General features: G+C 68.4%; 107 protein-coding genes (2 of these 107 only partly in view). 57 read left to right on the top strand and 50 right to left on the bottom strand.

All coding sequences use genetic code 11. From position 1 onward, the window contains the following. Positions 1 to 350, top strand: the final stretch of a protein-coding gene (locus ABZS29_RS07295; protein WP_355459379.1) for a LacI family DNA-binding transcriptional regulator. It extends 664 nt beyond the left edge of the window; only the last 350 of its 1,014 coding nucleotides appear in the window; its start codon lies off the left edge, out of view; the stop codon is at positions 348 to 350. Positions 351 to 579: 229 nt separating this feature from the next. Here the strand turns inward: ABZS29_RS07295 and ABZS29_RS07290 are convergent, their stop codons facing one another. Genes ABZS29_RS07290 through ABZS29_RS07280 form a run of 3 tightly spaced genes read right to left on the bottom strand, consistent with a single transcriptional unit; the run spans position 580 to position 3,923 of the window. Beyond that, the gene (locus ABZS29_RS07290) at positions 580 to 2,670 is read right to left on the bottom strand and encodes a molybdopterin-dependent oxidoreductase (protein WP_355459377.1); all 2,091 of its coding nucleotides are present in this window, start codon (positions 2,668 to 2,670) and stop codon (positions 580 to 582) included. 35 nt (positions 2,671 to 2,705) lie between these two features. Continuing rightward, entirely contained in the window at positions 2,706 to 3,218 is a 513-nt protein-coding gene (locus ABZS29_RS07285) for a phosphotransferase (RefSeq protein WP_355459375.1), read from the bottom strand. A 30-nt stretch (positions 3,219 to 3,248) separates the two neighbouring features. Next, positions 3,249 to 3,923 (bottom strand): TetR family transcriptional regulator C-terminal domain-containing protein, encoded by a 675-nt coding sequence (locus tag ABZS29_RS07280; protein WP_355459374.1) that lies wholly within the window; start codon positions 3,921 to 3,923, stop codon positions 3,249 to 3,251. A 76-nt stretch (positions 3,924 to 3,999) separates the two neighbouring features. Here ABZS29_RS07280 and ABZS29_RS07275 point away from each other — a divergent pair, with 76 nt between their 5' ends. The 3 genes from ABZS29_RS07275 to ABZS29_RS07265 are packed head-to-tail and all read left to right on the top strand — an operon-like array spanning position 4,000 to position 5,872. Next, on the top strand, positions 4,000 to 4,557 hold the full coding sequence (locus tag ABZS29_RS07275; protein WP_355459373.1) for a 2TM domain-containing protein: 558 nt from the start codon (positions 4,000 to 4,002) through the stop codon (positions 4,555 to 4,557). A gap of 40 nt (positions 4,558 to 4,597) precedes the next feature. Then, positions 4,598 to 5,215 carry a Pr6Pr family membrane protein gene (locus tag ABZS29_RS07270; protein WP_355459372.1) on the top strand — a complete coding sequence of 206 codons (618 nt, stop codon included), beginning with the start codon at positions 4,598 to 4,600 and terminating at the stop codon, positions 5,213 to 5,215. A 6-nt stretch (positions 5,216 to 5,221) separates the two neighbouring features. Then, a complete protein-coding gene (locus ABZS29_RS07265; protein WP_355459371.1) occupies positions 5,222 to 5,872 on the top strand; it encodes a hypothetical protein in 651 nt (216 codons plus the stop codon). 24 nt (positions 5,873 to 5,896) lie between these two features. Here the strand turns inward: ABZS29_RS07265 and ABZS29_RS07260 are convergent, their stop codons facing one another. Both ABZS29_RS07260 and ABZS29_RS07255 read right to left on the bottom strand, forming a co-directional pair. Beyond that, entirely contained in the window at positions 5,897 to 6,535 is a 639-nt protein-coding gene (locus tag ABZS29_RS07260; protein WP_355459369.1) for a transglycosylase family protein, read from the bottom strand. 251 nt (positions 6,536 to 6,786) lie between these two features. Beyond that, positions 6,787 to 7,323, bottom strand: a complete 537-nt coding sequence (locus tag ABZS29_RS07255; protein WP_355459367.1) for a DUF5946 family protein — start codon at positions 7,321 to 7,323, stop codon at positions 6,787 to 6,789. A 99-nt stretch (positions 7,324 to 7,422) separates the two neighbouring features. Between ABZS29_RS07255 and ABZS29_RS07250 the strand changes: the two genes are divergently transcribed. Further along, entirely contained in the window at positions 7,423 to 8,025 is a 603-nt protein-coding gene (locus ABZS29_RS07250; protein ID WP_355459365.1) for a response regulator transcription factor, read from the top strand. Here ABZS29_RS07250 and ABZS29_RS07245 read toward each other — a convergent pair. The 9 genes from ABZS29_RS07245 to ABZS29_RS07205 form a co-directional block, all read right to left on the bottom strand. Next, positions 8,004 to 9,677: an ABC transporter ATP-binding protein gene (locus ABZS29_RS07245; RefSeq protein WP_355459364.1), complete on the bottom strand. Its 1,674-nt coding sequence runs from the start codon at positions 9,675 to 9,677 to the stop codon at positions 8,004 to 8,006. The two genes, ABZS29_RS07250 and ABZS29_RS07245, sit on opposite strands and share 22 nt — an antisense overlap. A gap of 56 nt (positions 9,678 to 9,733) precedes the next feature. Then, on the bottom strand, positions 9,734 to 11,386 hold the full coding sequence (locus ABZS29_RS07240) for an ABC transporter ATP-binding protein (RefSeq protein WP_355459362.1): 1,653 nt from the start codon (positions 11,384 to 11,386) through the stop codon (positions 9,734 to 9,736). Beyond that, positions 11,383 to 13,332 carry a prolyl oligopeptidase family serine peptidase gene (locus ABZS29_RS07235; protein ID WP_355459360.1) on the bottom strand — a complete coding sequence of 650 codons (1,950 nt, stop codon included), beginning with the start codon at positions 13,330 to 13,332 and terminating at the stop codon, positions 11,383 to 11,385. Before ABZS29_RS07235 ends, ABZS29_RS07240 begins: the two co-directional genes overlap by 4 nt. A gap of 109 nt (positions 13,333 to 13,441) precedes the next feature. Beyond that, positions 13,442 to 13,576 (bottom strand): SapB/AmfS family lanthipeptide, encoded by a 135-nt coding sequence (locus tag ABZS29_RS07230; RefSeq protein ID WP_355459358.1) that lies wholly within the window; start codon positions 13,574 to 13,576, stop codon positions 13,442 to 13,444. A gap of 3 nt (positions 13,577 to 13,579) precedes the next feature. Then, positions 13,580 to 16,174, bottom strand: coding sequence for a class III lanthionine synthetase LanKC (gene lanKC / locus ABZS29_RS07225; RefSeq protein WP_355459356.1), 2,595 nt, complete (start codon positions 16,172 to 16,174; stop codon positions 13,580 to 13,582). Positions 16,175 to 16,431: 257 nt separating this feature from the next. Continuing rightward, positions 16,432 to 17,493 (bottom strand): ABC transporter ATP-binding protein, encoded by a 1,062-nt coding sequence (locus tag ABZS29_RS07220; RefSeq protein ID WP_355459354.1) that lies wholly within the window; start codon positions 17,491 to 17,493, stop codon positions 16,432 to 16,434. Then, a complete protein-coding gene (gene modB / locus ABZS29_RS07215) occupies positions 17,490 to 18,296 on the bottom strand; it encodes a molybdate ABC transporter permease subunit (RefSeq protein WP_355459353.1) in 807 nt (268 codons plus the stop codon). The genes ABZS29_RS07220 and modB overlap by 4 nt, the downstream gene beginning before the upstream one ends. Next, positions 18,293 to 19,039 carry a molybdate ABC transporter substrate-binding protein gene (gene modA / locus ABZS29_RS07210; RefSeq protein ID WP_355459351.1) on the bottom strand — a complete coding sequence of 249 codons (747 nt, stop codon included), beginning with the start codon at positions 19,037 to 19,039 and terminating at the stop codon, positions 18,293 to 18,295. The genes modB and modA overlap by 4 nt, the downstream gene beginning before the upstream one ends. Next, entirely contained in the window at positions 19,039 to 19,434 is a 396-nt protein-coding gene (locus ABZS29_RS07205) for a helix-turn-helix transcriptional regulator (protein ID WP_355459349.1), read from the bottom strand. The genes modA and ABZS29_RS07205 overlap by 1 nt, the downstream gene beginning before the upstream one ends. 108 nt (positions 19,435 to 19,542) lie before the next feature. Between ABZS29_RS07205 and ABZS29_RS07200 the strand changes: the two genes are divergently transcribed. Together ABZS29_RS07200 and ABZS29_RS07195 are read left to right on the top strand one after the other, a co-directional pair. Then, positions 19,543 to 21,465 carry an acyl-CoA dehydrogenase gene (locus ABZS29_RS07200; protein ID WP_355459348.1) on the top strand — a complete coding sequence of 641 codons (1,923 nt, stop codon included), beginning with the start codon at positions 19,543 to 19,545 and terminating at the stop codon, positions 21,463 to 21,465. Continuing rightward, a complete protein-coding gene (locus tag ABZS29_RS07195) occupies positions 21,458 to 22,075 on the top strand; it encodes a hypothetical protein (protein ID WP_355459346.1) in 618 nt (205 codons plus the stop codon). The genes ABZS29_RS07200 and ABZS29_RS07195 overlap by 8 nt, the downstream gene beginning before the upstream one ends. Before the next feature lie 380 nt (positions 22,076 to 22,455). Here ABZS29_RS07195 and ABZS29_RS07190 read toward each other — a convergent pair whose 3' ends face one another. Continuing rightward, positions 22,456 to 24,984 carry a bifunctional FO biosynthesis protein CofGH gene (locus tag ABZS29_RS07190; RefSeq protein ID WP_355459344.1) on the bottom strand — a complete coding sequence of 843 codons (2,529 nt, stop codon included), beginning with the start codon at positions 24,982 to 24,984 and terminating at the stop codon, positions 22,456 to 22,458. Positions 24,985 to 25,075: 91 nt separating this feature from the next. Here ABZS29_RS07190 and ABZS29_RS07185 point away from each other — a divergent pair, with 91 nt between their 5' ends. Then, complete coding sequence (locus ABZS29_RS07185) at positions 25,076 to 25,630, top strand: TetR family transcriptional regulator (RefSeq protein ID WP_355459342.1); 555 nt, start codon at positions 25,076 to 25,078, stop codon at positions 25,628 to 25,630. Between the two features lie 69 nt (positions 25,631 to 25,699). Beyond that, on the top strand, positions 25,700 to 27,568 hold the full coding sequence (locus ABZS29_RS07180; RefSeq protein ID WP_355459340.1) for an ABC transporter permease: 1,869 nt from the start codon (positions 25,700 to 25,702) through the stop codon (positions 27,566 to 27,568). Between the two features lie 143 nt (positions 27,569 to 27,711). Here ABZS29_RS07180 and ABZS29_RS07175 read toward each other — a convergent pair whose 3' ends face one another. The 4 genes from ABZS29_RS07175 to ABZS29_RS07160 all read right to left on the bottom strand — a co-directional run bounded on the left by ABZS29_RS07175 (position 27,712) and on the right by ABZS29_RS07160 (position 32,932). Then, positions 27,712 to 30,171, bottom strand: coding sequence for a GH116 family glycosyl-hydrolase (locus tag ABZS29_RS07175; protein ID WP_355459339.1), 2,460 nt, complete (start codon positions 30,169 to 30,171; stop codon positions 27,712 to 27,714). A 281-nt stretch (positions 30,172 to 30,452) separates the two neighbouring features. Next, complete coding sequence (locus tag ABZS29_RS07170; RefSeq protein WP_355459337.1) at positions 30,453 to 31,661, bottom strand: MFS transporter; 1,209 nt, start codon at positions 31,659 to 31,661, stop codon at positions 30,453 to 30,455. Continuing rightward, positions 31,658 to 32,095, bottom strand: a complete 438-nt coding sequence (locus ABZS29_RS07165; protein WP_355459335.1) for a MarR family transcriptional regulator — start codon at positions 32,093 to 32,095, stop codon at positions 31,658 to 31,660. Before ABZS29_RS07165 ends, ABZS29_RS07170 begins: the two co-directional genes overlap by 4 nt. A gap of 78 nt (positions 32,096 to 32,173) precedes the next feature. After that, the gene (locus ABZS29_RS07160) at positions 32,174 to 32,932 is read right to left on the bottom strand and encodes a nuclear transport factor 2 family protein (RefSeq protein WP_355459334.1); all 759 of its coding nucleotides are present in this window, start codon (positions 32,930 to 32,932) and stop codon (positions 32,174 to 32,176) included. Positions 32,933 to 33,027: 95 nt separating this feature from the next. Between ABZS29_RS07160 and ABZS29_RS07155 the strand changes: the two genes are divergently transcribed. After that, on the top strand, positions 33,028 to 33,909 hold the full coding sequence (locus tag ABZS29_RS07155) for a helix-turn-helix transcriptional regulator (protein ID WP_355459333.1): 882 nt from the start codon (positions 33,028 to 33,030) through the stop codon (positions 33,907 to 33,909). Between the two features lie 3 nt (positions 33,910 to 33,912). Here ABZS29_RS07155 and ABZS29_RS07150 read toward each other — a convergent pair whose 3' ends face one another. Both ABZS29_RS07150 and ABZS29_RS07145 read right to left on the bottom strand, forming a co-directional pair. Then, positions 33,913 to 34,446, bottom strand: a complete 534-nt coding sequence (locus ABZS29_RS07150; protein WP_355459331.1) for a hypothetical protein — start codon at positions 34,444 to 34,446, stop codon at positions 33,913 to 33,915. Between the two features lie 51 nt (positions 34,447 to 34,497). Next, complete coding sequence (locus ABZS29_RS07145; RefSeq protein ID WP_355459330.1) at positions 34,498 to 36,114, bottom strand: GMC oxidoreductase; 1,617 nt, start codon at positions 36,112 to 36,114, stop codon at positions 34,498 to 34,500. A gap of 78 nt (positions 36,115 to 36,192) precedes the next feature. Here ABZS29_RS07145 and ABZS29_RS07140 point away from each other — a divergent pair, with 78 nt between their 5' ends. From ABZS29_RS07140 to ABZS29_RS07120, 5 genes are read left to right on the top strand one after another with little or no spacing between them, the layout of a single operon-like run. Continuing rightward, positions 36,193 to 37,194 (top strand): aldo/keto reductase, encoded by a 1,002-nt coding sequence (locus ABZS29_RS07140; RefSeq protein ID WP_355459329.1) that lies wholly within the window; start codon positions 36,193 to 36,195, stop codon positions 37,192 to 37,194. A 40-nt stretch (positions 37,195 to 37,234) separates the two neighbouring features. Beyond that, positions 37,235 to 37,837: a TetR family transcriptional regulator gene (locus ABZS29_RS07135; protein WP_355459328.1), complete on the top strand. Its 603-nt coding sequence runs from the start codon at positions 37,235 to 37,237 to the stop codon at positions 37,835 to 37,837. Then, the gene (locus ABZS29_RS07130) at positions 37,834 to 39,393 is read left to right on the top strand and encodes an MFS transporter (RefSeq protein WP_355459326.1); all 1,560 of its coding nucleotides are present in this window, start codon (positions 37,834 to 37,836) and stop codon (positions 39,391 to 39,393) included. Before ABZS29_RS07135 ends, ABZS29_RS07130 begins: the two co-directional genes overlap by 4 nt. Positions 39,394 to 39,423: 30 nt before the next feature. After that, a complete protein-coding gene (locus ABZS29_RS07125; protein WP_355459324.1) occupies positions 39,424 to 39,963 on the top strand; it encodes a barstar family protein in 540 nt (179 codons plus the stop codon). A gap of 28 nt (positions 39,964 to 39,991) precedes the next feature. Continuing rightward, positions 39,992 to 40,294, top strand: coding sequence for a thiamine-binding protein (locus ABZS29_RS07120; RefSeq protein WP_355459323.1), 303 nt, complete (start codon positions 39,992 to 39,994; stop codon positions 40,292 to 40,294). A gap of 159 nt (positions 40,295 to 40,453) precedes the next feature. Here the strand turns inward: ABZS29_RS07120 and ABZS29_RS07115 are convergent, their stop codons facing one another. Further along, positions 40,454 to 41,197 (bottom strand): SDR family NAD(P)-dependent oxidoreductase, encoded by a 744-nt coding sequence (locus ABZS29_RS07115; RefSeq protein WP_355459321.1) that lies wholly within the window; start codon positions 41,195 to 41,197, stop codon positions 40,454 to 40,456. 99 nt (positions 41,198 to 41,296) lie between these two features. Here ABZS29_RS07115 and ABZS29_RS07110 point away from each other — a divergent pair, with 99 nt between their 5' ends. The 5 genes from ABZS29_RS07110 (at position 41,297) to ABZS29_RS07090 (ending at position 46,987) form a co-directional block, all read left to right on the top strand. Then, entirely contained in the window at positions 41,297 to 42,163 is an 867-nt protein-coding gene (locus ABZS29_RS07110) for a helix-turn-helix transcriptional regulator (protein ID WP_355459319.1), read from the top strand. Between the two features lie 55 nt (positions 42,164 to 42,218). Then, positions 42,219 to 43,496 carry a ThuA domain-containing protein gene (locus tag ABZS29_RS07105; RefSeq protein WP_355459317.1) on the top strand — a complete coding sequence of 426 codons (1,278 nt, stop codon included), beginning with the start codon at positions 42,219 to 42,221 and terminating at the stop codon, positions 43,494 to 43,496. A 21-nt stretch (positions 43,497 to 43,517) separates the two neighbouring features. After that, positions 43,518 to 44,594, top strand: a complete 1,077-nt coding sequence (locus ABZS29_RS07100; RefSeq protein ID WP_355459315.1) for an oxidoreductase — start codon at positions 43,518 to 43,520, stop codon at positions 44,592 to 44,594. Beyond that, positions 44,591 to 45,403 carry an endonuclease/exonuclease/phosphatase family protein gene (locus ABZS29_RS07095; RefSeq protein ID WP_355459314.1) on the top strand — a complete coding sequence of 271 codons (813 nt, stop codon included), beginning with the start codon at positions 44,591 to 44,593 and terminating at the stop codon, positions 45,401 to 45,403. The genes ABZS29_RS07100 and ABZS29_RS07095 overlap by 4 nt, the downstream gene beginning before the upstream one ends. Before the next feature lie 231 nt (positions 45,404 to 45,634). Further along, positions 45,635 to 46,987: a C40 family peptidase gene (locus tag ABZS29_RS07090; RefSeq protein ID WP_355459312.1), complete on the top strand. Its 1,353-nt coding sequence runs from the start codon at positions 45,635 to 45,637 to the stop codon at positions 46,985 to 46,987. Positions 46,988 to 47,010: 23 nt separating this feature from the next. On the opposite strand, the gene ABZS29_RS07085 is transcribed toward ABZS29_RS07090, so the two are convergent. The 3 genes from ABZS29_RS07085 to ABZS29_RS07075 are packed head-to-tail and all read right to left on the bottom strand — an operon-like array spanning position 47,011 to position 49,612. Beyond that, positions 47,011 to 47,721, bottom strand: coding sequence for an SDR family oxidoreductase (locus ABZS29_RS07085; RefSeq protein ID WP_355459311.1), 711 nt, complete (start codon positions 47,719 to 47,721; stop codon positions 47,011 to 47,013). 25 nt (positions 47,722 to 47,746) lie between these two features. Next, a complete protein-coding gene (locus ABZS29_RS07080; protein WP_355459309.1) occupies positions 47,747 to 48,637 on the bottom strand; it encodes a LysR family transcriptional regulator in 891 nt (296 codons plus the stop codon). A gap of 9 nt (positions 48,638 to 48,646) precedes the next feature. After that, entirely contained in the window at positions 48,647 to 49,612 is a 966-nt protein-coding gene (locus ABZS29_RS07075; protein WP_355459308.1) for a zinc-binding dehydrogenase, read from the bottom strand. A gap of 74 nt (positions 49,613 to 49,686) precedes the next feature. Between ABZS29_RS07075 and ABZS29_RS07070 the strand changes: the two genes are divergently transcribed. Beyond that, complete coding sequence (locus ABZS29_RS07070; RefSeq protein ID WP_355459306.1) at positions 49,687 to 50,118, top strand: MarR family winged helix-turn-helix transcriptional regulator; 432 nt, start codon at positions 49,687 to 49,689, stop codon at positions 50,116 to 50,118. A gap of 46 nt (positions 50,119 to 50,164) precedes the next feature. Here the strand turns inward: ABZS29_RS07070 and ABZS29_RS07065 are convergent, their stop codons facing one another. Further along, positions 50,165 to 50,653, bottom strand: coding sequence for an inorganic diphosphatase (locus tag ABZS29_RS07065; protein WP_355459304.1), 489 nt, complete (start codon positions 50,651 to 50,653; stop codon positions 50,165 to 50,167). A gap of 50 nt (positions 50,654 to 50,703) precedes the next feature. On the opposite strand from ABZS29_RS07065, the gene dacB reads away from it, so the two are divergent. From dacB to ABZS29_RS06990, 15 genes are all read left to right on the top strand, one after another. Further along, positions 50,704 to 52,035, top strand: a complete 1,332-nt coding sequence (gene dacB / locus ABZS29_RS07060) for a D-alanyl-D-alanine carboxypeptidase/D-alanyl-D-alanine-endopeptidase (RefSeq protein WP_355459302.1) — start codon at positions 50,704 to 50,706, stop codon at positions 52,033 to 52,035. Positions 52,036 to 52,063: 28 nt separating this feature from the next. Beyond that, on the top strand, positions 52,064 to 53,158 hold the full coding sequence (locus ABZS29_RS07055; RefSeq protein ID WP_355459300.1) for a zinc-dependent metalloprotease: 1,095 nt from the start codon (positions 52,064 to 52,066) through the stop codon (positions 53,156 to 53,158). Then, positions 53,130 to 54,191, top strand: a complete 1,062-nt coding sequence (tilS, locus tag ABZS29_RS07050; RefSeq protein ID WP_355459299.1) for a tRNA lysidine(34) synthetase TilS — start codon at positions 53,130 to 53,132, stop codon at positions 54,189 to 54,191. Before ABZS29_RS07055 ends, tilS begins: the two co-directional genes overlap by 29 nt. A gap of 5 nt (positions 54,192 to 54,196) precedes the next feature. After that, positions 54,197 to 54,748: a hypoxanthine phosphoribosyltransferase gene (gene hpt, locus ABZS29_RS07045; protein ID WP_132164525.1), complete on the top strand. Its 552-nt coding sequence runs from the start codon at positions 54,197 to 54,199 to the stop codon at positions 54,746 to 54,748. 157 nt (positions 54,749 to 54,905) lie between these two features. Then, positions 54,906 to 56,945, top strand: coding sequence for an ATP-dependent zinc metalloprotease FtsH (gene ftsH, locus ABZS29_RS07040; RefSeq protein WP_355459296.1), 2,040 nt, complete (start codon positions 54,906 to 54,908; stop codon positions 56,943 to 56,945). A gap of 61 nt (positions 56,946 to 57,006) precedes the next feature. Next, positions 57,007 to 57,579: a GTP cyclohydrolase I FolE gene (folE, locus tag ABZS29_RS07035; protein WP_355459295.1), complete on the top strand. Its 573-nt coding sequence runs from the start codon at positions 57,007 to 57,009 to the stop codon at positions 57,577 to 57,579. 427 nt (positions 57,580 to 58,006) lie between these two features. Beyond that, a complete protein-coding gene (locus tag ABZS29_RS07030) occupies positions 58,007 to 59,164 on the top strand; it encodes a S1 family peptidase (protein ID WP_355459293.1) in 1,158 nt (385 codons plus the stop codon). 97 nt (positions 59,165 to 59,261) lie between these two features. Then, entirely contained in the window at positions 59,262 to 60,059 is a 798-nt protein-coding gene (gene folP, locus ABZS29_RS07025) for a dihydropteroate synthase (RefSeq protein WP_355460837.1), read from the top strand. Further along, positions 60,056 to 60,529, top strand: coding sequence for a nuclear transport factor 2 family protein (locus ABZS29_RS07020; RefSeq protein WP_355459291.1), 474 nt, complete (start codon positions 60,056 to 60,058; stop codon positions 60,527 to 60,529). The genes folP and ABZS29_RS07020 overlap by 4 nt, the downstream gene beginning before the upstream one ends. Further along, a complete protein-coding gene (gene folB, locus ABZS29_RS07015; protein WP_355459289.1) occupies positions 60,526 to 60,915 on the top strand; it encodes a dihydroneopterin aldolase in 390 nt (129 codons plus the stop codon). Before ABZS29_RS07020 ends, folB begins: the two co-directional genes overlap by 4 nt. Beyond that, positions 60,912 to 61,469 carry a 2-amino-4-hydroxy-6-hydroxymethyldihydropteridine diphosphokinase gene (gene folK / locus ABZS29_RS07010; RefSeq protein ID WP_355459287.1) on the top strand — a complete coding sequence of 186 codons (558 nt, stop codon included), beginning with the start codon at positions 60,912 to 60,914 and terminating at the stop codon, positions 61,467 to 61,469. Before folB ends, folK begins: the two co-directional genes overlap by 4 nt. Beyond that, positions 61,469 to 61,990: a DUF3180 domain-containing protein gene (locus ABZS29_RS07005; protein ID WP_355459286.1), complete on the top strand. Its 522-nt coding sequence runs from the start codon at positions 61,469 to 61,471 to the stop codon at positions 61,988 to 61,990. Before folK ends, ABZS29_RS07005 begins: the two co-directional genes overlap by 1 nt. Positions 61,991 to 62,001: 11 nt before the next feature. Further along, on the top strand, positions 62,002 to 62,442 hold the full coding sequence (locus tag ABZS29_RS07000; protein WP_355459284.1) for a hypothetical protein: 441 nt from the start codon (positions 62,002 to 62,004) through the stop codon (positions 62,440 to 62,442). Between the two features lie 41 nt (positions 62,443 to 62,483). Then, entirely contained in the window at positions 62,484 to 63,275 is a 792-nt protein-coding gene (locus tag ABZS29_RS06995; RefSeq protein WP_355459282.1) for an inositol monophosphatase family protein, read from the top strand. A gap of 22 nt (positions 63,276 to 63,297) precedes the next feature. After that, positions 63,298 to 64,029 (top strand): NADPH-dependent F420 reductase, encoded by a 732-nt coding sequence (locus ABZS29_RS06990; RefSeq protein WP_355459281.1) that lies wholly within the window; start codon positions 63,298 to 63,300, stop codon positions 64,027 to 64,029. Between the two features lie 4 nt (positions 64,030 to 64,033). Here ABZS29_RS06990 and ABZS29_RS06985 read toward each other — a convergent pair whose 3' ends face one another. Beyond that, entirely contained in the window at positions 64,034 to 65,233 is a 1,200-nt protein-coding gene (locus ABZS29_RS06985; RefSeq protein WP_355459279.1) for an NADH-quinone oxidoreductase subunit D, read from the bottom strand. A 26-nt stretch (positions 65,234 to 65,259) separates the two neighbouring features. On the opposite strand from ABZS29_RS06985, the gene ABZS29_RS06980 reads away from it, so the two are divergent. Genes ABZS29_RS06980 through ABZS29_RS06970 form a run of 3 tightly spaced genes read left to right on the top strand, consistent with a single transcriptional unit; the run spans position 65,260 to position 67,995 of the window. Further along, positions 65,260 to 65,748: a PH domain-containing protein gene (locus ABZS29_RS06980; RefSeq protein WP_355459277.1), complete on the top strand. Its 489-nt coding sequence runs from the start codon at positions 65,260 to 65,262 to the stop codon at positions 65,746 to 65,748. Further along, positions 65,745 to 67,073 carry a PH domain-containing protein gene (locus ABZS29_RS06975; protein WP_355459275.1) on the top strand — a complete coding sequence of 443 codons (1,329 nt, stop codon included), beginning with the start codon at positions 65,745 to 65,747 and terminating at the stop codon, positions 67,071 to 67,073. Before ABZS29_RS06980 ends, ABZS29_RS06975 begins: the two co-directional genes overlap by 4 nt. A 31-nt stretch (positions 67,074 to 67,104) precedes the next feature. Continuing rightward, positions 67,105 to 67,995 (top strand): hypothetical protein, encoded by an 891-nt coding sequence (locus tag ABZS29_RS06970; RefSeq protein ID WP_355459273.1) that lies wholly within the window; start codon positions 67,105 to 67,107, stop codon positions 67,993 to 67,995. Here ABZS29_RS06970 and ABZS29_RS06965 read toward each other — a convergent pair. Continuing rightward, a complete protein-coding gene (locus ABZS29_RS06965) occupies positions 67,956 to 68,828 on the bottom strand; it encodes an SAM-dependent methyltransferase (RefSeq protein WP_355459272.1) in 873 nt (290 codons plus the stop codon). The two genes, ABZS29_RS06970 and ABZS29_RS06965, sit on opposite strands and share 40 nt — an antisense overlap. After that, positions 68,825 to 69,382, bottom strand: coding sequence for a 2'-5' RNA ligase family protein (locus ABZS29_RS06960; protein ID WP_355459271.1), 558 nt, complete (start codon positions 69,380 to 69,382; stop codon positions 68,825 to 68,827). The genes ABZS29_RS06965 and ABZS29_RS06960 overlap by 4 nt, the downstream gene beginning before the upstream one ends. An 81-nt stretch (positions 69,383 to 69,463) precedes the next feature. Here ABZS29_RS06960 and ABZS29_RS06955 point away from each other — a divergent pair, with 81 nt between their 5' ends. From ABZS29_RS06955 to ABZS29_RS06935, 5 genes are read left to right on the top strand one after another with little or no spacing between them, the layout of a single operon-like run. After that, positions 69,464 to 70,309, top strand: a complete 846-nt coding sequence (locus ABZS29_RS06955; protein WP_355459269.1) for a Rossmann-like and DUF2520 domain-containing protein — start codon at positions 69,464 to 69,466, stop codon at positions 70,307 to 70,309. Beyond that, a complete protein-coding gene (gene panC, locus ABZS29_RS06950; protein WP_355459267.1) occupies positions 70,306 to 71,133 on the top strand; it encodes a pantoate--beta-alanine ligase in 828 nt (275 codons plus the stop codon). Before ABZS29_RS06955 ends, panC begins: the two co-directional genes overlap by 4 nt. Before the next feature lie 22 nt (positions 71,134 to 71,155). Beyond that, on the top strand, positions 71,156 to 72,823 hold the full coding sequence (locus ABZS29_RS06945; protein WP_355459265.1) for an L-aspartate oxidase: 1,668 nt from the start codon (positions 71,156 to 71,158) through the stop codon (positions 72,821 to 72,823). Next, complete coding sequence (nadC, locus tag ABZS29_RS06940; RefSeq protein ID WP_355459264.1) at positions 72,816 to 73,670, top strand: carboxylating nicotinate-nucleotide diphosphorylase; 855 nt, start codon at positions 72,816 to 72,818, stop codon at positions 73,668 to 73,670. The genes ABZS29_RS06945 and nadC overlap by 8 nt, the downstream gene beginning before the upstream one ends. After that, on the top strand, positions 73,670 to 74,434 hold the full coding sequence (locus tag ABZS29_RS06935) for a type III pantothenate kinase (protein WP_355459262.1): 765 nt from the start codon (positions 73,670 to 73,672) through the stop codon (positions 74,432 to 74,434). Before nadC ends, ABZS29_RS06935 begins: the two co-directional genes overlap by 1 nt. Here the strand turns inward: ABZS29_RS06935 and ABZS29_RS06930 are convergent. Further along, positions 74,431 to 74,988 (bottom strand): carboxymuconolactone decarboxylase family protein, encoded by a 558-nt coding sequence (locus ABZS29_RS06930; protein ID WP_355459260.1) that lies wholly within the window; start codon positions 74,986 to 74,988, stop codon positions 74,431 to 74,433. The two genes, ABZS29_RS06935 and ABZS29_RS06930, sit on opposite strands and share 4 nt — an antisense overlap. A gap of 94 nt (positions 74,989 to 75,082) precedes the next feature. Between ABZS29_RS06930 and ABZS29_RS06925 the strand changes: the two genes are divergently transcribed. After that, the gene (locus ABZS29_RS06925; RefSeq protein WP_355459258.1) at positions 75,083 to 76,381 is read left to right on the top strand and encodes a hypothetical protein; all 1,299 of its coding nucleotides are present in this window, start codon (positions 75,083 to 75,085) and stop codon (positions 76,379 to 76,381) included. Here the strand turns inward: ABZS29_RS06925 and ABZS29_RS06920 are convergent. Continuing rightward, the gene (locus ABZS29_RS06920) at positions 76,378 to 77,022 is read right to left on the bottom strand and encodes a DedA family protein (protein WP_355459256.1); all 645 of its coding nucleotides are present in this window, start codon (positions 77,020 to 77,022) and stop codon (positions 76,378 to 76,380) included. The two genes, ABZS29_RS06925 and ABZS29_RS06920, sit on opposite strands and share 4 nt — an antisense overlap. 62 nt (positions 77,023 to 77,084) lie before the next feature. Beyond that, positions 77,085 to 77,645: a winged helix-turn-helix domain-containing protein gene (locus tag ABZS29_RS06915; protein ID WP_355459254.1), complete on the bottom strand. Its 561-nt coding sequence runs from the start codon at positions 77,643 to 77,645 to the stop codon at positions 77,085 to 77,087. Between the two features lie 65 nt (positions 77,646 to 77,710). Between ABZS29_RS06915 and ABZS29_RS06910 the strand changes: the two genes are divergently transcribed. From ABZS29_RS06910 to ABZS29_RS06895, 4 genes are all read left to right on the top strand, one after another. Further along, on the top strand, positions 77,711 to 78,922 hold the full coding sequence (locus ABZS29_RS06910) for an MFS transporter (protein ID WP_355459252.1): 1,212 nt from the start codon (positions 77,711 to 77,713) through the stop codon (positions 78,920 to 78,922). 9 nt (positions 78,923 to 78,931) lie between these two features. Next, positions 78,932 to 80,434, top strand: a complete 1,503-nt coding sequence (lysS, locus tag ABZS29_RS06905; RefSeq protein ID WP_355459250.1) for a lysine--tRNA ligase — start codon at positions 78,932 to 78,934, stop codon at positions 80,432 to 80,434. 226 nt (positions 80,435 to 80,660) lie between these two features. Then, positions 80,661 to 80,990: an Lsr2 family protein gene (locus tag ABZS29_RS06900; protein ID WP_355459248.1), complete on the top strand. Its 330-nt coding sequence runs from the start codon at positions 80,661 to 80,663 to the stop codon at positions 80,988 to 80,990. A gap of 349 nt (positions 80,991 to 81,339) precedes the next feature. Beyond that, positions 81,340 to 83,877 carry an ATP-dependent Clp protease ATP-binding subunit gene (locus tag ABZS29_RS06895; protein ID WP_355459247.1) on the top strand — a complete coding sequence of 846 codons (2,538 nt, stop codon included), beginning with the start codon at positions 81,340 to 81,342 and terminating at the stop codon, positions 83,875 to 83,877. Positions 83,878 to 83,930: 53 nt separating this feature from the next. On the opposite strand, the gene ABZS29_RS06890 is transcribed toward ABZS29_RS06895, so the two are convergent. Further along, positions 83,931 to 84,890 carry a zinc-binding dehydrogenase gene (locus ABZS29_RS06890; protein WP_355459245.1) on the bottom strand — a complete coding sequence of 320 codons (960 nt, stop codon included), beginning with the start codon at positions 84,888 to 84,890 and terminating at the stop codon, positions 83,931 to 83,933. Positions 84,891 to 84,944: 54 nt separating this feature from the next. On the opposite strand from ABZS29_RS06890, the gene ABZS29_RS06885 reads away from it, so the two are divergent. Continuing rightward, the gene (locus tag ABZS29_RS06885; protein WP_355459243.1) at positions 84,945 to 85,724 is read left to right on the top strand and encodes a helix-turn-helix transcriptional regulator; all 780 of its coding nucleotides are present in this window, start codon (positions 84,945 to 84,947) and stop codon (positions 85,722 to 85,724) included. Here the strand turns inward: ABZS29_RS06885 and ABZS29_RS06880 are convergent. Genes ABZS29_RS06880 through ABZS29_RS06870 form a run of 3 tightly spaced genes read right to left on the bottom strand, consistent with a single transcriptional unit; the run spans position 85,675 to position 88,741 of the window. Beyond that, a complete protein-coding gene (locus tag ABZS29_RS06880) occupies positions 85,675 to 86,160 on the bottom strand; it encodes a hypothetical protein (protein ID WP_355459241.1) in 486 nt (161 codons plus the stop codon). The genes ABZS29_RS06885 and ABZS29_RS06880 overlap by 50 nt on opposite strands. Further along, the gene (locus ABZS29_RS06875; protein ID WP_355459239.1) at positions 86,157 to 87,041 is read right to left on the bottom strand and encodes a hypothetical protein; all 885 of its coding nucleotides are present in this window, start codon (positions 87,039 to 87,041) and stop codon (positions 86,157 to 86,159) included. Before ABZS29_RS06875 ends, ABZS29_RS06880 begins: the two co-directional genes overlap by 4 nt. Further along, positions 87,008 to 88,741, bottom strand: coding sequence for a hypothetical protein (locus ABZS29_RS06870; protein WP_355459237.1), 1,734 nt, complete (start codon positions 88,739 to 88,741; stop codon positions 87,008 to 87,010). The genes ABZS29_RS06875 and ABZS29_RS06870 overlap by 34 nt, the downstream gene beginning before the upstream one ends. 106 nt (positions 88,742 to 88,847) lie before the next feature. Between ABZS29_RS06870 and ABZS29_RS06865 the strand changes: the two genes are divergently transcribed. From ABZS29_RS06865 to ABZS29_RS06855, 3 genes are all read left to right on the top strand, one after another. Beyond that, positions 88,848 to 91,358: a kinetoplast-associated-like protein gene (locus ABZS29_RS06865; protein WP_355459236.1), complete on the top strand. Its 2,511-nt coding sequence runs from the start codon at positions 88,848 to 88,850 to the stop codon at positions 91,356 to 91,358. A 72-nt stretch (positions 91,359 to 91,430) separates the two neighbouring features. Then, positions 91,431 to 92,381, top strand: a complete 951-nt coding sequence (locus ABZS29_RS06860) for a DivIVA domain-containing protein (protein WP_355459234.1) — start codon at positions 91,431 to 91,433, stop codon at positions 92,379 to 92,381. A 121-nt stretch (positions 92,382 to 92,502) separates the two neighbouring features. Then, positions 92,503 to 93,078, top strand: a complete 576-nt coding sequence (locus tag ABZS29_RS06855; protein ID WP_355459232.1) for a dihydrofolate reductase family protein — start codon at positions 92,503 to 92,505, stop codon at positions 93,076 to 93,078. Here ABZS29_RS06855 and ABZS29_RS06850 read toward each other — a convergent pair. Continuing rightward, entirely contained in the window at positions 93,075 to 93,980 is a 906-nt protein-coding gene (locus ABZS29_RS06850) for an A/G-specific adenine glycosylase (protein ID WP_355459230.1), read from the bottom strand. The two genes, ABZS29_RS06855 and ABZS29_RS06850, sit on opposite strands and share 4 nt — an antisense overlap. 23 nt (positions 93,981 to 94,003) lie before the next feature. Between ABZS29_RS06850 and ABZS29_RS06845 the strand changes: the two genes are divergently transcribed. After that, the gene (locus ABZS29_RS06845; protein ID WP_355459228.1) at positions 94,004 to 94,660 is read left to right on the top strand and encodes a hypothetical protein; all 657 of its coding nucleotides are present in this window, start codon (positions 94,004 to 94,006) and stop codon (positions 94,658 to 94,660) included. On the opposite strand, the gene ABZS29_RS06840 is transcribed toward ABZS29_RS06845, so the two are convergent. The 11 genes from ABZS29_RS06840 to ABZS29_RS06790 form a co-directional block, all read right to left on the bottom strand. Further along, the gene (locus ABZS29_RS06840; RefSeq protein WP_355459227.1) at positions 94,631 to 96,142 is read right to left on the bottom strand and encodes a DHA2 family efflux MFS transporter permease subunit; all 1,512 of its coding nucleotides are present in this window, start codon (positions 96,140 to 96,142) and stop codon (positions 94,631 to 94,633) included. The genes ABZS29_RS06845 and ABZS29_RS06840 overlap by 30 nt on opposite strands. Continuing rightward, positions 96,118 to 96,690, bottom strand: a complete 573-nt coding sequence (locus tag ABZS29_RS06835) for a PadR family transcriptional regulator (protein WP_355459225.1) — start codon at positions 96,688 to 96,690, stop codon at positions 96,118 to 96,120. Before ABZS29_RS06835 ends, ABZS29_RS06840 begins: the two co-directional genes overlap by 25 nt. Positions 96,691 to 96,808: 118 nt before the next feature. Continuing rightward, the gene (disA, locus tag ABZS29_RS06830) at positions 96,809 to 97,903 is read right to left on the bottom strand and encodes a DNA integrity scanning diadenylate cyclase DisA (protein WP_355459223.1); all 1,095 of its coding nucleotides are present in this window, start codon (positions 97,901 to 97,903) and stop codon (positions 96,809 to 96,811) included. 180 nt (positions 97,904 to 98,083) lie between these two features. After that, the gene (locus ABZS29_RS06825; protein ID WP_355459221.1) at positions 98,084 to 99,022 is read right to left on the bottom strand and encodes a beta-ketoacyl-ACP synthase III; all 939 of its coding nucleotides are present in this window, start codon (positions 99,020 to 99,022) and stop codon (positions 98,084 to 98,086) included. Between the two features lie 535 nt (positions 99,023 to 99,557). After that, a complete protein-coding gene (gene radA, locus ABZS29_RS06820) occupies positions 99,558 to 100,955 on the bottom strand; it encodes a DNA repair protein RadA (RefSeq protein ID WP_355459219.1) in 1,398 nt (465 codons plus the stop codon). 42 nt (positions 100,956 to 100,997) lie between these two features. After that, positions 100,998 to 102,281 (bottom strand): hypothetical protein, encoded by a 1,284-nt coding sequence (locus tag ABZS29_RS06815; protein ID WP_355459217.1) that lies wholly within the window; start codon positions 102,279 to 102,281, stop codon positions 100,998 to 101,000. Further along, positions 102,278 to 104,050, bottom strand: a complete 1,773-nt coding sequence (locus ABZS29_RS06810) for a sugar ABC transporter permease (protein ID WP_355459216.1) — start codon at positions 104,048 to 104,050, stop codon at positions 102,278 to 102,280. The genes ABZS29_RS06815 and ABZS29_RS06810 overlap by 4 nt, the downstream gene beginning before the upstream one ends. Next, positions 104,050 to 105,291 carry an ABC transporter substrate-binding protein gene (locus tag ABZS29_RS06805; RefSeq protein ID WP_355459215.1) on the bottom strand — a complete coding sequence of 414 codons (1,242 nt, stop codon included), beginning with the start codon at positions 105,289 to 105,291 and terminating at the stop codon, positions 104,050 to 104,052. Before ABZS29_RS06805 ends, ABZS29_RS06810 begins: the two co-directional genes overlap by 1 nt. After that, complete coding sequence (locus tag ABZS29_RS06800; protein WP_355459213.1) at positions 105,281 to 105,841, bottom strand: ATP-binding cassette domain-containing protein; 561 nt, start codon at positions 105,839 to 105,841, stop codon at positions 105,281 to 105,283. The genes ABZS29_RS06805 and ABZS29_RS06800 overlap by 11 nt, the downstream gene beginning before the upstream one ends. A gap of 93 nt (positions 105,842 to 105,934) precedes the next feature. Further along, positions 105,935 to 106,630 (bottom strand): class I SAM-dependent methyltransferase, encoded by a 696-nt coding sequence (locus ABZS29_RS06795; RefSeq protein ID WP_355459212.1) that lies wholly within the window; start codon positions 106,628 to 106,630, stop codon positions 105,935 to 105,937. Continuing rightward, positions 106,627 to 107,835, bottom strand: coding sequence for an MFS transporter (locus ABZS29_RS06790; RefSeq protein WP_355459210.1), 1,209 nt, complete (start codon positions 107,833 to 107,835; stop codon positions 106,627 to 106,629). Before ABZS29_RS06790 ends, ABZS29_RS06795 begins: the two co-directional genes overlap by 4 nt. Before the next feature lie 86 nt (positions 107,836 to 107,921). On the opposite strand from ABZS29_RS06790, the gene ABZS29_RS06785 reads away from it, so the two are divergent. Both ABZS29_RS06785 and ABZS29_RS06780 read left to right on the top strand, forming a co-directional pair. Beyond that, positions 107,922 to 109,346: a beta-N-acetylhexosaminidase gene (locus ABZS29_RS06785; protein ID WP_355459209.1), complete on the top strand. Its 1,425-nt coding sequence runs from the start codon at positions 107,922 to 107,924 to the stop codon at positions 109,344 to 109,346. 250 nt (positions 109,347 to 109,596) lie between these two features. Continuing rightward, a complete protein-coding gene (locus ABZS29_RS06780) occupies positions 109,597 to 111,030 on the top strand; it encodes a wax ester/triacylglycerol synthase family O-acyltransferase (RefSeq protein WP_355459207.1) in 1,434 nt (477 codons plus the stop codon). Here the strand turns inward: ABZS29_RS06780 and ABZS29_RS06775 are convergent. Beyond that, on the bottom strand, positions 111,027 to 111,659 hold the full coding sequence (locus ABZS29_RS06775; protein ID WP_355459205.1) for a VOC family protein: 633 nt from the start codon (positions 111,657 to 111,659) through the stop codon (positions 111,027 to 111,029). The genes ABZS29_RS06780 and ABZS29_RS06775 overlap by 4 nt on opposite strands. A gap of 64 nt (positions 111,660 to 111,723) precedes the next feature. Here ABZS29_RS06775 and ABZS29_RS06770 point away from each other — a divergent pair, with 64 nt between their 5' ends. Then, positions 111,724 to 112,662 carry an NAD-dependent epimerase/dehydratase family protein gene (locus tag ABZS29_RS06770; protein WP_355459204.1) on the top strand — a complete coding sequence of 313 codons (939 nt, stop codon included), beginning with the start codon at positions 111,724 to 111,726 and terminating at the stop codon, positions 112,660 to 112,662. Here ABZS29_RS06770 and ABZS29_RS06765 read toward each other — a convergent pair. Further along, on the bottom strand, positions 112,655 to 112,671 hold the end of the coding sequence (locus ABZS29_RS06765) for a hypothetical protein (protein WP_355459202.1). The gene runs 727 nt beyond the window's last position; 17 of the gene's 744 nt are visible here — the last part of the coding sequence; its start codon lies off the right edge, out of view; the stop codon is at positions 112,655 to 112,657. The two genes, ABZS29_RS06770 and ABZS29_RS06765, sit on opposite strands and share 8 nt — an antisense overlap.

The raw sequence follows: 112,671 nt of genomic DNA, 5'->3' as shown, positions 1-112,671 counted from the left end.
ACTACTCCGCCGACCAAGGTGCCGCCGCCACTCGCGACCTACTCGCCGCCGACCCGCGACCGACCGCGATCATCTACGACAACGACCTGATGGCCGTCGCCGGTCTCGCGGTCGTCCAAGGCCTCGGCGCCGTCGTACCGCGTGATGTCACCCTGGTCGCCTGGGACGACTCCACCCTGTGCCGCATCACCCACCCCCGCCTCACCGCCATGTCCCACAACATCGTCGCCTTCGGCGCCGAAGTAACCCACCGCCTCCTCGCCCTCCTCGACCGCACCCCCACCCCCGCCCATCCCCCCACCACCCCCCTCCTCATCATCCGAGACTCCTCCGCCCAGCCCCCGCCCTAACCATTTGGCTGCCTAGCCACGGAGATTGGGGGTTAAGCACCCATATCCACGGTGCTTAACCCCCAATTCGCCTGCCCAGCCAGCCAAATGCGGATCCCCCGACGCGCGCCCGCACCGGCTCGGGGTTGGGGGTGCGCATTTGAGTGCCTCGCCAGCGAGTTCGGGGGTTGTGCACTCGTATTCACGGTGCTTAACCCCCAAGGTGGCTGCCCAGCCAGCCCAAATGGGGTTAGGCGGTGACGGTGACGGGGAGGCCGTTGACTGCGGCGGTGCCGGAGATGGGGTCGGTGAGGGCGGCGTCGGTTAGGTCGTTGAGGGAGATGCCGGGGAGTTGGGTGGCGATGGCGAGGTGGACGCCGGGGCGGGTGTGGCCGTAGCCGTGCGGGAGGGAGACCACGCCGGGCATCATGTCGTTGCTGGAGGCAACTTCTACGGTGAGGGCGCCGGCGGCGGAGGTGATGGTGACGAGCTGGCCGGTGCTGAGGGAGCGGTCGGCGAGGTCGGTGGGGTGCATCAGGAGGTGATGGCGGGGTTTGCCTTTCACCAGGCGGGCCGAGTTGTGCATCCAGGAGTTGTTGCTGCGCAGGTGGCGGCGGCCGATCAGGAGCAGTTCGCCGGGAGCTGTCACCGGCAGTTCGGACAGACGATCGAGGTCGGCGAGGATCAGCGGCTGGTCGAGGTTGATCCGTTTGTTCTTGTGGAACAGGGCTCCGGGCAGCGCTGGTTGCAGCGGGCCGAGGTCGATTCCGCCGGGTGACTTCCGCAGTTTGCGGAGTGACAGCTTGTACGGGCCGATCCGCAGTCCCACGTCGACGATCCGGCGCGGCGCCAATCGCAGTCGCGCCTCCGTGACGAGTCGCCGCCGGCTCAGCGGCGTACGTCGTACCAGCGCGGTGCCGAGGTCGCGGAAGATCTCCCAGTCGTGCCGAGCCGCAGCCGGCTTCGCCAGTACGGCGTCGTTCCAGCGGGCCGTGTTGCGGACCGCGAGGTTGTGGAAGATCACGTCGTAGTGCTCGCGCTCGAGCGGCGGTGCCGGGGGCAGGATGACGTCGGCGTGCCGCGTGGTCTCGTTGATGTACGGATCGATCGCGACCATGAACTCGAGCGACTCGAATGCCTCGTCGAGCTTCCGGCCGTCCGGCGTCGACAGCACCGGGTTCCCGGCGATCGTCACCATCGCGCGGATCTGCCCTTCGCCCGGCGTCAGAATCTCCTCCGCCATCACCGACACCGGCAGTTCGCCGCCGAACTCCGGCAGCCCGCGGACCCGGCTCGACCACGCGCCGAGATGCCCACGCCCGAGTCCGATCAGCGCGTTCACCGCCGGCCGCGGGAACATCGTGCCGCCCGGCCGATCCAGGTTGCCGGTGATGATGTTCAGCACCTGAATCGCCCACTGGCACAGCGCGCCGAACTGCTGCGTCGAGACCCCGACCCGTCCATAGACGGCGGCACGTCCCGCGGTCGCGTACTCACCGGCGATTCGCCGGATCACGTCCGCGTCGATCCCGGTCAGCGCGGCCGCACGCTCCGGCGTCCACTCCTCGACTGCTGCTTCCACCGCCGCCAGCCCATCGACGTACGGCGCCGGTCGCGCATTGCCGTCAGCGATCACCTGATGAATGAGCGCGAGCAGGAAAGCCGCGTCGGTCCCCGGCCGGACGAAGTGGTGTTCGTCGGCGACCGCCGCGGTCTCGGTACGGCGCGGATCGATCACCACGACCTTGCCGCCGCGCTTGCGCACATCCTTGATCCGCCGCCCGAAGCCGGGCGCGGTCATCATGCTGCCGTTCGACGCGAGCGGGTTGGCGCCCAGCATCAGCAGGTACGACGTGCGGTCGATATCAGGCACCGCGATCATCAACTGATGCCCGTACAGCAGGTACGACGCGAGCATCTGCGGCAACTGATCGATCGACGTGGCACTGAACTTGTTCCGCGTACGCAACTGCCGAACCATCGTCGGCATGTGCGTCAGCGCACCGAGGCTGTGCACGTTCGGGTTGCCGAGATACACGCCGAGCGAGTTCCGGCCGTGCTCGCGCTGGATCGCGGTCAGCTTGCTCACGACCAGTTCGTACGCCGCCTCCCAGCCGATCTCCTGCCAGCCGTCCGCAGTACGCCGTACTGGAGTGGTGAGGCGGTCCGGATCCTCCTGCAGGTCGCGCAGCGCGACCGCCTTCGGGCAGATGTGGCCGCGGGACAGTGGGTCCGACTCGTCGCCGCGGATGTCGGTGACATGGCCGTCCTCGACCGTCACCAGCACTCCGCAGATCGCTTCACACAGGTTGCACGAGGTCCGCCGTACCGTGGTCGCCATCCCGCCAACTTACCCCCGGGTAGCGAAGCTCGCCATCAGTCGAAGCGCGCCTCGTCGAGCCGGCCGAGGATGGTGTCGACGATCTCGGCGGCGGACAGGTCGGAGTTGTCGAGCCAGAGGCCGCGCCGCGGGCTGAAGGCGTGCAGCTCGTAGTCGAGCTCGTCGACCAGGTGATACGAGCCGCCGAGCCGCCCGGAGATGACCTCGGGCCGCGGCGTCAGTACGACGAGGTAGCGCGGGCGGGTGCGGATGCCGTCGAGGAACTCGCGGAGCAGCTCGCCGATCACGACGTCCTGGAGGATGACGGTGAAACCGGCCTCGGCGTACGAGTCGGCGGCCTGGCAGGCGAGCCGGAAACCGAGCTGCATCTGGCGCTGCGCCTCGGCCGGATCGTCGGTCATCGTGGCGTGCCCGCTGACGATCATCCGGCGGAACAGATTGCCCGGAATGTTGACGCCGTACTCGAAGCGCTCGGCGAGCATTTGGGCGACCGCGGACTTCCCGGCAGCCATGATTCCGCTGACGACGATCACCCCAGCGGACTCCATGCTGGTGATGGTGCCACGCCTGGCGGAGGTTTAGTCAGGTTTCCGGCGAACTTGTCGTTCTGTGGACGAGAAATCCTTGGTTTGTAAGGGCTTTTCGCTCAGCAGCGAGTCGATGTGAAGGCGAAGCAGTCGCCGCAGCCGAGTCGCCGTGGTGTGGTTCGGCTGGATGGCCGCATGCAGTGCGAGACCGTCGATCAAGGCATGCAAACGTTCCACCTCCAACCGCAGGTCCAGACCGTCGCGCAGTGCACCGGCCTCGGCCAGGGCGTTCACCAGCTCGGCGCAGAGTTCGCGGAGCCCGTTGTGCACCGTCTCGACGGTGTCGTGCAAGGTGCCGGCGCCGGACTCGGCCTGGGCCTGGGCCATGAAGGCGAGCCAGACGTCGAACTCCGCCTTCCGCTCGGCGTCGAGCGGAAGTGCCTCCTCCAGATAACGCAGTACGACGACGGTCGGGCTGCCCTTCGCGCCACCGCGCGCGGTCAGCGCGGTGATCCGATCGCCGACCCGGCGCGAGACCAGCTCCATCGCGAAGCTGAGCAGACCGTCCTGATCGGGGAAGTAGTAGCGCACGGCGCCGGCGGACCAGCCCGCCTCGGCGGCGATGGTGCGGACCGACGCGGCGCGGATCCCGTCGCGGCGGACCACCCGCCACAGAGCCTGGGCGATCTCTTCGCGGCGGGCGTCGTGGTCGACGATCTTCGGCATGGGCCCTTTTTAGCACACCTGTGTTATCGTCGTTTCACAACACGGTCGTACTAAAACGAACGAGGGGTGAACCGCTGTGCTGCTCGCTGTGATCGCTGCGTGCGAGATCGGGTTCTGGGTCCTGCTCGCCGCCGGGATGGCGACGCGCTACCTCTTCCGGCTGCCGAGAGTCGGCATGGTGCTGCTGATGATGGTTCCACTGGTCGACGTGGTGATGCTGGTCGCGAGCGTGATCGACATCCACCGCGGCGGCGAGCCGTCGTTCAAGCACTCACTGGCGGCGATCTTCATCGGGGTCAGCGTCGGCTTCGGTCATCAGACGCTCAAGTGGGCCGACGGCTGGGCGGCGTACCGGTTCGCCGGCGCGCCGCGGCCGGTGAAGCCGCCGAAGCGCGGCCGGGAGCGCGCCCGCCGCGAGCGTGCTGGGTGGTTCCGGCACCTGCTCGCGTACGTCGTCGGAGTCGGCATCATGATCGCCCTTGGCCTGCTGTCCGGGAAGGGGTACGACGCCGCGCTCGGCCCGGCGTGGGGCTGGACGGTGGTGCTGGTGATCGACGCGATCGTCTCGTTCAGCTACAGCTTCGACGGCGACTCCGCCGACGATGCGGCGCCGAAGACGAAGCAAGTCGCCTGATATCCCGGACCGGCCGGTCCGCTCGTCGTAGATTGCGGCCATGACGACGATCGGGCGGGTCTGGTTCTGGGTCACCGCGGCGGCTGTGCTGGCAGGAATCGTGATCCAGCTGATCGTGACAGCACAGGGGCACGAGGGCTTCTTCACGGAGAACCCGGAGCGCGTGCTCAACGTCTTCGCCTACTTCACGATCCAGTCCAACATCCTGCTCGGCGCGACGGTGCTGCTGGATCCCCGCAGCACGCTGGTCAAGACGCTGCGGCTGAACGGCGTGCTCTGCATCGCGGTGACCGGCATCGTCTATCACTTGGTCTTGGCCGGCTCGGACAATCCGACCGGCTGGGCGGCGGTCGCGAACTTCCTGCTGCACACAGCGACCCCGGTGCTCGGCGTACTGGGGTGGGCGCTCTTCGGCCCTCGCGGAAGGACGGACCTGCGGATCGTCGGCTGGTCGCTCGTGTTCCCGCTGCTGTGGCTGGCCTTCACGCTCATCCGCGGTGAGTTCGTCGGCTTTTACCCCTATCCGTTCATCGATGTCACCGAGCTCGGATATGGACAGGTGATCCTGAACTGTCTGCTCGTCGCGGTACTGTTCCTGGCTCTGGCGGCGGGGGCCACGGCCCTTGATCGCCGGCTCAGGAAAACCGTTGAAGGGTAAGGATCCTTGTTAGTCACGTCCCGCTCGTACGCCGAGTACGAGGCGATGTTCGACCTGACCGAACTACCTGCCTCGGTGCTCGACTGTTCGGCCGGCGGATCGAGTTTCACCGCTGAAGCCGCCGCCCGCGGGGTCGACGTGGTGGCCGTGGACCCGGCGTACGAGTTGTCGATGCCGGAGCTCGTCGACACCGTCCGGCGCAGCTTGCCGGTCGGCAGCGAGATCGTCGACACGCACGCCGACAAGTTCGTCTGGAGCTGGTACGGCGCTCCCGCGCGCCGCGACGAGATGCGGCTGGAGGCGGCCGACCGCTTCCTGCAGGACATCGGCGAGGCACCCGATCGGTACGTCGCGGGCCGGCTGCCGGAGCTGCCGTTCGAAGACGGTCGCTTCGAGCTGGCGCTGTGCTCGCATCTGCTGTTCACCTGGGCCGACACGTTCGACCGGGACTGGCATCTGGCCGCGCTGCGGGAGCTGGTCCGGGTCAGTAGTGGCGAGGTGCGCGTGTTCCCGCTGGTGCTTCAGGGCACGGGCGAGCCGGTGCCGTTCCTGCCGGAGGTGCTGGACGAGCTCGCCGACGTCCGCTGGGAGACCCGCAAGGTTCCCTACGAGTTCCAGGCGGGCGCCGACGAGATGCTCGTGATCACTCACTCCTGAGGGGATGGGAGGAGTGCCCGCCGACTACGGCAGGAAGCGTCCGCAGACCGGCCACGGTGAGTTGCCGCGCTGCGCGTAGAGCTTCTTCGCGCGCATCAGCTGCTCGGCCGCCGAGGCCTGCGCGGGGCTGCCGCTGCCGCCGACACTGCGCCAGGTCTGCTTGTCGAACTGGAACAGGCCGAAGTACTTGCCGTTCGGGCTGACGGCGCGCGGGTTGCCGCTGGACTCGCAGTTGGCGACCTTGCGCCAGGCGGCGCTCATGCTCACGGAGCCGCCGTTCGACGGGCGCTCCGCGGAGCGGTTGGTCCGCGGCTTGCGCACGGTCTGCTTCGAGACGATCTTCTTCTTGGTGACGACCTTCGACTTCGGCGCGACCCGCTGCTTCGGCGCGGTGGCCTTCGGGGTGCCGTCGAGTGTCAGGGTCTGGCCGATCAGGATCAGATCGGGGTCCTTCAGGTTGTTGATCTTCGCCAGCTGGTGCCAGTCGGCACCGGTCGCCTGCGCGATCTCGGAGAGCGTGTCTCCGGCTTTCACCTTGTAGTCGGTCGCGAACGCCGCGCCGGTGGCAGCGACGGTGATCCCGGCGCCGAGACCGGCGACGGAGAGGGTCCGGACCACCCGGCGGGTACTTCGCCGGGGGCGCGCATGTCGGGCTTTGGACATCGGTAAGGCGCTCCTCGTGAGCTTGGGCATGGTGGAGGACACCAGCCCCCCAGGCAGGGGAGGGGGCACCCGGACAGGTAACGAAAGGGAGTCCGGATGATCACGTCCAGGTCACGACGCGATGGAAGTCATCCTGTGGGACGAGCGCGTGGAGCGCAAGGCCAGATCGGGATCTGCCCCGATTTTTTCTCTCCCTTGACGTACCGAAAGCCCAACAACAGAACGGTTTCCGGGCCATAAACCGATCGGTTTCAGTGTCGGAAATATCGCTCCGGAACGAGGTCGATCGTGAGCTTCCGGATCACCGCGCGGTCGGTCTCGGGCCACGACTGCCAGACCTCGTCGGCCCAGGTCAGAATTGCCTTCTCAACCTGCTCGGGACCGCCCGCGGCCAGTACGTCGGACGCCGTCAGCCGGCCGACCGACGCGGGTGGCGTCAGCTCGGGCCAGTCGTCGAACGAGTTCGCCATGATGCCGTGCGCGGTGCGGACGTCGAGGTTGCCAGAACCGCGTTCGAGGAACATGTAGAGACCGTTCAGCGCGAAGACCGGTCCGATCCGCGGAGCGCCGACTCTCACATGCTGGCCGCCGTACGCGTCGATGCGCAGCTGGTGCAGGTAGCCGAGCCGAACCTGGTGCTCGACCTCGAATCCGAGCAGGTCACCGGCCACCTTCAGGCACGCCGGCGAGGCGTTGTACCGCGGCGTGTCCGGCCACTGCGTCACCGGTAGCTCGACCCGGCAGCCGGGGCAGCGGCTGGATTCGTGCGTGTCATCTCCGGAGTTCACTCGTTGATGGAAACACGGGCACCGCCGTCCGGCAGCTGGTTTTCGCCATGTGCGGCGGCTGGCCGGCAGATGAGGCGACGGACGTGATGGGGGCATGCGGTGATCCGAGTAGCTCTCGGCCATCGCGGCACGATGGTGCGAGGCGCACTGGCCGCGGTGCTGGCAGGCGAGACGGACATGGAGGTCGTGGCGGAGCTGGACCGCTCCGAGGACGTTCTCCACGTGGCCGGCCGACGGCCGCACGTCGTGCTGCTCGATCCACAACTGCCCGGACGGATCCGGATCGAGGAGCTGTGCCGCAAGCTCACCCCCGACCGCGGGGTGCTGGTGCTGATCGATCACGAGGCGATCGCCGCGACGAGCCTGGCGCTGGTCAAGCAGGCGCCGCGGATCGGGCTGATCGCGACGGACGCGACCACGGACCAGCTGGTTCAGGCGGTTCGGGACGTGGCGAAGGGGCTTCCCGTGGTCGATGTGCGGCTTGCGGTGGCGGCGCTCAAGGCCGGTGACAACCCGCTCACCGATCGCGAGTGCGAGGTGCTCCGGCAAGTCACCACGGGTGCGACCGCGCAGGAGGTCGCGCGCACGCTCAGTCTGAGTGCGGGCACGGTGCGGAACTATCTGTCCAGGATTCTCGCCAAGACCGGTTCACGCAGCCGGATCGAGGCCATTCGGAAGGCTCAGGACGCCGGCTGGATCTGACCTGCCCGCGTCTGACCTGCCCGCGTCTGATCTGCCTGAAGCTGGCTGACGATCGGGTCCCAGTTGCCGTGCAGATCGCGGTACAGGCTGGAGCTGCGCATCAGGGCCTGATGCGTCCCGAGGGCCGCCTTGTTGCCGTCGAGCACGAGGATGCGGCGTGCTCGCAGTGCTGAGCTGATCCGGTGGGCGATGACCACCAGCGTCCCGCCACGACGCGCGAACGCTTCCTCGGCCTGCCGCTCGGCCTCTGGATCGAGGAAACAGGTCGCCTCGTCCAGTACGACGAGTGGCGCCGGCGAGAGGTAGGCGCGGACCAAGGCGAGCAGTTGCCGCTCACCTGCGGAAAGATCGGCGGGCTTCACGGTCGCGTCGAGCCCGCCTATTCGCTCGACCAGCGCGGTCGCGCCGATGGTGTCGATGGCAGTGGCCAGCTCGGTGGGTGTTGCGTCGGGGAGTAGATAGGTGAGGTTCTCCTCGACGGTCCCGCTGAAGACGTACGCCTCCTGCGGAATGAGGACGCGGGTCTCGGCCAGCCGCTCGGTGGTGAGCTCGGTCGGCGGTACGCCGCCCAGCAGCAATCGGCCGCCCGTCGGCGTCAGCATGCCGCAGACCAGCGCGGCAAGCGTCGACTTCCCGATCCCGCTCGGACCGACCACGGCCAGATGGTCACCGGCGGGGATGGTCAGGTCGAGCCGGTCGAGCACGGGCTCGGCCGCGGGTCCGTACGCGAAGGTCAGCCCGTGGGCGTCCACGTGGTGTCCATGGACGACATCCACCGGTCGAACCGGATCGTCCGGGCGGCTGGTGTCGAGGATTCGGCCGAGGGTGATCACGAATCGCAGGCCGCTGTCGCCCAACGCACCCATCACCTGGCCGAGCGCGGGTTGCAGCCCGATCAGCACGTAGGTGAGACCGCCGAGCAGCGTGCCGGTACTCACCCCGCGCCCGACCAGCCACGGGCCGGTCGCGAGCAGGATCAGCAACGGCAGCCAACCACCGACCGCGAAACACAACGTCCGCAGCGCGGAGACCTTGGCGAGCGCCCGCTCCGCCGCGGCATGGGCCTCGATCGGTTCGCCGACCAGGAACTCGGCGTACTCCTCGGTGCCGGTCGCCGTGATGTCGCGAACTCCACCGAACACCATGCCGGCCGCGGCCGCCAGGTCCTCGTCGGCCTGCAGCGATGCGCGGACCCGGTCGGCCGACATGCCCAGGACTCCCAGCGAGAGCGCGAAGCCGACGAGGAACGGCGGTACGACGAAGGCGGCAACCATCGGTGCCAACGACAAGAGCCCAGCCAGTACGCCGACCAGCGTGACCGCGAAGCTCCTGATCACCAGCACCAGTCCGGCGAACGTGTCCCGGACAATCTCGACCTGCCGGTTGAGCCGCGCGACCGCGCTGTCGTCTCCGGTCCGCAGTGCGCCGGCGACAACCCGCCGTACCAGGTCGTCGCGCACCGGCTCGACCAGATCACCGAGCCTGCTGTAAACCTGCCGGGCACCTGCCGCGCCCAGACCCGCGGCAGCCACCAGCCCGCCGAGCCACGCGATGCCCTGCCAGGCCTGCCCGGCGAGAAAGCTGTCGGTCGCCCGCGCTACCGCAACGCCGTAGATCGCGGTCGGCAGGATCTCCGGCACGGACCAAGCCACCAGCTTGACCGTAGCCCGCCGCCGCAACGACCGAGCTCCATATCGAAGCTCTCGTTTCACCCGAAGACCTCTCGGTACGACGTGTTGTTCCAGAGGTCGGCGTGGGGCGCTACGGCGCGGACCTGGCCGTGGTCGAGCCAGACGACGAGGTCGGCGCGGGCGGCGGTGGCCGGGCGGTGCGTGACGATCAGGCGGGTGCGGTGCTGGCGGTCCTCGGTGAGGGTGCGGCCGATCTGGCGCTCGGTCGCGGTGTCGAGGCTCGAGGTGGCGTCGTCCAGGACCAGCAGGCGATTGGCCGGCCAGGCACGGGCCAGGCCGAGGCGCTGCCGTTCGCCGCCGGACATAGGGGCCCTGCGCAACGAAGTGAAGTAGCCGTTGGGCAGTCGGCTGACGAAGTCGTGCGCGTGGGTCGCGCGCGCTGCGGCCAAGGTCCGCACGGGACTGATCGCGTCCGGGGCGATCGCCTCACCGATCGTCCGGCCGACCAGCTGCGGCCGCTCGAAGGCGCAGCCGACGGCGCGACGCAACGCGTGCCGACTGACAGCCTGCAGCGGTACGCCGTCCAGCGAGACATGCCCGGTGGACGGATCACGCAACCGGGCAGCGACCGCGGCGAGCACGGACTTGCCGGCGCCACTCGCGCCGACGACCGCGACCGTCATGCCACCTGGCAGATCGAAACTCACGTCGTTCAGCAGGACGTTCCCGTCGGCCACCACACTGATGTGGTCGAACGTGAGGTGCCCGGCTCCGTCCGGCAGGGTCAGCGAACCATGTGGCACGGTGGGGATCGCCGCCACCTCGGCGGCACGGTGGACACCGGCCTTCGCCCGGGCGATCTCACCGATCACGCCGGTCAGCGTGCCGAGGCCCGCGCCGAGGACGGCGTACTGCGAGGCGGCGAAGAGCTCACCGGCGGTGATCCGGCCAGCGACGAGCTGGAGGCCGCCGACAGCCAGCACAGCGACCAGCACCAGCGGACCGACGACTGCGGCCTGTGCGCCGGAGCGAGCCAGGATGCGCCAGGTGACAACACCTTGTTTGTGCAGTTCAGGCAGCAATCCAAGGATGCGTTGCTCCTCGCGCGCTGTCGTCCCGGCGGCGGCGATGGTGCGAATGCCGGTCAGCGATTCAGAGAGCCGAGCGGCGATCCGGCCTTGCGTCTCCTGATAGGCCAGGCTCACATCGGCGGTCCGCCGCGCGAACGCCAGCAGCACCAGCACGACCAGCACGACACCGCCGAAGAACGCGGCGGCGAGCCAAGGATCGATCAGCGCGAGCAACACCAGGCTGCCGATCGGCGGCGCGATGGCTGCAATCGCGGTGACCGCCGCGGGACCGGCCTGCGCGGCGTCGGTCGCGTTGGCGGAGACCCGCGTGACCAGGTCGCCGGTCTCGAAGCCACGACGACCTTCCGGACCACCGCGGACGACCTGCTGGACGAGGCGATGCCGCAGCCAGGCAGTCGTTTCGGCAACGCATGCGGCACCCGCGAACGCATCGATCAGGCTGGCCACGATGCCGAGAGTGATGACGGCAACCGCTGCGATCAGCCAGCGGGTGTACCCCGTCCCGGCGACGATCGAGTCGACCGAGCGGCCGAGGATCGTCGGCAGCGCAAGCGTTACGGCACTCCCGATCAGTGCGTTGAGCCCGATCAGCGGCAACCAGCCGCGACCGCGTTTCGCTACCGACGTGAACGTGATCATGACGAAAGCCCGAGGCCGGTGCGCTCCGCCAGGAACGCGAGCATGTCCGCTGCCAGACCGATCCCCTGACTCGCGGAGCCACCGGCATGCCCGGCCTCCGGATCCAGCCGCAGCAGAACAGGCGCCTCGCTCGCGGTCGCATGCTGCAACGCCGCGCACATCTTCCGCGAGTGCAGCGGATCAACGCGAGTGTCGTTGCCGAACACCGTGAACAGCACGGCCGGATACTTCACGCCGTCGCTGACCTGGTGGTACGGCGAGTAGGACAAGAGGTTCTCGAACTGCGCAGAGTCTTTCGCGGAACCGAACTCCGGCACCCAGCGCTCGCCCAGACCGGACAGCTCGTAACGCAGCATGTCCGTCAGCGGCGCTGAGCACACCGCGGCCGCGAACAGCTCCGGCCGCTGGGTCAGCACGGCCGCGACCAGCAAGCCGCCGTTCGATTCGCCGCACAGCGACAGTTGCTCGGTCGTCGTCCAGCCGGTAGCGATCAGATGCTCGGCGGCGGCGATGAAGTCGTCGAAGACATCCTGCTTGCGATCCAGCGTCCCGGCCCGATGCGACTCGGTTCCACGCTCACCGCCGCCACGCGTGGTTGCCGTGACGAAGACACCGCCGGCTTCGACCCACGCGAGCGCGAAGGCCGAGTACGTCGGAGTGAGCGTCTGACCGAATCCGCCGTACCCGTAAAGGAGTGTCGGCCGCGGCCCGTGGTTGCCGGGCTTGGCGATCACCAGAAGCTGGACCTCAGTACCGTCCGGGCTGGTCGCGACGAGCTGCTGCGACTCGGCCTCCGCTGCCACACCTGGAGGCTGCGACCAGAGCGTGGCCTGGCCGGTGGTGTGGTCGTAGCAGTAGACGGCAGACGGCGTCACGCTGTCGGTGTAGCTGAACCAGGCTTGGCGTCCGCCGTCAGGAAGCGTCGTCAGCGAGCTGACCGAACCGATCCCGGGCAGGGCGACATCGCTGACGTGCGCGCCGGTCCGCAGGTCGTGTACGGCGATGCCGGTCGGGCTCGCGAGCAGCAGGGCGTCGTCCAGGATCGCCAGGCCGGTCAGCGGCACGTCCGGGGTGACCAGGTCCTGCCAGAGCAAGGGATTGTTCGGATCGCCGACGCAGATCTTGCCGGTCGGCGCGTCCTTGGTGGTGACGACGTACAGCCGGCCGTCGGGGCCGACCGACATCACGGTCAGCGCGTCGATGCACTGCTGGATCGGGCGTGGTGGTTCGTCGCTCTCGAGATCCTGCAGCCACAGGTCGTTCGCCGCGCCACGCGCGGCAGAAATCGTCAGCCATCGACCGTCGGCGCTGAGCTCCAACCCGTACGACGCTTTGGCCGACAATACGACCGTGTCGTCGGCGACGTCGAGGTGGCGGCAGCGGACCTGCCGGAAACGTACGTAGTAGAAGGACTGCCCTTCCGGCAGCCAGGCGATCGGTGAGTAGCGGCAGCCGCCCAGTGGCTCGCCGACGAGGTCGCCGCTGTCCACGTCGAGGACGTACAGGACGGACTCTTCGGTCCCGCCGCGCGAGAGCTGGAAGGCGACCAGAGACCCGTCGGGCGAGGGCTGCCAGGCGTCCAGCGTGGTCAGCCCGGAGGGATCGAGCTCCATCGGGTCGAGGATCGCGCGCCGGCCGTCGTACAGGACCGGGTGTTGCCGGCCGGGGTCGCGGCGGAGCGTGAAACAGCGTCCGCCGTGCCAGGACGGCGTGGAGACGGTACCGACGTTCGAAAGGGCCTTCACCCGGTGACGGAACTGGTACCGGCCCGACAGCGTGGCCGCATGGTTCAGCCAGAGCTCGTCCTGGGCCGCGAGCCAGCGCTTGGTCTCGGAGGACTCGGCGTCCTCGAGCCAGCGGTAGGGATCCGCGATGGTGTGGCCGTGCACCTGCTCCACGAGCGGTAGCCGCTCGGCGCATGGATAGGACTGCACGGAATCGGACAACGGAGCTCCTTCGGTCGGATGAAGCAGACCGGACGGGAGACAGGTGCGGCCCTGGGTGGGTATGCCGCCCACCCAGGGCCTTAACGGAACCTGGTCACCCAGGATCCGATCAGTGGCAGAGCAGAAGGCTCAGGTTGCTCGGGGTCTGCGACGCGCAGCCGAGCACGGTCAGCGTGGAGCCGCCGCCGTGGTGGCCGCCGCCGTAACCCGGGGTCTCGAGACCCTGAAGGTCGAGAAGTGCCATGTTCTACACCTCCTTCGAATCAACTAGTAGGGATGGGGACTCGGACCACTGGGGAGGTCCGAGGAACGGGAGGGACGTGGGCACCGAGTGCAGTGCCGATCCCAGGGCCAGCAGAACGCCGGCCGATCCGGTCGCCAGATCCATCGACAAGCGAAGGAGCTGCTGACCAGGGAACGCGAGGCCACCTGCGTACGGCATCGCGTGCCAGCCGAGTCCGTACACCAGGTCGTCGACCGTCGTCTGCTGCGCACCGAGTGAGGCTGCGGTGAGAAGCAGACCGGCGCGACCCATGAACAGGCCTGGCTGGACGTAGAAGGAGCAGTGCGCCACTCGCTCGAGCTGCGCGAGCACCGCGGTCAACTCGTCGCTCGGGCGGTGCTTGAGGTAGCGGGCGAGGGCGAGCGCGATCCCGGCCGACCCCTCCTCCAGGTACGGCAAGGTTCGCCAGCCCTGGTTGACCTGCAGCATCGCACCGTCCGGCGAGACCGAGCACCGCCGGAGGTCCTGCCGGATCGCGATCTCGGCCAGGTCGAGCAGACCGGTGTCACCCAGCAGCTCGAACGCTTCGATGAACAGCAGCGCCGGCCCGGACGACCCGTACATCAGGCCGGCGTGCGGATACTGCCCGCCGCTGAGCTCCGGTACGTCGTCGACGTCGCCGAGGCGGTCGGCCACCAGATCGAGGACCCGGACGGCCTTGGCGCGCAGGGCCGGCTCGGTGTCGAAGTGCAGGAGGTTCAGGCCGATACCCGCCAGGCCCGAGTGCAGCCCGAGCTCGCGGGTGCTCCAGTCGTCGGCCAGCGTGCGCTCGACCAGATCCAGTGCGAGCTGGCGGTCACCGAGCTCGTCGAAGACGTGCGCCACTCCGTGCAAGCCGTCGTACAGACCGGGGCCGGCCGCGGTGGTGAGACTCCGCTCGCGCAGCCACTCCTCGTACTGCTCGAAGCGGCCGGCACCGGACTTGGCCAGTGCGTAGAGGACGCCGGCGGCACCGCTCGCAAGGTCGATCCCACCGCCGGCGCCCTGGAACTGGGCGATGTCGCCGGGGAAGAGCCGGTCGGTGCGCTCGGGCGTCGCCGAGGCCACGATCGCCTTGGTCAGCGCGGCGCGGACGTCGCTCCACTCGGCCTGGCCGGGCAGTGCGAGCTCGGCCATCTCCGGGTCGCTCGTGACCTCGGGGCCGACCACGGTCCGGACCGCCGCATCGATCGTTGCCTTCGGCACCGGGAAGGTCTCGGTGATCATCTCGGCGAGCTGGAACGCCTTGCCACGATGAAGATTCAGCAGGATCGTGGTCTGCGGCGCGTAGACGCCGAGCCCGATACAGGCCAGTGCGTAACCGTCCACCTCGACGCCCTGGCGGTCCACCGGTGCGGCGTACCCGGGGTGGGCCAGTGTGGAGCGCGCCTTGTCCGCGGCGAGAGTGGCCACCTCGAAGTCGATCAGCACCATCCGGCCGTCCGCGCCGAGCAGCACGTTGTCCGGATGCAGGTCGCAGAACACGACACCGCGCTCATGCAGCTGGGCGACCGCTCGGCCGACCTGCTCGACAGCGTGCGTCGCCCACTCGGCGAAGGCTGCCTTGTCGGCCTCGGTCGCGTCGGGCTTGCTCAGCGGATAACGGCTGACGAGCTCACGTTGCAGCGAGACCGAGTCGATGTGCTCCTGCACCATGAAGTGGTGCTCGCCGAGCTCGAGCTGCTCATAGGTCTTCGGAACGACGTCCAGGCCGTCGAGCCGCTGGAGAATGTCGTACTCGTGGGCGATCCGGGTGACGGCGTCGCGGCCGGCGAGGTCGAGCCCCGCGAACGGACGGCCCTCCTTCAGCACGACCCGGTCGCCGGACTCCTTGTGGTGGCCGAGATACACGCCGCCGCCGTTGGAGAACTGGATGACGCTCTCGATCGAGTACGCGAGATCGTTGGTGGAGACCGCGTTGCGGGCCTCCAGGTGCGGCTTCAGGAAGTCCGGCAGCGGCACCCACGGCGGGATGCTGAAGGTCGGGCCGCGATGGTCCGGCACCAGCTGGCCGTGCTCGTTCTCGAGGGCGAGCACGCGCTCGCCGCTCGGCGACAGACAGAAGCGGCTGACGAAGGCGCCGTACCGGACGAAGAGTGCGCCCTGGCCGTAGCGCAGGTCGCTCAGGATGTACGGGCCCTGGACGCCGTCGAGGACGTCGTCGAGCTCCTTGAGGATCAGCTCCAGCTGGGCCTCGTCGGTCGGGTAGATCGTCACCAGCTTGCCGCTCGAACCGCGCGGGGCGGCCTTCGAGTTCGCCATCACCAGCACGGCTTCGTTGCGGAGGAACTTGAACGCGATGCCGCGGGGAACGCAGTACGCCCACACGGCCTCGAGCGTCCGGGTCACATCGGCGAGCCGAGCCGAGACGTGGATCTTCCAGCCCTGCGACGGCAGCTGCAGACCTTCGGGGGCGTAGTGCATCCAGGTGTCGCCGGCGACATGCTGCCAGCCCTCGGGCACCGCCCGGGTGGCCGGCTCGAAGTCCGGATGCTGCACACCGCGATTGGTGGGTGTGTCGTAGAACGTCCGGTCTGCCAAGCAGTAGAACTCGTAACTCTCGTGCGTTCCATCACGCATCCACGTTCACCCCCCTCTCTCGGTGCCCCGCCATCTTGGGCGGCGTGAGAGGGGCTGGCGTAGTGCACGATGTCATCACTCTCGTGTGAAGAATGCACACACTACGAGTGGGTAAGTAATCACTCTTTGTTACCTCACTGCGCGTTCTGAGCGTGAAACGCGCTGTTACAAGATGTCAATTCGTGGCAGTGGCATCACAAGGCGTAACTTCCCCGCGGATGCCTCGTCTCGCCTTGTTCATACGTTCGTGTGACGGCTCAGACGGGGTAGGTGGTGACCTCGGTGGCTTTGAGGGTGGCGTGAAGGGGCTGGCCGGGAGCGGGTGAGAGGTCGGCCAATGCGGCCGGGGTGATGTCGGCCAGGAGAGTTGCCGGGCCAGTGGGGGTGGCGTCCAGGGTGATGCGGACGGTGTGGGCGTGTTGTTCGAGGGCTACGACGGTGGCGGGCCAGGTGTTGCGGGGACTGCCGGTGGGCGGGCTGGGGTAGAGGCTCACGGCGGTGGGTGGGAAGGCTACGTGGACTGGGCCTTGGGCTGGTTCGGCGAGGGTGATGGTGCCGCCGGTCGGGAGCGTGACTGTGGTGCTGTCGGCGGTGCCTCGGTAGAGGTTGAGGCCTACTAACTGGGCTACGTAGTCGGTGCGGGGGTGGCGGGCTATGTCGGCAGGGGTGCCGGACTGGACTACACGACCGTTCTCGATGATCACTAGCCGGTCGGCGAGGACCATGGCGTCCAGCGGGTCGTGGGTGACCAGGAGAGTGCGGCCTGGGAAGCGGTCGAGGTGCTGGCCCAGTTCTGCGCGGACGTGGAGGGTGGTGCCGGCGTCGAGGGCGGCCAGCGGCTCGTCCATGAGCAGTACGTCGGGACTGGTCGCCAGAGCGCGGACGAGGGCTACTCGCTGGGCTTGACCGCCGGACAGCGCGCGGGGGCGCGTACGGGCGTAAGAGGAGAGGCCGACGGCCTCGAGCCAGCGGGCAGCCTCGGTGCGGGCTTGGTGCTTGTCGACTCCGCGGGCGCGGAGGCCGAAGGCTACGTTCTCCAGGCAGGAGAGGTGGTTGAAGAGCAGGTAGTCCTGGAAGACCACGCCGATCGGGCGCCGGTCCGGTGCGCGGAAAGTGCGGGGTGGCTCGTCCCAAGTCTCGTCGTCTAGGGCGATGCGTCCGGCGTCCAGTGGAAGCAGCCCGGCGATTGCGCGTAGCGCTGTGCTCTTGCCGGCGCCGTTCGGTCCCAGCAGCGCAACCACTTCACCCGGAGCGATGGCGAGGTCCAGATCGAGCTCGAAGGAGCCACGGGTCACCCGGAGGTCGGCGTACAGGGTCATCGCAGACCACTGATCCAGCGCTCGCGCAGCGATGCCAGTACGACGACCGACACGAGCAACAACACCAAGCTCAGTACGACGGCCACATCCGGATCAGTCTCGAGTGCCAGGTACACGGCCAGCGGCATGGTCGTCGTACGGCCTGGGAAGTTGCCGGCGAAGGTGATGGTGGCTCCGAATTCCCCCAACGCGCGGGCCCAGCACAGCACGGTGCCGGCCACGACACCGGGCGCGATGGAAGGCAGTGTGACTCGGCGGAACGTCAGCCAGCGACCGGCGCCGAGAGTGGCGGCCGCCTCCTCGTAGCGAGGGTCCGCGGCCCGCAGTGCGCCCTCGACCGAGATCACCAGAAATGGCATCGCGACGAAAGCTTCGGCGACGATCACTCCGGCTGTTGTGAAGGGCAACGAGAAGCCGAACCAGGTGTCGAGGTGCTCGCCGACCAGTCCGCGTCGTCCGAGCACCAGAAGCAGCGCAACACCGCCGACCACCGGAGGCAACACCAGGGGGACGGTGACCAACGCCCTGATGAGTCCACGGCCCGGGAGCTCACCTCTGGCCAGCAGCCAAGCCAGCGGGATCCCCAGCAACAGACACAGCACGGTGGCGGAGGTTGCGCAGACCAGAGAGAGCCGCAGTGCCGTCCAGACTTCCGCACTGAACAGGCGGCTCGGCAGCGTTGACCATGGCGCTTTTGCCAACAGTCCGATCAGCGGGATCAGCAGGAACGCCAGACCGAGCAACGCAGGCAGCAGCAGGACGAGCGGCAGCCGGCCCGTCGTTCTCCTGCTGCGCCGGCTCACGGTACGTCGAACCCTGCGGCGGACAGAACCGCCTTGCCCTGGTCAGACAGGACGTAGTCGACGAAGGCCTTGGCGCCGTCCGCGTTCGGCGCCTTGGTCAGCGTGGCGATCGGATAGTCGTTGATCGCCTTACCAGCCTCGGGAAACTCGATACCGTCGACCTTGTCCTTCGCCGCGAGCACATCCGTCTTGTAGACCAGGGCTGCGTCGACCTCGCCGAGGCTGACCTTGGTGAGCGCTGCCTTCACGTCCTGCTCCAGGCTGTCCGGCTGCGGCGTGAGACCGGCCGCTGTGAACACCTTGGCCGCGGCCGCGCCACACGGCACCTGCGCGGCGCAGAGCGCGATCTTCTTGTCCTGGTCGGTGAAGTCCTTCAGGCCGGTGACCTTGCCCGGATTGCCCTTCGGTACGGCGATCTCCAGCGTGTTCGTCGCGAAGACGGTGGGAGTGCCTTTGTCCGTCACCTGATCCATGTTCTTCGGTGCTGCGGAGGCGAACACATCAGCCGGTGCGCCCTGGTTGATCTGCTGCGCCAGAGCCGAGCTGCCGGCGAAGTTGAAGACAACCTTGACGCCTTGATGCCCTGCCTCGAAGTCCTTGCCCAGCTGGGTGAACGTCCCGGTCAGCGACGCCGCCGCGTACACGGTGACCGTCTTGGAGCCGGCCGGCTGGTCGGCTCGGCAGGCGGCCACGGTTAGGGCGGCGACTGCGGCCAGCGCGGCGAACGCCGTACGGCGGAGCATCAGGCCTCCGGAATCTCGACGACGACGTGCGTGGACTTGATCGAGGCGACAGCCACGACGCCCGGTTCCAGGCCGAGTTCGTCGGCGGCCTCGCGGCTCATCAGCGACACCACCCGGAACGGGCCCGCCTGCATCTCGACCTGAGCCATCACACCGTCCTTGACGACCCGGGTGACGATCCCGCGCATCCGGTTGCGCGCCGAGGCCGCTCTGGTGTTGCCGGGTTCGGGGCTCTCGGCCAACTCTTGGGCGAACGCCGCCAGCGTCTTCCCGTCGACGGCCATCCGGCCGCCGTCCTGAACCGACGGCAACCGGCCCTGATCGATCCAGCGCCGGACGGTGTCGTCACTCACACCGAGCAGGGCTGCTGCCTCACTGATCCGCAAATTCGGCACGCCAGCCAGCATACTGCCGCAATTGCGTCTGAGGAGCCCGTGTCTCGAGTTGTCCACAAGCCGTAATTCGTCACAGAAATCGGGACCCGATCCGCATATGTTGTTGGTATGGAGACATCGGGGATGCGGGACTACCTGGACGGGCCGCACAAGGCGGCCCGCGACGTCGTGCGCGCCGGCCTGGCGGCGAACGCCGACCTGTTCGAGTTCGCCGTGCGGCAGCCGCGCGACGAGTATCGCGAGACCGTGCTGGAGATGCTGCAGGCGATCACGGCGGAGGGACATCCGGCCCGCGGCTTCCCCAAGGAGTTCGGCGGCGAGGGCGACCTCGGCGGCTACATCGCCGGGTTCGAGACGCTGGCCTTCGGCGACCTGTCGCTGATGGTGAAGGCCGGGGTGCAGTTCGGCCTGTTCGCCGGTGCGATCCTGCACCTCGGCACCGAGCGGCACCACGAGGCCTATCTCGCCGACGCGATCGGCGGCCGCTTGCTCGGCTGCTTCGCGATGACCGAGACGGGCCACGGCTCCAACGTCCAGGCGCTCGGCACCACGGCGACGTACGACGCCGTGACCGGTGAGTTCGTCGTGCACACCCCGTCGGAGGCAGCCCGCAAGGACTACATCGGCAACGCGGCCCGGCACGGGCGGATGGCGGCCGTGTTCGCCCAGCTCGTGGTCGGTGGCGAGACCCATGGCGTGCACTGTCTGCTGGTTCCGATCCGCGACGAGGACGGTACGCCGCTGCCCGGCGTGACGTTGTCCGACTGCGGCCCCAAGCTCGGGCTGAACGGTGTCGACAACGGACGGATCGTCTTCGACAACGTCCGGGTCCCGCGCGCGGCCCTGCTCGACCGGTATGCGCAGGTCGATGCTGACGGCAACTATCACAGTGAGATCGAGAATCCGGATCGCCGGTTCTTCACGATGCTCGGCACGCTCGTGCAGGGCCGGGTGTCGGTCGGCGGCGCCGCGATCACGGCGAGCAAGGTCGCCCTGGAGATCGCGATCCGGTACGCCGCGCAGCGACGGCAGTTCGGTGCGCCGGGGAGCAACGAGGAGACGCTGCTGCTGGACTACCGGATGCATCAGCGCCGGCTGTTGCCACTGCTGGCCCGGACGTACGCGCTGCACTTCGCTCAGGCCGAGCTGGTCGAGGAGTTCGTCCGCGTGTTCGGCGACGGCAGCAGCGAGCACGACCGTCGAGCGCTGGAGGCGCAGGCCGCGGGGACGAAGGCGCTCGGCACCTGGCATGCGACCGAGACGATCCAGATCTGCCGGGAGGCGTGCGGTGGCGCCGGCTACCTGGCGGAGAACCGGCTGGCGACGCTGAAGGCGGACACCGATGTGTTCACCACCTTCGAGGGGGACAACACTGTCCTGCTGCAGTTGGTCGCGAAAGGGCTGCTGACCGACTACCGGGAGTCGTTCGGGAAGCTGGATCCGCTCGGGACCGCCCGGTTCATCGCGGCACAGGCCGTCGAGATCGCGGTCGAGAAGGCGGCGCTGCGACCGTTGATCGACCGGCTGCGCGACGTCGTACCGAACCGGAACGATACGAGTGATCCGGACGCCGGGCTACGTGACGACGCGTATCACTCCGGGCTGCTGCGGTTCCGCGAGCAGCACATGCTGGCCGGAGTCGCGCGCCGGCTGAAGGCCGGGATCGACGCCGGAGACGAGGCGTTCGACGTCTTCAACCGTTGCCAGGACCATGTGATCGCGGCCGGCCGGGCGCATGTGGACCGGGTGGTGCTGGAGGCGTTCCAGAAGGCGGTCGCGCGGGCGCCCGAGGATCTCCGGGGCGTGCTGAAGGACGTGTACGACCTGCACGCGCTCTCGACCATCGAGGCCGAGCGCGCCTGGTACCTCGAGCACGGGCGGTTGTCGCCCGGTCGCTCGAAGGCGATCACTGCCCTGGTCAACGAGCTGTGCGGCGTCGTCCGGCCGGTCGCGATCGACCTGGTGGAGGCCTTCGGCGTACCGGGCGCGGCGGTGGAGGTGCCGATGGTTGTACCGTCACAGCATGAGTGAGTCGATCGAACCCGCGTCGGCTGCCGAGGCCGCCCGCGAACTCGCCCGGGTGCTGCTGGAGCAGGCCGATGCCCTCGACCTGCACGATCTGCGGGCCACCACAGCGATCGAGAACGTTCGCGTCCAGTCCAGGGTGCTGGCCGACGCGGTCAACGAGCGCGGCTGGGGTGACATCTTCCTCGGGATCGACTCCTACGACCCCGACGAGCTGGACGACATGCCGCTCGGCCCGGACGACTTCGACGACCCCGAGGACTACCGGGAGATCGTCGCGGGCGACGACCTGGACGAGCTCGAGGAGGTGCTGCTGCCGGAGGACGGAGTCCGGCTCAGCTACCAGGCGCGCTACGACTTCGTGGTGACGGACCCCGAGGCGTTCGTCCGCTACGTCCGCAGCCGCGCCGACGAAGCGCAGAACGAAGAGGTCGTCGACGACATCGAGGATGCGCAGTCGGCCTTCGAGCTGCTCTGCTACCTCGACGGCCTCGGCTCCAAGGACTACGACCAGTCCGGACTCCAGCCGGCCGGCGGCGAGGAATCGCACAAGATCGTCGAGTTCTCCCTCTGGGACCTCGACCCGACCCGTCGCGACGACACCTACCCGTACTGACCCCTGGCGGGTCCCGTCTTGTTGTTGCGGAAGGCAACAGATAGACGCAGAGTAGTTGGAAAAACACTCAGCGTTGTCTTGTTCAAAGGCAATGCAAATGTTTGAACCGAGCAGTAGCCGGTTCGAGCGACGCCGTGACAACGTTCTGTTGTCAGCGACGGACGGGTCGCGGACACAGGCTCCAGGCGGAACACGTCGTACTCCCGTCCGCGACCGGAAATGTACCTCCCCTGCCGGTCTCGGAATGAGATGACGGACCCGCCCACCTTCGGGCCGACTGCCCTCTCGGGGCAACAGCAGGACGCCGGTCGCGCCATCAGCGGTGCCGGTCGCCAGTGAGGTGGCGACCGACACCCGGCGCGGCCGGCGTTTCTTATTGCCTAGGCGAGTTCCAGCAGCGTGTTCGAGCGCGGGGCGACCTCGCCGTACGTCGTGGTGCGCTGGCGGGCGGGGCGGCCGGCGGCGGTGGCCATCGCGGTGAGCTCTTCGATGGACTTGCGGGAGCCGTGCTTGGAACCGGCCATTCGGCTGATGGTCTCTTCCATCAGAGTGCCGCCGATGTCGTTGACGCCGCCGTTCAGAACCGCGACGCAGCCGTCGACGCCGAGCTTGACCCAGGAGCACTGGATGTTGTCGATGCGGCCGTGCAGCATGATCCGCGACATCGCGTGGACGGCGCGGTTCTCGTCGTACGTCGGGCCCGGGCGGGCGACGCCGGCCAGGTAGATCGGCGAGTTCTGGTGGATGAACGGGAGCAGCACGAACTCGGTGAAGCCGCCGGTCTCGTCCTGGACCTGAGCGATCGTGCGCAGGTGCTGGACCCAGTGCCGCGGTTCGTCGACGTGGCCGTACATCATCGTGGAGCTCGACGGCAGGCCGACCTTGTGCGCGGTGCTGATCACCTCGATCCAGCTTGCCGTCGGCAACTTGCCCTTGGTGAGGATCCAGCGGACGTCGTCGTCGAGGATCTCGGCCGCGGTGCCGGGGATGCTGTCCAGGCCGGCCTCCTTGACGGAGATCAGGAACTCCTCGATCGACAGGCCGGTGCGCACCGAGCCGTTGACGATCTCCATCGGGGAGTAGGCGTGGACGTGCATCTGCGGGACGCGGTCCTTGATCGCCCGCACCAGGTCCGCGTACGCCGTACCGGGGAGGTCGGGGTGGATACCGCCCTGCATGCAGACCTCGCTGGCGCCGATCACCCAGGCCTCTTCGGCCCGCTGGGCGACCTCGTCCATCGAGAGTGAGTAGGCGTCGGCGTCGGTACGGCGCTGGGCGAACGCGCAGAACCGGCAGCCGGTGTAGCAGACGTTGGTGAAATTGATGTTCCGGTTCACCACGTAGGTGACGTCGTCCCCGACGACCTCCTTGCGCAGATCGTCCGCGATCTTCGCGAGGTGGTCGAGCGCCGGTCCGGTCACCGTCATCAGAGTGAGAGCTTGGGCGTCGGTCAGCCCGGCGGGGTTGTCCGCAGCGGCGGCGAGAGCAGCCTTCACGTCGGCGTCGATGCGCTCCGGAGCACTTTCGGCGGAGCGTCGGGCGGCTACGTCTTCGCGGATGACGTCCCAGTCGCCGTACGCGGCGTCGAAGTCGGAGCGCGTCTCGGTACGACGCCCCTCCGTGTCGATGGCAGTGTGCAGGTCGGTGCGGCCGACGGAGTCCCAGCCGCCGTCGGGTTCCTGCCAGGGCAGGCCGACCGGCTTGGCGGCTTCGTTCGCGAGGCCGGTCTCGGGGTCGACCAACGCTTCGACGTGCGAGATCAGGCGCGGGTCGAGCCACGGCTCACGCAGGTACTCCGGGTGCGCGGTCAGGCGCTCACGCAGGACGAAACCGGCATCGGCGGTGACCTTGGCCAGGTCGTCGATCTGGGGCCAGGGCCGCTCGGGGTTCACGTGGTCGGGGGTGAGCGGGGAGACGCCGCCGAAGTCGTCGACGCCGGCGTCGAGCAGCGCGCGGCACTCGGCGAGGTCGACCAGGTTCGGCGGGGCCTGGACGCGGACCCGCGGGCCGAGCACGATCCGGGTGGCGGCGATCGCGGCCAGCCACTCGTCCAGCGGTACGTCGGCGTCGTTGCGCATCGCGGTGTCCGGCTTCACCCGGAAGCCCTGGATGATGACTTCCTGGATCCCGTTGTACTGCCGCGCGATCTTGCGCAGCGCGAAGATCGAGTCGGCCCGCTCGGCCAGGTTCTCGCCGATCCCGATCAGCAGACCGGTCGTGAACGGCACGTTCGACCGCCCCGCGTCCTCGAGCACCCGCAGCCGAATCGCGGGATCCTTGTCAGGCGAACCGTAGTGCGGCTGCCCCTTCTCCTCGAACAACCGCCGCGACGTCGTCTCCAGCATCATGCCCATGCTCGGCGCGACCGGCTTCAGCCGCTGCAGGTCCTGCCACGACATGACGCCCGGGTTCAGGTGCGGGAGCAGCCCGGTCTCCTCGAGCACGCGGATCGACATCGCCCGGACGTAGTCCAGCGTGCTGTCGTACCCAGCCTCCTCCAGCCAGACGCGCGCCGCGTCCCACCGCTTCTCCGGCGCATCGCCCAGCGTGAACAACGCTTCCTTGCACCCGAGTGCCGCACCCTGGCGCGCGATCTCCAGCACCTCGTCCGGCGACAGGTACGGCGCGTGCACCCGGCCCGGCGTGGTCGCGAACGTGCAGTAGTGGCAGCGGTCCTGACACAACCGCGTCAGCGGGATGAAGACCTTCTTCGAATACGTGATGATCCCCGGCCGGCCCGCATCGGCCAGGCCCTGGTCGCGGACCCGGGCGGCGGTCGCCATCAAGGCGGTCAGCGCCGGCCCCGTGGCGGTGAGCAGCACCTCCACCTCGGTCGGGTCGAGGGTCTTGCCGTCATCGGCCCGCTTCAGCGCCCGGCGCATCGCCGTACTCAGCTCATTGGTTGTCACGTCATCGAAGCCTAGAGGCCGGAGCGCGGCCGATCCCGTGATTCTCAGAGCCAAAAACAATCCGTACAGGTGTCCTGGTAGTTTGCCGTTCATGCAGGTCAGGCGGGGTGTCGACGGTCGTCGCAAGCGCGGTGAGCTGCGGCGGAGCGAGCTTCTGCGCGCGACCGTCGAGGTAATCCGCTGCGACGGAGTCGCAGGTGTCAGCCATCGAGCAGTCGCTGCCAAGGCCGATGTCTCGGTCGCGTCGATCACCTATCACTTCGCGACGCTCGACGATCTGCTCGTCGCCACGCTGACCTGGGCGGCAGACGATCTGGCCGCCGAACTGCACGGCTGGGGCAGCGAGCTCGGCTCCCGCCCGACCGATGAACTCGCTCGGCTGATCGAGCACAACCTCGTCCGGCGCCGCGGTCGCACCCTCGCCCTCTACGAGCTCTACCTGTACGCCGCTCGCCGCCCCGAACTGCGGTCCGCGGCAGCAGCCTGGCTGGAGCCGATGACCGATATCGCCCGCACGTTCACGGCCGATCCGCGGAAGGCCCAACTCCTCGTTGCCGCGCTCGACGGCCTCCTGCTGCAGTGCCTGATCGGTGCCCGCGAGGTCGACCGCGCCGACATCGCCGCGCTGCTCGACGTACTGCGGTAGCGCGTGAGCTACCCCAAGCGGGGTCTGCGGGCCAGGGCGATCCACGGTGGATCCCTGTTGGGTTGAGGCATGCTCAGGTTGTCGGTCGGTGCGGTGCGGGACAGATGGCAGTTGTTCGCCGGAGCGGTCGTCGCTGTGGCTCTCGGCGTCGGACTGGTTCAGTCTGGCGTTCAGATGCTCGCCGCCACTGGGCATCCGGTGTTGCCGGCCGGACTGTCGGCGTACCAGCGTGCGCAGATCCGTGAGGGCTATGTGGGCGCTGGAACGCTCCTGGGCATGACGGTGATGCTTGCGGTGTTTCTGACCGTCTTCATCGTCAGTACGACGTTCGGCTTCACTGTGGTGCAGCGCCGCCGCGAGCTGGGGCTGCTGCGACTGGTCGGGGCGCAGCGCGGCTACCTGTGTCTGATGCTGCTTTGCGAAGCCGCACTGCTCGGTTTGCTCGGCTCTGCGATCGGTGTGCCGCTCGGACTGGTGGCAACGGAGGTCCAGTCGGCGCTGATGATCAAGCTGGGCATGTTGCCGGAGTGGTTCGCCGCACCGTGGAGTCAAGGGGCGATGTGGGTCGCGGCGGTCGTTGGCGTCGGTACGGCGTTGACCGGCGTACTGGCGGCCGCGTGGCGGGCGTCTCGGGTGAACGCGCTGGAGGCCTTGGCCGAGAGTCGTGAATCGCAGCGCGTGATGACGGGGTGGCGCTGGTTCTGGGGGCTGTCGGCGGCAGCCGCGACGGTAGCCATGGTGATCACCGCTCAGGCCGCGCGGGATCTGGTGGCCGGTCTGCTGATCGGGCTGATGGTGCTGGTCAGTGGATCGGTTGCGCTCAGCCAGCTCAGTCCGATCGTTGTGCCGTGGGCCGGCCGGTTGCCAGCGGCGGTTCTGCGCGGTCATCTGATCGCGGACCTCGCCCGCGCCGGCGTCCTCCATGCCGTACGGCGGAGTGCCGCGACCGCGGCGCCGTTGATCGTGCTCGTCGGGCTGGTCGTCGGGCTGTGGGGAACGTTCGGCTCGCAGGCGAAGGCGGTCGGAGTCGAGCAGGAGCGACTGATCACGGCCGATCTGGTGGTCGATCGGGCGGTCGCGGTCGGTCCCGGGATCGCGGTCGTCTCGCCGCAGACCGCCGTACCGGTGGTGGTGTCGCGGGGGAAGAAGAACACTGTGTATTCGGAGGCGGTCGGGATTGATCCGGCCGCGTATCAGCAGACGCATGCGTTGCGGCCGCGGAAAGGGTCGCTGGACAAGCTGACCGGCAACACGATCGCGATCGGGCCGGGGATGGCGGCCGAGGGGTTCAAATTCGGATCGACGCTGACTGTTGCCATGGGCAAGAAGAAGGTCAGCGTGAAGGTCGTCGCCGTGATGCCGGAGACGCTGGACGTCAGTGAGAACTTCTTCGTCCCGCGGTCGTTGCTGCCGGCCGGTGGTCGCACCGAAACGCTGGTGAAGGTTGCTCCAGGCATCGATGCTGCGATCGTGGCGAAGGGGTTGCCGGGTGAAGTCCAGACGGTCGGCGAGTGGGCGAAGGCGCGGGGTGACGCCCAGCAGCGCAACAACACCGGACTGTTCGCTGCGCTGATGGGGCTGGCCGGCATCTTCACTGCGATCGCTGTCGTGAATGCGGTGGTGATGTCGACCGCGGACCGGCGCCGCGAGTTCGCCTTGGCCCGGATGGCCGGGCTCACTCGGCGCCAGGTCGTCGCCGTCGCTCTGACGGAGTCCGTCACGGTCGTGCTGACCGGCGTACTCCTTGGTGCTGTGGTCGCCGGTGCTGCCCTCGCCGGAATCGCCGCCGGTCCCTACGGCATGGCCGCCGTCGCGATCCCCTGGCGGCTCCTCGCTTTCATCCTCGCCTCCGCCCTCCTGGTGGTCGGCGCTGCCGCCGCACTCACCGCCCACCAGGCAACCAAGCACCGCCCCATCGCCCTACTGGCCGCCCGCTGACGCCATTTGCCTGGCTGGCCAGCGAGATTGGGGGTTTGGCACCCGTAACCAGAGTGCGGAACCCCCTAACTGGGTGGCTAGGCAGCGAAATGCCGGGTGGGGGTGCGCATGCTGCGGACGATCAGGTGGTGGAAGGGGTCCGGTCAGTGGAACGGGAGCGTTGATCCCGCGGTGAGGGTGTCGGCTGTGACGGCGATCGGCGGGGCGCCCGGGAGGCTGAGTGAGGTGAGGAAGAGGCTGCCTTCGCGGACGTGCAGGCCGTCGGTGTCGAGCGTGCCGAAGGCGTTGCCGGTCGACCAGAAGTGCGTGCCGGAGGTGGCGAACCGCATCACGCCGGTGCGTCCGTCGTAGTCGAAGCCGGTGAGCGCCACCACCGCGCCCCAGCTCGCCATTGCCCGCGCGTAGTGGTGACCACACTCGGCTTCGTCGTACGGGTTGCGGCGCTCGCCGTCGTACCGGGCGCGGATGTCGCTGATCACCCGGAGGCCCTCGTCGACCAGGCCCTCTTGGATGAGGCCGACCGCGAGGATGTGCTCGAAGCCGGTCATCACCTCGCTGAAATACGGGAACGGGCGCTCGGGGCGGTTGCCGCGCGGATAGCTGCACATCAGTACGGCGGTTTCGTCGCCGAGCACGTAGCTGCGCATGTGGTTGAAGTGCCCGTGGAAGCCCTCAAGCCGGTTGTGCCGCAGGATGCTCGCCAAGGTCGTCCGCACGTGCTCGGTGTCGAGGAGCGAGTCGAAGCCGGCGATCCGGGCGAGGTACTGGCCGGCCAATTGGTCGACGAGGCAACCATCGCCGAGCTGCAGCTCAGGATGGGTCGGGTCGGCGGCGCCCATCGATTCACGCAGGCCGGGTGCGACATCGTCCGCGGAGGCCGGCGGGCGGATCTCGTGCCGGTAGTACTCGCCGTTGAACAGGTGCTCGTCCATCCAGGCGCTGCCTTGGTCGAAGAGCCGGCGGCACTCGTCGCCGAGCTTCTCGTCGCCTTGATAGCGGGCCATCTCCTCGGACGCGCGCAGCGCCGCGAGGTACCAGGACTGCATCTGCGGGTTCGGACCGTAGTACTCGACGTCCATGGTGTTGTGCTGGCAGCCTTCCATGACGCCGTCGCGGTCGGCGTCCCAACCGCCCTCGATCCAGCAGAACTCCAGGGCGCGTCGAGCCGCCGGCCAGAGGTTGACGAGCAGTTCGTCGTCGCCGCTGAGGCGCCAGTCGCGGTACAGCTTCACCAGGCAGCCGAGCTGGCCGTCGGCCGCGGCGACCCGCCAGTCCTGGGCCTCCTGGAGCGGCAGGCCGACGCGGAAGCTCATCAGGCCCTGCTCGTCGGTGGCGTGCGCGAACTCGACCTCGCGGAGTGAGCGGGCGATCTCGCCGAACAAGTACGGCGTCGCCTGTTCGTAGTTCCAGACGTGGGTGCAGCTACCGAAGCAGCTGCCGACGCGATCCGAACAGCCTTCCCAGCCGAAGAACCGGCCGTCCGGTGTGCGGAAGACGGTCTGGGTGCGCAGGGTGCTGAGGTTGAAGAGCGCGGCCTCCTTCACTTGGTCGGGCAGGTCGCTGGCGAGGAAGTCCGAAACGAAGGCGACGGTACGGCGCTCCAGCGTCTCGAGCTGCGGTGCGAAGCGGCTGATCGCGGCCCAGGCATCGTCGACCAGAGTCGTGTAGTGGTTGCCGACGTGGTCGGGCTTCTCCCAGGCGCGCCGATTCGGGAAGTGCCAGCCGAGCAGGAAGGTGAAGCGCTCAGTCGCTCCGGCCGCGACCGTACGGCGGTCGGCGACGGAGGCGATGGGAGTCTCGGACTCGCTGATGCGCTCGTCGAGGCGGCCGTCCGCGCTGAAGTCGTCCCAGAAGTCGAGCAGGCTGTCGCCCCAGGTGCGATCGGCCCAGCCGGTACGGCGGGTTACGTCCTGCCCGTCAAGTACGGCGAGTGCGATCGAACCGAACTGCTCGGCATCGAGGGAGACGCCACGGCTGCGGAGCAACACCCCGTCGGCACGCATCTCCTGCGACTCGCCGCCCATGCTTCCGGTGGCCGTGGTGTTGTAGTTGCCTTCAGCAACATCGGTGGTGCCGTCGCGACCGATGAAGTTCTCCAGCGAGCCGGCCAAAGACACCGTGACAGGCTGATCGGTCGGGTTGGTGACCGCGAAGCGGAGCACGGCGACCGGCCAGGAGCTCGCCTCGACATCCGTCGGGACGAAGGGCGTGAACGCTTCGACGGCGAGTTCCACCGGGACGTCGTCGTCGCGCAACGACAGTCGCGCGAACGGGTACGCCGTACCGAAGGTGGCCTCGCGGAAGCGAGGTAGGCCGTGGTTCTGGGCGGCACTGCCGTGGGCGCCTTCGTAGTCGCTGAGGTCCAGGGGGCCTTCGGCGGCGCGTGTACTGACCACCCCGTCCGCGGACTCGGTGCGGATCGCGAAGAACGCCGTACCGGGGTGGAAGCCTTTGGCCGGGCGGTTCACGATCTCCCAGTCGCGCAGGTTGCCGCGGCCGCCGAAGCTGACCGTTCCGGTCCCGATCCCGCCGAGCGGGAGGGCGATCCGGCGCAACTGCCGCCCGGTGTACGTACGAAGCAGGGGCCACGCTGTCGTCGTCATACCCACCGACCCTAACCGCGCGAACCGTCTACGGAAATCGAAGTCCGCGCGCCCGAGTGGACCACTTTGTGCACCCACCAACCACAAATCCGCCGTGGAAGTGGTTGGTGGGTGCACAACGACGCACTTCGCGCCCAAAGGTGGGTGGGCGTGGGGTGGGGGTGGTGAGCGTGCTTTGTGCACCCATCAACCATGGATCCGCCGTGGAAGTGATTGGTGGGTGCACAAGGTGAGGTTTGGTGCCCAAGGGTGGGTGGGCGTGTCTTTGGGTGTGGGTGGGGTTATGCGTCGGCGGCGGTGAGGGCTTCGGCTTCGGCCTTGGAGTGGTTGGCGGGGGCGCGGAGGTGGGCGAGGGGCTTCCAGCCGGTGGCTAGGACGCCGACTGCGAGGACTACGGCGAAGGCGCCGACGTAGAAGGGCAGCTGGATGTTGACCTCTTCGCCGAGTTTGCCGGCCAGCCATGGCGCCACGGCGCCGCCGGAGAAGCGGACGAACGAGTACGCCGCGGACGCCGTACCGCGCTCGACCGGGGCTGCGCCCATCACGGCTTCGGTGATCAGGGTGTTGTTGATGCCGAGGAACAGGCCGGCCACGATCACGCCGACCGCGAGCACTGCCTTGTGATGGGCGAAGATGCCCATCACCGCGAGGTCGGCGCCGAAGAGCAGCAGTGACGTCATCACGACCGGCAGCGTGCCGAACCAGGACTGCAACCGCGGCGCCACGAAGACCGACGTGACCGCGAGCCCGATACCCCAGCCGAAGAAGATCAGCCCGATCTGCCGGGCGGACATCGCCAGCGGGAAGGGCGTGAAGGCTAGCAGCGTGAAGAAGCCGAAGTTGTAGAGCAGTGCGGTGACGGCGACCGTGGCGAGCGAGCGGTGCCGCAAAGCCTTCAGTGGCTCGAGAATCGACGTACGGCGGGCTTCGGGCGGCGTAGCCGGGAGCAGGAACGCGGTCGCGGCCAAGGCGATCGTCATCAGGACCGCGACACCGAAGAACGGACCTCGCCACGAGATCGTGCCGAGCTCACCGCCGACCAGCGGACCGGCCGCGATGCCGACTCCCAGGGCGGCCTCGTACAGGATGATCGCTTCGGCGACCGAGCCGGCCGCGGAGTTCACGATCGTGGCCAGTGCGGTCGCGATGAAGAGCGCGTTGCCGAGACCCCAGCCGGCGCGGAAGGCGACGATCATGCCGATCGAGTTCGACAGGCCGGCCAGCGCGCTGAACACGACGATGATCGCGAGACCGATCAGCAGCGTGCGCTTCGCGCCGATCCGGCTGGAGACCGCGCCGGTGATCAGCATCGCCAGGCCGATCACCGCCATGTAGCTGGTGAAGAGCAACGAGACCTGGGACGGGCTCGCGTGCAGCTGCTCGGCGATCGGCTTCAGGATCGGGTCCACCAGGCCGATGCCCATGAACGCGATCACACAGGCGAACGCGACCGCCCAGACCGATTTGGGTTGCTTCAAGAACGAGCTCACTGGGGAGCATCCTCCACAACGTCGAGGGTGAGAATTGTGTGCATCACGGCGGCCGCGCGCTCGAGGGTCTCGACGTCGGCTGCCGGAAGGTGACGAAGTCTGGCCGCCACCGCGGCGCCCGCCTCCCGGCGAGCGCGCTGCAGTTCGGTCAGGCCTGTCTTCGTGAGGCTGATCAGGCTGGCGCGCGAATCGGCGGGATCCGGCTCACGCCGTACCCACCCTTGTTCTTCCTGCCGCTGCACCAGCGTGGACATCGTCGGCTGCGAACACCGATCCGCTTTGGCCAGGTCGCTGATCCGGGTCGGTCCCAGCTCGTCCAGCCGCCCGAGCAGCCGCATCGCCGCATGCGGCAAGGCGCTCACATCCCGGCTCGCCATCCGCGTCAACCGCGCCGACGCGACCACGATCTCGACACCCAGCTCGTTCAGGTCCACATCTCGAATATACATAGGAATGCTATGCATCTCCACCGCGGCCGTCGGTGGAGCCGGTCACAGCCAGGGGGCCGAGGCTCAGAAAAGTCCGTTCGGGTGCGGGAGCTCAGCCGGGATCGGGGCGATGACGTCCCAGTGCTCGACGATCTTGGCGCCGGCAACCCGGAAGAGGTCGTAGTAGGCGACCGGTACGCCGAACTCGCCCTCCGACTGGAGCAGTACGAACTCGCCCTCGGCGATCACCCGGTGGATCGTCTTGTAGACGAGGTTCTTGCCCTGTACGGCCCACCGGGCGGCGGCGGCGCCGAAGCCGGCCAGGCCGTCGGCGGCCTCCGGGTTGTGCTGGTCGTAGGTCTCGGTCGAGATGAAGTCGGTGAGGACCGAGTAGTCGGCGCCGACCAGGACCCGCTCGGCGAACTCGGTCACCAGTGCGCGGTTGGCCTCGGTCTGCGCGGTCTCGGTGACGGTGGCCGGACCGTCGACCTGGGTGCGGCCGGAGACGGTCGTGGTGATCTGAGGGGTGAGGGCGTCCCAGTGCTCGGCAAGCTTGCCGTCGGCATCGACCCGGAAGATGTCGAAACCGACCAGCGGCTCGGGGCCGAAGCCGTGGTAGACGCCGTGCAACGCGACCAAGTCGCCGTCGGCCAGCACCCGGGCGCCGTCGTACCGGACGTCGTCGCCGAGGCCGGCGACCAGATCCCGGAGTCCGGCAGGGCCGTCGGTGGCAAGGGCACTGTGCTGGCGGTAGTCGGCGGCGACCCAGCGGTCCACCGCCGACGGGTCCTTCGCGCCGAACAGTTCGGTCGTCGCCTGGATCACGATCTTCTTCGCGCTCATCGGAAGCTCCTGTGGTGTGAAGGTCCTTTTCGGACGCTGACAACTGAAATCTAGGAGCGATCCACCCGCCCGCTGTGTGAGTATCAGGACTGATGATGGTCAAAAGCGGACAGAAGATTCCGGACCTGCCGTTCGCGGCACCACCGGGTACGCCGGTCGGCGTCCAAGTGATGTCGCTGAGTGAACTCGCCGGACGCGTGGTTTCGCACCGGCTCGCGCGGCCGCACTTCCATCAGCTGATTACGGTCACCGAGGGCCTGTTGCAGCAGATGGTCGACTTCCAGACCTACGAGCTGACGCCGGGCGCCTGGCTGTGGGTCCGGCCCGGTCAGCTGCAGCAATGGGGCGCGCTGACCGGGGTGACGGGAGGCCTCGTGCTGTTCCAGCCGAGTCACCTTGATGCGCAGACAGCCGGCAATGTGCAGCTTGACGACCCGGACCTGCCGGTGCTTCGGCAGCCGTCGGCAGCGGATGCCGTCAGCGTGCGGATGGCCTTCGACCATCTCGCACTCGAGTTCCGGGCGCTCGGCCGAATGCCCTTGGAGTCGCACGCGGCCACACTTCGGCACTTGCTCGCGGTGCTCGTCCTGCGGCTGACGCACCTCGCGGCACCGGTGGCCGAGCATACGGTCGCCGCGGATCCGGCGTACCGGAGCTTTCGGTCGGCGGTCGACAGTGACTTCACCCGGACGAGGCGCGTCGAGGACTACGCGCGCTCCCTGGGCTACTCGGCGAAGACTCTGACCCGATCGACCCAGGCGGCCGCGGGCATGAGTGCGAAGGCGTTCATCGATCGCCGGGTAGTCCTCGAAGCCAAGCGACTGCTGGCGCACGGCGACGACAGCGCCGCGCAGATCTCGCAGCAGCTCGGCTTCCGAACGCCGACGCAGTTCGCCAAGTACTTCGTGCAGCGAACCGGCCAGACGCCGTTGGCCTTCCGGCAGAGCGTCCAAGGCGTCCCGAGTTCGGCTCGGTAGGCCTCACGGCTGTACGCCGTCGCGGGTGCGGAAGAGACTGACCGGGATGGGGCCGCGGTGCAGGATGTGCGGGATGTCGGCCCAGGGGAACAGCGGCTCGGTGGCGTTGAGGGTTCGTAGCCGCTGCAAGGCTTTCTCGGAGGGTTCGGTGAGGGTCGCGACGGTTGCGGGGGAGTAGGGGATGAAGTCCTCAGGGGGCTGCGGCGAGGCGTTGTGGCGCTTGAGCAGGACGCAGGTGGTGGCCGGGTCGAGGCGCTCGGCGTCGAGCGTCCAGTAGTCGAGGACTACGCGGCCGATGCGGCCGGACTCGTGCATGGCCTCGAAGAGCGGAGCGGGGTGGACCGGTGAGAGGAACACGACGTCGGTCCAGGTGCAGCCCAGCGGGTACACCGGGTCGCGCATCGCGGCCGGGCGGTGGGCGTACTTCCCGACCTCGCGCTCGTAGAGATCCGGGTGCTGGTCGCGCAGCAGGTTGAGCGGCAGGACGGCATCGCCGCGGAGGTCGTGGATCGCGGCTCGATACAAGAGAGTCGTCATACGCGAAAGCCTCCGACCACAGGAAGTCTGCGTCGGAGGCTTTCACACATTCTACCGGCGCTTGAGGTCGGTGGCGAGGACTTGGGCGATGTTGCGCTCGGCTAGGGCGGTGATGGTGACGAAGGGATTGACGCCGAGACTGCCGGGAATCAGGGAGCTGTCGGTGACGTAGAGGTTCGGGTGGTTGCGGACGCGGCCGTAGTCGTCGGTGGCCTTGCCAAGCAGTACGCCGCCGAGCGGGTGGTAACAGAAGTCCGCGGCGAAGGCGCGGTTGCCGGTGAACAGGTCGCGCCGGTACGTCGTACCGATCGCCTTGTTGATCTTGTCGAACAAGAACTGGGCAGAGCGCAGGGACGGCGTGCTCTGGCCGGCGGACCAGTGCAGGTCGGCGCGGTCGGTGCTGTGGTTGTAGGTGAAGCGGCCGCGCTCGGGACTGACCGTGATCGCGAGGTAGAGGCTGGCCCAGGTCTCCAGACCGACCGGGAGCGGGGCGATCTCGGCGAAGGACGGATGCTTCGGGTCGTTCCAGTTGTCGATCGCGAGGGTCGGGATCGTCGACTGGAGCGGACCGGTCGGGTCCCAGAGGTGGTTGGCGCGAGCCGTCATCACGTTGCCATTGGTACCCCAGCCGGTCCCGACCGCGGCCGGCAGGTCAGGCAGTGTGCCCGTTTCTCTTGCCCTGAGCAATAGTTCGGTGGTCCCGATGCTGCCGGCGCCGAGGAAGAGCGCGCCGCAGGAGATCTGGCTCCGCTTCACGACCTTGCCCCAGACGTCGATCTGTTCGAGACCGACCAGATAGCCCTTGCCCTGCTGGTGAATCGTGGTCACTCGGGTCAGCGTTCGGATGGTGACGTTGCCGGTGCCGAGTGCGTCGGCGAGATACGTCTTGTCCAGCGACTGCTTGCCGTGGTTGTTGCCGTAGATCACCTCGCCGGCCAATGCCGACCGCGGTGCCTGCTTCTTCTCCTCGCGGCGGAGGTAGTTGAAGTCGTAGACGTTCGGTACGACGCTCGTCCGGAAGCCGGCCTGGTGGGCGTGCCGCCGGGAGACCCGTGCGTACTTGTAGACCGGTGTCTGCTCCAGGTAGCGCGGGTCGATCGTGTTCACGCCGAGCATCCGGCGAGCGAGCGGGAAATACCGTCGGTACATCGCGTCCGCGTCCACCTGCGGCAGCATCTTCTCGAAGTACTTGCGCTGCGGCGTCGGCGCCATTCCACCGTTCACCAGGGAGCCGCCGCCGACTCCGCGGCCGACGTACACGCCCATGTTCGGGAAGTCGACGCGATCCAGCACGCCGGCGTACGGCGTACCGAGGTCGCGGTTGACGACGTCGAGCCAGAGGAAGGTGTCGAGCGGTGCCGCGGTCCGGCGGTGGAACCACATCGAGCGACGGTCCGGGTTCAGGGTCGAGCAGAACACCTTGCCGTCCTGGCCGGCGGTGTTCCAGAGCTGACCCATCTCGATCATCGTGGTGCGGATCCCGGCCGCGCCGAGGCGCAGTGCGGTGACGGCGGCGCCGTACCCGGTGCCGACGACGAGGGCCGGGACGTACGGCGCAGCTTCGGCCGGCCCGATCCGGGTGAGGCCGGTCGCGGCGGCCGCGGTGAGGGTGGTCAGGCCGGCGAACCGGCGGCGGGACATTGTGGACGGAGAGGTCTCGAAAGTCACTGACGCACCGTAATCGAGCAACTACGCGGCCGCAGCGGAACCGGCATGTCGGCCCGATCGGCGGCTAGCTTGGCGAGCATGGACAAGCGCTTTCTCGGACGGACCGGCCTGGAAGTCAGCGAGCTGTGCCTCGGCACCATGACCTTCGGACCCGGGACCGACGAACCGACTGCACATCGCATCCTGGACGAGTTCGTGGCCGCGGGCGGCACCTTCGTCGACACGGCCGACACGTATTCCGGTGGAGTCTCCGAGGAGATCATCGGTAGCTGGCTGAAGAATCAGAACCGCGACGGGCTGGTGATCGCGACCAAGGTGTACGGCGAGGCCGGGCCCGGACTGCCGGTCCGCGGCGCCGGCCGCAAGCACATCCTGGCCGGGGTCGAGGCCAGTCTCCGGCGGCTGCAGACCGACTTCATCGACCTCTATCAGATCCACGTCTTCGACGATGCGACCCCGCTCGAGGAGACCCTGACAACGCTCGATGCCTTGGTGACCAGCGGAAAGGTCCGCTTCATCGGCGCCAGCAACCTGACCGGCTGGCAACTGCAGAAGGCGATCGACCTCTCGAACCATCGCGGGCTGGAGCCGTATGTCAGCCTGCAGCCGCTCTACAACCTGCTCGATCGCGATGCCGAGCACGACCTGATCCCGGTCGCCGTCAATGAAGGCGTCGGTGTGATCGCGTGGAGTCCGCTGGCCGGTGGGTGGCTGTCCGGGAAGTACCGGAAGGAGGCGGGTGGACCGCCGGCCGGAAGCCGGAGTGGCCAGGAGGATTGGGATGCGCACGACAACGACCGGACCTGGCGAGTGCTCGACGTACTGCGTTCGGTGGCGGACGAGGTCGACAAGACGCCTGCCCAGGTGGCGCTGCGGTGGGTGCTGCAGCGGCCGGGGCTGACCGCGCCGATCATCGGCGCTCGGACGCCGGAGCAGCTCGGCGACAACCTCGGCGCCACCGGCTGGCGCCTCAGCGACGACCAGGTGGCTCGGCTGACCGAGGCCGGCGACAAGCCGCTGCCTTATCCGCACAACATTCTGGCGATGCCACAGTTCAGGCGTGCAAAATTGCAGGACTAATAATTTGCAGTGACTGCAAGAACCTGCCTACGCTGGTCCGGTGGGACAGAGCGAGGGTGGGTTACGGGAGCGCAAGAAGCTCCAGACGCGGGCGGCGCTGGCGGAGGCCGCCCTGCGGCTGGCGTTGGCGAAGGGTCCGGACAACGTCACGGCCGAGGAGATCGCCGAGGCGGCCGACGTGTCGGTGCGGACCTTCTTCAACTACTTCCCGCACAAGGAGTACGCGATCCTCGGGCGCAATCCCGCGCACCTCGAGCGTGCGCTCGAGCTGATCGCGACCGCACCGGCCGATCAGTCGCCGTTGACCACGATGTCGACGATCGTGCACGACGTACTGCGGGACCTGCTCGACGAAGGTGAGTTGAGCCGGCGCGGAGAGCTGATCATGAGCTCGCCGAGCCTGCTCTACCACCTGATGCTGTCGAGTATGGACGACGAGCGGCAGCTGTCGGCCGCCCTGACCGCGCGGATCGGCGAACCGCTCCGCGCCCGGTTGATCGTCAGTGCCGCCGGTGCGGCCTGCCGGGTCGCCGTCGAGCTGCACAAGGACGCTCCGGACTCCGCGCCCGGCGATCTCGTCGACGCCGCCTTCCAGTTACTTGCCCAGGGCATCGATCCTGACTATCAGAAAGGTCATTCATGACGACCACCTCGGCCGAGGGGACCGGTCCGGTCGCGACGCTGACGCCGCGGCAGACCGTGCAGGCCATCTCGGGTCTGATGATGGGGCTGTTCGTGGCGATCCTGGCCGGCACCGTGGTGTCGACCGCGTTGCCGCGGATCATCCACGACCTGGGGGCGAGCCAATCGTCGTACACCTGGGTCGTCACGCTCGAGCTGCTCGCGATGACGGCCACCGTGCCGTTGTGGGGCAAGCTCGCCGACCTCTACAACAACAAGCTGCTGCTCCAGCTGTCGCTGAGCTTCTTCGTGGTCGGGTCACTCGTCGCGGGCTCCGCCCCGAACATCGAGGTCCTGCTCGGCAGCCGCGTACTGCAGGGTCTGGGCGGCGGCGGTCTGACGGCGCTGGTCCAGATCGTGATGGCCGCGATCATCCCGCCGCGTGAGCTGGGCCGGTACTCCGGCATCTTCGGTGCCGTCTTCGCGTCGGCCACCGTGGGTGGCCCGCTGCTCGGCGGCTTCCTCGTCGACTCGCCGCTGGGCTGGCGGGCCTGCTTCCTGATCGGTGTGCCGTTCGTTCTGATCGCGATGTTCCTGCTGCAGCGGACGCTGCATCTGCCGACCGTGCGTCGTGAAGTGAAGATCGACTGGTGGGGCGCGTTCCTGATCACGGCGGGCGTGAGCACGCTGCTGGTCTGGTCCTCGTTCGCCGGCAACAAGTTCGAGTGGGTTTCGGTCTGGAGCTTCGTGCTCGTCGGCGCGGCCCTGCTCGCGTTGGCGATCGCCGTGTTCGTCGAGAAGCGGCACCCTGAGCCGATCATCCCGATGGACCTGTTCCGCAACCGCACGGTGACGCTGGCCATCGTCGCCAGTGCGCTGGTCGGTGTCGCGATGTTCGGCGGCTCGGTCTTCCTCGCGCAGTACTTCCAGATCGCGCAGGGCTACTCGCCGACCAAAGCCGGCCTGATGAGCCTTCCACTGATCATCGGCATGATGGGTGCCTCCACGGTCGCCGGTGGCCTGATCACCAAGACCGGCAAGTGGAAGGTCTACCTGGTCACCGGTAGCGTCCTGCTGCCGATCGGCCTTGCGCTGTTCGGCACGATCGACGCCCAGACCTCGAAGTACGTGCTGTGGGGCTTCATGCTCGTCCTGGGCATCGGCATCGGTCTTGTGATGCAGAACCTGGTTTTGGCGGCGCAGAACGACGTACCGGCTCGTGAGCTCGGTGCGGCGACCTCGGCGGTCAGCTTCTTCCGCAGCATGGGCGGCACCATCGGCGTCAGTGTCCTCGGTGCCATCCTCGCCAACCAGATCGCCGAAACCCTCAACCCCGGCGGCAGCTCGTCCGGCGGCAGCGGCGCCGTACCGAACATCGCCGAGCTCCCGGACGCCGTCCGCACCGTCGTCGAGAACGCCTACGGCGACGCCACCGCCGACCTCTTCCTGATGTCGGTCCCCTTCGCCGTACTGGCCCTCATCGCCGTCGTCTTCATCAAGGAGAAGCCGCTCCTCACCACCACCGGCGCCGAACGCCGCGCCGACGAGGAAGCTGCAACTGGTAAACAAGACGTGTGACCGATCTGGTGATGGGAGAGCGCGGCTGACATGGCAGCGTTCGATCGTGCAGACGAGCTCTCCCATCCACTGGACTACCGGCTGGCCGCTGATGGCTTCGTCACGATGTTCTGGAGCCCGTCGGTGCTGGCCAAGGCGGTCACTTGGCTCGAGGAGCATGGCTACCGCATCGTGCGGGGGCAGGCCTCGAGCTGGCACACAGACACAGATATGCATAGAGATCTTGCCGCCCTACTCGACTTCCCGGAGTATTACGGCGGCAACCTCCACGCCCTGAGCGATTGTTTGTACAGCGTCTCCCTGGGCGATTTTGGCCTAAGTGACGACGACACCGGACTTGTCCTGGTGCTCGACGGCTTCGATCAGTTCTTCGAGCGCAACAAGGACCTTGCTTGGGCCCTGCTCGACATCTACGCAGGTTGTGCCCGCCGCGCCGCCCTGACCGGAACACGCATGTTGTGTCTAGTCCAGTCTGACGAACCGCATCTCGACGTTCCGAACGTCGGAGCCCAACCAGTCACCTGGAACGATGCCGAATTCTTCGAAAAGAAGCGCCGCGATGACGGCTGAGACCTGAGAACCAATCGGAGGATCGAGAATGCTCGTCGCCTTTTCAGTTGCACCGGCTGTCGCCACCAGTGCGGACGGATCGGTGTCGGATGCCGTTGCCGCTGCGATCCGCGTCGTTCGCGCGTCAGGCCTGCCCAACCGAACCGACTCCATGTTCACGACCATCGAGGGCGAGTGGGACGAGGTGATGGCGGTGGTGAAGGAGGCGGTCGAGGTGGTGGCCGCGGTTTCGCCTCGGGTGAGTTTGGTGCTGAAGGCCGATATCCGGCCGGGGTTCACCGGGCAGCTGAGTGCGAAGGTCGAGCGGATCGAGCAGGCGCTGGCCGACTAGGTGGCACAGCGAAGCCATGTGGTGCTCGGGCGGGGCGGACCTGTGCCACTCATCAACCCGGTTCTGGTTGGTCTGAGCGGGGCGCGTTGAGCGTGAACCTACCCGGCTGCACAGAGTTGGTGAGTGTTGGCGGTCCGCCCTTTCCTTCGTCCCTACCGGTCAGTGGCCGGCGTTGAGGGCGGTGACGACCTCGGCGTAGTGGTTTTCGCGTTCGGCGGCGCGGAGGAAGTGAACTCGGTCGACGAGGATTTCTTCGGCGTCGGGGTGCTGCTGGAGCAGGGTGATGGTTTCGTCGGCGAACTCGTCGAGGGGCATCCAGGTGGGGTCGGGGGCGGCGCCGTCCAGGAGATTGGTCTGGACGGCGGGTGGGACGAGCTCGATGACCTGGAGGTTGGTGCCGGCGAGTTGTAGGCGGAGGCTCTGGGTGTAGCTGTGGACCGCGGCCTTGGTGGCGTTGTACGTCGGGGTGAGGGCGAGCGGGACGAAGGCTAGGCCGGAGGAGACGGTCATGACGACCGGGTCGGCCTGCTGCTGGAGGTAGGGCAGGAAGGTCGTGATCGTCCGGATCGTGCCGAGCAGGTTGATGTCGACGATCGCCTCGCTGGTGGCGAGGTGGGCCGGGTCCTGGAGGTTCTCGGACTGCATGATGCCGGCCATTGTGATCAGGACGTTGACGTCGTGACGGGCGGTGACGTCGGCGAACGCGGTGGCGATCGAGTCCGGGTCGGCGACGTCGAGGAGGACGCCTTCGAGCTGGTCGGTGGCGGCGAGCTGGTCGAGCAGGTCCTTGCGGCGGCCGCTGATGATGACGGTGTTGCCGAGGTCGCGGAAACGGCGGGCGAGTTCGAGGCCGATGCCCGACGTACCGCCGGTGAAGAAGATGGTGTTGCCAGTGGTTTTCATGGCTCCAGCCTGGAAGCGGATGCCGTCGGCAACCAGGCCCGGTGGAGCCACTGCTCGGCTAGCAGTGGATAACCGTGGGCAGGCGAGGACACTGGAGTCATGGAGTACGCCGACCTGTCCGATTTCCTCCGCAAGCGCCGGGAGGCCCTGCAGCCCGAAGACGTCGGGATGCCGCGCGGCCGACGACGCCGTACGCCGGGACTGCGGCGCGAGGAGGTCGCCGTACTGGCGTCGATGTCGACCGACTACTACAGCCGGCTCGAAGGCGGCCGCGGACCGCAGCCGTCGGTGGAGATGCTCGGGGCGATCGCTCGCGCGCTGCGGATGACGCTGCAGGAGCGGGACTATCTTTTCGTGCTGGCGGGGCACGGTGTGCCGCCGCGGACGACGCGTGCGTGCCATGTGGATCCCGGGATGCTGCGCATCATGGACCGGCTGCAGGACACCCCGGCCTTGCTGGTCAACCGGTGCGGTGAGGCGCTCGCGCAGACGCCGGCTCATGTCGCGTTCGCCGGTGAGCTGACCAACTTCGAGGGGATGGAACGCAGCGAGACCTATCGCTGGTTCGTCCATCCGGAGACTCGCACGCTCTATCAGGAGCCGGAGCTGAGCAGGCACAGCCGGCTGCTGGTCTCGATGCTGCGCCAGGTCGCCACTGCCGACGGCCCCAAGTCGTACGCCGCCTCGGTCGTGGCGGCGTTGCAGAAACTCAGCCCGGAGTTCGCGGCGATCTGGGAGGAGCACGAGGTGGTGCCGCCGCACAGCCGGACCAAGCGCTTCCGGCATCCGGTCGTCGGCGAGTTCGAGCTCTACTGCGAGGTGATCAACAACGCCGACCAGCAGCAGACGCTGGTCGTGTTCACCGCCGAGCCGGGCAGTGAGAGTGCGGAGAAACTGCGGTTGCTGAGTGTTTTGGGAAGTCAGGCGATGAGCTCTGGACAGGACTTTCGTAGCGAGTTAATTTAAGTCCTGGATCGCGGAATGCCCATTCCGGGATCGACTCTCCGGAAAGGACCGCCCCATGCCTTCCGCTCGCTTCCGCCTGCCCGCTTTCGTCCTCGCGCTGCTGTTGCTGGTGGCCGGGCTGACGACGACGGCGACGGCTCACGTTCAAGCGACCTTCAATGTCCTCGCCTTCTACGACGGCAACACCGAGGACGCGGCGCACAACGACTGGGTGAAAGAGGCCAATCAGCGCTTCCCCCAGTTCGGCGCGCAGAACGGCTTCACCTACACCGCGACCAACGACTGGAACCGGTTGAACACCCTGCAGGCCTCGCAGTACCAGGTGGTGATGTTCCTGGACAACCGGCCGTGGGCCTCGTCGCAGCAGACGGGGTTCCAGCGCTACATGGAGAACGGCGGCGCCTTCTTCGGCTTCCATGTGAGCAACTACAACGACGCGAGCCAGGGCTGGCCGTGGTTCAACAACACGCTGCTCGGCACCGGCCGGTTCAACTCGAACACCTGGCTGCCGTCCGCGGTCACGCTGCGGACCGAGAATCGTTCGCACCCGGCACTGGTGAACACGGGCGCGACGTTCCGGTCGTCGGTCAGTGAGTGGTACAGCTGGCAGAACGACCTGCGGCAGAACCCGAACATCCAGGTGCTCGCCTCGATCGACCCGTCGAGCTTCCCGGTCGGCAGCCAGCAGGGCAACATCTGGACGTCGGGCTACTACCCGATCGCGTGGACCAACAAGAACTTCAAGGTCATCTACGCGAACTGGGGCCACAACGCGATGAACTACCAGACCAACACCAGGACCTCGTCGACGTTCGACAGCCCGGCCCAGAACCAGTTCATGATGGACTCGCTGAAGTGGCTCGGTGGCGGCGGCGGGACGGTCCCGCCGGTCGAGCAGCCGGCGCCCGGCACCTGGTACTCGGTCGCCAACAAGGCCAACGGCAAGTGTGTCGACGCCCGGGCCGCCGGCACCGCCAACGGCACTGTCATCCAGCAGTACAGCTGCAACGCGACCACCGCACAGCACTTCCAGTTCCAGCCGACCACCGACGGGTTCACCCGCGTCAACAACCGCAACGACGCGACCAAGGTGATCGACGTGAGCGGGGTGTCGCTCGACGACAACGCGGGTCTCCATCTGTGGACGTACGGCGGAGGTACCAACCAGCAGTGGCAAGCAGTCTCCGAAGGCGGCGGCTATTTCCACTTCGTCGTACGGCACACCAGCAAATGCCTCACCGTGCCCGGCGGATCGACCGCAGACCAGACCCAGCTGGTCCAATTCACCTGCAATGGCGGCACTGGACAGTCTTTCAAGCTGACGACAGCCTGACCGCAGACTAGATTGCGGCCCATGAGAATCCTGCGTGTGGCCGCAGTTGCGGCAGGAGGTTTGCTGGTGCTCTCTCAGTTGGTACCGGCCCAGGCGACCGGCGGACCGTCGTACCGGTGGGATGTGACGCCGACAGGCAGTACGGCGCAGTTCCGCGGATTGTCGGCGGTCAGCAAGGACGTGGCCTGGGTCGGGGGGACCCAGGGACAGGTACTGCGGACTGTCGACGGAGGTCGGCATTGGCAGAACGTGAGCCCGGCCGGTGCGGAGGCGCTGCAGTTCCGCGATGTGCAGGCGTTCGACGCTCAGCGGGCGGTGATCCTGTCGATCGGTCCGGGGACGGACTCGCGGGTCTACCGGACTGTGAACGCCGGCAAGACGTGGACCGAAACGTTCCGCAACACCGACGCGAATGCGTTCTATGACTGCATGGCCTTCAACGGTGGCGGTCACGGGCTCGCGTTGAGCGACCCGGTGGACGGGAAGTTCCGGATCGCCGCGACCTCGAACGGTGGCAAGTCGTGGAAGGTGCAGCCGAACGACGGGATGCCGGCAGCACTGCCCGGTGAGTTCGCGTTCGCCGCGAGTGGGACCTGCCTGGTGGCGGGACCTGGCCGTACGGCGTGGTTCGCGACCGGCGGCGGTGATCGGCCGCGGGTGTTCCGCACCTTCGACGGCGGTCGGCACTGGACGGTCGCGGACTCGCCGATGGCCAGTGGCGAAGCGGCCGGCATCTTCAGCCTCGCCTTCCGCGGACCGCTCTTCGGTGTCGCGGTCGGCGGTGACTTCCTGAAGCCGACCGAGGCCGTCAAGGCCGCATCGGTCACGTACGACGGCGGCCGGACCTGGAAGCTGGTCCCGCCCGACAAGGCGCCGAAGGGATACCGGAGCGGATCGACGTTCGTGCCGTGGTCGCTGAGCACGGTGGTCGCGGTCGGGCCGTCCGGAAGTGACGTCAGCACCGACGGCGGCCGGAGCTGGAAGCAGTTCTCCGACGGCAACTTCGACAGCGTCGAGTGCGGTGGCCACGGCCGGCAGGCCGGTTGCTGGGCGTCGGGCGCGAAGGGCGCGGTCGCGCGACTGGCGGTCGGCCGATGAAGCGTGCGTTGGTCGGGCTGGTCGCGCTGCTGATGACGATTCCGGGAATGGCCGCGGCCGAGCCGGATCGCGGTCGGCCGGGCCGGGACCTGACGGTCATGACCTACAACATCCACCACGGTGCCGGGATCGACGGCGTACTCGATCTGGAGCGGATCGCGACGCTGATCGAGAAGAACGGCGCCGAGGTCGTCGGGTTGCAGGAGGTCGACCGGCACTGGAGTGAGCGCAGCAACTGGGTCGACCAGCCGGCCTGGTTCGCGCAGCGGCTCAAGATGCACTACGCGTACGCCGCGAACCTCGACCTGCCGCCGCTCAACCCGGGGGAGCCGCGCCGTCAGTACGGTACGGCGATCCTGTCGAAGTACCCGATCAAGGACTTCACCAACACGCTGCTGCCGCTCTATCCGACCGGTGAGCAGCGCGGACTCGCGGTCGCGACGGTGAAGGTCCGGGGCGCGGAGCTGCGGTTCGCCAACACGCACCTGACCAGCAACAACAACGCGGAGCGGCTGGAGCAGGCGCGGAAGGTGGTCGAGTTGCTCGGGACGTCACGCAAGCCGACGCTGCTGGTCGGTGACCTCAACGCGCGGCCCGATGCGCCGGAGATCAAGACCCTGACCGCGGTCCTGGACGACACCTGGACCGAGGTCGGTGCCGGCCCCGGCTACACGATCGAGGCGGACAACCCGACCGCCCGGATCGACTACCAGCTGCACAGCCCGCAGCTGGTCCCCACGAAGGCTGCTGTCCCGGTGAGCTTGGCTTCCGACCACCTGCCGGTGGTTGCCTCGTTCACCCTTCGCTGAACCCGTCCGTTCGGCGACTGCGCCCATCCGACTTCGGTCGGGTGGGCGCTTTTGCGTGAATTACAAGCTTGTAGTTTGTCAAGTCGACACGCAGGTGAAACAAAGATACTTCTGTGAAAAGTGTTCCCAATGGGGCTGCAGGCAACTAGTGTCACGTATGTGGTCCAGGAGGACCAAAAGCGCTCACGGGGCCAGGGAAGGGTGCCGTGACCGGGCGGAAGGAAACACCAGATGCGCGGCACTGGGAAGACCGGCAGAGCAGGGCTCTCCGGTGTGCTGGCGGTCTGTCTGGCCGGCTCCATGATGGTGGTCGTTCCGATCCAGGCGCAGGCGAAGCCGAAGCCTCCGGTGATCCCGTCGCAGGCGGCCGTCGACCGGGCCAAGGAAGCGGCTGCGGACAAGGCGGGACAGGTCAAGGCGATCGAGCAGCAATTGGCCGCGGCCGAGGCTCGGCTCGAGCAGCTCGGCATCCAGTCCGGGATCGCCGACGAGGCTTACAACGGTGCCGTCTATCGGTTGCAGCAGGCAAAGAAAGACGCCGCGCAGGCAGCTGACCGGGCGGCCAAGGCCGAGAAGACCCTGAACACTCAGCGGCAGCAGATCGGCCGGTTCGCGGTCGCGTCGTACCAGGGTGGTGGCGACATCGCGAAGTTGGCGCCGCTGTTCACCGCCGAAGGGCCGCAGCAGCTGCTTGACTCCGCCGGTACGGCGCACACCGTGTCGAGCGCGATGCAGGGCTCGTACCTGCGCTACTCGGCGAACCAGGTGGTGACGAACCTGTTCAAGGTGCAGGCCGACCAGGCCGTCATCAAGGTGAAGCACGCGACCGAAGAGGCCGCCAAGGCGAAGAAGGTGGCCGAGGCTGCCGAGGCCGCGCAGTCGGCCGCGGTGACCGCGATGGGTGTCCAGCGGCAGCAGTCGATCGCTCAGTTGGCCGTCCTGCAGAACACTTCCGTCCAGGTCGCCGCACAGCGGCAGCGGGGGCTCGAGGAGCTTGCGCGACAGCGCGCCGCCGCACTCGCCGCGAAGCGGGCCGCCGAGTTGCGCCGCAAGATCGCGGCGCGCGAGGCAGCTGAGCGGGCCCGCGAGCTCGCGCGGCAGCGGGCCGAGGAAGCCCGGGAACGCGAGCAGGGCAAGAAGAATCCGCACAAGAAGCCTCCGAAGCACCACCGCCCCGGCGGTGGCAACGGCGGCAATGGTGGCAACGGCGGTTCGGGCCGCGGCGCCGGAGCGGCGATCAGCTTCGCGCTCTCCCAGCTCGGCGACATGTACCTGTGGGGCGGCACCGGCCCGTCGCGCTGGGACTGCTCAGGTCTGATGATGGGCGCGTGGAAGCGGGCCGGCATCCAGCTGCCGCACTACAGCGTCGCGCAGTACGAGCAGACCCGGCACATCGACGAGGACGAGCTGCGGCCGGGCGACCTGATCTTCTGGGCGCTCGACCCCAACGATCCCGGCACCATCCACCACGTCGCGATGTACCTCGGCGGCGGCCGGATGATCCACGCGCCGCGCACCGGCAAGCCGGTGCAGATCCAGAGCGTCTACTACTGGGAGCCCCCGGACTTCTTCGGCCGTCCGTGAGCTATTGCTGTCAGCAAATCAACCTAGACCAGCCGGTGTCCGCCGTCGGCGTGCAGGACGGTGCCAGTGATGAATCCATTGCGTAGCAAGGCGATGATCGCATCCGCGATGTCCTGGGTGCGGCCGATCCGGCCGACCGGCAAGCGGGCTGCCATCGCGGCCAGAGTGGCCGGAGCGGCGTCGCCCGCGACGTCCTGCCAGATCGGAGTGTCCACCCAGCCGGGCGACACCACGTTGACCCGCAGTGGCGCGAGCTCGACGGCGAGTGCCGCCGCCAGCGACGCGAGTGCGCCGTTGAGTGCCGCGAGCAACGATGCGCCCGGTCCCGGCCGGTACGCCGCGATGCCCGACGTGAAGACGATCGAGCCGCCGGGTTCGAGCACGGGCGCGGCGTGTTTGGCGAGCAGTAGCGGGCCCAACAGCTTGGAGCCGATCGCCGGCCGGGCCGAGTTCACGTCGTACTCCCTGATCGGCTGGTAGGCGCCGCCGACATCGGCGGCCGTCGTGACGACGTGATCGATCCGGCCGGTCGTCGCGAAGAGCCTGGCGATGTCCTCCTCGACCAGGAGATCCATCGCTACAGTCCGTACGCCGAGGTCGCGTTGGACAGCGGCGAGTCGATCGGGAGAGCGTCCGGCGACGGTCACTTCGCTGCCTTGGGCAACGAGTTCCGCAGCGAGGGCGCGACCCATTCCGGAGCTGCCGCCGACGATAACTACGTGTTCTTTGCGCATGTCGTCGAGCCAATCAGGACGGGCGTCAGTACTCCACGACTTGTTGCCTCACGGGCGTTAGGCCGGGGCTAACGGTCATTGCCTGGAGCACCGGGTTGTGCGAGTCGGTGCGCCAGATCGCGGCGTACCGGGCGATGAGCGGACGGCCTGCGATCGGGCGCCAGACGACGTCGGGGGTCGCCGCGCGGCGCGAGCCGAGGCTGATCGCGGCCCGTCGTACCTGCAGTGCGGAGCGGAGTTGCGAGTGGCTCATCGTGATATCGCTCAAACGGAAGTTGCCGCCCAGGCGTTGGAGTGCGTCGTCGTGGAACTCGGGGGCAGCGGCGCGGGGAATCCAGATCAGCTCGAGACCGGCCAGGTCGTCGATGGTGACCTCGGCGGCGGTCGCCAGCGGATGCGAGGCAACCATCAGTACGCCGAGCTCTTCCTCGGCCAGCTCCTCGCAGATGGTTGCTGGCGGCAACGTCAACGGCGTCCGGACCAGGCCGAGATCGATCTCGCCGGCGGCGAGCATTCGAACTTGGTCCGTGGTGGTGCCGGCTTCCAGCGTGACAGTGCTCTCCGGGAACCGCTCGGCCGCGAGCTGTTCGAGTGCCGCCGGCAACCATCCCGGTACGCCGTTCAGCAGGCCGAGCCGCAGGACCGGCTCATCCAGCCCTGCCGCCCGCCGGGTGTCCTTCAGTGCCAGCCCGGCCGCCTGGATCGTCTCCCGGGCGCGGGCCAGAAAGACCTGGCCGGCCGGGTTCAGCTCGACACCGCGGCTGTGCCGGATCAGCAACGTCGTACCGATTTCACGCTCGAGTTGCTTGATCTGCTGACTCAGCGTCGGTGTGGAGATGTACAGCCGCTCGGCGGCCCGGCTGAAGTGGAGCTCCTCCGCGACAGCGACGAAGTACCGCATCTGCCGGAGCTCCACACTCCAACCTTAAGTGGTGGCGATCAGCCGGCCGAGCGCGACGCGGGCGTCGAGTGCCCGATGCAACTCCTGTACGTCGGCCAGCGGGTAGCTGGCGTGGACGGCCGGGCGCAGGTCTCCGGCCTGCCAGCGACGGGTCACCTCGGCGATGTCGTTGCGGGCAGCGTCCGGCCGGGCAGTTCGCCAGGCCATCATCGACACCCCGGTCACGGACTGCAGGCCGAACAGCGCAGAGGCCGGAACGGTCGGCAGCTGTCCGGAAATGGCGCCGTACGTGACCATCGTGCCGAGCGGCCGGATCAGCGCCAGGCCCTGATCGAAGATCGTGCCGCCGACGGAGTCGAGAACCGTGTCGACGCCGTCCGGCGCCAGCGCGCGGACCTGGTCCGGCCAATCGGCATCGGTCAGGTCGACCGCCTCGGCGCCGAGTGAGCGGATGAAGTCGAGCCGGTCGGGTGAGGACGCCGTACCGATGATGAGCTTTGGCTCGAACGAGCGGGCGAGCTGGACGGCCAAGTGGCCGACGCCACCCGCGGCGGACTGGATCAGGACAGTGCCGCCGGCTGGGATCCGGCCTGCTTCCAGGAGCCGGAGGGCGAGCGGTCCGGTCATCGACATCATCGTCGCGGCCCCGGCGTCGGCATCGTCGGGGATGGTCGCTAGGAACGCCGTGTCCAGTACGACGTGGTCCGCGAAGGCGTCCTCGGAGACGCCGGCCACCCGGTCGCCAATCGCGAGACCGGGTGGGGTGTCCGGACCGAGCCGGGTGATCCGGCCGACGACCTCGCCGGTGAGGCTGCCGGGGAGCGGGCGCGGCCAGGGGCTGTTGCCGGATCGGAAGAGGGCGTCGATCGCGTTGGCCCCGACCGCCTCGACCTCGACCAGCACCTCGCCGGTGGCGGGCGCGGGGATCTCGACCTCGTCGAGCTGCAGAACCTCCGGGCCGCCGTGGGAGTGGTAGCGCACTGCACGCATGAAGTACTCCAGATCGTGGGAGCTAGAAATAATGGGTGACACCCACGATAGCGCAGGAGTTCTAGAGTGGACAGGTGCAGAAGTCGCCGAACCACCGCCTCTCCGACCGGGTGCTGTGGGCGTTGGGGCGGGCGAGTCAGCAGTCGCAGCGGTTGATCCGGCAGCACATGGTCGAGGCGGGCGTGCGGACGCAGCACTACCACGTGCTGGCCAGCCTGGACGCCGACGGCGCCGCGGCCCAGGCGACGCTGGCCGACCGGATCGCGCTCGATCGCAGCGACCTGGTGACCGTGCTCGACGAGCTGGAAGAGGTCGGGTACGTCGGCCGCCGGGTCGACCCGGACGACCGCCGGCGCAAGATCGTCGAGCTCACCGCGGCCGGTCGCAAGCAGTTGGTGGTGATGGACCGGCTGATCTACGCGGCCGAGGACGAACTGCTGGCGCCGCTCACCGCGGCGGAGCGCAAGGTGCTGCTCGGGCTGCTCAGCCGGGTCAGCGGCGAATGAGAAACCGCCGGCGCCGCTGTCGCGGGCCGGCGGTCAGGTGCAGCGGTCAGTGGCCTTCGGTCTTCAGACGATCGAAGGAGGCCTGGATCTCGGCCTCGGCGTCCGCGCGGCCGACCCAGGTGGCGCCCTCGACGGACTTGCCCGGCTCGAGGTCCTTGTAGACCTCGAAGAAGTGCTGGATCTCGAGGCGGTCGAACTCCGGCACGTGGTGGATGTCGCGCAGGTGCTCCTGGCGCGGGTCACCGGCGGGGACGCAGAGGACCTTGTCGTCCGGGCCCTTCTCGTCGGTCATCCGGAACATGCCGATCGCCCGGGCCTTGATCAGGCAGCCGGGGAAGGTCGGCTCCGACAGCAGGACCAGTGCGTCCAGCGGATCACCGTCCTGACCCAGCGTCTCCTCGATGAAGCCGTAGTCGGACGGGTACTGAGTGGCCGTGAACAGGGTGCGGTCGAGCCGCAGCCGGTTCGTCTTGTGGTCCAGCTCGTACTTGTTGCGGGTGCCCTTGGGGATCTCGATGAAGACGTCGAACTCCATACGGCAGATACTGTCACGGTTCGGACCGACCTAATGACAGGAGCAGCCCGGTGGCCCGTCCTCCTCGTGCGGCGTTCGTCACGCTGCTCGCCTCAGCCCTGTGTCTCGGGCTCGCGGGCGGAGCGAACGCCGTACCGACTTCCGCGCCCGCTGTGCTCGCTCCGGCGGTCCCGGAGGGTGCGGCGCCGACCACGGTCGGTGTGCAGAAGGCGCTGGCCGGAGTGCTGGCGGACGCGGCACTGGGCAAGCACCGCGGTGTTTACGTGTACGACGTGGACCACGACAAGGTCGTGTTCTCGGCCGGTACGGCGTTGCCGTACACACCGGCGTCGACGCTCAAGCTGCTGACCACTGTCTCGGCGCTGTCGACGCTCGGCGCGGAGCACCGGTTCACCACGAAGGTGGTGAGCGCGGGGAACGGGTCGATCGTGCTCGTCGGTGGCGGTGACCCGCTACTGGCGGCGAAGCCGTCGCTCCGGGACTACCCGACCAGAGCGACGCTGGCCGCGCTGGCTGCGAGCACGGCGAAGTCGCTGAAGGCGCAGGGAGTCACCAGCGTCACCCTCGGGTACGACGCGTCGCTGTTCACCGGTCCGGCCGGAAACGCGAAGTGGGAGGCGAACTACCTCCCCGAAGGCATTGCGGCCCGGACGTCGGCGCTGTGGGTGGACGAGGGCCGGATCGCGCGGGGGATGGCCAAGCGGTCGGACTCGCCGGCGCAGGCCGCCGCGGGTGTCTTCGCCAAGCTGCTGGCCACCAGCGGCATCAAGGTCGCCGGAGCGGGTAAGCCGAAGGTCGCACCGGCCGGTGCGCAGGAGCTGGCGAAGGTGCAGTCGCCGACGGTCGGGCAGATCGTCGAGTACGTGAATCTGCACAGCGACAACGACGGCGCCGAGGTGCTGCTGCGTCATGTCGGCCTGGCGACCAAACACGGCGGCTCGTACGTCGGTGGCGTCGCTGGCGTCGAGGAGACGCTCACGAAGCTCGGTCTGGACGTCGGCAAGGCGCAGATCTATGACGGCAGCGGGCTGACCCGGACAAACAAGGTCCCGCTCGACCTGCTGGCCGGCGCGATCCGGATGGCGGCGTCGAAGGACCACCCGGAGCTGCGGCACCTTCTGACCGGGCTGCCGATCGCAGGCTTCAGCGGCTCGCTCGAAGAGCGCTTCGGAGCCGGTACGGCGGGCGCGGGCACCGGAATGGTCCGCGCGAAGACCGGAACGCTCACCGGGGTGCACAGCCTGGCCGGAATGGTCAGGACGCGGAGCGGCACGCTGCTCGCGTTCGCCGTGGCCAGTGACAGTGTTCCGGTGCCCAAGACGCTCGACGCCCGCGCCGCACTGGACCGAGCCGCCGCAATCTTGGCCAACTGCGGCTGCTGAGCTTGCCCTCTGCGACTAGGGTCGATGTATGAGTACCGCGAACGGCGAGACTGCGGCTGAGATGGTCGACTGGCAGCTGGCGACCGGTGTGGCGCGCAAGCTGCTGCGCCCGGGGCCGGTGGTGACTCGGGCCGAGGCGGACCAGGTGGTGGCCGAGCTGCGGCAGTTCGCGGCCGACTCCGAGCAGCACGTGCGTGAGTTCACCGGTCTGCAGGCCACGTCGGCCAGTGCGCCGGTGGTGATCGTGGACCGGCCCGGCTGGGTCCAGGCCAACGCGGACGGCTTCCGGACCGTGATGCAGCCGCTGGCGGACAAGCTGCGCGAGAAGGCCGAGCGGACCGGCGGGCTGTCGTCCGCGGTCGGCTCCCGGGTGACCGCGATCGAGGCCGGTGCGCTGCTGGCGTTCCTGTCGTCGCGGGTGCTCGGTCAGTTCGACCCGTTCTACCCCTCGGAGCCTGATCCTGCCCGTCCGGACCTCACCGGCCGGCTGCTGCTGGTCGCTCCGAACGTCATGCAGGTCGAGACCGAGCTGGGCGTCGTACCGCGGGACTTCCGGTTGTGGGTGTGTCTGCACGAGGAGACGCACCGGGTGCAGTTCACGGCGGTTCCGTGGCTGCGCGACCACCTGCGGTCGGAGATCGGGCTGTTCCTCGACCAGGCCGAGCTGGACGCATCGGCGTACGCGGCGATGTTCCGGGAGGCCGTGCAGCGGCTGGGACGGTCGGTGCGCGGTGAGGCTGAGCTGAGCCTGGTGGACCTGATGCAGTCGCCGGAGCAGCGGGCCGTGCTGGACCGGCTGACCGCGGTGATGTCGTTGCTGGAGGGCCACGCGGACTTCGTGATGGATGGGGTGGGGCCGTCGGTGATTCCGACGGTGGACGCGATCCGCTCGAAGTTCACCTCGCGGCGCCAGGGTGGGAACCCGCTGGACCAGCTGCTGAAGAAGCTGCTCGGACTGGACGCGAAGCTGAAGCAGTACAAGGACGGTGCCGCCTTCGTACGGCGCGTGGTCGACCAGGTCGGCATGGACGGGTTCAACCGCGTCTGGACCGGGCCGAACACGCTGCCCACCAAGAACGAGATCGCGAACCCCGATGCCTGGGTCTCCCGACTCCACGGCTGAGTCCGCCCGCCACACCGCGGAGGAACTGGTGGCCGAGCGCCGCGGCCGCCTGCATCCCGCGGTCGCTCGCACACGCGAGGCTCTGCGGGCCGCACTGTCCGACCTGCCCGCCGGGACGACCGTTTTGGTCGCCTGCTCGGGTGGGACCGACTCATTGGCCCTTGCCGCGGCAACCGCGTTTGAGGCGCCAAAGCTGGGACTGCGGGCCGGCGCCGTGATCGTCGACCACGGTCTGCAGCCGGACTCCGCACAGACCGCGGAGATCGCTGCTGAGCAATGTCGTGGGCTAGGGCTCGATCCGGTCCAGGTCCGCGCCGTAGAGGTCGGCCGGCAGGGCGGTCCAGAGGGCGCTGCTCGCACCGCCCGGTACGACGCTTTGCGGGCTGCCGCTGATGAGTTCGGAGCGGACGTCGTACTGCTGGCGCATACGCGGGACGATCAGGCCGAGACTGTTCTCTTGGGGCTCGGACGCGGTTCCGGGGCCAGATCGCTGGCCGGGATGGCCGCGGTCGCCGGACTGCTCCGGCGGCCGTTTCTGGAGGTTCCGCGCGCCACTACCGCCGCAGCTTGTATTGCAGCCGGTCTGCGGCCCTGGCACGACCCGCACAACGACGATCTGACGTACACACGGGTCCGAGTCCGGCATGAGGTGTTGCCGGCGCTCGCAGAGGCTCTGGGGCCTGGTGTCGTCGAAGCGCTGGCCCGGACGGCCGGACTGCTCCGGGCGGACGCCGACGCCCTCGACATGTTGGCGGCGGACCTCGCGGAGACGGCAGTACGACGTACTGACGGGGAGGTGCAGTGTGACGTCGGGATGGTCGCCGACGAGCCCGCAGCGCTGCGCACGCGAGTCCTCCGGCAGGCCGCGCTGGAGGCCGGCTCCAAGGCCACCGACCTGAACGCCGGCCACGTCGCCGCCGTCGACGCGCTGATCACCGACTGGCGCGGTCAGCGCTGGATCGACCTGCCCCAAGGTGTCCGTGCCGTCCGCCGGGGCGGATTCATAATCTTCGGTCCGGATATGACAGGCTGACGCTCGTGGATGCGGCGGACATCGAGAAGGACCTGACCCAGATCCATTACACCGAGGACCAGATCCTGGCGAAGCTGCGGGAACTGGCCGGGCGGATCGAGGAGGACTACCAGGGCAAGGACCTGCTGCTGGTGGGCGTCCTGCGGGGCGCGGTGATGGTGATGGCCGACCTGGCCCGGTCGTTCACCCGGCACGTGGAGATGGACTGGATGGCCATCTCGTCGTACGGGTCGGGGACCAAGTCGTCGGGTGTGGTGCGGATCCAGAAGGACCTGGACACCGACATCACCAACCGGCACGTGCTGATCGTCGAGGACATCATCGACACCGGCCTCACGCTGAGCTGGCTGGTCAGCAACCTGGAGTCACGCAAGCCGGCCTCGCTGGAGCTGTGCACGGCGTTCGTGAAGCCGGGTGCGGCCAAGATGCAGGTCCCGGTGAAGTACGTCGGCCTGGAGCTGCCGGACGAGTTCGTCGTCGGGTACGGCCTGGACTACGCGGAGAAGTACCGCAACCTGCGCTGTGTGGCGACGCTGGCGCCGCACGTCTACTCCTGAACTTGGTGACAGCCTGTACAACAGGTCGTACCGTCGTTCGGTGACCCTCGTGGTCGGCAGGCTTGCCCGGCACGAGACACTTGGACTGGTAGTACCGTCTCAAGCCCGCGAAACCCGGGCCTGCCGAGCTAGGAGGGACGGGGCGTAGGCCTCGATCATGGACGTGAAGCGCATCTTCCGTGGACCTTTGTTCTGGATCATCCTCGCCTTCCTCGGCGTGCTGGTGATCGGGCAGCTCCTGACCGGCTCGACCGGGTACAAGGCCGAACCGACCGGTGAGGTCGTCAAGGTGATCAAGCAGGCCACCGACGCCCCGGCCGGCCAGAAGGTGATCAAGACGATCACCCTGATCGATCCCGACCAGGAGATCCGGGTCGAGAAGGCCGACGGCACCAAGATCCGGGCGTTCTGGGTCGACGGTCAGGCCCCCTCGCTGGGCACGTCGCTGCAGGACCTGTACCAGAACGGCAAGATCGAGAAGTACAACGTCGAGAACCCGAAGCCGAGCTTCATCGGCCAGGTGTTCCAGACGTTGATCCCGTTCCTGCTGATCGCCGTGGTCTTCATCTTCCTGATGAACTCGATGCAGGGCGGCGGCTCGCGGGTGATGAGCTTCGCCAAGTCGAAGGCCAAGCTGATCACCAAGGACACCCCGAAGACCACGTTCGCCGACGTGGCCGGCTGTGACGAGGCGATCGAGGAGCTCGGCGAGATCAAGGAGTTCCTCCAGGAGCCCGGCAAGTTCCAGGCCGTCGGCGCCAAGATCCCCAAGGGTGTGCTGCTCTACGGCCAGCCCGGTACCGGTAAGACCCTGCTGGCCCGTGCGGTCGCGGGTGAGGCCGGCGTGCCGTTCTACTCGATCTCCGGTTCGGACTTCGTCGAGATGTTCGTCGGTGTCGGCGCCTCCCGCGTCCGGGACCTGTTCGAGCAGGCCAAGACCAACGCCCCGGCGATCGTCTTCATCGACGAGATCGACGCCGTCGGCCGGCACCGTGGCGCGGGCCTCGGCGGCGGGCACGACGAGCGCGAGCAGACCCTGAACCAGTTGCTGGTCGAGATGGACGGCTTCGACGTCCGCGGCGGCGTGATCCTGATCGCGGCCACCAACCGGCCCGACGTCCTCGACCCGGCCCTGCTGCGGCCCGGCCGCTTCGACCGGCAGATCGCCGTCGACGCGCCGGACCTGCCGGGCCGTGAGCAGATCCTGAAGGTGCACGCGCGGGGCAAGCCGATGTCGACCGATGTCGACCTGACCGCGGTGGCGCGCCGGACGCCGGGCTTCACCGGCGCCGACCTGGCCAACGTGCTGAACGAGGCGGCCCTGCTGACCGCCCGCTCGAACATGCAGGTGATCGACAACAAGGCGCTCGACGAGGCGATCGACCGCGTGATCGCCGGCCCGCAGCGCCGTACCCGGTTGATGTCGGACAAGGAGAAGGTGCTCACGGCGTACCACGAGGGCGGTCACGCCCTGGTCGCCGCGGCGCTGCCGCACTCCGACCCGGTGCACAAGGTGACGATCCTGCCGCGCGGTCGCGCGCTGGGCTACACGATGGTGCTGCCGGACGAGGACAAGTACTCGACCACCCGCTCGGAGATGCTCGACAAGCTGGCCTACATGCTCGGTGGTCGCGCCGCCGAGGAGATGGTCTTCCACGACCCGACCACCGGCGCCAGCAACGACATCGAGAAGGCGACCGCGCTCGCCCGGGCCATGGTCACGCAGTACGGCATGACCGAGCGGCTCGGCGCGATCAAGTTCGGTCAGGACAGTGGCGAGCCGTTCCTGGGCCGCGACCTGGGCAGCCAGCGCAACTACTCCGAGGAGATCGCGGCCGCGGTCGACGAGGAGGTCGGCAAGCTGATCCTGAACGCGCACCAGGAAGCCTTCGACATCCTGGTCGAGAACCGCGCGGTGCTGGACCACCTGGTCGAGGAGCTCCTCGAGAAGGAGACCCTGGACAAGGGCCAGATCGCCGAGATCTTCGGCCCGATCGTCAAGAAGGACCGCCGGCCGGCCTGGACCGGGTCCTCGACCCGGATCCCGTCCGACCAGCCGCCGGTGATGCCGTTGCCGTCGCCGGCCTCGCAGAACGGTTCGCTGTCCGACGTACTGCCCGGTGGTTCGGTCGGCCCCGACGAGGCCGTCAAGCCGCCGAACTACGGTGGCGGCCCGACCCCGCCGTCACACGAGTGATCTGAGCTACCAAAGCCCCGCCATCCACCCGGATGGCGGGGCTTCTGCTTAGGCTGGCGCAATGACGTCGCCGAAGTTCGATCATGCGCGGGCCGAGCGGGCTGTCCGGGAGTTGCTGTTCGCGATCGGGGAGGACCCGGACCGCGACGGGCTGAAGGAGACCCCGGCGCGGGTGGCTCGCGCGTACGCCGAGATCACCGCCGGGCTCGGTCAGACCGCCGAGGACGTGCTGAGTACGACGTTCGACCTCGGGCACGACGAGATGGTCCTGGTCAAGGACATCGAGGTCTGGAGCATCTGTGAGCACCACCTGGTGCCGTTCACAGGCGTCGCCCACGTCGGCTACATCCCCAACCCCGACGGCCGGATCACCGGCCTGTCCAAACTCGCCCGCCTGGTCGACGTCTACGCCAAACGCCCCCAGGTCCAGGAACGCCTCACCACCCAGGTCGCCGAGTCCCTGATGGAACTCCTCGAACCCCGCGGCGCGATCGTCGTCATCGAGTGCGAACACCTCTGCATGACCATGCGCGGCGTCCGCAAAGCCGGCGCCAAAACCATCACCTCCGCCGTCCGCGGCCAGCTCCGCAACCCGGTCACCCGAGCCGAAGCCATGAGCCTCATCGTCGGCTGAGTGCCACAACCCATCCCGCGACCGAAGCCACCGTGCGAGTGGGAGGAGTCACCCGTCGAGTGGGAGAACCGTGTCGCCGGTAAGCGGTTTCCGGCGACGCTCCTCTCACATTCGACGGCAAGCAGTCGACCGAAGCCGCCGTGCCCCGCGACTGAAGCCACCGTGTGAGTGTGGGGAGTTGGCGGGTGAGTGTGAGGCGATGGTCGTTGGTAAGGGCTTTCCAGCAGCCTGGTGGCCACACTCGATGCGATGTCCTCCAGTGCGCCAGCGAAGCCACCGTGTTGTTTGAGGAGGGCGTAGCTCCCGCGGGGGTTCGGTCGTTGGGATTGTGAGCTGGTAGCTGTGGACATTCCGTTCCGATGCCGTTACTTTCCGTAAGGGCGTTCGATCGACGGGGAGCGGGCGCCGGTGGTGAGGAGGACAAGGAATGTCGGGGCGTTATCGGGTCGGCGCCGCACTCGCCGGCGCTGCGGTACTGACAGCGGCGGGACTGGTGGCGGCGAACTGGGCCACCGCGGACGATGCCAAGCATCGGGTCGCGCCGGGGCCGCGGGTGGAGCCGACGAAACTGATCGGCAAGCCTGCGCAGAAATCTTCGCTGACCGCTGAGGCGCTGCAGAGCGAGCTCGGGTCACGTGCGGTCGGGAGCTACTACGACAGTGCGGGTGACCTGGTGGTCGCGGTGTCGGATGCCGCGACGGCCGAGCTCGTGCGAGCAGCCGGCGCGGTTCCCAAGCTGGTGCGCTTCACCGCCGCCGAGCTCAACTCCGTGCAGGCCGAGCTGAACCGGCTGGCCGTGAAGTCGCGGCCCGGCAAGGTCCGCTCCTGGTACGTCGATCCGATCACCGGCACGGTCGTGGTCAACGTTCCCCAGGGGGCGCACGACGTGTTCACGCAGCGGTTCGTGGAGCGGGCCAAGGAGCACGGCGACCAGGTCACCGTGCGGACCGTCTACGGCAAGGTGACCACGACGGCCGACGACTTCAGCCTGCGTGGCGGGTTCCAGGTCGACAAGAACACCGGCTACGTCTGCTCACTCGGCTTCAACGCCCGGACCGCCAAGGGCACCCGGGTCTTCCTGACCGCGGGGCACTGCACGGCCGGCCGGCCGTCGTTCTCGCGGAACGGCTACATCCTCGGCAAGACGCTCACCTCGAACTTCCCCGACAACGACTTCGGCAGCGTCGACGTGATCGAAGGCTGGGACCAGCAGGGGTACGTCGAGGGCTGGGGTTCCGGCAGTGTCGCGGTCTACGGGACGGCGAGTCCCACGGTCGGGTCCGAGCTGTGCAAGTCGGGCAAGAGCACCGGCTGGACCTGCGGCCGGATCGTCGCCAACAACGTCACGGTCAACTACGGCAACAACAGAATCGTCCGCGGCCTGTTCCAGCACACGGCCTGCGTCGAGTCCGGTGATTCCGGCGGCGCCAACATGACCGGCAACTACGCCCAGGGCATCACCAGCGGCGCCGCGCTGATCGACGGCAAGTGCCTGGACAAGTCCAACCGGCCGAACGAGTCCTACTCGCAGCCGATCGAGGAAGCCCTCCGCGGCACCCAGACCAGCCTGGTCCTCGGTAGCTGATTCCCCGTGTGTCCCACCGGCCCACTACGGTGGGCGGGTGGGAATCGGGACGTGGGGTCACGTGGACGGGCTGCCGGTCGTGGACCGGAGTCTCGTCATGGGCGTCGTGAACGTGACGCCGGACTCGTTCTCGGACGGCGGTGAGTGGTTCGAGCCGGCCGCCGCGATCAAGCACGGCCGTGAGTTGCTGGCCGAGGGCGCCGACCTGCTCGACGTCGGCGGTGAGTCGACCCGGCCCGGCGCCGAGCGGCCGACGCCCGCCGAGGAGATCCGCCGGGTGCTGCCGGTGATCGAGACGCTGGCCGCCGAGGGCGCGCTGATCTCGGTCGACACGATGCGCTCCGAGATCGCCGCGCTGGCACTGGACGCGGGCGCCGCGATGATCAACGACGTCTCCGGCGGCCAGGCCGATCCGGAGATGCTCGCGCTGGTCGCCGAGCGCCGGACGCCGTACGTCTGCATGCATTGGCGCGGGCATTCCATCGACATGCAGAACAAGGCCGAGTACGGCGACGTGGTGGCCGAGGTGATCGCCGAGCTCGGCGAGCGGCTCGACGCGATGCGCGCCGCCGGCGTCGACCTGAACCGGGTCGCCCTCGACCCCGGTCTCGGGTTCGCGAAGAACGCGGACCACAACTGGGAGATCCTGCGCCGGCTGCGGGAATTCGCCGTACTGGGCCGGCCGTTGCTGATCGGTGCGTCCCGGAAGGCGTTCCTCGGTAGGCTGCTCGCCGACGAACAGACCGGCGAACCCAGACCGGCCGTACGACGAGACGATGCGAGCGCGGCCGTTACCGCCCTGGCCGCCGCCGCGGGAGCCTGGTGTGTCCGGGCGCACGCGGTGGCCCCCAGCGCGGACGCGGTCCGAGTGGCGAAGAGATGGGGAACCGTATGACGGACGGACCCGGGAGCTCCCGGCCGAGCGAAGGTGCGCGGGGTGCGACCGTCGAGGACGTCGTGCTGACCGCCAACACCGCGTTCTACAACGCGTTCGAGGCCGGCGACCTGGATCTGATGGCGGCCGTCTGGCTGCCCGAACCGGATCCGGTCTGCATCCATCCGGGCAACGCGGCGATCTATGGGTACGCCGAGATGATGCGGGCCTGGGCGATGATCTTCGCGAACACGCCGTACATCCAGTTCTTCCTCACCGACGTCCAGGTACGGGTGGATGAAGACGTGGCCTACGTCACGTGTACGGAGAATGTCCTGTCGTCGGGCGAAGGTGCTCCCGAAGAAGGTTTCGCGGGTGGGAAGGCGCTCGCGACCAACGTCTTCCGCAGAACTTCCAGCGGCTGGCGGTTGTGGATCCACCATGCCTCCCCGGTACTGTCGTCTGGGGGTCAACAGGAGGAGGCGGAATGAGCGGTCCCGTGTCCCCTCCTGACGTGATCGAGATCAGGGGTATCCGCGGTTTCGGACGCCACGGGGTCTTCGATCACGAGCGGGCCGACGGGCAGGAGTTCGTCGTGGACGTCCGGCTGGAGCTGGACACTCGTCAAGCCGCGGCCTCCGACGACCTGGCCGACACCGTGAACTACGGCGTGGTGGCCGAGCAGGTGCACCAAGCGATCGAGAGCGATCCGGTGGACCTGATCGAGACCCTCGCCCAGCGCATCGCCGACCTGTGTCTCGCCGACCGGCGGGTGACAGCGACCGCGGTGACCATCCACAAACCCTCGGCGCCGATCTCGGTGCCGTTCGACGACGTTGTCCTGACCGTGCAGCGCAGAGCCGGAGAATCCTCGTGACCGAGACCCCAAGTCCTTACGTCATCGACGCGGACACCCTGAGCGGTGGCCTCAAGCCGATTCGCCAGGTGATCCTGTCGCTCGGCAGTAATCTCGGCGACCGTGAGGCGAACCTGCAGGGCGCGATCGACGCGCTGCGGGACACCCCGGACGTCGTCGTGGTCGATGTCTCGCCGGTCTACGAGACGCAGCCGATCGGTGGCCCGGACGAGTCCGGCCCGTACCTGAACGTGGTGCTGCTCGCCGACTCGACGCTGTCGGTCGACCTGCTGCTGGACCGCGCGCACGCGATCGAGCAGGCCTTCGGTCGCGAGCGCAGCGTGCCGGGCGCGCCGCGGACGCTGGACGTCGACCTGATCACCTACGGCAAGAAGACGATCGAGTCCGAGGAGCTGACCATCCCGCACCCGCGGGCGCACGAGCGGGCGTTCGTGCTCGCGCCGTGGCTGGACATCGAGCCGGACGCTGTCCTGCCCGGGCACGGTCCGGTCACGGAGCTGCTGGAGAAGGTCGGCACCGACGGTGTGACCAAGCTCGAGCTCGAGCTCCAGTAGTGGCCGCCGGCGGTCCCGAGTCCTCCTCCGCTCCTGGTTCCGGCCAGGAGCCGCGGCGTCCGGGGTCGGTCCGGCCGACGTCTCGGCGGCTGCTGATCGCGATCGCCGTCCTCGGTGCGGCGGTCGGCTTCACGATGGTCAAGGCGATCGAGGCCGGTGGCGGGGTCGCGCCGGCGGTCTCCTGGCTGACGCTGGTCGCTTGGGCGTTCCTGGCCGCGTTGCTCTTCGCCGCGGCCCGCAACACCCAGCAGCGAGTTCAGGTACGGCGTGAGCGGGTCGAACCGCAGCGCGCCGTGTTCCTGTTGCTGATCGGGAAGGCGAGCGCATTCGTCGGCGCGTTGTGCACCGGTGTGTACGGAGGGTTCGCGTTATCCTTCCTGCGAGGCGTGAGTGCCTCGGGACCTCGTAACAGGGTGATCATGGCCGGCCTCGCCGTCGTGATCTCAGTGCTGGTCGTCACGGCCGGATTGTTGCTGGAACGTGCGTGTCGTATTCCCGACGACCCCGACGAGACCGCCTAACATGACGGTCCATGGGGTCAAGGGGTAGCCGCCGTCGAACCAGGACCACCGTTCTCACCGTCGCCAACGCGCTGTTGATCGTTGTGTGTCTCGGTGTCAGCGTTGCGTTGTTCACTCAGAACACCTGGATTCTCCGCTCTGCAGCGATTGCTGCGGTAGCGGTGGCGATCGCTGCCTCGGTGCTGTTCCGCCACCAGTTGCTGGTCGAGCGGCTCGCGCATTCCGACGAACGCGCCCAGGTCGCGCAGGAGTACTCGCGGATCACCAGCGCGCGCGTGGTCGAGAACGCGGAGTTCGTCGACCTGATGCAGCGCCGGCTCGACAAGATCGACGCCCGCCTGGACAAGATCGACGAGGAAGTCGCCACGGTCGTTGCCGCAGGCGACAAACACTCGCACGCCGACGCGCCCACGGTGGTCGACCTCAAGCTGCGCGGTCTCGCCGCTTCCTGATTGCAGGTAAGCGCTTCCCGGCGTCGGGTAGGTTGGAGGGCGTGGATCTCGCTCAACTGCTGAAAGTTGCCCAGGCTGCCGTCGACCAAGGACGGACAGTGACGGACACCCGCGGACCGGGTGCGCTCACCTTCAAGAGCGACCGGGACATGGCGTCCGAGGTCGACTTCGCGGTCGAGCGGAAGATCCGCGAGTTCCTGGAGCGGGAGACGCCGGAGATCGGCATCCAGGGCGAGGAGGAGGGCGGCCCGACCGAGGGCACCCGCTGGGTCCTCGACCCGATCGACGGGACGGTCAACTTCGTCCACGGTGCGCCACTGTGGGCGATCTCGCTCGGCCTGATCGTCGACGACCGGGCGGTCGCCGGAGTGATCGACCACCCGCCGCTCGGCACCCGGTACGCCGCGGCCGAGGGCCTGGGTGCGACCTGTAACGGCAAGGCCATCCAGGGCAGCCAGTGCACGACGCTCAACGAGGCGCTGATCGCGATGGGCGACTACGCGATCGGCCCGAACGCGGCCGAGCACAACCCGCGCCGTACCGAGCTGCACAACCTGCTGGTCCCGCGCGTGCAGCGCCTGCGCATGATCGGTACGGCGGCCACCGCGTTGACGTGGACGGCCAACGGCTTCTTCGACGCGACGATCATGTACTCGAACAAGCCGTGGGACACGATGGCCGGGGTCGCGATCTGTCGCGAGGCAGGGCTGCAGGTCCTCGACCTTGACGGCAGCCAGCACTCACCGGCCTCGCGTGGCACGTACGCGGTCGCCCCGGGCCTCGTCGACGAACTCACCGAGTTGATCGTGGAGGCCGGCGTACGGGGGATCTGAAATACCTGAGCCACGTCGTGGGTTGTCAGTCGGTATGACGACGCTGGGCATCATCGGAAGTGGAAACATCGGGACCGTGCTGGCGAAGCTGGCGGTCGCGGCAGGAATAGACGTCGTACTGGCGAACTCGCGTGGGCCGGAGAGTCTGCGGGAGAAGGCCGCCGAGCTGGGCGTGCGGGCCGGGACGGCCGTGGAGGCCGCCGAGGCGGGAGACCTCGTCGTGGTGACGATCCCGCTCGGCCGGTACGCCGAGGTCCCGGTCGAGCCGCTCGCCGGCAAGATCGTGATCGACACCATGAACTACTACCCGGGTCGTGACGGCCGGATCGAAGAGCTCGACAACGAGACCGTGAACACCGCCGACCTGCTGCAACGGCACCTGCCGGAGTCGCGGACGGTGAAGGCCTTCAACAACATCGCAATGGTCCACCTGCTCAACCTGGCCCGGCCCGCCGGTGCCGACGACCGCAGTGCGCTGCCGGTCTCGGGCAACGACGCAGAAGCCCGGAAGACGGTCATCGAGCTGCTGGACAAGCTCGGCTGGGACGCGGTCGACGTCGGCCCGCTCAGTGAGAGCTGGCGGCACGAGCGCGAGACGGCCGTGTACGTCGACCCCTACCTGCCCGAAGGCAGTTCGCTGGAACGCATCTTCGGCGAGGGCTACAACGACCCGGGCAAGCCCGCCCCGGCCGCCGAGATCGAGAAGCTGATCGCCACCGCCCACCGTCCGCCGGTCAAGGACCTCCAGGCCTGACGTACTACTTGTCGATGTCGCCGACGACGAAGAACATGCTGCCGAGAATCGCGATCATGTCCGGGATCATCGTCCCGGGCAGGAGCGCGGGCAGCGCGGAAATGTTGTTGAAGCTGGCGGAGCGGAGCTTGAGCCGCCAGGGTGTCTTGTCGCCGCGCGAGACGAGGTAGTAGCCGTTGATGCCGAGCGGGCTCTCGGTCCAGGCGTAGGTCTGGCCCTCGGGGACCTTGAGGATCTTGGGCAGCCGGACATTGACCGGGCCTGCCGGCATCGACGAGAGCTTGTCGAGGCACGCGTCGACGAGATCCAGTGCGACCTTCACCTGCTCGAGCAGCACCCAGAAGCGCGCGAAGCAGTCGCCGTCGGGCCGGGTGACGACCCGGAGCACGTCCTGGAGTTCGCCGTACGCGAGGTAGGGCTCGTCGCGGCGCAGGTCCGCGTCGACGCCGGAGGCGCGGGCGATCGGGCCGGAGACGCCGTACTGGGCGACGAGCTCGGGGGAGAGCTTGCCGATGCCGACAGTGCGGGCGCGGAAGATCTCGTTGCCGAGGATGAGGTTCTCGATGTCGGGGAGCCGCTTGCGAACCGCGGCGGAGGCGTCGGCGGTCCGGCCGAGCCAGCCGTACGGGAGGTCCTCCTTGAGGCCGCCGACGCGGTTGAACATGTAGTGCATGCGTCCGCCGGAGAGTTCCTCCAGCACGCCCTGGATGGTCTCCCGCTCGCGGAACGCGTAGAAGACCGGCGTGATCGCGCCGAGCTCGAGCGGGTACGAGCCGAGGAACATCAGGTGGTTGAGGATCCGGTTCAGCTCCGCGAGCAGCGTCCGCAGCCAGACCGCCCGGACCGGGACCTCCAGTCCCATCATCCGCTCGACCGCGAGTACGACGCCGAGCTCGTTGGCGAACGCCGACAACCAGTCGTGGCGGTTCGCGAGCACGATGATCTGCCGGTAGTCGCGGACCTCGAACAGCTTCTCCGCACCACGGTGCATGTAGCCGACGATCGGCTCGCACCCGGCGATCCGTTCGCCGTCCAGCGTCAGCCGCAACCGCAGTACGCCGTGCGTCGCCGGGTGCTGCGGTCCGATGTTGAGCACCATGTCGGTGGTCGCCAACTGCGACCCGTCGCCGGTCCCACCCCGCTCGAACGCCGGGTCGAATCCGGCCGCCCCGGCCCCGACACCCACGACCTTCTCAACGCTCATACCCCCTATCGTGACAGGCTGGGTCCGTGGACGATCTCTTTGCACCCTCCGATGTCAGCTGGACGCCGGTCTCACCGCAGCTCGCGTCGGTTCGGCGCGTCAGTGCGGCGATCACGGCCGGAGTGCTCGGGATCGCGGTGCTGCTCGCGCTCGGACTCACCCTGGGCTGGCTGTACGGCGTACTCGGGCTGGTCGTGGTGGCCGCGGCGTTCGGGTGGTCGTGGGTGCTGATCGGCCGCAACCAGCGCTCGTGGAAGTACGCCGAGCGCGAGGACGAGCTGATGGTCAGCCACGGAATCATGTTCCGCGAGCTGATCGTCGTGCCCTACGGACGGATGCAGTTCGTGGACGTGGCCGCCGGGCCGTTGGAGCGCGCGTTCGGGATCGCCACGGTCGAGCTGCACACGGCCACGCCGGCGACCGACGCCAAGATCCCTGGTCTGCACCCGGACGAGGCTGCCCGGCTGCGTGACCGGCTGTCCGCCCTCGGCCAGGCGCAGGCGTGGGGCCTGTGACCGAGCCCGTGGTGGAGAAGGTGGGTGCTCGCCTGCACCCGCTGACGCCGTTTGTGAAGGGCTGGGGATATTTCGCGGTCGCAGCGGTCGCCCTGGTCAACAACGAGGGTCTGCGGAGCAATCTGGAGATCGCCGGGCTCGGACTGGTCGGCGTACTGGTCGGTGGCATCCTGCTCGGTGCACTGTCCTGGTGGTTCACCAAGTGGCAGCTGACCGACGAGGCGATCCGCGTCGACAGCGGCTTCCTGTTTCGGCGTACGCGGATCATTCGGTTCGACCGCATCCAGGCCATCGACGTGGCGCAGCCTTTCGTGGCGCGCCTGCTCGGCATGGCCGAGCTGCGGATGGACGTGGCGGGTGGCGGCAAGAGCGACGGCAAGCTGAGCTACTTCAAGTACGCCGAGGCTGGGGAACTGCGCACCGTCCTGCTGGTCCGGGCCAAGGGCGAGCAGGCGGTTCAGCAGCAGGACCAGGAGCAGCAGCAGGAGCCGGAGGCGCTCCTGGTCGTCCCGACGAAGCGCCTGCTCGGTGCGACGCTGCTGTCGTCCACAGTTCTCGGTAGTGCGGGCGCACTGATCTGGTTGATCGTCGCCACCATGGTGTTCGACTTCCACGTCGGACTCTTCGCCGGTCTGCCCCTGCTGCTCGGTGTCGTCCAGCCGATCTGGAAACAGGTCATCGGCAACTATGGCTTCGCCCTCTCCCAGACAGACCACGGACTGCGCACCAAGCGTGGCCTGCTCGACGTCCAGCGCCAGACGATCCCGCCGGGACGTGTGCAGGGGCTCCTGATCACCGAGCCGCTCATCTGGCGCCTGCTGGGCTGGTCCCGCGTCGAGCTGGACATCGCAGGTGTCGCGGGTGGCCAGGAGGATGGCGAGGACCGCCTCGAAGGCGCGCAGCTGCTCCCGGTCGGCGAGCGCGGCGAGGTCGCCGCAGTGCTCATGCGCGTGCTCCCCGGCTTCAATCTGGAGGCCATCGACCTGCAGCGCGCCCCCGAGCGCGCCAAGTGGTTGCGCCCGATCGGCTGGCGCTACCTGGCCTACGGCGCCGACGAGCAGGTCTTCGTCACCACCGCTGGCTGGATCAGTCGCCGTACGTCGATCGTGCTGCACCACAAGACGCAGTCCGTCCGACTGACCCAGGGGCCGCTCCAGCAGCGCCTCGGCCTGGCCGACGTACACATCGACACACCGCTCGGTCCGACCAACGCTGTCGCCCTGCACCGGTCGGCCGAAGAGGCTGCCTGGCTGACCCAGGCGCAGGCACACCAGGCACGGCAAGCCCGACAAGCCATTGAGAGCACTCGTCCGGATCAGTCGTAACTTCTGTGGGCTAGTCCGCATCGTGGTGAGCATGAAGACTTTGACGACGCGTATCTCCGCAGCGGCCGTGTCCGCAGTACTGCTGGGCGGCCTGGCCGTGGCGACCTCCGGAACGGCGACCGCCGCAGCGACCGCTGCCTGCACCGTGCCCATGCACGCGATCACCAGCAACGGCGACACGAAGGGCGTGACCGTCACCGGCACCACGCCGCCGACCAGCGCCACCGGTACCCCGCAGCACGAGTTCGCCGCCGGTGCCGCGAAGCTCTCCTCGAACTGGAGCTGGAGCGCGGATGTGGCCGGTGCCTCGGTCGAGGCCTACGTGGTTCTTGGCACGTCGCTGTACGCCGTGAGTGACGTCTACTCCGAGTCGACCGGTCAGTGGGAGCACAAGGAGACCAAGGTCGGCATCAACTGGGACAAGTTCAGCATGATCGAAGAGTCCTGGGCCGGGGCCGCCACGGGCTCCCGCAACGCCCGCTACGGGCTGCGGAACGACGGTGTGCTGTTCCGCTGGACGAACGGCTTCCAGACCGTCGCCTCCGTCGCCGGCTTCTCGGACATCAAGGCGATGACGCTGATCAGCCAGACCGCGACGTACGACACCTTCCTGGCCACCACCAAGGCCGGTGTGCTGGAGACGATCCACATCCCGTCGACCACGCCGCTGAAGCCCGTCGTGAAGACCGTCCGCGGCTCCACCTGGCAGGGCTTCGAGACGTTGGTCGCGAACAGCTGCGGCACCGGCACGTTGCTGACCGCGATCGACAAGGACACCAACTCGGCGTACGTCTACTCCATCGGTCACGCCACCGGCACCAGCACGCCGATCACCAACCTCGGCAAGCTGTCCACGCCCCTCGCCGACCCGGTCTACGCCCGCTACCGCTCGGAGAACGACCCGTTGCTGGCCGGCGAGTGACTCACGACCCAGCCGAACCCGCCGAGTCCTGACGGGTCCAGCAGCTCGGCCGCCTCACCTGCCGCGGACAACGCGGCCAGGTAAGCGGCCGAGTCGTTGGTAGCCAGGTCCAGAGGCGGACGCTGGGCCGAAACGCCAAGCTGCGTGAGCATCGCGCGCTGTGTGTGGATCTCGCCGCCGACAGCCGCTGCGAGTGAGTCGAGCGCCACGTGCGCAGTGATGTCGCAGCTGCCGTCCAGCACTGGCTCGCACTCGCGACCTCCGCGGAAACCAGTCAGAGTCCCGTACGGCGGCCTGTCGTCCGCCGTGTGCCCGTAGTCGATCGCCACTGCAACACCGTGGTCGAGTCGCGCAACCACGGCCGCCCAAGCCTCGTCTCTCGACAGACCGATCTCCGCCCGATCACCCGGCTCGCCAGGCCACCACTGCTGCAACCACTGCAGATCGTTGCCCTGTACAACGTCACCCAGTGTCAGGTCAGCCGTCAGATAACGCGGTACGCCGTCCTCATCCCACTCGGCCAGTTCACACGGGACGTTGTCGAGCCACTCGTTGGCCACGACCAGTCCGGTCAGCCGGGCAGGCAGCTGATCGTCCAGCTCGATCTCGACCACCTGCAGCCCTTCGGCCCGCAGTACCCGACCCAGCTCGCCGGAGCCGGCCGCGATGTCGGTCACTCGATCGGCGCCGATCTGTCGCGCTAGACGAGCGATGGCCTGGCCGAACAGCTCCGATGCGTGCACCGACGTACGGAAGTGCGCGGCCGGGCGCTCGCGCCGGTAGAAGCCGTCCGGGCCGTAGAGGGCCTGCTGCCAGGCGGTGCGGTACGTCATCCGCCCAGCGGTACGGCGTCGAACTGGCTCCAGACGCCGTTCTTGTCCTCGCGCCACAGGCCTAGCTCGGTCAGCTGGACCACGGGCGCCGGCTCGGCGGCTAGTGCGGCCTGGGCCTCGGCGACCACGCCGGGGCCGCCCTGGGCGGACGAAGAGATGGTCAGGTGCGGGTGCGGTTCCGCGAACTCACCGCCGTACGGCGGGCAGTCGGGGAAGGCCGCGAAGACGGCCTTGAGCAGCGCACTCACCTCGTCGAACGGCTCCGGCCGCAGCCAGGCGGTTCCGTTCGGGAACTGGCCCGCAGTCGGGAAGGTGAGCTCGAACGGCTGCACGGACCGAGTGACGGCGCGCAGCCGCTCCACATCCTCCGCTGTGGGCTCCGCGACCCACGGGACCAGCACAGTGACGTGCGGCGGGATCAGCTCCGTCAGCGGCACGTGCGGCCGAGCGCTGGAGCGTGACACCGAACGCCACCGATCCGTGTACGCCGCCAGCTCGGGCACTGTGATCAGAATCGCGGTCAGTTCGGTCCGGGCGGCCCATTCATCGGTCACCACACCATCCTGTCATCGCCTAGGCTGACCGGGAGATCGTCTGGTACCCCACCGCGGGACTGGAACGAAGAGAGTTGAGTGATGGAACGGATCGGCTTGATCGGAGCCGGCCGGGCCGGAACCGCCTTGGGAGCAGCCATGGCGGCCGCCGGGTATCCCTTGGTCGGAGTCTCCGCGCGGTCGAGCGCGTCACGTGAACGCGCCGCCCGCCTGCTTCCGCATGTGCCTGTGCTGCCGCCCGACGAGGTGGCGGGCCGGGCCGACGTCGTACTGGTGGCTGTGCCGGACGGTGCGATCGCTGCCGTCGCGCACGAGCTCCCACTCACCACCGCCCAGTACGTCGTGCATCTGTCGGGTGCCCATGGACTCACACCGCTCCAAGGGCTACCGGCCACCCCGGTGGCGCTGCATCCGCCGATGACGTTCACCGGTGTGGACGCCGTCGAGCTGCGGAACGTGGTCTTTACTGCCACCGCGCCGGACGCCGCTCGGGACGTTGTCGAGCGGCTGGTGAAGGCGCTCGGCGCACAGGTGCAGTGGGTGGCCGAAGAGGAGCGGGTGCGCTATCACGCCGGTGTGGTGCACGCTGCGAACCACCTGACCACCTTGCTCGCCCAGGCGTTCGCCGTACTGCGGGAGGCGGGTGTCGCGGATCCTTCGGCAACACTCCGGCCACTGCTGACGGCAACCCTCGACAACACGCTGCGATCCGGTCATCATGCGCTGACCGGGCCGATCGCCCGGGGCGATGTCGAAACGGTGGCAGCACATCTGACGGGACTCCACGGACGCACCGCGAGCACGTATGCCGAGCTCGCCGCGGCGACCGTGGACCTGGCACTGGCGGACGGACGGCTGGACGCGGGCACGGCAGCCCGGTTCGGCGAGGTGCTGGAGCGGTATCGAACAGGGGAGGCACCGCGATGAGACTCACCCAGACGAAGGCCGAACTGCGGGCGGCGACGGCGGTCCGGCCACGGGCGGTGGTGATGACGATGGGCGCGCTGCACGAAGGACATGCGGCGTTGCTGGCCGAGGCCCGCGAACGGGTGGGCCCCGAGGGCAGCGTGGTGCTGACCATCTTCGTGAATCCGTTGCAGTTCGGGCCCACCGAGGACTTCGACCGCTACCCGCGCACGCTGGCCAGTGACCTGGCGATCGCGAAGAACGAGGGCGTCGACCTGGTCTTCAACCCGTCGCGCGACGAGCTCTACCCGAACGAGCCCTCGATCACCGTGCACCCCGGCCCGCTGGCCGACGAGCTGGAGGGCATGGTCCGCCCTGGCCACTTCGGCGGCGTGCTGACCGTGGTGTCGAAGCTGCTGCACCTGACTCAGCCGGATCTGGCGCTGTTCGGTGAGAAGGACTACCAGCAGCTCACGCTGATCCGCGAGATGGTCTGCGACCTGGACTGGAACGTCGACATCGTGCCGGTGCCGACAGTTCGCGAGCCCGACGGTCTCGCGATGTCCTCACGCAACCGGTACCTCGACGAGACCGAGCGTGACGAGGCCCTGGTTCTCTACCGCGCTCTCACGGCCGGAGCGAAGGCCGGCATGAACGGACCGGACGCCGTACTGGCCGCTGCGCACGCGGAGCTCGAGGCGGTGCCCTCGGTCAAGGTCGACTACCTGGCACTCCGGGCGCCTGACCTGGGCCCGGTCATCGGCCCCGGCGAAGCGCGGATGCTGATCGCTGCCCGCGTGGGTCAGACTCGTCTCATTGACAACATTTCCATCACCTTGCGATGAACTTGGTTGATACGGTCACTGAATGACCGCACCCGCAGTCCCGCAACGGCTTGCTGCTCCGGAGCCCGGCTGGACCGACACAGTGGACGTGGTGGTGATCGGCTCGGGCATTGCCGGGCTGACCGCCGCGCTCAAGGCCCGGGAGCTCGGGACGGTGCTGGTGGTGACGAAGGACGTTGTCGCCTCCGGCTCGACCCAGTGGGCGCAGGGCGGTATCGCTGCCGCCCTCAGTCCCGAGGACTCTCCGGAAGAGCATCTGCAGGACACTCTGGTCGCAGGAGCCGGGCTGTGCGACCCGGACGCCGTACGGGCGCTGGTGACCGAGGGGCCCGACGCAGTTCGCGAGCTGATCGACCTGGGCACGCGGTTCGATCTCCTGGCCAACGGTGAGATCTCGCTGACCCGTGAGGGCGGGCACCACCGCAACCGCATCGCACACTCCGGTGGTGACGCGACGGGTGCGGAGATCGAGCGGGCGCTGGTCGCTGCGGTGAAGCGGGCGCCGGACATCCGGCTGATCGAGCATGCGCTCGTCATCGACCTGCTGCGCGCGGCGGACGGCGCTGTCGCCGGTGTGACCCTGCATGTGATGGGTGAGGGACAGCTCGACGGTATCGGCGCGATCCGCAGCCGCGTGGTGATCCTCGCGTCCGGTGGGCTCGGCCAGTTGTACGCCGCCACTACCAACCCGAGCGTCTCGACCGGTGACGGGATGGCGCTCGCACTGCGCGCCGGCGCGAAGGTGCGCGACCTGGAGTTCGTGCAGTTCCACCCGACCGTGCTGTGGCTGGGCAAGAGCGCGAAAGGCCAGCAGCCGTTGGTCTCCGAGGCAGTCCGCGGTGAGGGCGCGTTCCTGGTCGACCATGAGGGCAAGCGCTTCATGCAAGGGCAGCACGAGCTGGCCGACCTGGCGCCACGCGACATTGTGGCGAAGGCGATCATGCGCGAGATGCTTGCCTCCGGCAAGGATCATATGTACCTCGACGCCCGCCACTTCGGTGACGAGAAGTGGCGCGTGCGGTTCCCGACCATCCTGGCGTCCTGCCGCTCGCACGGTATCGACCCGGTGCGCGAGCTCATCCCCGTCGCGCCGGCCTGCCACTACTCGTCCGGTGGGGTCTGGACCGACCTGAACGGGCAGACCTCGGTGCCAGGTCTGTTTGCCTGCGGTGAAGTCGCCTGTACCGGTGTACACGGCGCCAACCGGCTCGCCTCGAACTCCCTGCTCGAAGGACTCGTCTTCGCGCACCGCATCGCCGCTCACCTGGCCAAGGGTCTGCCTGAGCTGCGTGAGCCGGCCGCCGATGCCCGCGTCCCCGGTCTGGTCGACGCGGACGTCGTACCGGAGCTGCAGCGGGTCATGACGGTCGGAGCCGGAGTGATCCGGAGCGCGTCCGGTCTGGCCACAGCCGGTGAGGCACTGGCCACGTTGATCGAGCAGCCGGCTGGTGAGCCGGGCACTCCGGGCTGGGAGGCGACCAATCTGGTGACTGTCGCCTCGGCCCTGATCGCTGCCGCTACTGCGCGCGAGGAGAGCCGTGGCTCGCACTGGCGCGAAGACCACCCGGATCGCGACGACCAGCACTGGTCAGGCAATCTGGACCTCGGACTGCTCGCCGACGGCGAGCGTTCCCGCCCTGGAACGACCTTCGTTCCCCAGAAGTCAGAGGAGAAGCACCCGCATGGATGACACCGTCGATCGGCAGTGGGTCGGTGACCTCGTGCGTGCCACCATCGAGGAAGACCTTGCCGGTGGTGTGGACGTCACGACGACCGCCACGGTCGACCCGGACCAGGTCTCGGTCGCCGAGCTGGTCGCCCGGGGCGACGGCGTGGTCGCGGGGCTGGAGATTGCCGAACTGGTGATTCGGCAGGTCGCCGCCCCCGGCGAGGTCGAGCTCGAGCACTCGGTCGCCGATGGCGCATCGGTACGGCGGGGCGACGTACTGATGACGATTCGCGGTAAGACGCAGCAACTGCTGACCGCCGAGCGGACGTCGCTGAACCTGCTCTGCCACCTGTCCGGTGTGGCCACGCTGACCCGTCGCTGGGTGGACGCGGTCGAGGGCACCGGTGCGGTCATCCGGGACACCCGCAAGACGATGCCGCTGCTGCGCTCACTGGAGAAGTACGCCGTCCGCTGCGGCGGCGGCCGCAACCACCGGATGGGGCTGTCGGACGCCGCGCTGATCAAGGACAACCATGTGATCGCGGCCGGTGGGGTGGCTGAGGCCTTCCAGCTGGTGCGCAAGGCGTTCCCGGAGATCTCCATCGAGGTCGAGGTGGACACGATCGAGGACACACTGATCGCGGTCGAGTCCGGCGCCGAGCTGATCCTGCTCGACAACATGGATGTCCCGTTGCTGCGGGAGGCTGTCGAGAAGGTGGCCGGCCGGGCCAAGCTGGAGGCGTCCGGTGGGCTGACGCTCGACCGGGCCCGCGAGGTCGCTGAGACCGGTGTGGACTTCCTGGCGGTTGGGGCGCTGACCCACTCCGCTCCGGTGCTGGACATCGCGCTGGACCTCAAGGCCGTCTGATGCTGCTGGCCGTCGCCGTCGAGAACACCAGAACCCTTGTGGGGCTGGTGTTCGAAGGCACGGTCAAACGCCACTGGTGGGTCGGCACGGACCCACGCCGTACGGCGGATGAGTGGGCGGTGCTGATCCAGGGACTGCTTGCGGGTGAGGCGCCGGTGTCGGGGATCGCGGTCTGCTCCGCCGTACCGCAGGTGCTGCACGAGTTGCGCGATCTGGTCACCCGCTACTACCGGAACGTGCCGAGTGTGGTGGTGGAGCCGGGTGTCAAGACCGGACTGCCGGTCCTGGTCGACAACCCGCGCGAGGTCGGCACAGATCGGATCGCCAATGCCCTCGCCGCAGTCCAGCTGTACGGCGCTCCGTGCCTGGTCGTGGACGTCGGTACGGCGATCACCATCGACGTGGTCAACGCAGCCGGTGCGTTCACCGGCGGAGTGATTGCCCCGGGCATCGAAACGTCGACCGACGCGCTGGGTGACACGGCTGCCCAGCTCCGCCGGGTCGAGCTGGTCCGGCCGCGCGCGCTGGTCGCCAAGAATACGGTCGAAGCGTTGCAGTCCGGCGCTGTGCACGGCTTCGCCGCCATGGTCGACGGACTGGTCGATCGGATCCGTGCGGACCAGTCCTTCGCCCCGGACACCCCCGTCGTACTGACCGGTGCCTTGGCGTCGCTACTGCTGCGCGACCTCACAACACCGGTCCAGCACGAGCCCCTGCTCACCTTGCGCGGTCTGCACCAGGCATTCGCGCGCAACCACGCCTAGCTCTCGATCGGCCGGCCCACCGTGAGTGCGGCCCGCAGGCCCTCCGGAAGTACGTTGAAGACGGAGTCCGGCTGCGTGCCGGTGCCGTCGAGGGTCTTCGAGAAGAAGCAGCGGACGGTTGCCGCCAGTACGACGTCCAGTACGTCGTCGTCGGTCAGCCCGGCGGCTTTGAGTTCGTCCACGTCGGCTTGCGTGACGGTGTCGGCAGCCAGCGCGACTTTGCGGGCGAAGGCCATCACCGCGCGGTCGACCGGGTCGGAGGCGGTCGCGGTGGCGAGCTCGGTCACCTCCTCGGAGGTGTAGAACTTGTCGGCGAGGAGCTGCCCGTGCGCGAGGCTGCAGTAGCTCGACTTGAGCGCGGTGGCTGCCGCGAACGTCGCGATCTCGTAGCGGCGGAGGTCCATCGACGCCTTGACCGCGGCGTTCAGTTGCAGCCAGGCGTCGAAGACGGCCGGCCGGGCAGCGAAGGTGCGGACGTAGTTCGGCACATGTCCGGCCGGGGCGCGGTGTGCCTCGAGGAAGTCCTTGTTCTCCGGTAGTGCGATGAACGCCATGATGTTCCCCCCTTGGTCATCCCCCTGTGGTGGTAACTCTCCACGGTATCGTGCAGCCCGTCGGTTGTGAGGCAGCTGGAACGAGGTGGTCTTTGTGCGGCGGATACTCGCCGTGGCACTGGTGATGGTGACCAGTGCATCCGTCCTGACCGCCTGTACGGCGGATCCGTCCCCGTCGGCCGTGTCGGTGGCCTGGGCCGGTGACGGCAAGAACGCCGTTCGAGTCACCTGGAAGGACGCTGACGCACCCAACCGGATCACGATCGAGGGTGTGCTCAGCGAAGGGCCGTCGTACGTGCAGTACCTGCCGGCGACGCAGCCGAACAGCTGGGACATCCCGACCACCGCGTTCCCGCCGGACGGCAACTACCGCGTCGTCGTCACCAACGGGACGACGAAAGAGGGGCTGACCGGGAAGCCGGCCAAGTCGCCGGTCTTCGACACCGACGGCCCGGTCCGGCCGAACTCGGCGTTCGCCGTCGCGCAAGGGCGCGGTGCGCTGATCCGCTGGGCTGTGCCGGCCGCGCCGCCGGACTTCACGCCGAACGACCCGCTCGACGTCGAGGGGCCGAAGGCGCAGAAGTATGTGCCGATGATCGGCCGGCCGGGATCGCAGCCCACACCGATCGGCCCGGCCACGACCTCGCAGCGGCAGGTGATCAACAGCATCAAGCCGCCGTACCTGTTCCAGTTGCGGACCGAGAACGAGTGGTCGAGCTCTGTCGGCGGCCAGGTGGTCGGCTTGACCAGTACGGCGACAGTGTTCGTGCCGCCGCTGGCGCAGTACAGCCTGCCGATGCGGGTGCGCGGCCGGGTGGTGCTGCAGGAGACGTACTGCGCTGCTGAGACGGCCTGCGCACTGCAGCAGACCACCTCGGCGGGTATTCCGCTGACTGTGCTGACCCAGGTCACTCCGAAGGCGCGCTGGAGTCCGGTGGCTCGTGGGAAGACCACGGCCGGCGGGCACTACGACATACCGGTTGTCACTGCTGGTAGTCGGCCGTACAAGGTCGTGGCGGGTTCGTACGCCAAACCCGGCGTACTGACGAGCGAGTCGGCGACTCCGGCCGTCTTCACGCGTGCGGTGGTCCGGCTGCTGGCCGGTGGGTACCTCGGCGGCAACAACAAGAAGCGCGGCGAGATGGTGACCATCTTCGCCAGAGTGGCGCCGGCCTACACCTCGGTGGCGACTCTGCAGCTGTGGAACCGGCAGACCCGCAAGTGGCAGTCCGTGAAGCTCGTGGCACTGCGCCGCGGCCAGGCGGTCTTCGGCTTCAAGATCGGTGCTGTGGGCACCTACTCGTACCGGTGGGTGCTGCCCAAGGCTGCCTCCGGCGGCCGGAACATGGACGGGCTGACCACCCCGAAGCTGGACCTACGGATCCGGCCTTAGGCCTCGGCGGACTCGGGCTCGAGGCTCAGCTCCGCGGGGCGGTGCCGGCGGCGGATCTTGTAGTACGCGTACGCCGCGACCGCGCCGACGCCGATCACCACCAGCGCCCAGACCGACACCTGGCCGAAGATCTTGTCCGCGTTGTCACCGATGTGGAAGGCAACGATCCCGATCGTGGCCGACCAGGCGATACCGCCGGCCGCGTTCGCGATCAGGAACTTCGGGTAGGGCATCCGCAGGGTGCCGGCCATCGGGCCCGCGAAGATCCGCAGCAGGGCGACGAACCGGCCGAAGAAGACCGTCCAGACGCCGTAGCGGTGGAAGTACTTCTCGGCGCGGGCGATCCGGTCGGCCGAGAAGTGTTTGAACCGGCGGCCGAGCCGGTCGAACAGGCTCCGGCCCGCGCGGCGGCCGATGTAGTAGCCGATCGAGTCGCCGACGATCGCGCCCGCCGCGGCGGCCCCGATCACGAACTCGATCCGCAGGTCGCCCTGCGAGGCCAGCAGCGCGGCGGCGATCAGCGTGGTCTCGCCGGGTAAGGGCACTCCCATGCTCTCGACGCCGATGACCAGTCCCACCACCAGGTACGCCACGACTGCCAGCCCACCGGTCGGTATCGCGATTGCGAGCGCTTCCCCCATGTACCCATAGTGACATCGGTCGGCAACCGGTTAGCTGACCTGGGAGGTACTTCGGGGGAAATTCAGGGTCGCGGTGCTTCGCCGGACGGCACGACGGTGAACAGGGTGTGGACCGCACGGGTGCCCTCGGGGTGGTCTTCCTTGGTCCGGCCCTTGCGGTAGCGGTCGACCAGCTCCTGTAGCTCCGTGCCCAACTGCTCGGTCTCATCGCGGGTCAGCCAGAGCCGGGAGCGGCTCATCGCACTGATGTCGTCCCACGGGTCGTCACCGGGCATGTCGGCGAACAGCTGCAGGATCCGGTCCAGTGCGACCCGCATCATCGCCTGGTTCGCCATCCGCCCGGAGGCGGTCGACTGCGACGGGATGACCAGTCCCTTGGCCGGCGCCCGCCAGGGGCGCTCCCGGCCGTCCGTGGACTCGGCGCGCTCGACGATGCCCCAGCGCTCGAGCGACCGGAGGTGGTAGCTCATCGCGGACGGCGTCAGCCCGGCCAGCTCCGCGCACTCGGTCGCGGTCAGCACCCGGCCGTTGTAGAGCTCGTCGATGACCAGCTGCCGGGCCGGATGCGCCAGTGCCCGGATCGCCCGCGGATCCGTGAGCACGACCTGCTTCTTCTCGGCCACGGCGTCAGCGTACCGATCCTCGGCGGCCTTGACGCCAGCAGATGTGAAGGGTTTACTTCACATTTATGAAGCAAACCTTTCAGAGTTCGTTGTGGTCGCACCGGGACATCCGGCTGGTGCTGCCCGCCCGCGCCGTCTCGTACGCCGGGGATGCGATCGCGATGATCGCTCTGATGCTCCGCGTCAAGGAGTACGGCGGGCCCGGGGCGATCACGGTCCTGTTGCTGGCGTTCGCCGTACCGACCGTGGTGATGATTCCGGTGGCCGGGCGGATCGTGGACAGCTACGACTCGCGGGTGGTGCTGGTCGCGGCGACGCTGCTGCAGGCGGTCGCCGGCGTCGCGGTGGCGTTCAGCCATGACCTGGTGAGCACTGTCGGTCTGGTCTGCGTGCTGCAGGTGGGACAGGCAGTCGCAGGGCCCTGCTGGGGTGCGCTGATCCCGCGGATCGTGGGGGAGGACCTGATCGGACGCGCGACCGGTACCAGTCAGGCGCTGATCGGTGTCGCCATGCTGGTCGGCTCCGCGGTGGGTGGCGTTCTGGTCGGGTGGATCGGTGGCCGGGACGCACTGCTGGTGGATGCGGCCACCTTCGGGCTGCTCGCGGTCGTCGCTGGTCTGGTGCGGACGCGGCGGCGGCCGGAGCCGGGAGTGGCTCGGGAGCCGGGAGCATTCATGGCCGGACTGCGCTGCCTGTTCGACGACTCGCTGCTGCGGATCCTGCTGCTGTGTCTATGGGGCTTCGTGCTGGTCGGTGAGGCCGTCAACGTGGTGGAGGTCTTCCTGGCGACGGACGTGATCGGTCTGAGCGCCGCTTGGTACGGATGGCTGCTGGCGGCTCAAGGTGCCGGCACGATCATCGGCGCCTGGGGTAGCGGTCGACTGGTGTCGAGCACCTCCCGCTCTCGGGCGGTGCTGGCCGGTATGGCGGCCATTGGAGTCGGCATGGTGCTAATGGGTGTCTCTGGCGGCGCAGCTGTGCTGGTGCTGGGCGCGGTGGTCACTGGGTTGGGTGCCGGCCTCCTGAACTCCGCCGTCAGCACGTTGATCGTCACTCGGGTCGCGGATGCGGTCCGTGGCCGGGTGGTCGCCGCACTCTCCGGAACGGTCCGGGGCTGCAGCCTGATCGCGTTGCCGCTCGGTGGTCTGATCGGAGGGCTGCTCGGGCCGCGGTCGACGTTCGTGGCGTGTGGACTCGTCTGCGTGCTGGGTGCCGGAGTGGCCGCCGTACTGGTGGTGCGAACAAAGGATTCGGTTGTGGAGGCGGTCAGTCACTAGCCTTGGCTCATGACTGATACACACGTGGACCCGACTGACGACCTGCCGGAGCAGATGCGGGTTCGCCGGGAGAAGCGTGACCGCCTGCTGGCGGAAGGCGTCGAGCCCTACCCGATCTCGGTACCGCGGACGCACCTGCTGAAGGACCTGCGCGCGACATACGACGGGCAGGACCTGGAGCCGGACACGAAGACCGGCGAGCAGGTGTCGGTGGCCGGCCGGGTGATCTTCCTGCGCAACACCGGCAAGCTCTGCTTCGTCCGGCTGCGTGAGGGTGACGGCACCGAGCTGCAGGTGATGCTTTCGCTCGCCGACGTCGGTGAGGAGGAGCTGGCGCGCTTCAAGCAGCTCGTCGACATCGGTGACCTGCTGGCTGTCCAGGGCGAGGTCGTGACGAGCCGCCGGGGCGAGCTGTCGGTGCAGGCGACCGGTTGGCAGATGGCCGCCAAGACGCTGCGCCCGCTGCCCAACGAGCACAAGCCGCTGAACGAGGAGGCGCGCGTCCGGCTCCGGTACGTCGACCTGATCGTGCGGCCGGAAGCGCGGGACATGGTCCGGGCCAAGGCCGGCGTACTGAAGTCGCTGCGGGCGACGTACGACGCGCACGGCTTCATCGAGGTGGAGACACCGGTCCTGCAGCTCACCAACGGTGGTGCCGCGGCCCGGCCGTTCAGCACGCACCTGAACGCGTTCGACCAGGAGATGAAGCTGCGGATCGCGCTCGAGCTCGACCTCAAGCGCGCGATGATCGGCGGCGTCGACCGGGTCTTCGAGATCGGCCGCACCTTCCGCAACGAAGGCCTGGACTCCACCCACGCCGCGGAATTCTCGATGATCGAGGCCTACCAGGCGTACGGCGATTACGACACGATGGCCGAACTGATCCAGGAGCTGATCCGGAACGCCGGCGAAGCGATCGGTCGCAGCACCGTCACCGCGCGCGACGGATCGGAGATCGACTTCACCCAGCCCTTCCGGCACGCGACGCTTTTCGGGCTGCTGTCGGAAGCTGTTGGCGAGAGTGTCGACCAGACCACCGATCTGGCCGCACTGCTGAAGTTGGCCGAGCAGCACGAGGTCGAGCTGCAGCCCGGCCGGAATGCCGGTGAGATCGCCGTCGACTTGTTCGAGAAGCTGTGTGAGCACACTCTCATCCAGCCCACCTTTGTTCGTGACTATCCGGAGTCGGCGCGGCCCTTGGCCAAGCCGCACCGGGAAATCCCGGGCCTGGTCGAGGCCTGGGACCTGTTCGTCAACGGCGTCGAGCTGGGGGTCGCCTACTCCGAGCTGAACGACCCCGTCATCCAGCGCGATCGCCTGGTGGCACAGTCGTTGCTGGCCGCCGCCGGTGATCCCGAGGCGATGGAACTCGACGAGGACTTCCTGCGCGCGATGGAGTTCGGAATGCCGCCGGCCGGTGGCATGGGGATGGGTCTGGATCGGCTCATCATGCTCTACACCGGCGCCGGTATCCGGGAGACGATTCTGTTCCCGCTGCTCCGGCCGGAGTGATTCACCGCGATTTCCCGCACCGGGCCGTGGATGCTGCATAGCACATCCGCGGCCCACTGCATTTTTTGGGGCTATTTGAATACGCAAGGTCACGGCCGGTCCACGCCACTTTGCGGAACAATCCGGCCGGAGAATGACAAGCGGGTGGTTTGTGCGGTACAAATCAGGTGCAAACAATTCGGCAGGGGATTGTGCCCGGTGACGGGTGCAGGAAGGATTGTCATCGATGGCGCAAAGGGTGCAGGTGGTCCTCGAGGACGATCTCGACGGCGGTAAGGCCGACGAGACCGTAACCTTCGGGCTGGACGGGACGACGTACGAGATCGACCTTTCCAAGAAGAATGCCGCCAAACTGCGCGACGCCCTCGCCGGGTACGTCGGTTCGGCCCGCCGGGTGGCCGGCCGCCGCGGCGCCGCCGGGAAGGCCCGCGGTCGCGGCCGGTCCGCCTCGGACTCCGCCGACATCCGGGCCTGGGCCAAGGAGAACGGCTACGAGGTCAGCGAGCGCGGCCGGATCTCGGCCGAGGTGCGCGCGGCCTACAACGAAGCCAAGTAATTCGGCGAGCTTCTTGCGGTCCCGGTACCCTTGGGGTATCGGGACCGTCCGCATTCCGGTTGTTTCAGAGTGTGGACGGCCTGTCACGATCGGCCGGTGCGGGTGATGCCTGACCCGGCAGTCATCGGAGAAATTCGCTGGTGGCGAACACGCTGTCCGATCGCGGTCAGGCGGGAACACCCTGGAGATCCGCGGGGTTGTTCCCTTGTGATGCGCCCCGGGTGTCCGATCCAACAGTGATTGTTTGTTCGCCCAGAGCGAGCTTGTCGGTACCGGGGACTAGCATGCATGTACGGGGGTCGGCCCACACGGCACGTCCGACTCCTCTGAGGCAAGGAGCGCTTTGGCGATGTTTGAACGATTTACGGACCGCGCCCGTCGGGTAGTCGTCCTGGCTCAGGAAGAGGCCAGGATGCTCAGCCACAACTACATCGGGACCGAGCACATCCTGCTCGGCCTGATCCACGAGGGTGAAGGTGTCGCCGCCAAGGCTCTCGAGAGCCTGGGTATCTCGCTCGAGGCCGTTCGCTCCCAGGTCGAAGAGATCATCGGCCAGGGGCAGCAGGCACCGAGTGGGCACATCCCGTTCACCCCCCGCGCCAAGAAGGTGCTGGAGCTCTCCCTGCGCGAGGCCCTGCAACTGGGTCACAACTACATCGGCACCGAGCACATCCTGCTCGGCCTCATCCGCGAGGGTGAGGGTGTCGCAGCGCAGGTCCTGGTCAAGCTCGGTGCGGACCTGAACAAGGTCCGGCAGCAGGTCATCCAGCTGCTGAGCGGGTACCAGGGCAAGGAGCCGACCACCGCAGGTGGCGCCACCACCGAGGGGGCGCCGAGCAGCTCCCTGGTGCTCGACCAGTTCGGCCGGAACTACACCCAGTCCGCTCGTGAGGCGAAGCTCGACCCGGTGATCGGGCGCGAGACCGAGATCGAGCGGGTCATGCAGGTGCTGTCCCGGCGGACCAAGAACAACCCTGTCCTGATCGGTGAGCCGGGTGTCGGCAAGACGGCGATCGTGGAGGGTCTGGCTCAGCAGATCGTCCGTGGCGACGTCCCGGAGACGCTCAAGGACAAGCAGATCTACTCCCTCGACCTCGGCGCCCTGGTGGCGGGTTCCCGCTACCGCGGTGACTTCGAGGAGCGCCTGAAGAAGGTGCTGAAGGAGATCCGTACCCGCGGTGACATCGTGCTGTTCATCGACGAGATCCACACCCTCGTCGGGGCCGGTGCGGCCGAGGGCGCGATCGACGCGGCGAGCATCCTGAAGCCGATGCTGGCCCGCGGTGAGCTGCAGACGATCGGTGCGACCACCCTCGACGAGTACCGCAAGTACGTCGAGAAGGACGCCGCGCTGGAGCGCCGGTTCCAGCCGATCCAGGTCGCCGAGCCCTCGATCGCGCACACGATCGAGATCCTCAAGGGTCTGCGCGACCGCTACGAGGCGCACCACCGGGTGACCATCACCGATGCCGCGCTGGTGAACGCCGCGCAGATGGCCGATCGCTACATCTCCGACCGGTTCCTCCCCGACAAGGCGATCGACCTGATCGACGAGGCCGGGGCCCGGTTGCGGATCCGCCGGATGACGGCTCCGCCGGACCTGCGCGAGTTCGACGAGAAGATCGCGAACGTGCGCCGGGAGAAGGAGTCGGCGATCGATGCTCAGGACTTCGAGCGCGCCGCGGGGCTCCGCGACGACGAGAAGAAGCTGATCAACGCGAAGGCCGAGCGGGAGAAGCAGTGGAAGGCCGGCGACATGGACGTCGTCGCCGAGGTCGACGAGGAGCTGATCGCCGAGGTGCTCAGCACCGCGACCGGTATCCCCGTCTTCAAGCTGACCGAGGAGGAGTCCTCGCGGCTGCTGGACATGGAGAAGGTGCTGGCCAAGCAGTACATCGGCCAGGTGGACGCGGTGAAGGCGCTGTCGCGCTCGATCCGTCGTACCCGCGCCGGTCTGAAGGACCCGCGCCGCCCGAGCGGCTCGTTCATCTTCGCCGGCCCGTCCGGTGTCGGTAAGACCGAGCTGTCGAAGGTGCTGACCGAGTTCCTGTTCGGCGACCAGAACGCGCTGATCAGCCTCGACATGTCGGAGTACTCGGAGAAGCACACGGCCTCCCGGCTGTTCGGCTCGCCTCCTGGGTACGTCGGCTACGAAGAGGGTGGCCAGCTGACCGAGAAGGTCCGCCGCAAGCCGTTCTCCGTCGTGCTGTTCGACGAGGTGGAGAAGGCCCACCCGGACATCTTCAACTCGCTGCTGCAGATCCTGGACGAAGGTCGCCTGACCGACGCCCAGGGCCGCGTGGTCGACTTCAAGAACACGGTCATCATCATGACGACCAACCTGGGCACCAAGGACATCTCGAAGGGGGCCCTCGGTTTCTCGCAGACCTCGGACACCTCCGGCTCGTACGAGCGGATGAAGTCCAAGGTCACCGAAGAGCTCAAGCAGCACTTCCGCCCGGAGTTCCTGAACCGGGTCGACGAGATCGTGGTCTTCCATCAGCACAGCAAGGACGACATCGTCAAGATCGTCGACCTGATGCTGGCCCAGGTGGAGGAGCGGCTCAAGGACAAGGACATGGGCATCGAGCTCACGCCGGCGGCGAAGGCACTGGTCGCCGACCGTGGCTTCGACCCGGTCCTGGGCGCCCGTCCGCTGCGCCGCGCCCTCCAGCGCGACGTGGAGGACGTCCTGGCCGAGAAGATCCTGTTCGGGGAGCTGCGGCCCGGCCAGATCGTCGTGGTCGATGTCGCACCGGAGGACACCGTCGACGCCGACGGCCTGCGTGAGTACTTCACCTTCACCGGAACGCCGAAGTCCGGCGCTTCCGACCTGGAGCTGACGGACCTCGCGGCCGGTGGCACCTCGGGCCTGCAGGACTCGTAACACCAGCAAGCGGTACGAAGGGCCCCACGCTCCGGCGTGGGGCCCTTCGCCGTTCAGGGGAGGACGACGACCTTCCCGGTCGCCTGGTCGGATTCCAGGTAGGCGTGCGCGTCGGCGAGCTCGCCCAGGCCGAAGGTCCGGTCGAGGTTCGGGCGGTAGGCGCCGGCTTCGACCTGGCCGACGATCTGCTGCAATGCCGCGACGTTGCCGGCGATGTCCTTGCTGTGGAAGGACGTCAGCTTGGTGCCCGACGGGATGGCGGCGATCGGCTCGAACTCGCTCAGCAGCCAGCCGCTGAGCGACCCCGAGACGCAGACGCTGCCGCCGCGTCGTACGAGTTGCAACGAATCGAGCGCCGTCCGGGCGCCGACGAGATCGAGGACGTGGTCCGGTCCGTCCGGCCAGAGACCCCGTACGGCGGCCGCCGCCGAACCACCGTCGTCGAGTAACGCGTGGGTGGTGTGCAGCCCGCTGAGCTTGACCGGCTGGCGAGTGGTCGCCGCGGTCTCGACCCCGAGGGCAGTCGCGATCGACGCGGCCGCCATCCCGACCGACGACGTACCGCCGCGGATGAGGAGGCGATCGCCGGGGGCGACTCCGAGTGCGTCCAGCGAGCCCTGCGCGGTCAGGTAGGTCTCGGGCAGCGCCGCGAGCACCTCCCACGGCAGCGACGTGGCGATCGGCATCAGCAGTTCGTTCGGCAGTACGGCGTACTCCGCGTAGCCGCCGTCGAACGCGCGACCCATCTCGCCCATCACGGCCGCCACCGTCCTCCCCACGGGCAGCCGTGGATCAGTGGACTCCGCCACGACACCGACGCACTCGATCCCGAGGATGCGCGGGAACGTCACGCTCGGCGAGTGTCCTTGGCGGGTCCTGAGCTCGGAGCGGTTCAGGCCCGCACCCTTGACCTCGATCAGGCTCCACCCGGCTCGAACGGCCGGAATTGGGACCTTCCGAATCTCCAGTACCTCCGGCCCACCGGCCCGTACACACACCGCAGCTCGCATCATGCGTCCACTGTGGCCGCTGCCGACCGTGGCCGACCACCGGTAGGATGCCAAGTTATGCCCGATGCCCGCCAAAGTCCCGAGGCATCTCGGCTGTGGCCGTCGGGTGGTGTTCACCTGTGGCGCTCGGGCGGCGTGAGCTCGCTGCACTCCCATCCCCAGGGCCACCTGGTGTACGCCGCCAGCGGCGTACTGTCGGTGCGAACAATCCGCGGTACGTCGGTGGTGCCGGCCAATCGGGTCGCGTGGACACCAGCCGGGTTCCAGCACTCCCATCGGGCGCACAGCTCGACGGACATGCGGATTCTGTTCCTGCCGGTCTCGCTGGCTCGTCGACTATCCGAGCAGCCGGTGGTCTTCACCGCCTCCGCTCTGGCCCGCGAAGTCATCCTCGCGCTCACGAATGAGCACAGCTATGACGCCGGTGCCGAGGCCCGCCTCCGACGTGTCCTGGTCGACGAGTTGCGGGACGCCGACGAGCTGCACCTGCACCTGCCCGACCCCGCCGACGACCGGCTGCAGGCCATCGCCAGGCTCCTCGTCGAGGACCCTGCCGAGAACAGGTCGCTGGCCGAGCTCGGGCGCACCATCGGAGCGGGCGCCCGGACTCTCAGCCGGCTGCTCCACGACGAGCTCGGGATGACGTTCTACGAGTGGCGAACACAGCTCCGCATCTGTCATGCGCTCGTCCTGCTGGCCGATGGCCGGACCACGACCGAGGTCGCTCATGCCTGTGGATGGTCCAATCCCAGTGGGTTCATCGAGGCCTTCACCGCGGTGATCGGCACTACTCCCGGCCGCTACCGTGCGGGTGGTGCAGGTGGGGGTGGTGGCTGAGCAGGTGGGCTGCGGTGGTGAGAAGCCAGCAGGTGGTGGTGACGAGGGCTATGGCCGGGCCGGGGCCGGCCCAGGTGTCGCCCAGTGCTTCCAGCTGACCAGCTTGGTAGGCGCCGGCCAGCAACAGCAGCGTGATCACTGCGACGATGCCGGCTGCTGCCTGGGACTTGTGACCTGGTTTGAGGACGAGCAACACAGCAGTGGCGACCAGACCGACCAGCCAGGTGAGGGCCAACTGCGGCTGGGTTTCGACGCCCAGTTGCCAGACAGAGAGTCCGAGTCGGCGGCTGTAGGTCCAGGGGAGAAGCAGCGTGAGTCCGGTGGCGAGTGCTGCGAGCAGTCCGGCTCGGGCGAACCAGCGGTGCTCGGCGATGTCCAGTTGCCGCTCGGCAGCGGCCAGCCGCCTCGGCAGCTCTTCATCCGGGAAGTCACTCATCGGGTGGTCTCCAAGCGGACCAGGTCATTGCCCAGTTGGAAGTACAGCGCCTGGCCGATCACGGTGACCTGTTCAGCCGCCTGTGGCACACCCTGCTCCGGACCGGCGAGCACGGTGACCCGGCCGGCGTCCATCCGCAGCAGGTGCAGAGCGTCGTACCCCCAGAGCTTGCCGTCGGGCCCGGTGAACCAGGTCCCGGGTGCATCGCTGAGCGGCTGTAGCTCACCGTTGACCACAACCCGTCGTACGCCGTTCGGTCCGTAGAGGTCCAGCTTGCGGTGGACCGTGGTCCGGCCGCGCACTAGATGTACGGCGCGGTCGGGATCCGCAAGGGTCCACCACACTCCGCCTTGGCCGTCGGGCGCCCAACTGTGGGCGGCCAGCGGTAGCCGGATGCGCACGAGCTTCCCGGCGGCATCGAGTCCGAGTTGCGTGCTCACGCCCGGCGCACCTTGGTGCGGATCCACGGTCTCGACCGGAGGGAGCACCGTCGCGCGGAAGGTCGTCGTACCGCGGAGTGTTTTGCGTCGGTCGCAGCGGGGTTCCGGTTCCGGCGCGGGCGGGTACGTCGATGCCGCGCTCGCCGCATCCGGGATCTGCAGGATCTGGCTGCCACCTCCCGGTGAGGTGCCCAGCAGCACCGAGCCGTCCGGTCGTGCCTCGATACTGCTGATGCCATCCGCTCCACCAGGCAACTTGCGCAGTACGCCGTCCGGGGTGATCACCGACGTCGGTGCACCTCCGCCCAGCCACACATTGCCTCGTACGTCGATCGCGAACGCATCCACCGTGAGGGACGAGCTGGCGGCATCCCTGCTCAACAGGCAGCCGGCCGGAGCGACTCCGGTCAGCTGCTGAGGCGGTCCGCCTCGACGGGCCATGGCGAGACCGGTGTCGCTTGTCCGCCAGGCCGTCGTACCGTCTGGGCCGCTGGACACCGCATTGCCCGGTGCGCCGGCTCCCGGGTGACCTCGAAGTCCTGCAACCGCATGCCCGGCCGGAGCTGGTTGGCCGGGATCTGCCAGGTGGTAGAGCCACCCCACACGACAATCGACCGGTCTGCGTTCCGATGGCTGAGGGCTGGTCCGAGACCCGACGCCAAGACCTCCACGCCTGGCGTCACGTAGTACTGCCCGTCCGGGTCTTTGTGGCTGAGGCTGATGTCCGCCTGAGCGAGGTCGAGCGGGACCGACAGGATCGCCCAGGGCTTCCCGCGTGCTCCACCGGCCAGCAACACCAGGTGGTTGTCGCTGACACCCCACAGCGCCGGTGCGGTGGCGCCGTGGTTGAGCGTCACCTCCGGCAGCGCCACACCATCGTCGTACGCGAAGACTGTTGAGCTCTCCGAACCTGTCCGGCCCAGCAGCCACTGGCCGGGCGAACCGTCCAGGGTGCTCGCGAACGAGTCGAGTGGGTCAGAGGTGCCGATGGCGACTCGCATCCCGAGTCGGTCGACCAGTTGGCCGCTATCCAGGTCCAGCATTCGGTGCGGCACGCCTACCGTCGGCTCCGGCGTGTACGTCGTACCTGTCGCGGACGGAGTCAGCAGTCCGGCGACTGCGCCGATGCTGCCGAGCCAAACGAGCGGGCGACCGCCAATCAGCCCTACAGCGATCAGAAGGACCGCAAGCACCAGTGCGGTCCATGCTCCGATTCCTGGGTGATAGCCGACGCCGTTCGGCAGTGTGGGCGGTAGCCAGAGCAGGTGTGCGGCCAGCCCGGCGACAGTGGCAGACCCACAGCCGACGCCCGCGAGGCGGCGTACGAGTCCGCGCGTGGCCAGCATAGCGACGGCGAGCGCGCAGATGATCAGCGCCCAGACCCGAGCCGACGGGATCTCCCACAGCTGGACTCGGACCAGCCCGGCGTCCGCGAGACCGACCGCGACCGGGTCCCGGAGTTCACGCCAGGGCAGAACAGTTGAAACCACGATCAGTACGGCGAGCGTCCCGGTCGTGAACGGCATCAGCCGGGTCCGGATCGGGGCCCAACTCTCGACCCGATCGAGCATTTGGACAAAGAGTGCCCGCAATTCGGACTGATTGAGCGGCTCAGCGGACGGATCCGGCAAGTCGTCCTGAAGTGTTCGCCGAGGTGTCATCGGGCGCCGGATCAACTGGGTTGCCCAGTAGCCCGCGACTGCAGTGGCCAGCGTTCCGCAGGCCAGGGTTCCGATCACAGCCGGTGAGAAAGAGCAGCTTGGCCGGCCCTGCTGGACGAATCCGGTCCAGGCCGCCATGGTGACCGCGGCGACCACCGCCGTACCCCATCCGCGGACGTGCCGTCGCACGTCGAAACTCTCGGCAGACAAGCGATCCGCGAGGATCAGCAGCACGATCGCGACCGGCAGTGCGAGGGCCGCGGACCGGCCGCCGACCGGTTGGGTGGTGGCTCGCCAGAGGTAACAGCCTGTGCCTGCCGGGCCTGGCAACAGGACCGCGAACACCGCGCCGGCGGCGAGACACGCAAGCGCGAGACCGGGTTTGCCGGTACGCCGTATCGTCCTACGATGCGTGAGCAGTTCGGTACGGATCAGTGCTGCTGCCGCCTGCGATTCGGTGGGGAGATCGCGCAGCGGCATGAAAAAGAAGTTACCTGGCACCCCCGTACCGCGTTGTAACCCTGTGACCACGTTGATGGGACCCGGACTGTCGGAAAGGGGGCCGAGGATGGAATCATCTCGTCGCATGGACGCGCCGCGTCTGCCCCTGACTCAGGAACCGGTCGTCGACACCGGTTCCTTTGGTGTGCGGCAAGCGGGCGGCGTGCTCGAGCGCGCCCAGCGGATCGCCGACACCCTGCGCGAGCAGGCGGAGTACGAGAACGACCTGGCCCGCGAGGAGGCCGAGCGCGTCCGGACCGAGACCGAGCAGCTCCGGGCGTCGGCCGAGGCGGCGGCGCAGAAGCTCCGCGCTGACGCGAACTCGTCGGCGCAACGGCTCCTCAACGACGCCGAGCGCGCAGCCGAGCAGCTGCGGACGGAGTCCGAGGCCGAGGCCGAGCGCGTCCGGTCCGAGGCCGAGGAGACCGCCGAGCGGCTCCGGTCCGAGTCCACCGCGGAAGCCGAGCGGGTACGCCGGGAGGCGGCCGAGGCGGCTGAGAAGCTCCGGGTCGAGTCGACGACCGAGGCGGAGCGCGTCCGGTCCGAGGCGACAGCGCAAGCCGAGCGGATGACCGCGGAAGCCGAGCGCGCCGCGGAAGAGCTGCGAGCCGCCGTCGCGGAGGAAGTCGCCAAGCGGCGCAACGACTCCGAGTCGTTCGCGGAGCAGTTGCGAACCGAGAGCCAGGCCACCGCTGACCAGCTGCGAGCCGACTCGCAGGCAGCGGCCGACCGCCGGATCCAAGGCGCCGAGGACGAAGCCGCCCGAGTCACCCATGAGGCGGAGACCGAGGCCGCCCGGCTCAAGCAAGAGTCCGAGTCCGCGGCCGCCCAGCTGAAGGAAAGCTCGGAAGCCGAAGCTGCCCGGGTCAGGCACGAGTCCGAAGCCGCCGCTGCCCGGCTGAAGGAGAGCTCCGAAGCCGAGGCCGCCCGGGTCACCCACGAGGCGGAGACCGAAGCTGCCCGCCTGAAGGAGACCTCGGAAGCTGAGGCGGCTCGGGTCACGCGTGAGGCGGAGACCGCGGCTGCTCGGGTTACGGCCGAGGCTGAAGCCGCGGCTGCTGAGCTGAAGGAACGTTCCGAAGCCGAAGCCGCTCGGGTCACGCAGGAGGCGGAGACCGAGGCTGCGCGGGTCAAGCGTGAAGCGGAGGCCGCGGCTGCCCAGCTCAAGGGGAGTTCTGAGGCTGAGGCCGCCCGGATCCAGCAAGAAGCCGAGGCTGAAGCTGCTCGGGTCAAGCAGGAGGCTGAGTCCGCGGCCGCCCAGCTGAAGGCGAGCTCCGAGGCCGAGGCGACTCGGATCAAGGACGAGGCCGACGAACTCCTCGTCGCCGCCCGCGAAGCTCGGGAAGCGGCCGAGCTGATGGTCGACCGCGCCGGTCGCGAGGCACAGCAGCTGGTGGCCGATGCCGGCGAGCAAGCCGCGCTGGTCTCGCAGGCCGCCGTACAGAACGAGGCGGAGCTGATCGCCCGCTCGCAGACCGAGGCCGCCGAGCTGCGGGCCGCGGTCGAGCTCGAGGTCGAGGCTGCCCGGGAGAAATCGCGGTCTGAGATCGCCGCCGCCCACGCCGAGATCGAGCGGCTGCGCGGCGAGAACCGCGCCGAGCTGGAGCGCCGTACGGCGGAGCTCGAGGAGACCGAGCGGGCCAAACTGGCCGCGATCTCATTGGAGGTCGACAAGCTCCGGGCCGAGGCGGTCGCCGAGCTGGCCGAGCGCAAGGCCGAGGCCGAGCTGTCCAACGAGCGGCTGATGGCCGACGCGCGAGCGCAGGCGAAGCTGGTCGTCGACTCGATCGAGGCCGACCGGCGGAACGCGGCCGCCGAGGCGCAGCGGATCGTCGACGAGGCGAACAAGGCGGCCGAGACGGCGCTGGCCGAGGCCGAGAAGCAGACGCAGTGGAGCCGGAAGACCGTCGACGAGCTGATCGCCACCGCCGAGGCCGAGGCGCAGACGATCCGCGAGCAGGCGGCGGCCCAGGCGAACGAGCTGCTGCTCAGCAAGCGGGCGCATCTGCGCCGCGTGGTCAGCCGTTCGACCAGCCGGCTCAAGCAGACCCAGGAAGCGATCGCCAAGGAGAACGCCGAGCTGACCGCGCTCGCGGAGAGCACCTTGGAGTCGTCGTCCGCGCAGGCCGAGGCGACCTTGTCCGCGGCCCGGCTGGAGGCCGAGAAGGTCACCGCCCAGGCGCAGTCGCGGGCCGATCGGGTGAAGGCCGCGGCCGAGCTGGAGGCGAAGGAGATCGTCGACCGGGCGGTCCGCCGGGAGACCGAGGCCCAGTCCAGCACCCAGGTGCTGCGCGAGCGCGCGGCCAAGGATCTCGCCGACGCCCAGCGCCAGTCGCACGAGCTGATTCGCAAGTCCCGCGCCGAGGCTCAGCAGCTCGAGGCGCAGGCCCGGGAGCACGCGGACGAACTGCGCGCCCAAGCCCGTAAACTTCTCGCCGATGCCGAGGCGAGGGTCGCGGCACTGAATCAGCGCCGCGACGAGATCACCAAGGAGCTCACCCAGCTTTCGGGTGTGATCGAGGCACTCGCTGTACCAGGGTTCCGCCCAGGTGGTGGAATGTCTTCCAGTGAGGGTTCCACGGGGGAATCAGGATGAGGACGTGACAGTCAGATCCTTGTCAGTGACAATGTGTGATCCACCCACCCATCGAAGTGAGTATCGGAAAACATGAGCAGTGAAAGCCCAACCCCGTTCCGTACCGTTCTGCGTGGCTACGAGCCCGCTCAGGTGGACCAGCACATCCGTGAGCTGACCACCTCGCTGACGGCCCTGCAGCAGCAGTCGGAGCAGCTCCAGCGCCACGTCCAGGAGCTGCAGCAGCGCACCGACGCCGCGGAATCGGCCGTCATCTCCGCCCAGGAGGACAACAAGGACCGTGCCCCGACGTTCACCGAGTTCGGTGAGCGGGTCGCGAAGATCCTGTCGCTGGCCGACGACGAGGCCCGTGACCTGGTGACCCGTGCGCGCACCGATGCCGAGGCGATCGTCGCCGACGCCGAGGCGCACGCGAAGAAGGTCCGCAAGGAGGCCGAGCAGTACTCCCTGGACTGGAAGAGCGAGGTGGACGCGGAGGCTGCTCGCATCCTCGAGGAGGCCCGGACCCAGGCCGACGACATGCGCGACGAGGCCGAGCGCGACGCGACCGCCCGCCGGTCCGAGGCGCAGGCCCTGTACGAGCAGGAGCGGGCCAAGTCCGCCCAGGCCGCGGCTGCCTTCGAGACCACGCTGGCCGAGCGCCGGGGCAAGGTCGAGCAGGAGTTCGCCGCCCGGACGGCGCTGGCCGAGCAGCAGCTCGCCGCCGTCACCGACCGCGCCGCCCAGGTGCAGCGCGAGGCGGACCGGGCCCGGTCCGAGGCGGAGCGCCTGGCCCAGCAGCAGCTGGCCGACGCGAACCGTCAGGCCCAGGAGATCGTCGCCGCCGCGAAGGACAAGTCCGAGCGGATCCGCGCCGAGTCCGAGCGTGAGCTCGCTGCCGCGACCCAGCGCCGGGACAGCATCAACGCGCAGCTGACCAACGTCCGCCAGATGCTGGCGACGCTGTCCGGCACTCCGGCGCTGCCGCTCGACCTGCTGGCCGAGGACGACGCCGAAGCCAGCACCAGCAGCAAGAAGAACTGACGCACGACCTAGCAGGGGCCGGTCCTTCGGGACCGGCCTCTTCTGCATTGTCGAAAAGCCGTCGGCGGGTTCGTAGCAGGGGTGAGGCAAAGCCACACCAACCTGCTGAGGAGCACCTGAAATGACCGCGAGCTACACCTTCGACGTTTTCTCCACCCTCGACGGCTTCGGCGCCCACACCGGCGACTGGGGCGGTTACTTCGGCAAGCAAGGCCCCGAGTTCCTGGCGCACCGCTCCGCTCAGTACGCCGAGAAGCAGCGAATGGTTTTCGGAGCGACGACGTACCTGACGAACGCGGAGATGCTGGCCGACCCGAGCATCGTCGAGGCCTGTGACCCCTGGGTCGGGCAGATGCGCGATCTGCCGGCCACCGTGGTGTCGTCGACACTGCAGGGTCCGCTGGACTGGCCGGACGCCACCATCGCCACCGACGGTGCGATCGCCGCGGTCACTCGGCTCAAGGAAGAGTCCGACGTGCCGTTGCGCTCACACGGCAGCTTGGCGCTGAACCGGTCACTGCTGGCCGCTGGACTGGTGGACCGCGTCCAGGTAACGGTCTTTCCGGCCATCGCCGGACAGACCGGGGTCGCTCCGATCTTCGCGGGCGTGGCTGACCTGGACCTCGAGCTGATCGAGAGCCGGACGCTGGACGGCAGCACTCTGGAGCTCATCTCCCGGCCCACCCTGCACGGCTAGGCCGGTAGCCGGTACCTGTTGCGCGGTAGTGGCTCCACGAGACCGTCGGCGACCAGACCGTCCAGGGCGCGCTCCCGCTGGGCCTGGTCCTGCCAGCAGGCGTCGAGAGCCTTCTTCGGTACGGCGCCCTGCTCGGCGCGCAGCACCGCGAGCAGCCGGCCGCGCACCTGGCGGTCGGTGCCTTCGTAGGTCTGGCCCTTGCGCGGCGGACCCTCGTACGGCGGACTCCCGGCCAGCACCCACGCGCACTGGCTGCGGATCGGGCAGTCGCCGCATCTCGGCGTACGAGCTGTGCAGATCAAAGCGCCGAGCTCCATCGAGGCAACTGCCCAGCGGGCGGCTGTGGGGACGTCGCTGGGGAGAGCTGTGACGGCCAGCCGCTGGTCGGCCGCAGTGGGGGAGATGGTCGGCTGTGCGACGCCGGTGAGAGCTCTGGCGAGCACTCGCCGGACATTGGTGTCGACAACGGCGTGGCGCTGCCCGAACGCGAACGAGGCGATCGCAGCGGCGGTGTAGGTGCCTACGCCGGGCAGAGCGAGCAGTGCGGCGTGGTCGTCCGGCACCTCACCACCATGGCGCTCCACAATCGCCTGTGCTGCCGCGTGCAGGCGCAGTGCGCGCCGGGGGTAGCCCAGACGGTCCCACGCCCGTACAGCCTCGCCTGGCGGCTCTGCGGCCAGGTCTGCCGGTGTGGGCCACCGCTCCAACCACCTCTGGTACGCCGGGAGCACGCGGGCGACCGGTGTCTGCTGCAACATGAACTCGCTGACCATGACTGCCCACGGACTCGCACTGGGGTCCCGCCACGGCAGTGTGCGCGCGTTGGCGTCGTACCACTGCAGAACCGGGGTGTGAAGAGCGGCAGCTGCAGATGCGAGCGGCGAGCCTGACTGGTCGAGCACAGAGCCGATATTAGGGTGCGAGCATGAGCAGCCTGCTCCATCCGGTCGGGCACCTGCCCGCCAGCGTCTACTGGTTCCGACGTGGACTCGTGCTGTTCGTGCTGGTGCTGCTGTTCATTCTGATCGCTCAACTGTTCCCGGGCGGCGACGACCCGAAGAAGTCGGCAGCTGTCGACGATCCTCAGAAGTCGCAGACTCCGCTGCCGTCGGGCAAACCGTCGAAAACACCGACGCCCACCCCGAAGCCGAGCGACAAGCCGACCGACAAGCCCTCCAAGACGCCGCCGCCTCAGGACGTGAAGTGCACCGCGGGGAACGTCAAGGTGGAGGTGGCTCCGGCCGTCCGCCGGATCGCCTCCGGCGCCGCGCTGAACTTCGCGGTCCGGCTGACCGCGGTCTCCGACGAGTGCAAGGCGACCGTCGACGCGGACGCGCTGACCGTCTCGATCACCTCCGGCAACGACCTGATCTGGACCACAAGCCATTGTGGGCAAGCGATTCCGAAGGCGACGCTGGTTGTTGCCAAGGGCAAAGACGCGGTCACCCCGGTGGCCTGGACCGGGCATCGGTCCGGCCCCGGCTGCCTGCCTGGACAGCCGGTGGCCAAACCGGGGACTTACGTGGTCAAGGCCGAGTTCTCCGGCCGGGAATCAACCGCGCAAGCCTTCACGATCACCTGACGCCGCCGCGGCCGCCGGCTGCCGACGTACGGGCGTGGCGAAGAGCAGGGCTGCGACCAGACCGATCAGCAGGACGGCGGCCGGCAGCATCAGCGAATCTGCCATCGCATCGCTGAAGCCCTGATGAAGGGCCTCCGGCAACTTCCCACCCGCCGCCGACCCCTCGCCGCCCGGCGCACCGCCGCCCATCGCGGGCAGGTAGTGCGCCAGCCGCGACTCCATCAGTACGGCGATGCCCGCGCTGCCGAGGACCGCGCCGACCTGCCGGGTCGTGTTGTAGACGCCGGCTCCCGCACCGGCCTGGTGCATCGGCAAGTTCCGGGTGGCGGTGCTGCCGAGCGGCGCCCACATGAAGCCGTTCGCGACACCCATCAATGCCATCGGCAACAACAACTGCCAGATCGGCAGGTCGGGGGAGATGATCTGGCTCAGCCAGTACAGCGCTCCTACCTCGCAGGCCAGCCCGAACCCGGCGATGAACCGCGGTGGCGTCGTGTCGACCAGGCGGCCGACGAACGGCGCCAGCGCGCCGGAGATGATCGCCATCGGCGCCAGCAGCAGTGCCGCCTTGGTCGGGCTCAAACCGCGAACCGCCTGCGCGTACAGCATCAGCGGGAACGCCATCGCGGTCACTGCGAAGCCGACCGTGGTGATGGAGAGGTTGGCCAGCGAGAAGTTGCGGTCCCGGAAAAGGGCCAAGGGCAACAAAGGTTCGTTGCGGTTACGGGACTGCCAGAACGCGAACGCACCCAGCAGGACCAGGCCGGCGATGATCAGCGACCAGACCGAGATCGGGCCGGTGATCTGTCCCCAGTCGTACTTCTGGCCTTCCTGGATGCCGAACACCAGCAGGAACAGGCCGATCGTGCTCAGCGCGACACCGAGCAGATCGAACTTGTGCTCGTGGGTCGGCAGGTCCGGAACCAGCCGCATCGCCAGCACGAACCCGATCACGCCGACCGGCACGTTGACGAAGAAGATCCACTGCCAGCCCAGGCCGTCGACCAGCACGCCACCGAGGATCGGGCCGACCAGGACGGCCACACCGGCGGTCGCGCCCCACAGGCTCATCGCCTTGCCGCGCTGGTCCGGCGGGAAGATCCGGGTGATCACCGCCATCGTCTGCGGCGTGACCATCGAAGCGCCCAGCCCCTGGACGACGCGGGCCACGATCAGCATCGCGATCGACGACGTGAGTCCGCACCACAACGAGGCGAGCGTGAACACGGTCAGACCGGTCAGGTACATCTTCTTCGGGCCGATCCGGTCGCCGAGACGACCGGTCACCAGCAGCGGGACGGCGTACGCGAGCAGGTAGGCGCTCGTCACCCAGATCACGTTGCCGACGTCGGTGCCGAAGTCGTTCAGGATCGCCGGGGTCGCGACCGACACGATCGTCGAGTCGACCAGGATCATGAAGAACCCGACCACCAGCGCCCACAGCGCCGGCCACGGCCTCACTTCTTGTCGCGCGGTTGCCATTCCAAGTCCTTGCTCTCGATCCGGTCGGTGAAGGTGGTGAGCCACTCCCGCTCCGTGGCGAGCTGGTGGCGTATGTAGCTGCCGCCGATCCAGAACACCTCCGGAACACCCTTCTGGCGCGCGGCTTCCAGTGATGCGTCCAGTTCGGCCAGCAGCTCCTCGATCTGCGCGATCCGGCGGCGCACCCGCAGTACGGCGTCGTCGGCCTCGAGGTTGTGTGCCTCGCTGAGCACAACGGGGAACAGTGGGAACTCGTAGGTGAAGGTCTCGATGGCGGTCTCGACGCGCTCGGTCAGCGCGGCGCTGCCCTCGGGGGTGATCTCGTACGTCGTCCGCTCCGGCCGGTTGCCGGCCCGCTCGGTGCCGGTCGCGCGGAGGTAGTTCTGACCGGCCAGCCGTTCGACGGTGTGGTAGAGCGAGCCGGGCCGGACCTTGACCATCCGGTCCTGCTTCCTGCTGATCAGCAGCTGGTACATCTCGTAGGCGTGCATCGGCCGCTCCTCGAGCAGCGCCAGCACCGAGATGGCCAACGGGGTCAGCTCCGCCATGATCCTCCGTCTGGATTGTTCCGTACGAAATGTTCCACCTGGAGTATTACTCGCGCTCGGCCACCAATGCAAGCGGCCCCCCACCTCGACGAGGTAGGGGCCGCTTGGGTGCGAAGCGTCAGACGTAGCGTTCGAGAATGCTGGACTCGGCCAGGCGGGAGAGGCCTTCGCGGACCGTGCGGGCGCGGTTCTCGCCGACGCCTTCGACGGTTTGCAGGTCGTCGATGCTGGCGGCCAGGAGCTTCTGCAGGTGGCCGAAGTGCTCGATCAGGCGGTCGATGACGGCGCCGGGCAAGCGGGGGACCTTGGCGAGCAGGCGGTAGCCGCGCGGGGTGACCGCGGCGTCGAGCTGCTCCGCGCCGCCGAGCTGCAGGGCGCGCGCGACCTGGCCGATGTCGAGCAGGTCGGTGGGGCTGACCGCGTCCAGCTCGAGCAGTACGTCGTCCGCCGTCTTGGCCTTGCGGCCGCTGGCCGGCGGAAGATAATCCCGTACGACGAGCTCACGCTCACCGGCGACACCCGCGACCAGCTCGTTCAGCTGCAGGGTGAGCAGGCGACCGTCGGTGCCGAGCTCGACCACGTAGCCGTCGATCTCGGTGGCGATCCGGCGGACCATCTCGAGCCGCTGCGCGACCGCGGCCACGTCGCGAACCGTCACCAGGTCCTCGATCTCCAGCGCCGACAGCGTGCCGGAGACCTCGTCCAGGCGCAGCTTGTACCGCTCGAGGGTGGCCAGGGCCTGGTTCGCCCGGGACAGGATCGCGCCCGAGTCCTCGAGGACGTAGCGCTGGTCGTCGACGTACAGCGCGATGATGTGCATCGACTGCGACACCGAGATCACCGGGAAGCCGGTCTGCCGGGCGACCCGGTCGGCGGTGCGGTGCCGGGTGCCGGTCTCGTCGGTGTGGATCGAGGGGTCCGGCATCAGGTGCACGGCGGCCCGCATCAGCTTGGTGGCATCGCGGTCGAGCACGATCGCGCCGTCCATCTTGCTGAGTTCGCGCAGGCCGGTCGCGGTGAACTCGACGCCGATCTCGAAGCCACCGGTCGAGATGGAGTCCACGACCTTGTCGTGGCCCAGGACGAGCAGGGCGCCGGTGCGACCGCGCAGGATCCGCTCCAGGCCTTCACGCAGTTCGGTACCGGGTGCCACCGCCGCGAGGGTCGCGCGCATCCGGGCGCCGGTGCTGTTCTTGTCGGTGTTCGGGGCCACGGAAGGTGAGTCTATGCGGTTGTCCGCGGGTCATGGGTGCTAAGTCCCCGCGGACCGCGGTCGCGGGGAGCTCCGGTCGGCTTGACCTTGCACTTGCGCGTGCACGCGCAAGTGCATCTGGACCGTGCAGTACCTGATTCCCGCGTGAACCGGGGTCGGAAGCTGGTGACGCCTGTTGCGTCAGGGGTTGCGGACGACCTGTCCGGCGTAGCTCAGGCCGCCGCCGAATCCGAACAACAGCACCGGCGCGCCGGACGGAATCTCGCGCTTCTCGACCAGCTTCGACCAGGCGATCGGGATACTCGCGGCTGAGGTGTTGCCGGACTCGACCACGTCCTTGGCGACCACCGCGTTGACCGCGCCGAGGCGCTTGGCCAGCGGCTCGATGATCCGCAGGTTCGCCTGGTGCAGGACGACGCCGCCGAGCTCCTCGGGCTTCAGCCCGGCCTTCTCGCAGACCTGCTGGGCGATCTCCGGCAGCTGCGTGGTGGCCCAGCGGAAGACGCTCAGTCCGGCCTGCTGGAACTTGCCGTCGCGTCCTTCGATCCGGACCGCGTCCGACATCTCCGGCACCGAACCCCAGACCACCGGGCCGACCTGCGGCTCGTCGCTGGCGACCAGCACCGCCGCGCCGGCGCCGTCGCCGATCAGCACGCAGGTGGTGCGGTCGGTCCAGTCCGTCCAGTCGCTCAGCTTCTCGACGCCGATCACGATCGCCTTCGTCGCCGCCCCGGCGCGGATGGCCTGGTCGGCGGTCGCGAGCGCGTACGCGAACCCGGAGCACGCGGTGTTGATGTCGAGGGCGGCCGGGTTGCCGAGACCGAGCCGGGCGGCGACGCGGGCCGCGATGTTCGGTGACCGGTCGATCGCCGTACAGGTCGCGACCACGACGTAGTCGATCTCGGCGCTGTCTATCCCCGCGTTGGCCAGCGCCTTGGCGGCGGCCCGCCAGGCCATCTCGTCGACCGACTCGTCCGGCGCTGCGATCCGGCGCTCCTTGATCCCGACGCGGCTCTGGATCCACTCGTCGTTGGTCTCGACCATGGTCGCCAGTTCGGCGTTGGTCAGCACCCGCTCGGGCTGGTAGTGGCCGAGCGCGACAACTCTGGATCCGGTCATCTGGTGTGCTCCTGCGGTCATCCGGCGTACGCCGGGCGGGGCGCGGGGCTCGTCGATGAACCCCGCCTGCGGGCTACCCCAGAGTACGTTCCCCCGTCACGGTCACGGCATCCCGCGTCTCACGCCTCGCGCCCAGGTGTGGCCAGGAACACAGCCCCCGCAGCCACCCGCCCCGCACGGTGGCTTCACTCGCACCCTCATCGGGGGGCAGCCCGATCGCCGACTGTGCGGACCGTGTCGCCAGCAACCGTTTGCCGGCGACACGGAAGCCACACTCGGCGGCAACTCACCCCACTCGCCACGGTGGCTTCAGTGGCCGTGGCGCAACGAGCAGTCCATCTCGAATGTGGCGAGTGTGCCGTCGGTAATCGATGGAGAACAGCACACAGGCCACAATCGAGTGGAGACTCATCGCACTCGGCACGGTGGCTTCGGTCGCGCTGACAGCAGGTGGAAGGTGGTGGGCCAAGCGCGTGCGGCTGGGCTCACCCACGCGACGGTGGGTGAGCCCAGCAAAAGGGGGGAACCTCGGGGGTCAGGTGAGGCCGGCGGCGAGCAGGGCCGAGGGGAGGTCGGGGGCGGCGAAGGTGCGCAGGCCGTACTTGGCCTGGATGTCCATCGGCTTCAGGTCTTTGCTGCGGTTGGGGACGTCGGCGGGGATGATCGCCTTGGTGAAGCCGAGGCGGGCGGCTTCGGCGAGGCGCTTCTCGAGGCCGCCGACGCGGCGGACCTCGCCGGCCAGGCCGACCTCGCCGATCGCGACCAGGCCGGGGTGGATCGGGCGATCCATCACCGAGGAGGCGACCGCGATCGCCACAGCCAGGTCGGCGACCGGTTCGGTGATCTTCACGCCGCCGACGGTCGCGACGTACACCTCCTGGTCGTGCAGCTTCAGGCCCGCGCGGTTGCCGAGGACCGCGAGCACCATCGCGACGCGCTGCGATTCCAGACCAGACGTCGTACGGCGGGGTTGGGGTGCGGCGGACGGGCCGACCAGCGCCTGGACCTCGGCGAGCAGTGGGCGGCGACCCTCCATCATCACGGTCACGCAGGTACCGGCGACCGGCTCGGCGTGCTCGGAGACGAACAGACCGGTTGGGTCGGTGACCTCGACGATGCCGGTGTCGACCATGTCGAAGCAGCCGACCTCGTCGGATGGGCCGAAGCGATTCTTGGTGGCGCGCACCATCCGGAAGCCGGAGTGCCGGTCACCGTCGAACGCGAGCACGACGTCGACCAAGTGCTCCAGCATCCGCGGACCGGCGATCGCACCTTCCTTGGTGACGTGGCCGACCAGGACAACCGCGATGTGCCGCTCCTTCGCGAGCCGCACGAGCGCGCCGGTGACCTCGCGGACCTGCGTGACTCCGCCAGGCGCTCCATCGACATCCGGATGCGCCATCGTCTGCACCGAGTCGATCACCAGGAACGCCGGCTCGACTGCGTCCACCTGACCGACGACCGCACCGAGGTCGGTCTCGGCCGCCAGGTACAACTCGTCGACCAGCGCATCGGTACGGCCGGCCCGCAACCGCACCTGAGCTGCCGATTCTTCACCGGACACATACAGCGTGCGTTGCCCACTGCGCGCGGACTGCGCCGCCACCTCCAGCAACAGCGTCGACTTGCCGACGCCGGGCTCACCGGCCAGCAGAATCACCGCGCCCGGAACGACCCCACCACCGAGCACCCGGTCGAGCTCGCCGATCCCGGTCGGTCGCGACTCCGCCTCGATAGCGGACACCTTGGCGATCGGCATCGCCGGCGACGTCACCGGCCCGGCCGAGATCCGGGCCGACTTCGCCGCCCCGACCTCCTGCACCGTCCCCCAAGCCTGGCACTCGCCGCACCGCCCGATCCAGCGCGCCGAGGTCCACCCGCACTCCGCACACGCGAACGCGGACTTCCCCTTAGCCGTAACAACCTTCGCCATACCCGCCAACCTAGCTGGCACGTCGGACAAAACCGCAGAACCTCAGTGCGAGCGACGATCGCGGAGCCAACTGCGGAACCGGGCCGGCCAGGGCAGGTGCGGGGCCGGGTCCGGGCTCGGCGGTGCGGACGAGGCGTCCCCGACTTCCTTCAGGTACCTCGTCAGCAACGGGCTGTCCGACGCTCGGAGTCCGGCGCTGTCCGCGAGATACTCGGCCGCCTTCTGCAGGTTGCCGGCGACGGCCTGCGCCGAGCCGAGGTGCTGGAGACAACGGGCCTGGGCCTCCCGATCGTCGATGTCCGCGTTGAGTTGCGCCGCATGCTTCCACCAACCCTCGGCTTCGCGCGGATTCCGCCGCATCCACGCGGCCACGCCGATCAGTTCGGACGCGTGCGCCTCGCCGCTGACATCGCCGGCGGCCGTGGCCCGGCCGATGGCCGCGTGCAGATGGTCCACCGCACCTTCGGCGTCGTGGCGGTACAACTGAACCACTGCGAGGTTGACGAGAATCGTGATTTCGGCCGCCAGGTCCGGTCCGGGCCGTCGCATCCGCGCGTCGTCCAGCCGGTTCCGGGCGTTCTCCAAGGCTTCGTCGCGATCGCTGCCCGCGGATGTCCCGGCTGCCCGGTGCAGACTCGACAGCGCCCGCTCCACCTGCCGGCGCGTCGTCATCGCGGCGGCCGTGCGGCCGCTGGTCGCCAACTCGCTCGAGATCCCGAGCCACAAGGTGGCCGACCGCAGATCGCCCGTCATCCGGTACGCCGTCGCCGCCCGGGCCGCCGCGAGTTCTTTCAGGTCGTTCCGTCCGCATCCCTCACCGACCGTCCTGAGGAACTCACTCAGCTCCAGCAGTGCTTCCGGATCGGCCTGGCGGACGTACCAGAGCTCGAGCGCATCGCAGATCCGGGCCAGGTCGTCAGCGTTCTCCGGTCCCGGCTTGCTGGACCGAAGCACCACTCGCAGCCGATCCGCGTTCATCGCGTACCACTCGGCCGCGTCCATGCCGCCGCTCTTCGACCCGAGCGCGACCATCCACTGTTCGGCCTCCTCTGCTGCCGGGTGAAATTTCGACGTGGTGACCACTCGCCCGCGACGGGCCCGGCGGATCGCGTTCAGCACGGTCGGCGCGTTGTAGACGATCGCGATGACGCCGAGAACCGCAGTCAGCGCGATCCCGATCCGCTGGATCCAGCCGCCGCTGTCGAGGCTCTGCGTCAGCAGCTCCGATGCGAGCCCGGACAGCAGACCAGTGGCGAGTGCACCGATCGCAAACCCCAGCCGACGCCCCAAGGACGCCTGCTCAGGCTTCTGCTCGGCGTCCGTCACGGCTTGCTCCCAGTGGTCAGACCGCGCACGACTGTCGACCAGAACGTCAGCAACAGCACCACCGGCACCACAGATGCGACGACGGCGGCTGCTGCGACTGTCCCGCTCGACGCCGCGAACTGACGAGCCTCACCCCACAACACCAGTGACAACGGCGTCGTACCTGGACCACTGATCAGGAAGCCGACGATGAAGTCGTTCCACACCATCGAAAACTCCAGCACCGCAACGGCGATGAGTGCCGGCCGATACGTCCGCTGAACCGTCGCCAGTACGGCGCTCTGCCGCGCAGAGCCCTGTAGTGCCTCAGAGACCAGCGCCGGCGGTGCGGCCGCGAACGCGGACCGCAACAACAACACAGCGAACGGCAGACCGGCAGCCGCATGCACCAGAGCCAAGGCGACCCGCGACCCGGCGAGCCCCGCGGCCCCGATCGCGTCGCGCAGGGGAGCGGCGTACATCTGCACAGGCGTCACAGCGAGGACGACGAACACCGACATCACCACACGCCCCAACCAGGTCGGCAAGCCGCCCCATGCCACCAAGTAGGCAGTCGGTACGGCGATTGCCAGCAGGACCGCCGTGGCCGCGGCGGCAATGAGCGCGGTGGACAGCAGGGCGCGGAGCAGGCCCGCGTTCGCGGCATCGGCGAACGACGAGAACCCGAGACCGGACGGCGACCACCAGCCCCGCAGCCCGGCCGCTCGCTGCGAATGGAGCGCGGTAGCGACCAGCACCACGGCCGGAAAGATCCAGACCAGGCTGACGACGAGGCCGGCGGTCCACCCGATGCGCCGCGCTCTCCTGCTGGGCTTCGGCCGGCCCAAGGCCGGGTCCTGGCGGCTCACCGGTACCGGCATCGCCCAGCGCCGACGCCGTAGCCCGCGGACTCCGATCAGCCCAACGGCGGCCACGATCGCGAACAACACGACGCCGAGTGCCGCCGTACGCCCGGAGGGGTCGCCGCTCGTGGTGGCACGCCACCAGTTCAGGCCGAGGACGTCGGCGGACTGCTGCATCGGCCCCGGGACGGCGATCAGCACCAGGTCGAAGATGCGGACCGCCGCGACCACCACCGTCAGTGTGACGACCCCGGTGATCGGCCGGAGCAGTGGGATCTCCAAGGCCCACAGGCGGCGCCATCCGGTCACACCTTCCGCCGCGATCGTCCGGGTGACGTCGTCGGGGATCGCGTCCAGGCCGGCGCGGAACAGCGAGACGACGTACCCGAGCCAGGTCCAGCCGAACGCGGACACCAGCACCAGCCAGAACAGGCCGGGCCCGAGCCAAACCGGACTCGATCCGAACAGTGCGGACCACACCGCGGTCACAGTCCCGCGTTCCGGCGCCGGATCGAAGAGCAGCCGGAATGTCACGCCGGACACCAGGACCGACACGGCGAACGGGACCACCAACGCCGGCTGCAGGAAGGGTGTCAGTCCGGGGAGTCGATAGCTCACCAGTGCAAGGAAGAATCCGACGACGACGAGCCCGAAGGCGACCAGCACCCAGAGGAGGCTGTTGCGCACCGCATGCAGTGCCGCCGGATCGCCCATCACTGCGAAGTTGCCGAAGCCGAAGCCGTCCGATGTGCGGAACGCTGTCACCACGGTGACACCGATCGGAATCAGCAGCACGCAGCTGAGCAGTAGGGCCGGTAGACCCAGAAGATACGGGCCGGCCGGTCGCCGGGGGCGGCCGGGAACCGGGCGCCCGCTGACCTCGCGGCCGACGACCTCGAGCGTCAGGCCGTTCGTCTCCAGGTCCATCAGCCTTCGACCTCCCGCATCTCGTCGACAGCCGCGTCCACCGCTTCGGGCAGGACAGCGGGGCCGCGACCGCCGACCTTGACGAGGAAGTTCGTCAGTACGCGCCGCAGCCCGTTGGTGTCGCCGAGCCGGCCGAGCCGATCGGACAGGTCGAACTGCAGCAGTTCGCCAGGAGAGGCCAGCTGTTCCGCGAGCCGCGTGAGCTCAGGGGAGTAGCCCTTGAGCCGTACGTCGGTCAGGAATCCGCCCTCCTTGATCCAGGGGTCCACGGCGGCGGGTGCGGCCAACCGCCGGACGAGGTCGCGGGCGTCGTCGCCGGCGGGCTTCCGCAGCACCATCACGTCGGCGCCGACCACCACTGGTGCAGGTGCGCCCGGGGCGAGGGGCGGGAAGGTGAAGAGCCCGACGTCCTTCGGATCCGCCGCGAACTGACGCACCACCGGCTCGGCGAAGTCGGATGCCAGGACCATGGCGGCTCTGCGGTGACCGAACACCTCGATGATCGCGTCCGGGAACTGCTGTACGAGCGAACGCTGCACTCCGCCCGCGAGACCGCCAGGAGCCGACCACATCGTCCCTAGCAACCGCAGAGCCGCAGCGAACTGCGGCTGTCGCGACGGACGTGGAGCGGCGGCTTTCGCAAGCCCTGCATAGACAGCGGGAGCAATGCCCAACAGCACGTTCTCGAAGAAGTCGGTGGGCACCCAGCCGTCCCCGGCAGCCAGCGACAGCGGCCTGATACCGGCCTGTGCCAGGGTCCGGTTGACCGTCAGCCAGTCCGACCAGGACGCAGGTGGTTGGAGGCCGGCCGCCCGGAAGACCGACGGTCGGTACCAAATCGCAGACTTGTGCGCTGTCTTGAACGGAATGCCGTACGTCGTCCCGCCGTGCACCAGGAGCTCGTCCCAGAGCGCGGACCGCCTGGCGAGGTCGGCCGGCATCGGCTCCAGATCGCGCAGGTGACGTGGGACCAGACCGGGCTGCGGCAGCATCACCAGATCCGGGGGACGCGTGCTGCGAGCGCCGAACGCGCTGGAGATGTCGTCACCGAGTGGCACGACGTCGACGGTGTAGTCGAGGTCGCCGAGACTGTCGAGCACTCGGTGGAACGCCCGGAGTTCTTGCCCGCCCCAGCTCACGGCGACCCGCACGCTGCGGCGCAGGCCCAGCACATCACCCGAGCAGCCCGCGACCAGCAAGGATGCAGCGGCGCCGAGGACCGCTCTGCGACTACTCCTCATAGCGAAAGCCCGCTGTGCGCGCAGCGCTGGTCGTGATCAGCAGGATTGCGCTGGAGCGGAGATCCGGGTTGCTGCTGATCGCCAGCAGCGATCCCCAGGTCGGCAAGCCGTTCGCGTCCTCCAGCAGGAGCACGCGGGGGTGGGCGGCGAGCGCACGAGCCACACCGGCCAGTCTGCGACGACCGGGGGTCAATTGGTGTGGGTAGCGGTCCAGCAGGTTCTCGACGCCGCAGTTGGTCGCCCTGGTGTGGCTTTGTTGCCGAGCCTCTCTCGTGGTGAGTCGGCCGGCCGCCTTGTGCCCGTGCACGATGTTGCCCAGCACTGTCAGATGCGGCAACAGTCCGCCCTCGGCCGGCACCAGCCGCACCAGTCGCTTCGGCCCACCCGCTCGGACGACGACGCCCGCAGGCGGATCCTCTGCCCCGGTGACGAGGTCGGCGAGCCGGCGCCGGTCCGCAGCCGACGGCACCACGACCGCTCGCTGCTCGCCGATGTCGACTTGAAGCTGCTCCGGCAGCCCTGGCACATGTTCGAGCAGCAGACCGTCCATGTCGTTACTGGCGCCTCCCGAGCTCGTCCCCCAACCCTTCTGCAGCGATCGGCGATCCCGCAACTCCAACGGGGGTGTCGGTTCAGAACCGGTTCAGTAGGTCCTGCTCCAGAGGTTGATCGCGTAGTCGACCTCGACACCCGAGTGCTCGGCGATGAAGCGGTCGGCGTCCGCGGGGGTGAACTCGATGCGGATGACGGACTCGAGGTCGGCGCGGGTCTCGAAGCGCCAGCCCATGTCGAGTGACGTGCGTTGCCAGCCGTGCTTCGCCCAGAAGCGCTCGACCTCGGGAGCCTTGATCATCGGGTACGCCGAACTGAACCAGCGACCGAACGTCGACCGGCTGCCGTCGTTGTCGATGACGAAGGCGGTTCCGCCGCGGCGCATGACGCGATCGAGTTCGGCCAGCCCAGGTTCGCAGCCCGGTCCGAAGAAGTAGGCCCAGCGGGCGTGCATGACGTCGATGGAGGCGTCCGGCACGGGAAGGCGCTGCGCGGTGCCCTGGCGGACCTCGACGTTCGGGAGATCACGAGTACGGCGACGCGCGGCCTCGGCCAGCCCGGCATGCGGTTCGACGCCGATCACCCGGGCCGCGGTTGCGGCGAAGCGCGGGAGGTGGAAGCCGGTTCCGCAGCCGATGTCGAGCACGGTGGAGCCGGCCCAGTCCCGGATCGCGCGCATGGCCGGCTCGATGACGCCGTCCGGGTCGACGGCCCGGTTCTCGATCTCGTAGACCTTCGGGTGGTGCCAGATGTTGGGACTCGGGATCCCACCTTCCGCGATGCTCACGCGGTAGAGCCTATGGACTGCTTGGTCGTGGCAGCGAGCAGGGCGGCCGGGATCAGCAGCAGCCCACACAGTACGGCGAGCCAGTGGAACCCGAAGTGCGCCAGCACCGGACCGGCCGCCGTACCGGAGAGCGAAGCTAGCGCGCCCATCGTGAGGTCGGAGAGTCCTTGAGCTGACGTGCGGATGTCGTCCGGGACCGACCGCGACAGCAGAGCGGAACCAGCCACCAAACAGGCGGACCAGCCGAGCCCCAGCAAGACGAGTGCGGTCGCGGTGAGCCAGTGGGCGCTGTCCGCCGCTAGAGCGGCCACGGTCATCGCCATGGCGAGAATGGCCAGCCCGATGCCGATGGTGGGGATGCGGCCGAGCCGGTCGGCCAGCCAGCCCATCACCGGCGACAGTGCGTACATCCCTGCGACGTGTCCGCTGATCACAAAGCCGACGATCGTGAGCGATGCGCCATGGTGCTGCAGGTGCACCGAGGTCATCGACATCACGCCGACCATCACCGCATGCGCCGTGGCGATCGCCAGCAACCCCAGCCGGGCGTGGGGGATCGCCATGACGTGCCGGAGTGTCAGCAGCAGCGGCTGGCGCTCGATCAAAGCGGTCTGCGGTCGGGGCAGCCGGCGGAGTCCGAACCAGATCGTCACCAGACTCAGCGCCAGTGCGACCACCGAGAACACATAGGGACCGGCCAGCGGCAGGATGCCGAGAGAGTCACCGACAGCGCCACCTGCGCCGGTCAGGTTCGGTCCGATGACCACGCCGATCGTGGTGGCCCACACGACCAGCGACAGCGCCCGTGCGACGCGTGCCGGGTCCGCTGCGTCAGTAGCGGCGTACCGGGACTGCAGGTTGGCGGCAGAGCCGCTACCGAACATGCACCCGGCCAGCAGCAACAGAGCAAGCGAGTCGATCTGCGCAGCGACGATGCTGAGCACCGCACCGGCCGTGGCGATCACATAGCCGGTCGCCAGCGAGAGCCGGCGCCCCCTGGACCGCGCAAGCCGAGCCAACGGTACGGCGAGCACCGCGCCACCCAGCGTGGTCGACGTGGCGACGAGACCGGCCATCGACGTCGAACCGGAGATGCGCTCGGCCAGCAGCCCGGAGACGGCGAACCCGCTCGCCACCGCCACTCCACCGAGCACGTTGCTCACCATCAGGGTCCGGACGGTCGTTCGCTGCAGGTCGGCGGTCACCGAGTCACTGTCTCACCCTGACAGGGCAGCGATTTTAATTTTAGAATAGGGTTGCATAAATACCCCTGCCTGGTTTGGAGCCACCGATGCCCGACATCGCGATCGTCCCCGCGCCGCGCGAACTCACCGTTGACGACGCCCGCTGGATCACCGCGGACCCGGTCGCCGAGGCGACCCGCGACGTGGTGGAGAACCTCGGTGAGACCGAGTACCGGATCGAGGTGACCGCGGACGGCGCCCGGCTGACGGCCGGCTCCGAGGACGCGCTCCGGCACGCCGAGACGACGTACGGGCAGTTGCTCGACGCGGCGGAGCCGGCGGCGGACGGCAAGCTCTCCGTGCCGGCGGTGCGGATCGTGGACGCGCCGCAGTTCAGCTGGCGCGGGGTGATGCTCGATGTCGCGCGGCACTTCATGCCGAAGGACTTCGTGCTCAAGGTGATCGACGTGCTCGCCCTGCACCGGCTGAACACCCTGCACTTCCACCTCACCGACGACCAGGGCTGGCGGGTCGAGATCGAGGCGTACCCGCGGCTGACCGAGGTCGGGGCGTGGCGGGACGAGACCATGGTCGGCAAGATGTCGCACGGCCAGACCGAGTTCAGCTACGACGGCACCCGGCACGGCGGCTTCTACACCAAGGCCGAGCTGCGCGAGATCGTCGAGTACGCCGCCGAGCGCGGCATCACCGTGGTCCCGGAGATCGACCTGCCGGGCCACATGCAGGCGGCGATCGCGGCGTACCCGGAGCTCGGCAACTTCCCCGAGAACCAGCTGACCGTGCGGCAGGTCTGGGGGATCAGCGACGACGTACTGAACGTGAACGACGAGACCGTCGAGTTCGTCCGGACAGTGCTGCGCGAGGTGCTGGACATCTTCCCGAGCCCGTACATCCACCTCGGCGGCGACGAGTGCCCGTCGGTGCAGTGGCGGGTGGCCGAGGACGCGCAGAAGCGGCAGGCCGACCTCGGGCTGGACGACGCCGGGCAGCTGCAGGGCTGGTTCACCGAGCAGGTCGCGGTCGTGCTGAAGGAGTCCGGTCGCCGGCTGGTCGGCTGGGACGAGATGGTCGAGACCGACTGCCCGAAGGACGCCGTGATCATGGCCTGGCGCAGCGCCGAGCGGGGCGAGGTCGCGGTCAAGGCCGGCCACCAGACGGTGATGACGCCGTGCGAGTCGGTCTACTTCGACTACTACCAAGGCGATCCGGCGACCGAGCCGCTCGCGATCGGCGGCTACATCCCGCTGGAGAAGGTCTACGACTTCGAGGTGATCCCGCCCGGCCTGAGCGACGACGAGGCCGCCCTCGTCATCGGCGCCCAGTGCAACGTCTGGACCGAGTACATGGAGGACGAGCAGCAGGTCGGCTACATGCTGCTCCCGCGCCTGTCCGCCCTCGCCGAGCGCGCCTGGGGCTCACCCAAGGTCTCGTACGACGAGTTCCTCGGCCGGCTGCGTCCGCACCTGGCGCGGATCAAGGCGCTTGGTGTGAACTACCGTCCGTTGGACTAAGAGGGTGTCTGGGGATCCCACACCTACTGCGCAGCACTCGGCACGGCACCTCGCCGCACTGGTGCAAAGGCCACGATGGAAAAACATCGAGGCCTCCGCCCCAGCGCACCGAGCCACCGCACCGAGCACTTGCTCGCTACGGCGTGTGATCCCCAGACACCCTCTATCTTTCCTGATGCTTCAGTTGCTGAGGGGATAACTAAATTCCCCTCAGCACTGTTAGCTGGGATAGACGGCGAGCGGAGGCGCAATGACCGCGGTGGGACCACTCGATGCGATGTTCCTGCTCGGGGAGAGCCGGGAGCAGCCGATGCATGTCGGCGGGCTGATGCTCTTCGAGTTGCCGGAAGGCGCCGGTCGCGATCAGGTTTTTCCGGAGGGGTCGCGGGAGTTCGTCTCCCGGCTGTACCAGGACATCCTGGCCGCGCCCGAGGTGAATCCGCTCTTCTCCCGGCGGGTCCGGAACCGCGCGCTCGACCTCGGCTACTGGTCCTGGGAGCAGGATGCCGAGATCGATCTCGAGTACCACGTCCGGCTGTCCGCGCTGGCGCGGCCGGGGCGGTTCCGTGAGCTGTTCGAGCTGACCAGCCGACTGCACGGCACGTTGCTGGATCGGCACCGGCCGCTGTGGGAGATGCACCTGATCGAGGGCATCGAGGGGCGCCGGTTCGGCCTCTACAGCAAGATGCACCACTCGATGATCGACGGTGTGACGGCGCTCCGCTGGATGCAGGACACGCTCACCACGGATCCGACGCGGGCGGGAATGCCGGCCACCTACGCGCTGCCGGCGAAGGCGTCTGGCGCGAGGAGCGGCGGCGGAGTTCCTACTGCCACCGAATTGCTGGCCGCCGTGGGCCGTACGCCGGGTCGTGCTGTCCGCACCGTAGGTGATGTCGGGAAGGTGCTGGCGAATGTCGCTGGGCTCACGCCCGTCGGACTGAAGAGTTTGTTGCACGAGCACTCGTCCGTGGCGTTCCAGGCACCCCGGACGATCTTCAACCAGTCGATCACCGGTGCACGGCGATTCGCCGCGCAGTCCTGGCCGATCGAGCGGCTGGAGAAGGTTCGCGTGATCACCGGCGCCACGCTGAACGACGTACTGCTCGCGATGTGTTCAGGTGCCTTGCGCAACTATTTGATCGAGCAGAACGCCTTACCTGACAAGGCCTTGACGGCCATGGTGCCGGTGTCGTTGCGCGGCAAGGACGATGCGCCCGGCGGTGGCAACGCGTTGTCCACACTGATCGCGGACCTGGCGACCGACGAGGCCGACCCCGAGCGCCGGATCAAGCGGATCACGGCCTCGACGTCGTACAGCAAGGGTGTCCTGTCCGAGCTCAGTCCGCTGCAGAACCTGCTGGTCGGCGCACTCGGCTTCGCCGTCGCCGGTCCCCCCGCGGTGCTACCGGGTGTCGCCGGCCTCACCAACCCGCCGTACAACCTGGTCATCTCCAACGTGCCCGGCCCGGCCGAGAGTCCGCTGTACTGGAACCGCTCTCGCCTGCTCGGCATGTACCCGGCGAGCATCGTGATGAACGGCCAGGCGCTCAACATCAGCGTCACCAGCTACGACCATCAGCTGCACTTCGGCCTGGTGGGATGCCGCCGTACCGTCCCGCACCTGCAACGGCTCCTCGGACACCTCGAGACGTCACTCGCCGAGCTCGAGGACATCCACTAGATCCGTACGACGCCGTTCGGAGTTTGGAAGTGGGCGGCGATCAGGCCGGGCTGACCGTTCGGGCCGGCCCACTGGACGTCGAGGTCGTCGAGGAGGTGGTCGGCGGGGTGGCCGATCCAGTCGGTGACGCGGAGCGGGTCGCCGGCGATCTCGAGGGCGGTCAGGCGGAGGTCCTTGCCGCCGACCGAGGGGTGCTGGGTGAGGTCGTCCCAGTGGATGAAGAAGGGGAGCTGCGGGTCGGCGATCAGGCCTTTGACACCGATCTGGCGCCAGGTCAGGTTCACGCCGTCGGGACGGTGCCGGTTGCCGGGGACGGACTCGCGGCCGAGCCGGCGCTCCATCCGGGGCATGTCGCGGATCGCGACCACCCAGCCGAGCCAGCCGCCGCCGAGCTCCTTGCGGGCCCGGACCGCCTGACCGAACGGCGCCTTGTCGGAGGCCGGGTGGTCGAGGACGTCGACGACCTCGATGTACCGGTCGTTCTCCAGCGGCAGGATGTAGTTGATCGTCCCGAACCGCGGGTGCACACCCCCGTCGACGAACTCCGCACCGAGCAGCGCGGACAGTCGCTCGACAGTCGCCAGGCACCCGTCGGGGCCGGCTGCGTACGACAGATGATCCAGACGCATGCCAGCATTCTGGCCCCAAACAACCCGGTTGGGTGCGCATCTGCGTGTCGTTAGGGTCGATGTCATGCAGATCGTTGTCATCGGAGGCACCGGACACATTGGCACCTACCTGGTCCCGGAGCTGGTTCGCCGCGGTCACCAGGTCACAGTGCTCACCCGCGGCGGCCGTACGCCGTACCAGCAGGACGGGGCGTGGTCCCGGGTCGAGCTGGTCACGGCGGACCGCACAGCCGAAGAGAGCGCCGGGACCTTCGGGGACCGGGTCGCCGCGCTGGCGCCGGACGTGGTCATCGACCTGATCTGCTTCACCCCGGACAGCGCCCGGCAGCTCGTCGAGGCCCTCCGCGGCAAGGTGCACCACCTGCTGCACTGCGGCACGATCTGGGTGCACGGCCCGAGCGCGACCGTACCGACCCGCGAGGACGCGCCCCGAGCGCCTTTCGGCGACTACGGCATCCAGAAGGCGGCGATCGAGACCTACCTGCTCGACCAGTCCCGCCGCGGCGGAGTGCCGACCACGATCGTCCATCCCGGTCACATCACCGGGCCTGGCTGGGCGCCGGTGAACCCGGCCGGCAACCTCGACCTGGCCGTGTACGAGAAGCTCGCTCACGGTGAGGAGCTGGTGCTGCCGAACCTCGGCTTGGAGACGGTCCAGCACGTGCATGCGGCCGATGTGGCCGGAGTCTTCCTGGCGGCCCTGACCAATCGGTCCGCAGCCGTGGGGGAGAGCTTCCACGCGGTGGCCGACGGAGCGATGACCCTACGCGGGTACGCCGAGGCCGTGGCGGCGTGGTTCGGGCAGGAGGTGCGGCTGCGGTTCCTGCCGTTCGAGCAGTGGAAGGAGGGCGTCTCCGAACAGGACGCCCAGATCACCTACGACCACATCGCGCACAGCCCGCACTGCTCGATGGAGAAGGCCGCCCGGCTGCTCGGCTTCCGGCCGCGCTACACCGCGCTGGAGGCCACTCTCGAAGCGATCAGCCGGCTGCAGATCACTTAGACGCAGGGT

The sequence above is a fragment of the Kribbella sp. NPDC005582 genome (assembly GCF_040605415.1).
Taxonomy (GTDB): domain Bacteria; phylum Actinomycetota; class Actinomycetes; order Propionibacteriales; family Kribbellaceae; genus Kribbella.
Note: the sequence above shows the minus strand (reverse complement) of the source record. Positions and strands in the feature narration are given on the sequence as shown.

Bases quoted from the DNA above. Each gene is read 5' to 3' on its own strand.
- ABZS29_RS07290 (WP_355459377.1), bottom strand. From the start codon at position 2,670: ATGGCGACCACGGTACGGCGGACCTCGTGCAACCTGTGTGAAGCGATC.
- ABZS29_RS07285 (WP_355459375.1), bottom strand. From the start codon at position 3,218: ATGGAGTCCGCTGGGGTGATCGTCGTCAGCGGAATCATGGCTGCCGGG.
- ABZS29_RS07280 (WP_355459374.1), bottom strand. From the start codon at position 3,923: ATGCCGAAGATCGTCGACCACGACGCCCGCCGCGAAGAGATCGCCCAG.
- ABZS29_RS07270 (WP_355459372.1), top strand. From the start codon at position 4,598: ATGACGACGATCGGGCGGGTCTGGTTCTGGGTCACCGCGGCGGCTGTG.
- ABZS29_RS07260 (WP_355459369.1), bottom strand. From the start codon at position 6,535: ATGTCCAAAGCCCGACATGCGCGCCCCCGGCGAAGTACCCGCCGGGTG.
- ABZS29_RS07240 (WP_355459362.1), bottom strand. From the start codon at position 11,386: ATGATCACGTTCACGTCGGTAGCGAAACGCGGTCGCGGCTGGTTGCCG.
- ABZS29_RS07230 (WP_355459358.1), bottom strand. From the start codon at position 13,576: ATGGCACTTCTCGACCTTCAGGGTCTCGAGACCCCGGGTTACGGCGGC.
- lanKC (WP_355459356.1), bottom strand. From the start codon at position 16,174: ATGCGTGATGGAACGCACGAGAGTTACGAGTTCTACTGCTTGGCAGAC.
- ABZS29_RS07220 (WP_355459354.1), bottom strand. From the start codon at position 17,493: ATGACCCTGTACGCCGACCTCCGGGTGACCCGTGGCTCCTTCGAGCTC.
- modA (WP_355459351.1), bottom strand. From the start codon at position 19,039: ATGCTCCGCCGTACGGCGTTCGCCGCGCTGGCCGCAGTCGCCGCCCTA.
- ABZS29_RS07200 (WP_355459348.1), top strand. From the start codon at position 19,543: ATGGAGACATCGGGGATGCGGGACTACCTGGACGGGCCGCACAAGGCG.
- ABZS29_RS07195 (WP_355459346.1), top strand. From the start codon at position 21,458: ATGAGTGAGTCGATCGAACCCGCGTCGGCTGCCGAGGCCGCCCGCGAA.
- ABZS29_RS07185 (WP_355459342.1), top strand. From the start codon at position 25,076: ATGCAGGTCAGGCGGGGTGTCGACGGTCGTCGCAAGCGCGGTGAGCTG.
- ABZS29_RS07180 (WP_355459340.1), top strand. From the start codon at position 25,700: ATGCTCAGGTTGTCGGTCGGTGCGGTGCGGGACAGATGGCAGTTGTTC.
- ABZS29_RS07175 (WP_355459339.1), bottom strand. From the start codon at position 30,171: ATGACGACGACAGCGTGGCCCCTGCTTCGTACGTACACCGGGCGGCAG.
- ABZS29_RS07160 (WP_355459334.1), bottom strand. From the start codon at position 32,932: ATGAGCGCGAAGAAGATCGTGATCCAGGCGACGACCGAACTGTTCGGC.
- ABZS29_RS07155 (WP_355459333.1), top strand. From the start codon at position 33,028: ATGGTCAAAAGCGGACAGAAGATTCCGGACCTGCCGTTCGCGGCACCA.
- ABZS29_RS07150 (WP_355459331.1), bottom strand. From the start codon at position 34,446: ATGACGACTCTCTTGTATCGAGCCGCGATCCACGACCTCCGCGGCGAT.
- ABZS29_RS07140 (WP_355459329.1), top strand. From the start codon at position 36,193: ATGGACAAGCGCTTTCTCGGACGGACCGGCCTGGAAGTCAGCGAGCTG.
- ABZS29_RS07130 (WP_355459326.1), top strand. From the start codon at position 37,834: ATGACGACCACCTCGGCCGAGGGGACCGGTCCGGTCGCGACGCTGACG.
- ABZS29_RS07125 (WP_355459324.1), top strand. From the start codon at position 39,424: ATGGCAGCGTTCGATCGTGCAGACGAGCTCTCCCATCCACTGGACTAC.
- ABZS29_RS07120 (WP_355459323.1), top strand. From the start codon at position 39,992: ATGCTCGTCGCCTTTTCAGTTGCACCGGCTGTCGCCACCAGTGCGGAC.
- ABZS29_RS07115 (WP_355459321.1), bottom strand. From the start codon at position 41,197: ATGAAAACCACTGGCAACACCATCTTCTTCACCGGCGGTACGTCGGGC.
- ABZS29_RS07110 (WP_355459319.1), top strand. From the start codon at position 41,297: ATGGAGTACGCCGACCTGTCCGATTTCCTCCGCAAGCGCCGGGAGGCC.
- ABZS29_RS07105 (WP_355459317.1), top strand. From the start codon at position 42,219: ATGCCTTCCGCTCGCTTCCGCCTGCCCGCTTTCGTCCTCGCGCTGCTG.
- ABZS29_RS07100 (WP_355459315.1), top strand. From the start codon at position 43,518: ATGAGAATCCTGCGTGTGGCCGCAGTTGCGGCAGGAGGTTTGCTGGTG.
- ABZS29_RS07095 (WP_355459314.1), top strand. From the start codon at position 44,591: ATGAAGCGTGCGTTGGTCGGGCTGGTCGCGCTGCTGATGACGATTCCG.
- ABZS29_RS07090 (WP_355459312.1), top strand. From the start codon at position 45,635: ATGCGCGGCACTGGGAAGACCGGCAGAGCAGGGCTCTCCGGTGTGCTG.
- ABZS29_RS07085 (WP_355459311.1), bottom strand. From the start codon at position 47,721: ATGCGCAAAGAACACGTAGTTATCGTCGGCGGCAGCTCCGGAATGGGT.
- ABZS29_RS07075 (WP_355459308.1), bottom strand. From the start codon at position 49,612: ATGCGTGCAGTGCGCTACCACTCCCACGGCGGCCCGGAGGTTCTGCAG.
- ABZS29_RS07065 (WP_355459304.1), bottom strand. From the start codon at position 50,653: ATGGAGTTCGACGTCTTCATCGAGATCCCCAAGGGCACCCGCAACAAG.
- ABZS29_RS07055 (WP_355459300.1), top strand. From the start codon at position 52,064: ATGAGTACCGCGAACGGCGAGACTGCGGCTGAGATGGTCGACTGGCAG.
- tilS (WP_355459299.1), top strand. From the start codon at position 53,130: ATGCCTGGGTCTCCCGACTCCACGGCTGAGTCCGCCCGCCACACCGCG.
- ftsH (WP_355459296.1), top strand. From the start codon at position 54,906: ATGGACGTGAAGCGCATCTTCCGTGGACCTTTGTTCTGGATCATCCTC.
- folE (WP_355459295.1), top strand. From the start codon at position 57,007: ATGACGTCGCCGAAGTTCGATCATGCGCGGGCCGAGCGGGCTGTCCGG.
- ABZS29_RS07030 (WP_355459293.1), top strand. From the start codon at position 58,007: ATGTCGGGGCGTTATCGGGTCGGCGCCGCACTCGCCGGCGCTGCGGTA.
- folP (WP_355460837.1), top strand. From the start codon at position 59,262: ATGGGCGTCGTGAACGTGACGCCGGACTCGTTCTCGGACGGCGGTGAG.
- ABZS29_RS07020 (WP_355459291.1), top strand. From the start codon at position 60,056: ATGACGGACGGACCCGGGAGCTCCCGGCCGAGCGAAGGTGCGCGGGGT.
- folB (WP_355459289.1), top strand. From the start codon at position 60,526: ATGAGCGGTCCCGTGTCCCCTCCTGACGTGATCGAGATCAGGGGTATC.
- ABZS29_RS07000 (WP_355459284.1), top strand. From the start codon at position 62,002: ATGGGGTCAAGGGGTAGCCGCCGTCGAACCAGGACCACCGTTCTCACC.
- ABZS29_RS06985 (WP_355459279.1), bottom strand. From the start codon at position 65,233: ATGAGCGTTGAGAAGGTCGTGGGTGTCGGGGCCGGGGCGGCCGGATTC.
- ABZS29_RS06970 (WP_355459273.1), top strand. From the start codon at position 67,105: ATGAAGACTTTGACGACGCGTATCTCCGCAGCGGCCGTGTCCGCAGTA.
- ABZS29_RS06965 (WP_355459272.1), bottom strand. From the start codon at position 68,828: ATGACGTACCGCACCGCCTGGCAGCAGGCCCTCTACGGCCCGGACGGC.
- ABZS29_RS06955 (WP_355459269.1), top strand. From the start codon at position 69,464: ATGGAACGGATCGGCTTGATCGGAGCCGGCCGGGCCGGAACCGCCTTG.
- panC (WP_355459267.1), top strand. From the start codon at position 70,306: ATGAGACTCACCCAGACGAAGGCCGAACTGCGGGCGGCGACGGCGGTC.
- ABZS29_RS06945 (WP_355459265.1), top strand. From the start codon at position 71,156: ATGACCGCACCCGCAGTCCCGCAACGGCTTGCTGCTCCGGAGCCCGGC.
- nadC (WP_355459264.1), top strand. From the start codon at position 72,816: ATGGATGACACCGTCGATCGGCAGTGGGTCGGTGACCTCGTGCGTGCC.
- ABZS29_RS06935 (WP_355459262.1), top strand. From the start codon at position 73,670: ATGCTGCTGGCCGTCGCCGTCGAGAACACCAGAACCCTTGTGGGGCTG.
- ABZS29_RS06930 (WP_355459260.1), bottom strand. From the start codon at position 74,988: ATGGCGTTCATCGCACTACCGGAGAACAAGGACTTCCTCGAGGCACAC.
- ABZS29_RS06920 (WP_355459256.1), bottom strand. From the start codon at position 77,022: ATGGGGGAAGCGCTCGCAATCGCGATACCGACCGGTGGGCTGGCAGTC.
- ABZS29_RS06910 (WP_355459252.1), top strand. From the start codon at position 77,711: ATGAAGCAAACCTTTCAGAGTTCGTTGTGGTCGCACCGGGACATCCGG.
- lysS (WP_355459250.1), top strand. From the start codon at position 78,932: ATGACTGATACACACGTGGACCCGACTGACGACCTGCCGGAGCAGATG.
- ABZS29_RS06900 (WP_355459248.1), top strand. From the start codon at position 80,661: ATGGCGCAAAGGGTGCAGGTGGTCCTCGAGGACGATCTCGACGGCGGT.
- ABZS29_RS06895 (WP_355459247.1), top strand. From the start codon at position 81,340: ATGTTTGAACGATTTACGGACCGCGCCCGTCGGGTAGTCGTCCTGGCT.
- ABZS29_RS06890 (WP_355459245.1), bottom strand. From the start codon at position 84,890: ATGATGCGAGCTGCGGTGTGTGTACGGGCCGGTGGGCCGGAGGTACTG.
- ABZS29_RS06885 (WP_355459243.1), top strand. From the start codon at position 84,945: ATGCCCGATGCCCGCCAAAGTCCCGAGGCATCTCGGCTGTGGCCGTCG.
- ABZS29_RS06880 (WP_355459241.1), bottom strand. From the start codon at position 86,160: ATGAGTGACTTCCCGGATGAAGAGCTGCCGAGGCGGCTGGCCGCTGCC.
- ABZS29_RS06875 (WP_355459239.1), bottom strand. From the start codon at position 87,041: ATGGCCCGTCGAGGCGGACCGCCTCAGCAGCTGACCGGAGTCGCTCCG.
- ABZS29_RS06870 (WP_355459237.1), bottom strand. From the start codon at position 88,741: ATGCCGCTGCGCGATCTCCCCACCGAATCGCAGGCGGCAGCAGCACTG.
- ABZS29_RS06865 (WP_355459236.1), top strand. From the start codon at position 88,848: ATGGACGCGCCGCGTCTGCCCCTGACTCAGGAACCGGTCGTCGACACC.
- ABZS29_RS06860 (WP_355459234.1), top strand. From the start codon at position 91,431: ATGAGCAGTGAAAGCCCAACCCCGTTCCGTACCGTTCTGCGTGGCTAC.
- ABZS29_RS06855 (WP_355459232.1), top strand. From the start codon at position 92,503: ATGACCGCGAGCTACACCTTCGACGTTTTCTCCACCCTCGACGGCTTC.
- ABZS29_RS06845 (WP_355459228.1), top strand. From the start codon at position 94,004: ATGAGCAGCCTGCTCCATCCGGTCGGGCACCTGCCCGCCAGCGTCTAC.
- ABZS29_RS06840 (WP_355459227.1), bottom strand. From the start codon at position 96,142: ATGGCAACCGCGCGACAAGAAGTGAGGCCGTGGCCGGCGCTGTGGGCG.
- ABZS29_RS06835 (WP_355459225.1), bottom strand. From the start codon at position 96,690: ATGGCGGAGCTGACCCCGTTGGCCATCTCGGTGCTGGCGCTGCTCGAG.
- ABZS29_RS06825 (WP_355459221.1), bottom strand. From the start codon at position 99,022: ATGACCGGATCCAGAGTTGTCGCGCTCGGCCACTACCAGCCCGAGCGG.
- radA (WP_355459219.1), bottom strand. From the start codon at position 100,955: ATGGCGAAGGTTGTTACGGCTAAGGGGAAGTCCGCGTTCGCGTGTGCG.
- ABZS29_RS06810 (WP_355459216.1), bottom strand. From the start codon at position 104,050: ATGGACCTGGAGACGAACGGCCTGACGCTCGAGGTCGTCGGCCGCGAG.
- ABZS29_RS06805 (WP_355459215.1), bottom strand. From the start codon at position 105,291: ATGAGGAGTAGTCGCAGAGCGGTCCTCGGCGCCGCTGCATCCTTGCTG.
- ABZS29_RS06800 (WP_355459213.1), bottom strand. From the start codon at position 105,841: ATGGACGGTCTGCTGCTCGAACATGTGCCAGGGCTGCCGGAGCAGCTT.
- ABZS29_RS06785 (WP_355459209.1), top strand. From the start codon at position 107,922: ATGCCCGACATCGCGATCGTCCCCGCGCCGCGCGAACTCACCGTTGAC.
- ABZS29_RS06780 (WP_355459207.1), top strand. From the start codon at position 109,597: ATGACCGCGGTGGGACCACTCGATGCGATGTTCCTGCTCGGGGAGAGC.
- ABZS29_RS06775 (WP_355459205.1), bottom strand. From the start codon at position 111,659: ATGCGTCTGGATCATCTGTCGTACGCAGCCGGCCCCGACGGGTGCCTG.
- ABZS29_RS06770 (WP_355459204.1), top strand. From the start codon at position 111,724: ATGCAGATCGTTGTCATCGGAGGCACCGGACACATTGGCACCTACCTG.